The 115,343-nt window shown below is 60.9% G+C and carries 96 protein-coding genes and 6 pseudogenes (2 of these 102 cut by a window edge); 45 read left to right on the top strand and 57 right to left on the bottom strand.

Features of this window, described 5'->3' with window-relative positions:
• The 6 genes from BLW71_RS27170 to BLW71_RS27145 form a co-directional block, all read right to left on the bottom strand.
• A protein-coding gene (locus tag BLW71_RS27170) for an alpha/beta fold hydrolase (RefSeq protein WP_091804109.1) crosses the window boundary here: on the bottom strand, nucleotides 1–847 show its 5' portion. 170 nt of this gene lie to the left of the window's left edge; 847 of the gene's 1,017 nt are visible here — the first part of the coding sequence; the start codon lies at nucleotides 845–847; its stop codon lies beyond the left edge, outside the window.
• Between the two features lie 13 nt (nucleotides 848–860).
• A complete protein-coding gene (locus tag BLW71_RS27165) occupies nucleotides 861–2,564 on the bottom strand; it encodes an amino acid ABC transporter permease/ATP-binding protein (RefSeq protein ID WP_091804106.1) in 1,704 nt (567 codons plus the stop codon).
• A 59-nt stretch (nucleotides 2,565–2,623) separates the two neighbouring features.
• Nucleotides 2,624–3,481, bottom strand: coding sequence for an ABC transporter substrate-binding protein (locus BLW71_RS27160; protein ID WP_091804103.1), 858 nt, complete (start codon nucleotides 3,479–3,481; stop codon nucleotides 2,624–2,626).
• Between the two features lie 71 nt (nucleotides 3,482–3,552).
• Nucleotides 3,553–4,455 carry a polysaccharide deacetylase family protein gene (locus tag BLW71_RS27155; RefSeq protein ID WP_091804100.1) on the bottom strand — a complete coding sequence of 301 codons (903 nt, stop codon included), beginning with the start codon at nucleotides 4,453–4,455 and terminating at the stop codon, nucleotides 3,553–3,555.
• Between the two features lie 139 nt (nucleotides 4,456–4,594).
• Complete coding sequence (locus BLW71_RS27150) at nucleotides 4,595–6,973, bottom strand: acetamidase/formamidase family protein (RefSeq protein ID WP_091804096.1); 2,379 nt, start codon at nucleotides 6,971–6,973, stop codon at nucleotides 4,595–4,597.
• A gap of 175 nt (nucleotides 6,974–7,148) precedes the next feature.
• Nucleotides 7,149–8,180 carry an acetamidase/formamidase family protein gene (locus BLW71_RS27145; RefSeq protein ID WP_091804094.1) on the bottom strand — a complete coding sequence of 344 codons (1,032 nt, stop codon included), beginning with the start codon at nucleotides 8,178–8,180 and terminating at the stop codon, nucleotides 7,149–7,151.
• Between the two features lie 473 nt (nucleotides 8,181–8,653).
• Between BLW71_RS27145 and cuyB the strand changes: the two genes are divergently transcribed.
• Nucleotides 8,654–10,072: a cysteate racemase gene (gene cuyB, locus BLW71_RS27140; RefSeq protein WP_177205128.1), complete on the top strand. Its 1,419-nt coding sequence runs from the start codon at nucleotides 8,654–8,656 to the stop codon at nucleotides 10,070–10,072.
• A 99-nt stretch (nucleotides 10,073–10,171) separates the two neighbouring features.
• Here cuyB and BLW71_RS27135 read toward each other — a convergent pair whose 3' ends face one another.
• The 8 genes from BLW71_RS27135 to BLW71_RS27100 form a co-directional block, all read right to left on the bottom strand.
• A complete protein-coding gene (locus BLW71_RS27135; RefSeq protein WP_091804089.1) occupies nucleotides 10,172–11,065 on the bottom strand; it encodes a LysR substrate-binding domain-containing protein in 894 nt (297 codons plus the stop codon).
• Between the two features lie 45 nt (nucleotides 11,066–11,110).
• A complete protein-coding gene (locus BLW71_RS27130) occupies nucleotides 11,111–11,836 on the bottom strand; it encodes an amino acid ABC transporter ATP-binding protein (protein ID WP_091804086.1) in 726 nt (241 codons plus the stop codon).
• Nucleotides 11,833–12,510, bottom strand: coding sequence for a glutamate/aspartate ABC transporter permease GltK (gene gltK / locus BLW71_RS27125; protein ID WP_091804083.1), 678 nt, complete (start codon nucleotides 12,508–12,510; stop codon nucleotides 11,833–11,835). The genes BLW71_RS27130 and gltK overlap by 4 nt, the downstream gene beginning before the upstream one ends.
• The gene (locus tag BLW71_RS27120) at nucleotides 12,510–13,250 is read right to left on the bottom strand and encodes an amino acid ABC transporter permease (protein ID WP_091804081.1); all 741 of its coding nucleotides are present in this window, start codon (nucleotides 13,248–13,250) and stop codon (nucleotides 12,510–12,512) included. The genes gltK and BLW71_RS27120 overlap by 1 nt, the downstream gene beginning before the upstream one ends.
• 79 nt (nucleotides 13,251–13,329) lie before the next feature.
• Nucleotides 13,330–14,124 (bottom strand): aldolase, encoded by a 795-nt coding sequence (locus BLW71_RS27115; RefSeq protein ID WP_091804078.1) that lies wholly within the window; start codon nucleotides 14,122–14,124, stop codon nucleotides 13,330–13,332.
• Nucleotides 14,125–14,194: 70 nt separating this feature from the next.
• Nucleotides 14,195–15,100 carry a glutamate/aspartate ABC transporter substrate-binding protein gene (locus BLW71_RS27110; protein ID WP_091804075.1) on the bottom strand — a complete coding sequence of 302 codons (906 nt, stop codon included), beginning with the start codon at nucleotides 15,098–15,100 and terminating at the stop codon, nucleotides 14,195–14,197.
• Nucleotides 15,101–15,267: 167 nt separating this feature from the next.
• Nucleotides 15,268–16,197 carry an ornithine cyclodeaminase family protein gene (locus tag BLW71_RS27105; protein ID WP_091804072.1) on the bottom strand — a complete coding sequence of 310 codons (930 nt, stop codon included), beginning with the start codon at nucleotides 16,195–16,197 and terminating at the stop codon, nucleotides 15,268–15,270.
• Between the two features lie 4 nt (nucleotides 16,198–16,201).
• On the bottom strand, nucleotides 16,202–17,074 hold the full coding sequence (locus BLW71_RS27100) for a PhzF family phenazine biosynthesis protein (RefSeq protein WP_091804069.1): 873 nt from the start codon (nucleotides 17,072–17,074) through the stop codon (nucleotides 16,202–16,204).
• Between the two features lie 213 nt (nucleotides 17,075–17,287).
• On the opposite strand from BLW71_RS27100, the gene BLW71_RS27095 reads away from it, so the two are divergent.
• Entirely contained in the window at nucleotides 17,288–18,133 is an 846-nt protein-coding gene (locus tag BLW71_RS27095) for a helix-turn-helix transcriptional regulator (RefSeq protein ID WP_091804067.1), read from the top strand.
• A 216-nt stretch (nucleotides 18,134–18,349) separates the two neighbouring features.
• Here the strand turns inward: BLW71_RS27095 and BLW71_RS27090 are convergent.
• A pseudogene (locus BLW71_RS27090) lies at nucleotides 18,350–19,342 on the bottom strand (IS5 family transposase).
• 474 nt (nucleotides 19,343–19,816) lie between these two features.
• Here BLW71_RS27090 and BLW71_RS42380 point away from each other — a divergent pair.
• Nucleotides 19,817–20,065, top strand: coding sequence for an Arm DNA-binding domain-containing protein (locus tag BLW71_RS42380; protein ID WP_286162122.1), 249 nt, complete (start codon nucleotides 19,817–19,819; stop codon nucleotides 20,063–20,065).
• A 12-nt stretch (nucleotides 20,066–20,077) separates the two neighbouring features.
• Nucleotides 20,078–20,305 carry a phage integrase central domain-containing protein gene (locus BLW71_RS42375; RefSeq protein WP_286162121.1) on the top strand — a complete coding sequence of 76 codons (228 nt, stop codon included), beginning with the start codon at nucleotides 20,078–20,080 and terminating at the stop codon, nucleotides 20,303–20,305.
• Here BLW71_RS42375 and BLW71_RS27080 read toward each other — a convergent pair.
• Nucleotides 20,286–20,477, bottom strand: a pseudogene (locus tag BLW71_RS27080) (DDE-type integrase/transposase/recombinase); the annotation flags it as partial. The gene BLW71_RS42375 and the pseudogene BLW71_RS27080 overlap by 20 nt on opposite strands.
• Between BLW71_RS27080 and BLW71_RS41155 the strand changes: the two are divergent.
• Nucleotides 20,438–20,566 (top strand): annotated as a pseudogene (locus BLW71_RS41155) (IS6 family transposase); the annotation flags it as partial. The pseudogenes BLW71_RS27080 and BLW71_RS41155 sit on opposite strands and share 40 nt — an antisense overlap.
• On the opposite strand, the gene BLW71_RS27075 reads toward BLW71_RS41155, so the two are convergent.
• From BLW71_RS27075 to BLW71_RS27060, 4 genes are all read right to left on the bottom strand, one after another.
• A complete protein-coding gene (locus tag BLW71_RS27075; protein ID WP_091808942.1) occupies nucleotides 20,527–21,279 on the bottom strand; it encodes a cupin domain-containing protein in 753 nt (250 codons plus the stop codon). The pseudogene BLW71_RS41155 and the gene BLW71_RS27075 overlap by 40 nt on opposite strands.
• Before the next feature lie 223 nt (nucleotides 21,280–21,502).
• Entirely contained in the window at nucleotides 21,503–22,819 is a 1,317-nt protein-coding gene (locus BLW71_RS27070; protein WP_177205191.1) for an aspartate aminotransferase family protein, read from the bottom strand.
• Nucleotides 22,820–22,945: 126 nt separating this feature from the next.
• Complete coding sequence (locus BLW71_RS27065) at nucleotides 22,946–24,160, bottom strand: phosphotransferase (protein ID WP_218157135.1); 1,215 nt, start codon at nucleotides 24,158–24,160, stop codon at nucleotides 22,946–22,948.
• A gap of 24 nt (nucleotides 24,161–24,184) precedes the next feature.
• On the bottom strand, nucleotides 24,185–24,853 hold the full coding sequence (locus BLW71_RS27060; RefSeq protein ID WP_091804062.1) for a haloacid dehalogenase type II: 669 nt from the start codon (nucleotides 24,851–24,853) through the stop codon (nucleotides 24,185–24,187).
• A 337-nt stretch (nucleotides 24,854–25,190) separates the two neighbouring features.
• Between BLW71_RS27060 and BLW71_RS27055 the strand changes: the two genes are divergently transcribed.
• Nucleotides 25,191–25,682: an Lrp/AsnC family transcriptional regulator gene (locus BLW71_RS27055; RefSeq protein ID WP_091804059.1), complete on the top strand. Its 492-nt coding sequence runs from the start codon at nucleotides 25,191–25,193 to the stop codon at nucleotides 25,680–25,682.
• Here BLW71_RS27055 and BLW71_RS27050 read toward each other — a convergent pair.
• Nucleotides 25,669–26,199 (bottom strand): 4-hydroxythreonine-4-phosphate dehydrogenase, encoded by a 531-nt coding sequence (locus tag BLW71_RS27050; RefSeq protein ID WP_143048400.1) that lies wholly within the window; start codon nucleotides 26,197–26,199, stop codon nucleotides 25,669–25,671. The genes BLW71_RS27055 and BLW71_RS27050 overlap by 14 nt on opposite strands.
• A gap of 530 nt (nucleotides 26,200–26,729) precedes the next feature.
• On the opposite strand from BLW71_RS27050, the pseudogene BLW71_RS42370 reads away from it, so the two are divergent.
• Nucleotides 26,730–27,127 (top strand): annotated as a pseudogene (locus BLW71_RS42370) (IS6 family transposase); the annotation flags it as partial.
• A gap of 59 nt (nucleotides 27,128–27,186) precedes the next feature.
• On the opposite strand, the gene BLW71_RS27040 reads toward BLW71_RS42370, so the two are convergent.
• From BLW71_RS27040 to BLW71_RS27020, 5 genes are all read right to left on the bottom strand, one after another.
• A complete protein-coding gene (locus tag BLW71_RS27040; RefSeq protein ID WP_091804052.1) occupies nucleotides 27,187–28,377 on the bottom strand; it encodes a mannitol dehydrogenase family protein in 1,191 nt (396 codons plus the stop codon).
• A 2-nt stretch (nucleotides 28,378–28,379) separates the two neighbouring features.
• Nucleotides 28,380–29,390, bottom strand: a complete 1,011-nt coding sequence (locus BLW71_RS27035) for a zinc-binding alcohol dehydrogenase family protein (RefSeq protein ID WP_091804049.1) — start codon at nucleotides 29,388–29,390, stop codon at nucleotides 28,380–28,382.
• A 109-nt stretch (nucleotides 29,391–29,499) separates the two neighbouring features.
• Nucleotides 29,500–30,444 carry an ABC transporter substrate-binding protein gene (locus BLW71_RS27030; RefSeq protein WP_091804046.1) on the bottom strand — a complete coding sequence of 315 codons (945 nt, stop codon included), beginning with the start codon at nucleotides 30,442–30,444 and terminating at the stop codon, nucleotides 29,500–29,502.
• An 81-nt stretch (nucleotides 30,445–30,525) separates the two neighbouring features.
• A complete protein-coding gene (locus BLW71_RS27025; protein WP_091804043.1) occupies nucleotides 30,526–31,542 on the bottom strand; it encodes an ABC transporter permease in 1,017 nt (338 codons plus the stop codon).
• Nucleotides 31,539–33,050, bottom strand: a complete 1,512-nt coding sequence (locus tag BLW71_RS27020) for a sugar ABC transporter ATP-binding protein (protein WP_286162217.1) — start codon at nucleotides 33,048–33,050, stop codon at nucleotides 31,539–31,541. The genes BLW71_RS27025 and BLW71_RS27020 overlap by 4 nt, the downstream gene beginning before the upstream one ends.
• A 555-nt stretch (nucleotides 33,051–33,605) precedes the next feature.
• On the opposite strand from BLW71_RS27020, the gene BLW71_RS27015 reads away from it, so the two are divergent.
• From BLW71_RS27015 to BLW71_RS27000, 4 genes are all read left to right on the top strand, one after another.
• A complete protein-coding gene (locus BLW71_RS27015) occupies nucleotides 33,606–34,304 on the top strand; it encodes a FadR/GntR family transcriptional regulator (protein ID WP_091804037.1) in 699 nt (232 codons plus the stop codon).
• A 508-nt stretch (nucleotides 34,305–34,812) separates the two neighbouring features.
• Nucleotides 34,813–34,992 (top strand): hypothetical protein, encoded by a 180-nt coding sequence (locus BLW71_RS27010; protein ID WP_286162120.1) that lies wholly within the window; start codon nucleotides 34,813–34,815, stop codon nucleotides 34,990–34,992.
• A 29-nt stretch (nucleotides 34,993–35,021) separates the two neighbouring features.
• On the top strand, nucleotides 35,022–35,756 hold the full coding sequence (locus tag BLW71_RS27005; RefSeq protein ID WP_091804034.1) for a cupin domain-containing protein: 735 nt from the start codon (nucleotides 35,022–35,024) through the stop codon (nucleotides 35,754–35,756).
• Nucleotides 35,757–35,758: 2 nt separating this feature from the next.
• Nucleotides 35,759–37,084: an NAD(P)/FAD-dependent oxidoreductase gene (locus BLW71_RS27000; RefSeq protein WP_091804032.1), complete on the top strand. Its 1,326-nt coding sequence runs from the start codon at nucleotides 35,759–35,761 to the stop codon at nucleotides 37,082–37,084.
• Nucleotides 37,085–37,121: 37 nt separating this feature from the next.
• Here the strand turns inward: BLW71_RS27000 and BLW71_RS42365 are convergent, their stop codons facing one another.
• Nucleotides 37,122–37,253: a hypothetical protein gene (locus tag BLW71_RS42365; protein WP_286162119.1), complete on the bottom strand. Its 132-nt coding sequence runs from the start codon at nucleotides 37,251–37,253 to the stop codon at nucleotides 37,122–37,124.
• Between the two features lie 205 nt (nucleotides 37,254–37,458).
• A complete protein-coding gene (locus BLW71_RS26995) occupies nucleotides 37,459–38,379 on the bottom strand; it encodes a LysR substrate-binding domain-containing protein (RefSeq protein WP_091804030.1) in 921 nt (306 codons plus the stop codon).
• Nucleotides 38,380–38,580: 201 nt separating this feature from the next.
• On the opposite strand from BLW71_RS26995, the gene BLW71_RS26990 reads away from it, so the two are divergent.
• The 7 genes from BLW71_RS26990 (at nucleotide 38,581) to dctA (ending at nucleotide 46,559) form a co-directional block, all read left to right on the top strand.
• Entirely contained in the window at nucleotides 38,581–38,985 is a 405-nt protein-coding gene (locus BLW71_RS26990) for a RidA family protein (protein WP_091804027.1), read from the top strand.
• Nucleotides 38,986–39,038: 53 nt separating this feature from the next.
• Complete coding sequence (locus BLW71_RS26985; protein WP_091804024.1) at nucleotides 39,039–39,941, top strand: GNAT family N-acetyltransferase; 903 nt, start codon at nucleotides 39,039–39,041, stop codon at nucleotides 39,939–39,941.
• Between the two features lie 267 nt (nucleotides 39,942–40,208).
• Entirely contained in the window at nucleotides 40,209–41,534 is a 1,326-nt protein-coding gene (locus BLW71_RS26980; protein ID WP_091804022.1) for an NAD(P)/FAD-dependent oxidoreductase, read from the top strand.
• A 145-nt stretch (nucleotides 41,535–41,679) separates the two neighbouring features.
• Complete coding sequence (locus BLW71_RS26975; RefSeq protein ID WP_091804019.1) at nucleotides 41,680–43,137, top strand: aldehyde dehydrogenase family protein; 1,458 nt, start codon at nucleotides 41,680–41,682, stop codon at nucleotides 43,135–43,137.
• A gap of 752 nt (nucleotides 43,138–43,889) precedes the next feature.
• Nucleotides 43,890–44,123, top strand: coding sequence for a pirin family protein (locus BLW71_RS26970; RefSeq protein ID WP_177205190.1), 234 nt, complete (start codon nucleotides 43,890–43,892; stop codon nucleotides 44,121–44,123).
• A 205-nt stretch (nucleotides 44,124–44,328) separates the two neighbouring features.
• Nucleotides 44,329–45,261, top strand: coding sequence for a LysR family transcriptional regulator (locus tag BLW71_RS26965; protein WP_091804016.1), 933 nt, complete (start codon nucleotides 44,329–44,331; stop codon nucleotides 45,259–45,261).
• Nucleotides 45,258–46,559 (top strand): C4-dicarboxylate transporter DctA, encoded by a 1,302-nt coding sequence (dctA, locus tag BLW71_RS26960; protein WP_091804014.1) that lies wholly within the window; start codon nucleotides 45,258–45,260, stop codon nucleotides 46,557–46,559. The genes BLW71_RS26965 and dctA overlap by 4 nt, the downstream gene beginning before the upstream one ends.
• A 15-nt stretch (nucleotides 46,560–46,574) precedes the next feature.
• On the opposite strand, the gene BLW71_RS26955 is transcribed toward dctA, so the two are convergent.
• The 4 genes from BLW71_RS26955 to BLW71_RS26940 form a co-directional block, all read right to left on the bottom strand.
• Entirely contained in the window at nucleotides 46,575–47,357 is a 783-nt protein-coding gene (locus BLW71_RS26955; protein WP_091804011.1) for a substrate-binding domain-containing protein, read from the bottom strand.
• A 46-nt stretch (nucleotides 47,358–47,403) separates the two neighbouring features.
• A complete protein-coding gene (locus tag BLW71_RS26950; protein ID WP_091804008.1) occupies nucleotides 47,404–48,702 on the bottom strand; it encodes an MFS transporter in 1,299 nt (432 codons plus the stop codon).
• A gap of 139 nt (nucleotides 48,703–48,841) precedes the next feature.
• Entirely contained in the window at nucleotides 48,842–51,541 is a 2,700-nt protein-coding gene (locus BLW71_RS26945) for a CoA-binding protein (protein ID WP_091804005.1), read from the bottom strand.
• A 10-nt stretch (nucleotides 51,542–51,551) separates the two neighbouring features.
• The gene (locus BLW71_RS26940; RefSeq protein WP_091804003.1) at nucleotides 51,552–52,850 is read right to left on the bottom strand and encodes an ATP-grasp domain-containing protein; all 1,299 of its coding nucleotides are present in this window, start codon (nucleotides 52,848–52,850) and stop codon (nucleotides 51,552–51,554) included.
• A gap of 835 nt (nucleotides 52,851–53,685) precedes the next feature.
• Between BLW71_RS26940 and BLW71_RS26935 the strand changes: the two genes are divergently transcribed.
• The 8 genes and pseudogenes from BLW71_RS26935 to BLW71_RS41150 form a co-directional block, all read left to right on the top strand.
• Nucleotides 53,686–53,889, top strand: a complete 204-nt coding sequence (locus BLW71_RS26935) for a cold-shock protein (protein ID WP_025527573.1) — start codon at nucleotides 53,686–53,688, stop codon at nucleotides 53,887–53,889.
• A gap of 377 nt (nucleotides 53,890–54,266) precedes the next feature.
• Nucleotides 54,267–54,842: a hypothetical protein gene (locus BLW71_RS26930; RefSeq protein ID WP_091804001.1), complete on the top strand. Its 576-nt coding sequence runs from the start codon at nucleotides 54,267–54,269 to the stop codon at nucleotides 54,840–54,842.
• Nucleotides 54,843–56,088: 1,246 nt separating this feature from the next.
• On the top strand, nucleotides 56,089–57,774 hold the full coding sequence (locus tag BLW71_RS26910; protein WP_091803992.1) for a phospholipase C: 1,686 nt from the start codon (nucleotides 56,089–56,091) through the stop codon (nucleotides 57,772–57,774).
• Nucleotides 57,775–57,890: 116 nt separating this feature from the next.
• Nucleotides 57,891–59,324: a cytochrome-c peroxidase gene (locus BLW71_RS26905; protein WP_091808937.1), complete on the top strand. Its 1,434-nt coding sequence runs from the start codon at nucleotides 57,891–57,893 to the stop codon at nucleotides 59,322–59,324.
• A gap of 5 nt (nucleotides 59,325–59,329) precedes the next feature.
• On the top strand, nucleotides 59,330–59,983 hold the full coding sequence (locus tag BLW71_RS26900; protein WP_091803990.1) for a hypothetical protein: 654 nt from the start codon (nucleotides 59,330–59,332) through the stop codon (nucleotides 59,981–59,983).
• Between the two features lie 579 nt (nucleotides 59,984–60,562).
• Complete coding sequence (locus BLW71_RS26895) at nucleotides 60,563–61,732, top strand: GGDEF domain-containing protein (RefSeq protein ID WP_091803988.1); 1,170 nt, start codon at nucleotides 60,563–60,565, stop codon at nucleotides 61,730–61,732.
• Nucleotides 61,733–61,776: 44 nt separating this feature from the next.
• Nucleotides 61,777–61,980 carry a hypothetical protein gene (locus BLW71_RS26890; RefSeq protein ID WP_091803985.1) on the top strand — a complete coding sequence of 68 codons (204 nt, stop codon included), beginning with the start codon at nucleotides 61,777–61,779 and terminating at the stop codon, nucleotides 61,978–61,980.
• 147 nt (nucleotides 61,981–62,127) lie between these two features.
• Nucleotides 62,128–62,315 (top strand): annotated as a pseudogene (locus BLW71_RS41150) (IS5/IS1182 family transposase); the annotation flags it as partial.
• A gap of 117 nt (nucleotides 62,316–62,432) precedes the next feature.
• Here the strand turns inward: BLW71_RS41150 and BLW71_RS26885 are convergent.
• Nucleotides 62,433–63,305: a helix-turn-helix domain-containing protein gene (locus tag BLW71_RS26885; protein ID WP_091803982.1), complete on the bottom strand. Its 873-nt coding sequence runs from the start codon at nucleotides 63,303–63,305 to the stop codon at nucleotides 62,433–62,435.
• Between the two features lie 180 nt (nucleotides 63,306–63,485).
• Between BLW71_RS26885 and pobA the strand changes: the two genes are divergently transcribed.
• Nucleotides 63,486–64,670, top strand: coding sequence for a 4-hydroxybenzoate 3-monooxygenase (pobA, locus tag BLW71_RS26880; protein ID WP_091803979.1), 1,185 nt, complete (start codon nucleotides 63,486–63,488; stop codon nucleotides 64,668–64,670).
• 309 nt (nucleotides 64,671–64,979) lie between these two features.
• On the opposite strand, the gene BLW71_RS26875 is transcribed toward pobA, so the two are convergent.
• Nucleotides 64,980–65,975: an AraC family transcriptional regulator gene (locus tag BLW71_RS26875; RefSeq protein WP_218157146.1), complete on the bottom strand. Its 996-nt coding sequence runs from the start codon at nucleotides 65,973–65,975 to the stop codon at nucleotides 64,980–64,982.
• Between the two features lie 152 nt (nucleotides 65,976–66,127).
• Here BLW71_RS26875 and BLW71_RS26870 point away from each other — a divergent pair, with 152 nt between their 5' ends.
• From BLW71_RS26870 to BLW71_RS26860, 3 genes are read left to right on the top strand one after another with little or no spacing between them, the layout of a single operon-like run.
• On the top strand, nucleotides 66,128–67,816 hold the full coding sequence (locus BLW71_RS26870; RefSeq protein WP_091803972.1) for an AMP-binding protein: 1,689 nt from the start codon (nucleotides 66,128–66,130) through the stop codon (nucleotides 67,814–67,816).
• A gap of 52 nt (nucleotides 67,817–67,868) precedes the next feature.
• Complete coding sequence (locus tag BLW71_RS26865; RefSeq protein WP_177205127.1) at nucleotides 67,869–68,636, top strand: 3-hydroxyacyl-CoA dehydrogenase; 768 nt, start codon at nucleotides 67,869–67,871, stop codon at nucleotides 68,634–68,636.
• 45 nt (nucleotides 68,637–68,681) lie between these two features.
• The gene (locus tag BLW71_RS26860; RefSeq protein ID WP_091803968.1) at nucleotides 68,682–69,869 is read left to right on the top strand and encodes an acetyl-CoA C-acetyltransferase; all 1,188 of its coding nucleotides are present in this window, start codon (nucleotides 68,682–68,684) and stop codon (nucleotides 69,867–69,869) included.
• Between the two features lie 237 nt (nucleotides 69,870–70,106).
• Here the strand turns inward: BLW71_RS26860 and BLW71_RS26855 are convergent, their stop codons facing one another.
• The 3 genes from BLW71_RS26855 to nthA are packed head-to-tail and all read right to left on the bottom strand — an operon-like array spanning nucleotide 70,107 to nucleotide 72,693.
• A complete protein-coding gene (locus tag BLW71_RS26855; protein WP_091803964.1) occupies nucleotides 70,107–71,354 on the bottom strand; it encodes a GTP-binding protein in 1,248 nt (415 codons plus the stop codon).
• Nucleotides 71,351–72,049, bottom strand: a complete 699-nt coding sequence (gene nthB, locus BLW71_RS26850) for a nitrile hydratase subunit beta (protein WP_091803961.1) — start codon at nucleotides 72,047–72,049, stop codon at nucleotides 71,351–71,353. The genes BLW71_RS26855 and nthB overlap by 4 nt, the downstream gene beginning before the upstream one ends.
• Nucleotides 72,050–72,093: 44 nt before the next feature.
• A complete protein-coding gene (gene nthA, locus BLW71_RS26845) occupies nucleotides 72,094–72,693 on the bottom strand; it encodes a nitrile hydratase subunit alpha (protein ID WP_091803958.1) in 600 nt (199 codons plus the stop codon).
• A gap of 543 nt (nucleotides 72,694–73,236) precedes the next feature.
• Here nthA and BLW71_RS26840 point away from each other — a divergent pair.
• The 4 genes from BLW71_RS26840 (at nucleotide 73,237) to BLW71_RS26825 (ending at nucleotide 78,034) form a co-directional block, all read left to right on the top strand.
• Entirely contained in the window at nucleotides 73,237–74,133 is an 897-nt protein-coding gene (locus BLW71_RS26840; protein WP_091803955.1) for a transporter, read from the top strand.
• An 80-nt stretch (nucleotides 74,134–74,213) separates the two neighbouring features.
• Nucleotides 74,214–75,263, top strand: a complete 1,050-nt coding sequence (gene oxdA, locus BLW71_RS26835) for an aliphatic aldoxime dehydratase (RefSeq protein WP_091803951.1) — start codon at nucleotides 74,214–74,216, stop codon at nucleotides 75,261–75,263.
• A 52-nt stretch (nucleotides 75,264–75,315) separates the two neighbouring features.
• On the top strand, nucleotides 75,316–76,842 hold the full coding sequence (locus tag BLW71_RS26830; RefSeq protein WP_091803948.1) for an amidase: 1,527 nt from the start codon (nucleotides 75,316–75,318) through the stop codon (nucleotides 76,840–76,842).
• A gap of 241 nt (nucleotides 76,843–77,083) precedes the next feature.
• A complete protein-coding gene (locus tag BLW71_RS26825) occupies nucleotides 77,084–78,034 on the top strand; it encodes an AraC-like ligand-binding domain-containing protein (protein ID WP_286162118.1) in 951 nt (316 codons plus the stop codon).
• Nucleotides 78,035–78,267: 233 nt separating this feature from the next.
• Here BLW71_RS26825 and BLW71_RS26820 read toward each other — a convergent pair whose 3' ends face one another.
• From BLW71_RS26820 to BLW71_RS26795, 6 genes are all read right to left on the bottom strand, one after another.
• A complete protein-coding gene (locus tag BLW71_RS26820; protein ID WP_091808933.1) occupies nucleotides 78,268–78,765 on the bottom strand; it encodes a MarR family winged helix-turn-helix transcriptional regulator in 498 nt (165 codons plus the stop codon).
• A 129-nt stretch (nucleotides 78,766–78,894) separates the two neighbouring features.
• Nucleotides 78,895–79,464, bottom strand: coding sequence for a DUF3237 domain-containing protein (locus tag BLW71_RS26815; RefSeq protein WP_091803942.1), 570 nt, complete (start codon nucleotides 79,462–79,464; stop codon nucleotides 78,895–78,897).
• A 42-nt stretch (nucleotides 79,465–79,506) separates the two neighbouring features.
• On the bottom strand, nucleotides 79,507–81,297 hold the full coding sequence (locus BLW71_RS26810; RefSeq protein WP_091803939.1) for an acyl-CoA dehydrogenase family protein: 1,791 nt from the start codon (nucleotides 81,295–81,297) through the stop codon (nucleotides 79,507–79,509).
• A gap of 1 nt (nucleotide 81,298) precedes the next feature.
• Nucleotides 81,299–83,197, bottom strand: coding sequence for a feruloyl-CoA synthase (locus BLW71_RS26805; protein ID WP_286162116.1), 1,899 nt, complete (start codon nucleotides 83,195–83,197; stop codon nucleotides 81,299–81,301).
• Nucleotides 83,198–83,308: 111 nt separating this feature from the next.
• On the bottom strand, nucleotides 83,309–84,745 hold the full coding sequence (locus tag BLW71_RS26800) for an aldehyde dehydrogenase (protein WP_091808932.1): 1,437 nt from the start codon (nucleotides 84,743–84,745) through the stop codon (nucleotides 83,309–83,311).
• A gap of 103 nt (nucleotides 84,746–84,848) precedes the next feature.
• On the bottom strand, nucleotides 84,849–85,685 hold the full coding sequence (locus BLW71_RS26795; RefSeq protein WP_091803933.1) for a p-hydroxycinnamoyl CoA hydratase/lyase: 837 nt from the start codon (nucleotides 85,683–85,685) through the stop codon (nucleotides 84,849–84,851).
• 172 nt (nucleotides 85,686–85,857) lie between these two features.
• On the opposite strand from BLW71_RS26795, the gene BLW71_RS26790 reads away from it, so the two are divergent.
• Nucleotides 85,858–86,358, top strand: coding sequence for a MarR family winged helix-turn-helix transcriptional regulator (locus BLW71_RS26790; protein WP_091803930.1), 501 nt, complete (start codon nucleotides 85,858–85,860; stop codon nucleotides 86,356–86,358).
• On the opposite strand, the gene BLW71_RS26785 is transcribed toward BLW71_RS26790, so the two are convergent.
• A complete protein-coding gene (locus tag BLW71_RS26785) occupies nucleotides 86,330–87,211 on the bottom strand; it encodes an amidohydrolase family protein (RefSeq protein ID WP_091803926.1) in 882 nt (293 codons plus the stop codon). The two genes, BLW71_RS26790 and BLW71_RS26785, sit on opposite strands and share 29 nt — an antisense overlap.
• A gap of 488 nt (nucleotides 87,212–87,699) precedes the next feature.
• Here BLW71_RS26785 and mhpT point away from each other — a divergent pair, with 488 nt between their 5' ends.
• The 4 genes and pseudogenes from mhpT to BLW71_RS26765 form a co-directional block, all read left to right on the top strand.
• Complete coding sequence (mhpT, locus tag BLW71_RS26780) at nucleotides 87,700–88,905, top strand: 3-(3-hydroxy-phenyl)propionate transporter MhpT (RefSeq protein WP_286162114.1); 1,206 nt, start codon at nucleotides 87,700–87,702, stop codon at nucleotides 88,903–88,905.
• Between the two features lie 42 nt (nucleotides 88,906–88,947).
• Nucleotides 88,948–90,081, top strand: coding sequence for a porin (locus BLW71_RS26775; RefSeq protein ID WP_091803920.1), 1,134 nt, complete (start codon nucleotides 88,948–88,950; stop codon nucleotides 90,079–90,081).
• 10 nt (nucleotides 90,082–90,091) lie between these two features.
• The gene (locus BLW71_RS26770) at nucleotides 90,092–91,801 is read left to right on the top strand and encodes a tannase/feruloyl esterase family alpha/beta hydrolase (protein ID WP_091803917.1); all 1,710 of its coding nucleotides are present in this window, start codon (nucleotides 90,092–90,094) and stop codon (nucleotides 91,799–91,801) included.
• 502 nt (nucleotides 91,802–92,303) lie between these two features.
• Nucleotides 92,304–92,795: pseudogene (locus tag BLW71_RS26765) on the top strand (IS6 family transposase); the annotation flags it as partial.
• Here the strand turns inward: BLW71_RS26765 and BLW71_RS26760 are convergent.
• The 5 genes from BLW71_RS26760 to BLW71_RS26740 form a co-directional block, all read right to left on the bottom strand.
• On the bottom strand, nucleotides 92,784–93,155 hold the full coding sequence (locus tag BLW71_RS26760; protein WP_091803914.1) for a hypothetical protein: 372 nt from the start codon (nucleotides 93,153–93,155) through the stop codon (nucleotides 92,784–92,786). The pseudogene BLW71_RS26765 and the gene BLW71_RS26760 sit on opposite strands and share 12 nt — an antisense overlap.
• 170 nt (nucleotides 93,156–93,325) lie before the next feature.
• Nucleotides 93,326–94,132 carry an oxidoreductase gene (locus BLW71_RS26755; RefSeq protein ID WP_091808930.1) on the bottom strand — a complete coding sequence of 269 codons (807 nt, stop codon included), beginning with the start codon at nucleotides 94,130–94,132 and terminating at the stop codon, nucleotides 93,326–93,328.
• A gap of 31 nt (nucleotides 94,133–94,163) precedes the next feature.
• Complete coding sequence (locus BLW71_RS26750; RefSeq protein WP_091803911.1) at nucleotides 94,164–97,301, bottom strand: efflux RND transporter permease subunit; 3,138 nt, start codon at nucleotides 97,299–97,301, stop codon at nucleotides 94,164–94,166.
• On the bottom strand, nucleotides 97,298–98,413 hold the full coding sequence (locus tag BLW71_RS26745) for an efflux RND transporter periplasmic adaptor subunit (protein WP_091803909.1): 1,116 nt from the start codon (nucleotides 98,411–98,413) through the stop codon (nucleotides 97,298–97,300). Before BLW71_RS26745 ends, BLW71_RS26750 begins: the two co-directional genes overlap by 4 nt.
• 81 nt (nucleotides 98,414–98,494) lie before the next feature.
• The gene (locus BLW71_RS26740) at nucleotides 98,495–99,112 is read right to left on the bottom strand and encodes a TetR/AcrR family transcriptional regulator (RefSeq protein WP_091803904.1); all 618 of its coding nucleotides are present in this window, start codon (nucleotides 99,110–99,112) and stop codon (nucleotides 98,495–98,497) included.
• 76 nt (nucleotides 99,113–99,188) lie between these two features.
• Between BLW71_RS26740 and BLW71_RS26735 the strand changes: the two genes are divergently transcribed.
• Complete coding sequence (locus tag BLW71_RS26735) at nucleotides 99,189–100,649, top strand: efflux transporter outer membrane subunit (protein ID WP_091808928.1); 1,461 nt, start codon at nucleotides 99,189–99,191, stop codon at nucleotides 100,647–100,649.
• Nucleotides 100,650–100,897: 248 nt separating this feature from the next.
• Here BLW71_RS26735 and BLW71_RS26730 read toward each other — a convergent pair whose 3' ends face one another.
• Together BLW71_RS26730 and mauJ are read right to left on the bottom strand one after the other, a co-directional pair.
• Nucleotides 100,898–101,821 carry a glutaminase gene (locus BLW71_RS26730; protein WP_091803901.1) on the bottom strand — a complete coding sequence of 308 codons (924 nt, stop codon included), beginning with the start codon at nucleotides 101,819–101,821 and terminating at the stop codon, nucleotides 100,898–100,900.
• 313 nt (nucleotides 101,822–102,134) lie between these two features.
• The gene (mauJ, locus tag BLW71_RS26725; protein ID WP_091803898.1) at nucleotides 102,135–103,460 is read right to left on the bottom strand and encodes a methylamine utilization protein MauJ; all 1,326 of its coding nucleotides are present in this window, start codon (nucleotides 103,458–103,460) and stop codon (nucleotides 102,135–102,137) included.
• Between the two features lie 453 nt (nucleotides 103,461–103,913).
• On the opposite strand from mauJ, the gene BLW71_RS26720 reads away from it, so the two are divergent.
• Both BLW71_RS26720 and BLW71_RS26715 read left to right on the top strand, forming a co-directional pair.
• Nucleotides 103,914–104,186 carry a DUF1488 family protein gene (locus BLW71_RS26720; RefSeq protein WP_091803895.1) on the top strand — a complete coding sequence of 91 codons (273 nt, stop codon included), beginning with the start codon at nucleotides 103,914–103,916 and terminating at the stop codon, nucleotides 104,184–104,186.
• Between the two features lie 513 nt (nucleotides 104,187–104,699).
• Nucleotides 104,700–105,614 carry a sterol desaturase family protein gene (locus tag BLW71_RS26715; RefSeq protein ID WP_091803892.1) on the top strand — a complete coding sequence of 305 codons (915 nt, stop codon included), beginning with the start codon at nucleotides 104,700–104,702 and terminating at the stop codon, nucleotides 105,612–105,614.
• A gap of 148 nt (nucleotides 105,615–105,762) precedes the next feature.
• Here BLW71_RS26715 and BLW71_RS41775 read toward each other — a convergent pair whose 3' ends face one another.
• Entirely contained in the window at nucleotides 105,763–105,951 is a 189-nt protein-coding gene (locus BLW71_RS41775) for a hypothetical protein (RefSeq protein WP_177205126.1), read from the bottom strand.
• A gap of 2 nt (nucleotides 105,952–105,953) precedes the next feature.
• On the opposite strand from BLW71_RS41775, the gene BLW71_RS41770 reads away from it, so the two are divergent.
• Nucleotides 105,954–106,304, top strand: coding sequence for a hypothetical protein (locus BLW71_RS41770; protein ID WP_177205125.1), 351 nt, complete (start codon nucleotides 105,954–105,956; stop codon nucleotides 106,302–106,304).
• Nucleotides 106,305–106,534: 230 nt separating this feature from the next.
• Here BLW71_RS41770 and BLW71_RS26705 read toward each other — a convergent pair whose 3' ends face one another.
• The 3 genes from BLW71_RS26705 to BLW71_RS26695 form a co-directional block, all read right to left on the bottom strand.
• The gene (locus tag BLW71_RS26705) at nucleotides 106,535–107,581 is read right to left on the bottom strand and encodes an acyltransferase family protein (protein ID WP_286162113.1); all 1,047 of its coding nucleotides are present in this window, start codon (nucleotides 107,579–107,581) and stop codon (nucleotides 106,535–106,537) included.
• A gap of 262 nt (nucleotides 107,582–107,843) precedes the next feature.
• Nucleotides 107,844–109,091 (bottom strand): ABC transporter substrate-binding protein, encoded by a 1,248-nt coding sequence (locus tag BLW71_RS26700; RefSeq protein ID WP_091803886.1) that lies wholly within the window; start codon nucleotides 109,089–109,091, stop codon nucleotides 107,844–107,846.
• Between the two features lie 73 nt (nucleotides 109,092–109,164).
• Nucleotides 109,165–110,409 carry a DUF1479 domain-containing protein gene (locus BLW71_RS26695; RefSeq protein ID WP_091803883.1) on the bottom strand — a complete coding sequence of 415 codons (1,245 nt, stop codon included), beginning with the start codon at nucleotides 110,407–110,409 and terminating at the stop codon, nucleotides 109,165–109,167.
• 95 nt (nucleotides 110,410–110,504) lie between these two features.
• Between BLW71_RS26695 and BLW71_RS26690 the strand changes: the two genes are divergently transcribed.
• Together BLW71_RS26690 and BLW71_RS26685 are read left to right on the top strand one after the other, a co-directional pair.
• A complete protein-coding gene (locus tag BLW71_RS26690) occupies nucleotides 110,505–111,461 on the top strand; it encodes a helix-turn-helix domain-containing protein (protein WP_091803880.1) in 957 nt (318 codons plus the stop codon).
• A gap of 365 nt (nucleotides 111,462–111,826) precedes the next feature.
• Complete coding sequence (locus tag BLW71_RS26685; protein ID WP_091803876.1) at nucleotides 111,827–112,618, top strand: MHYT domain-containing protein; 792 nt, start codon at nucleotides 111,827–111,829, stop codon at nucleotides 112,616–112,618.
• 357 nt (nucleotides 112,619–112,975) lie between these two features.
• Here the strand turns inward: BLW71_RS26685 and BLW71_RS26680 are convergent, their stop codons facing one another.
• Entirely contained in the window at nucleotides 112,976–113,806 is an 831-nt protein-coding gene (locus tag BLW71_RS26680) for a 3-oxoadipate:acetyl-CoA acetyltransferase (protein WP_091803874.1), read from the bottom strand.
• Between the two features lie 209 nt (nucleotides 113,807–114,015).
• Nucleotides 114,016–115,343, bottom strand: partial view of an MFS transporter gene (locus tag BLW71_RS26675; protein ID WP_091803871.1) — the 3' portion only. The gene runs 64 nt beyond the window's last position; only the last 1,328 of its 1,392 coding nucleotides appear in the window; its start codon lies beyond the right edge, outside the window; the stop codon is at nucleotides 114,016–114,018.

The raw sequence follows: 115,343 nt of genomic DNA, 5'->3' as shown, positions 1-115,343 counted from the left end.
TGCGCCCGGGTATCACAATAGCCTTGGCAGTGATGCTGCCCAACGCGCGATCGAAGTCTCCCTGGTAAAGAGAATTGGCGGAAATATCGCCGTGCTGCCAACTCCACATCATCGACAGAATATTGTTCGCGTCCTTCTTCAGGAAATCACCCTCCCAGAACTGGGTGATAAAGTCCTCAAGCGAGCCATATCCCATTGCTTCCATGTCGAGCCGTTGACGCAAAAAAGCCTGCGAAAATCCCCATCCGGCGAACACACGCGCCGCAGCCCGCATTCCGCGTGTCGGCGGTGAATCGTAGAAACCGTCCTTGAATTCCGGGTCCAGCAGCAATGGCGCCTTGAGGCCTTCTATAAACACGAAATTGTGCCGCGAGCAGCGCGCGGCCCCGCAGAACGGCAGAATGCGCTCGACCATCTCCGGATACATCGCGGCCCAATGGAACGCCTGCATCGCGCCCATCGACCAGCCGGTGACGAGCTTGAGCGACTCGATGCCAAACTTCTCGGTCACAAGGCGGTGCTGCATCGCGACATTGTCGTAGAGCGTGACATGCGGAAAACGGCCGCGATCATAAGGCGGCGGGTTGTTGCTCGGTGAGCTCGATACGCCGTTGCCGAACATGTTCGGCACAATGATGAAGTACTCCCGCGGGTCGAGACCCATGTGCTCCCCAATCAGCCACTCGTTGTCGACATGGCTGCCGCTATAAAACGTCGGGTAGACAATCGCATTGTCACGCGCCGCATTCAGTTGGCCATATGTCTTGTAGCTGAGCCGCATGTCAGGCATCGTCGCGCCGGACTGCAACGCGACGCGGCCAAGGCTGAAAGTTTCGAAGTCCGTCATGTGAGCCTCATATTTAATTGGCGAAGACGTTAAGGAATTTTCGGGTACGCTCGTGAGTTGGGTTGTCGATCACCTCCTGCGGCGTCCCTTGCTCGATGACCTCGCCGCCATCCATGAAAACGACGCGATCGGCGACATCGCGGGCAAAGCGGATTTCGTGCGTGACCACGACCATCGTCATGCCGGCATCAGCGAGCCCGCGCATCACGCCAAGCACTTCTCCGACGAGTTCTGGATCGAGTGCCGAAGTCGGTTCGTCGAACAGCATTAACTTCGGTTTGATCGCAAGCGCACGCGCAATCGCTACCCGCTGCTGCTGACCACCTGATAACCGATGCGGCAAAAAATCCGCATGCGCGGCGAGGCCCACGCTCTTCAACAGTTCGCGGCCGAGCGCTTCTGCTTCGGCGCGAGGTACGTCATAGACCTGCTGCTGTGCTTCGACGATGTTCTCCAGCGCACTCAAATGGCTGAACAGGTTGAAATGCTGGAACACCATGCCTACGCGTGCTTCGGCGCGCGCACGTGCGAGGTTGTGCAGGGGCCGCACAGTGCCGCCGCCACCCGGCACTTCCCGATAACCCACATATTCTGAATCGACCTTGATCGTCCCCCAGTCAAGCGGTTCGAGATGGTTGATGAGCTTGAGCAGCGTGCTTTTACCGGAACCGCTCGGACCGAGGATCACGACGACTTCGCCATGGGAGATCGACAGGTCGACGCCGCGCAAAATCTCGCGTTTGCCATACGATTTCCAGACGTTCCTGCACGCCACAAACGGTTCATCACGATGGCGCGGCGTGCGGCTTTCGGCGGGCAGCAGCGTGCCTATCCATGCATGATCGTTCGCCTCCGGCTGCTGGGCGGCGACCGGCAAGACAATCGGTGCGTCGAGCGGTTTAACATCTGGCGTCGAAGTGCGTAGTCCGAACCACGAGAACGTGAGTTTCCGATCGCGCTCGTGATCGAAGATGCGTTCGAGCCATACCTGAAGCAATGAAATTCCGCTCGTCAGAAACAGATAGATCACCGCCGCCGCGCCGAACACGGTAAAGAACTTGAAGTTCTGTCCGACGACCTGTTGCGAGCGGAACGTAAGTTCGTTGACGAAGATCACCGAGGCGATTGATGTTAGCTTCAACATGCCGATGGTATCGTTGGCGAGCCCCGGGATCACCGCTCGCATCGATTGCGGCAGGATAATGCGGCGTAACGTGAGCAACGGTCCCATGCCGAGCGCGGCGGCCGCGGTGGATTGTGAGCGGTTCACGGACAGAATCCCGGCACGAAACAGTTCAGCGCTGAACGCCGCCTCGTTCAATGCAAAGCCGATCACCGCAGTCGTGACTTCATCGAAGCGCAATCCGATTAGCGGCAACGCGTCGAAAATGAACACGAGTTGCAGCAGTTGCGGTGTGCCGCGCACAAACCAGATATAGCCCCACGCTGCCGAGTTCAGGGTCTTGAACCGCGATAGCCGCATCAGCGCAAGACCGAGCCCGAGCACAAGCCCGATTGACATTGCGATCAGCGTGATCTTCACCGCGATCCATGCGCCGCCGAGCAGGAACGGCGAGCCGACATAACCGACCAGTTCCTTGAAACCGTCGAGCACCTGAACGCCATCGAGACCGGCGGCCATTGCCGGCTGCAGGTGGAATATGGCGACCATACCGAGCGCGCCGACGAGGTTGTGTTTGATACGCAATGCCTTCATTTCAGAACCTGATCCATGACGCTACCGGCACACGGCAAGGTGTGCCGTGCAGGCAGTCTTTATTGAGTAAGCAGTGTGGCGGGCATTTCCAGCGACGGATCTACGCCGTATTGCTGAAAGGTTTTCTTCTGCGTCTGATTGACCTGCATGATCTTGAGTCCATCGGACACGGCGGCGATCATGTCGGCGTTGCCTTTCTTCACGCCCACGCCGATCTTCATGCCGCTCGTCACCATGAAGCCGCGGGTGTAGAGCTGGGGATTCTGCTTCGCGAGACCGTCGACGAGCGCCAGGTCGTACATCATGACGTCGGCGCGATGGCTGGCGACGAGGCGCGCGCCCGACGCGATATCGGCGGACGTCATGATGGTCACATCGGATTTACCTTCGGCTTTGCATTTGGCGGCTTGCGCTTGCGCCATTGTCAGCTCGACGGTGCCAATGCCCGCCGTGACCGTGAGGCCGCAGAGCTTTGAGATGTCATCGACCTTTTTGGGGTTGCCGGCCGCTACCAGACCGCCGGTGCCGGCCTGCATATACGTGACGAAAGTCGTTTCCTTCGCGCGTTCCGGTGTGTAGTACAGCAAGTCCCACATCACATCGATCTGTCCCGCACGCAGCGCCGGCAGCAGCCCGGGCCAGCCGGCAGTGAAGAACTCCGTTTTCACGCCGGCGCAGTCGAATACGGCGCGAGCCATATCGGCATCGGCGCCGATGATCTTGTTGAAATCCTTGCTGTCACGAAACGCATACGGCGGTGACTCGGGGTCCACGCCGATCTTGATGGTCTTGCCCGCAAGCGACGGATATTTCTGGGCGACCTTGGACGGTTCGCACGATTGCGCCGATGCGCCTTGTGCGAGGAGCAGGCCGGTGAGGGCGCATAACAGCAGCTTGATGGCCTTTGACATGAACATGGCGAATCCTATTGAGGTTGAAAACGGAATACGAGCGATAGAGGCGGTACAACGAAGTTAGAATGAAGTGATTAATGGCCTAGAAAATCCATGTGGCTTGCAATAGAACCCGGGGTGGTGATGCAGATCCGGCCTTCGTCGCGCGCGCGGGCAATATGTTCGAGTGCCCGCCGCAGGTGACACAATCGATGCGGCTGTCCCATCAGGTACGCATGCAATGCAATGCCCATCACCAGCGGTTCTCGGGCGGACTGCCGCAGCATTTCCTCAAAGTGGTCAATCATCAGATCGGCGAACGACTTCGCGTCCATCTGGCGCGCAAGGATCATCGGGATATCGTTGACTTCCTCCTGATACGGAATCGCCCACAACGGCTGACCGTTGCGCGTAAGCAGACGCGTGGGCTGATCGTCGTGACACCAGTTGAGCGTGTACTGGTAGCCCGCTTCGGCCACCAGATCGCTGGTAACACGGCTCTCAGAGAGCCACGGTGATAACCAGCCCGCCGGCTGCTGCGCGCTCTCCGCCGCGATCCGCTCGCGACATGCCACGATCAGCGCGCGTTCGCCGTCTTCAGTGAGTGTTCCTTGTCGTTCCGAATTCGTATGGCCGTGCGCGACGAGTTCATCGCCGCGCTGCGCAAACGCGGCGACCAGCTCAGGACAATGATCGTAGAGCGCCGTGTTGATGATTGCCGCGACCGGCAGTGCGAGGTCGTCGAAGAGATCGAGACAGCGCCATGCGCCCACCCGCAATGCGTACTCACGCCACGCGTGATTCAGCACATCGGGTTCGGGCATTACCGGTCCGATAGTTGGGCCCAGTCCTTCGCCGAACGCAAAGTGCTCGATGTTGAAGCCGATATAAACCGCTAGCCGGGATCCGTCAGGCCAACGATAAACAGGGCGGCCCTCGATAGGGGAATATTGAAAGCGCCCGTGGCCGGGCAGCGCGCGATGTGCGGGAGAATCCATGATCCAGTGAGTCCTGTCGAACGGCGCGTACGCCTGTGTTCACGTCAGAACCCATGGTAGGGAAGTCAAAATCGCCGCATCGCGCTTGCTGCGAACAAACTCTTGTACGCACGCGTATTGGAAGTCGCAACTCGCTACTTCATGCGGTGAAGAGCGACTTCCGGATGATTGCGTGCACTCCCCAGTTGCCGTCTACCACCTGCGTCACGCCGAAGTCGACAGCGACCGAGATCAGCGAGATCGCTTCGTCTTCGGAAAGGCCTTTGGTTGCCATCAGGAAGCGCCGCGTTTTGATGAACGCATCGCGCATGGCAAGATCGAGCGTGGATTTTTCGTACACCGCGCTTTGCGCACTGGTGCCGAACTCGGCCAGATAGTTCGGATAGCTGAATCCGTGAAGAACCCATTCGTCGGCGGTTTCGACCAACGGGTAGGTAAGGTCTGAGAATACCTGACTGCCGAGCGTTTCTTTCTTGTGAAGCACCAGTTGGAAGTCGCCGGTGAGCGAACACTCGATCGCGGTGCCGCACAGTTCCGAGTCTCCTTGCGATGCATGCGGGTCGCCGACCGAGAGCAGAGCGCCGGGAACCCCGACTGGCAAGAACACGCTCGCTCCGCGCGTAACGCGCCAGTTGTCGAGATTGCCGCCGAAGGTGGACGGTGGAATCGAATCGATCAGACCATCCTGCTGCGGCGCGACGGTGATCACGCCAAAGTGCGGACGGACCGGGATCTGGACATTCTTCAGGATGTCGTGATTCTCGACTACGGTCGAATGATCGACTGGCACGCCAGGATAGTCGATCGTCGGATGCATCACGCCAAAGGGATCGCGCTGAGGTGTCCAGCGGAAGTTATAGACGGCGTGCGCGCACGCGGTTTTGCCCGCAGTGGGGTTGGCGTCGAGTTCATAGATGGTGACGACCTCGCGCGGTTTCGGCTCGGTCAATAGCTCGCGATAGTGGAAACCCCACCAGGCAGCGGCATTGCTGCCGAACGCGCGTCCGGCGAATTTCGGATTGGCGCAGCGGCGCGGGTGAATATCGAGGATTCGCACCTCCAGCACATCGCCCGGCTCCGCGCCGCGCACGGCAATCGGCCCTGTACAGATATGCACGCCGAAGCCTTCACCCGCACCACGTCCGTAGATAGACGCGTCCATGGGACCCGCGCCGCGGCGGTTGACGTTCTTGCGCTCGGCGGTCCAGTGGAACACGCTTTCGGCGCCGGGATCGCCTTGCACCATGCGCTCCCAGTCATCCGCCGCATGTTGCGTGAGTGTTTCGATCGTCACTGTGTCGCCGCTGTTCAGTTCGAGCACGGGCTTGATATCGTGACTGAAGTAACCCCAGTGAATCGTGTTGGCCGTCGCTCGCAACAGGTGATGACGCGGCTTGCCCGACTCGCGGGGCGGCGGTGGTGCCGAAGGTGCTTCAGGCGGCTCTGCAGAGTCGACCTCGTCCGAAGCTTCGTGAACGGCTCCCTGTCCAGCGAGTTCTGCATGCACGAGCAGACTCCCGGCATGGACGGGCAGGCCGCGCGAGATTCGCCTCACGAGATGGCGTGCTAACTCAAGACTCGCTTCATGCCGGAAAGTGCGCGGCGATGCGCCATATTGCTCGCGAAACGCGCGGCTGAAATACGCGGGATCGTTGAAACCCCAGCGGAAGCAAACGTCCGCAATCGACAGCTTTTCATACAGAGGATTGACCAGATCCGCGCGGCAGCGCTCCAGTCTGCGCGAGCGCAAATAGGTCGAGAAATTCTGTCCGACCGCTTCGAACAGCTTCTGCAGATAACGCGGCGAGACGCGCTCCTCTTTGGCTATCGATGTCAGCCCGAGATCGGGGTCAGCGAGATTGCCTTCGATGGTTCGACATACGCGCGAAAAGAGCGCCGCCTGAGAGGGCGTGAGTCCGCTGAAGCTGCCTTCCTTGTCATGACCGACGAGACTTGCGACGAGGAACTCCGCGAGCGCGAGTTCGAGGGGACGTAGATCGTCGAGTGACAACGTCTCGACGCTTTCGGCAATCGAGCGCAGAAAGCCGGAGAACACGTGACCGATACCGGCGTCTCCGGGCAAGCGCCCGGCACGCAGGGAGAAAGACGTAAGAAGGCGTGCGTTGATGGCAGCGCGGGGCACGCGGATCACAAACGCACGGAAGTCGGAGTTGAACGACAGGAGCGCTTCCTCGCGCGACGACGCATAGACAATGTCGCCGCTAGCAACCCGCGTGCGCACACCGTCGGCAACAAGCATCACGCCGCCGTCGAGGTGCAGCGCTATCACGAGACTGTCGGCGCCGTCGACCTTGAGCTCGATGGTCTGCGCGAACGCGGCCAGCGCGATCAACTCGAAGCCGTTGCTCGACTTGCGCGACCTGATGGTTCCATGCGAGTGGCGCGCGGCCGTTTGAGGCGCGCCGCAGCGCAAACCAAGCCGATCGAGCGCCTCGTTCCATGCTCGCAGGCGATCTACTTCGGCGTACGACTCGGTAGTGAAACGCAGTAAGTCCAACCCTGGCTCCCGGACCCTGACCAACGTCAGTCGACTGATTGAAATGCAATGTCCGTGCCATCGGTGACAACGCGGTTAGCGCTACCACGCTGCGCCATCACGGTGCGTTTTCGCACACGTGTGGCGCAGCGTGGCGGCGGTATAGCCACGCACTGCTGTAGCGCGCACGCACAACTCACGCGCGAGGCTTTTTCTTCGGAGGAAAGATGCTGCGGGGGACCTTGCAGTGAATTCCCTGGCGGCTGTCGACCACCTGCGTCACGGAGAAGTCCGCGGCGACGCTCATTAGCGAATAGGCGTCGTCGCGTGAGAGGCCTTGCTGTTCCGTAAGCAGCAGCAACATGTCGCGTGAAGCGTTTTTGGTCGCGACGTCGAGGTCTTCGTCGAAGCCGTGGACGATCCAGTAGTCCGGCGTTTCCAGCAACGGCGAGGGAAACCTGAAGTCGCGCCGCAGCACGATCTGGAACATCACATTGAGCGACGCCTCGATCGCGGTGCCGCTGATTTCGCCATCGCCTTGCGATACATGCGGGTCGCCGATCGAGAACAATCCGCCGTCCACGGCGACAGGGTAGTACATGGTGGAGCCCGCGCCGATGCGCCAGTTATCGATATTGCCGCCATGCGCTCCCGGCGGCACGGTGCTCACGCGGCCTGCCACGTCAGGCGCGACGCCTGCCGTGCCCAGATGAGGGCGCACTGGCACGCGAATGCCTTCGAGCGCGAGTTCGCGGCAGCAGTCGCGGATCTCCGAGCGTTTGCCCGGCACGAGATATTTGCCGGGATAGTCATACGCATACAGCGCGTGAGCCGTGTTCGATGCCTGATCGAGTTCGTAGATAGTGACGCGTTCCTTCCCGAAGTCAGTGAACAGATGGCCCCAATGCGCGGCGAGATTCGAGCCGTAGTTGAAGCGCGGAATCATTTGCAGATAGCGCACCTCGAGCAGATCGCCGGGTTTCGCGTCTTTAACGAAGATCGGCCCGGTCATCAAATGCACGCCGGGTTGGCGATCGGCTTCGGGAATCGTGTCGTAGAGCGCGCGCACCTTGTCATCCATCATGAGCTCGGGGGCGTCGCCTGCATGATGCGTGACCGCTTCGGCGCGAACGAAATCGCCGCTCTCCACGATCAGTGCGGGCGCTAGCGCCGCGTCGAAATATCCCCAGTGAACATTTTTCTGGATGGCAGGCAGGTCGTGAAGCATGCTTTCCTAAGCTCCGTAAGAGTGTGCGATCGGTGCGACGTGACCGATGACAGATCGTACGAGCGACAGAATAGAGACACTTGCGCGACAGCGTACAAAAGCTTGTGCGTGGACGAATTGGGCAGCAGCGTCACCCGACTGACGAGGGTCTCAGGCTACAAGACAGGATTCGTTCGTGTCGCGATTGATCTGACTGAATGTCGGAAACGCGCAGCCGGTATTTGTGGACGTCCGGCTCGCGGCCCCCCTCGCTGGCAAAGCGCTACCTCACGCCGGCGGAAGAGCTCACGACGTTCGATGCGATGTTGGAATGCCTAAGCGTTATTCCAAAACCGCACGCTTCGTTGCGAAAGCCGCAAGACGAGCGAAGGACCCGCCGTTATATTGACCCTAAACCCACATCCCGGCGCGCCTTTCCCGCTGCCGGAGGGGGTGTCCACCTTTTTTTGCTGCTTCCTTGCGCGAATCAACACGTGTCAACCTATTTCAAGCGGTCGGTCGCAGTTCTCGACACCGGTAATCCAGACGATGCACACCATCTCACTTGCAGTATCGACGCATTGAGCGGGGCTCGCATCTCAGCAGCAGACAAACTGGCTGCATGCGTTATCAAAGTCGATGCGCACCGTTTAGCCGCCGATCGACTGGATCACGCCGCGCGGGCATTCGCACTGTTCGACGTGATCAGCACGCTCGACGTCCGCTCAACCGAAACCGTGATGATTCCGGATCTGGCCTGTTACGGGCTTTTCACCGAGCTTGCTGCTGCGAGTCCCGTTCCGGTGGCGGATATCGGTGAGGCGATCGTCGCGGAAGTAGGCAGGCGCTATCCCTCTGTACATACAATCGCGCTTCTCACCTGTGAAACTTTGGATACGTTGAAGCCTTTGGTCAGGCGATGCGCGGCATTGGGTTTGCATCTCATTCATGTCGAGGTGGGAGCCGGAGGAGCAGTCGAAGCACCCACGCTTTTACAGATATGCCGGCAAGCAACGCTCGACGGAGCCGCTCTGATTCTCCCTTCAACGAATGGCCTTGGCAAACGGCTCAAGCAGGCGCAACCGGATGGCGTGCCACTGCCCTTCCCGGTACTCGATATTGGAGAGGTCTATGCAAGCCATGCGTTACGGCAAACGCGTGCGTCACGGCCCTCGCAGTTCAAGCTCGGGGTGCTTGGTGGTGTGGGTCCGGCCGCGACCGTCAGCTTTCTCGACAAGCTGGTTCGTGCAACACCAGCATCGCGCGATCAGGAGCATCTCAAAGTTGTGGTGGAGCTGAATCCGCAGATCCCAGACCGAACGGATCATCTCGTCAATAGCGGTCCAGACCCAACGCTCGCGCTTTACGCAACCTGCAGACGCCTTGAACTCGCACACGCGAATGCCATCGCGATTCCCTGCAACACGGCCCATGCGTTTGTCGCAACGATCCAGCCGAAGCTGACGATTCCTATCGTCCATATGCTGAAGGAGACGATTGTCTTGATCACGTCGCGTTGCCCGCAAGCACGCAGGATTGGTCTTCTTGCCACCGACGGCACGTTGCAAAGCCGTGTTTATCACATTGAAGCGGAAGCGGCCGGGCTTGAGATCGTTGTACCTTCGAGCATGATGCAGTTGCAGGTGATGGCGGCCATCTATGGGCCGGATGGCGTGAAAGCAGGACATGTATCGGCCGCAAGTCATGAGGCAATTGTCGACGTCGTCGCGCATCTCGCCGATTTGGGTGCTGACGCGGTGGTTCTTGGTTGCACCGAACTGCCGCTGCTCGTTCCGCAAGACCTGAACTTCATGATAAAGGGCCGCGTATTACCCATCGTTGACCCCTCTGACGTGCTGGCGAGACGGTGCGTTGAGCTGGCGTCGGCTGCTGCGCCGCGGGTCCTGGCTTGAATGGAGAGGGGCGGACGTGTTCATCGATCGAGCCAACCGCCCCGAAACGGAGCGCTATGCACGTGGTTGCCACCGCGTTTCGCGGTCGGCGCTGCCCCCTTAGGTCAGCGCCGACCAGAGTTCCTGCACCAGACTTACCGTGTTCTGGCCATCGCAATACAGGCGCAGCTCCAGTTCAAGCTTCCAGCGGTCGTCTCCCGCCGGAACCAGCGCGCCCGATGCCAGTTCGCTTTCGATCAGACTACGGGGCAACCACGCCACCCCTTCTCCATTGAGCGCGAGTTGCTTGAGCACATCGGCCATATCCGATTCGAAGCAGGTGCCGAGCGCGGCCTTCGTATCGACGTCGCGCAACAGCAGAGTCAGGCAGCGGCCGAAGTACGTACCCGGGCTATACGCGATCAACGGCACCGGCTGCGAGGATGTGCCGGGCAGCCGGTACAGCGGACCGCCGCGTCCTTTCGGCGCCGAGACGGGTATCAACACGTCCGTGCCCACCCTCAACGAAGGGAAGCGGGCGGGGTCGAGATGCAGAGGCAACTCGGGATGCTCGTAGGCCAGCATCAGTTCGCACGAGCCGTTCAGCAGCATGAGGATCGAGTCATGCACGTTCGTCGGCACGATCCGCAGATGCAATTGACGGAAACGCTGGCGCAACGTTCTGATCCACGCCGGCAAAAAGCCGACCGAGATCGCATGCCCGGCTGCGATCTGCAAACCCGCGCCGGGAATGCGCTGCTCGGTGCGGATGATAGCGCGCACGTCGAAGAGCCTGAGCAGCACCTCGTCGGCCGCCTCGAGAAACAGGCGGCCCGCAGACGTTAGGGTGGGGGGATAGGTGCTCCGGTCGACCAGTTCGGCGCCGACCCATTGTTCGAGCGATTTGATACGCCGGCTAAGGCCCGATTGTGTAATGTTGCGAACGTCGGCCGCACGCGAGAAGGTGTGGTGGCGCGCCAACGCGACGAAGTCTTCGATCCACTTGACTTCCATTCGCTCCCCCCTCGCCAGTAGTTATTTGGCCGCGCGTGGGCCGTGTCAGTGCAGAATCTTCGCGAGAAAGTCGCGAGCTCGATCCGACTTGGGATGCGCAAAGAACTCCTCCTTGCGATCGTCTTCTATTATCACACCCTTGTCCATGAAAATGACGCGATGTGCAACCTTCTTCGCAAAGCCCATTTCGTGCGTCACGCACATCATCGTCATGCCTTCCTGCGCGAGTTCAACCATCACGTCCAGCACTTCATTGATCATTTCAGGATCGAGCGCCGACGTGGGTTCGTCGAATAGCATCGCGATCGGGTCCATCGACAATGCGCGCGCAATCGCTACACGCTGCTGCTGACCGCCGGACAGGTGCCCCGGAAACTTGTCCGCGTGCGCGCGCAGGCCGACGCGATCGAGCAGTTTCAACCCTTTGACAGTGGCTTCGTCTTTCGAACGACCGAGCACCTTGGTCTGCGCAAGTGAGAGGTTTTGTGCAATGGACAGATGCGGGAACAGCTCGAAGTGCTGGAATACCATCCCGACTTTCGACCGCAGCTTCGACAGATTCGTTTTTTTGTCGCCAAGCGACTGCCCGTCGATGACGATATCGCCCTTCTGAAACGGCTCGAGGCCATTCACGGTTTTGATCAGTGTAGACTTGCCCGAGCCCGACGGTCCGCAAACCACGACGACTTCGCCCTTTTGAATTGAGGTCGTGCAGTCGCTCAAAACCTGAAACTGACCGTACCACTTCGAGATGTTGTTAATGGAAATCATATTGTCACTCGTCGTTGAAAATATCTGACCGATGCGGACGCCAACGCACAGATCACAAAATACGTTGCACCCGCAAACAGTGTCATCTCGATGCTGGTGCCGTCGCGATCGCCGACATTCGTCGCTGTGCGGAAAAAATCCGCAAGGCTAATCACGTAGACGAGCGACGTGTCCTGAAACAGCACGATCGCCTGAGTCATTAGCAGCGGCACCATCGCCCGAAATGCTTGCGGCAAGATCACGTAGCGCATTGTCTGCGTGTACGGCAAACCGAGCGCGAGCGCGGCATTGGCTTGCGCGCGCGGCACCGCCTGAATTCCAGCGCGAATGATTTCCGCGTAATACGCCGCTTCGAATAGTGAGAACGCCACCAGCGCGGACGCCAGCCGCGTATCGAATACGCTGGACAAACCCAACACGGTTTGCAGCATCTGCGGCACGATCAGGTAGAACCACAACAACACCATCACGAGCGGGATCGAGCGGAACGTGGTGATGTAAGCGCGTGCGAACCACTGCAAGGGCGGCAGCGGTGAGAGGCGCAGCAATGCCAGCACCGTGCCCAATGCCATACCGGCGACAAGCGCCACCGCCATGATCTTCAGCGTGATCAGCGCACCGAGCCACAACGTGGGCAACGCGGCGGGAATGCCACTCCAGTCGAGACGATGCATCATTTGCCTCCGATAAAACCCACGAGCCGCGTACGCGCTTCGATGCGCCGCATGGCCCGGAGCACGACCATATTGATCGCGAAATAAGCGACCGTGACCGCGATAAATGATTCATAGGTTTGTGCGGTGTAATCGACCAACTGCCGTGCCTGTGCAGATAGTTCGAGCAGACCGATTGTCGATGCGACGGCGGAATTCTTGAATATGCTGACGAATTCCGAGGTCAATGGCGGCAGGATTGTTCGAAATGCGACCGGCAACAGCACGTACCGGTAAGTTTGCGGTTGCGTCAGACCGAGCGCGACGGCTGCCGCCCGTTGACCGCGCGGCAGCGCGGCGATGCCTGAACGAACCTGCTCGCAGACCCGCGCGCCTGTGAAAAGACCGAGACACACGATCGACGACGAGAAGAACTGCACCGAAGGCGGCAACGCCTTGAATACGTTGCCAGCTGAAATGGGCAACAGTTCGGGAATCACGAGATACCAGATGAAGAATTGCGCGATCAGTGGCACGTTGCGAAATAGCGCGACGTAGGCGGTGCCGATCGCGGCGAGTCGTTTGTCATCCGTGGTGCGCAGCACGCCGAAAGCCGTGCCGACGATGAGTGCGATCACCCACGCGGCAAGGGATACGGTCACCGTGGCCGCAAGGCCGGACAGCAGCCAGCCAAGATAGGTTGTGGGTTCGCCCGTCGAGACCGGGCTGAGCAGAATGCTCCAGTTCCAGTGGTATTGCATGTGCCGATCCAGAATTCAATAGAGAACGCAGTGCTCGCGCGTCCGATGTTGCGTTGAGTCAATGCGCGCATCGCGTTTTTTAGTGCGCATAGTCGGGCTCGTCACGATCGAGCTGCCGGCGGATGCTCGCGAGATGTTGGCGCGCGCTGTCGCGCTCGCCAGCGCGCATCTGCCGGTAGGTCTTGGCGGCGATGTCGGGGTCGATGATTTTTAGCGGCCGGCCGGTCGACAGTGTGAGTCGCTGCACTTCGCATGCGCGTTCGAGGTAGTAGAGGTCGTCCCATGCGTCGGCGATCGTCGCGCCCACGACCATCACGCCATGGTTCTTCAGGAACACGACGTCCGCGTCCCCGATCGCGGCGGCGATGCGGTCGCCTTCGGAACTGTTCATCGCAAGACCGTTGAAGTTGTCGTCGACGGCTGTGCGGCCGTAGAACTTCAACGCGGTTTGCCCTGCCCACAGCAGCGGCGGTCCGTCGAGCATCGCCAGGGCGGTCGCGTTCGGCATGTGCGTATGGAACGCGACCTTGATGCGCGGCTGCCGCAGATGCACACGCGCATGAATGAAAAACGCAGTGATCTCCGGCACGCCGTCGCCCTGCACGACATTGCCGTGCATGTCGCACACGAGGAGCTTCGACGCGGTGATTTCCTCGAACGCGTAGCCATATGGATTGACGAGGAACAGGTCGGCGCGGCCCGGCAATACCGCCGACAGGTGATTGCACACGCCTTCATGCATGCCGAGTTTGGCCGCCATCCGGAAACACGCGGCGAGTTCGATGCGTGCTTCGCGGATCGCCGACGTGTCCAGTTCGCCGGGCGCGACTTTTACAGGTTCAGATGCCTGGGTGGGAGTGAAGCCGTATGCCATTGCTTTCAACCTTGAAAATGGGATTGCGTTCGGCGCGGATGGATTGCGCGGCGCGTTGAATCGCTTTACATCAATATGCGGCCTGGTCGTCGGGATGCGCGTACAGCCCGCGCAACTGCTGCGTCATCGCAAAGTTGAAGTTGATCCCCTTCGGCGGCACCGGCTTCTGGAACCACTTCGCATAGATCGTGTTGATCTCGCCAGAGGTCATGACCTTCGACAGCGTGCCGTCCACCAGCGCCTTGAACGCAGGATCGTCTTTGCGCATCATGAAGGCGTACGGTTCTTTCGATTGCGGCGTGCCGGTCACGATCCAGTCGTCCGGTTTGCGGGAGGTGGTGCGTGCGCCGGACAGCAGGACATCGTCGAGCATGGACGCTTTAGCGCGCCCCGTTTCGAGTGTCAGGAACGACTCGCCGTAGTCCTTCGTCGAGATGATGTTCATGTTCAGTTTCTTGTCGACGTTCATCCGGCGGATGATTGATTCCGCGGTTGTACCGGCATTGGTGACGACGGTCTTGTTCGCCAGGTCGCCGAAGTCCGCGATGCCCGAATTCTTGTTCACCAGCAGGCGTGTCAATGCGAGAAAGATCGTGTCGGAGAAAGCGACCTGCGCATGACGCGCATTGGTGTTTGTCGTCACGCCGCACTCGATATCGATCGTGCCGTTCTGCAGCAGCGGAATGCGGTTCTGCGAGTTGACCGGCACGAGGCGCACTGTAAGACTCGGCTTGCCGAGTTTCGTCTTGACGGCGTCGATGACTTTCTGACACAGATCTTGCGAAAATCCCACCACGTTCTGATTGCCGTCGTAGTACGAGAATGGAATCGACGCTTCGCGATGGCCGATGACGATGACACCCGCCGAGTTGATCTTGTCGAGCGTCGGACCGAGGTCCTGCGCGGCAGCCAGTTGACACACAACGATGGCGGTTCCGGCAACGACTGCACCAATGATGCTTCTGATCGTTTTCATGCTTTGCTTACCTCAGCACATGGGTCAAAGAGAGAGTGGATTTCATCGGGACGATTTGCATTTCATGCGACGCTGCAAACCGCTCCTACGGCAGTGAGCGCAATATAGCGACGGCAAAAATGGCGCACGATGCTGATCGCGCAAGCTGCATTGCGGAAATGGAATAGTTAGTTGGAATTTAAGCGGGCATAGGCCAGCGCTGCGATCGCCGCGTCCTGCAGCGCGTTGCCGACCGCCTTGTAGACAACGACGCCCAAGCAATCGAGCGCGCGTCGGCGACCGCTACCGACCACGTCGGCGAGATCGGCAACCTTTTTACTGGCGAGCACCGCGGGATGGAGCAACAAGAAGTCTCCCGATTCGGCCAGCGCTTGCCCGGTCCAGTCGACCACGACTTCAGTCGCCCGCTCGATGCATGCGTCGTCCATTTCGCGCTGATCTGGGCGGGTCGCGCCGATGCTCGCGACGAACGAGCCCGGCTGCAGCGATACGCCGTGAATTACGGGTGTCGATGCGCGCGTCGCGAGCACGACGATGTCGGCGCTGGCTGCGTGTTCGGCGCTAGCTGCATGCGCATTGATGCCGAAGCGCTCACGCAGCGATTGCGCGTAAGCGGTTGCTTCGTCCGTATCCGGCGCAAACACCGACACTTGTTCGAGTCCGAACGACTCGATGAACAACTCCACATGTGCGCGTGCCTGCACGCCGCAACCGGCTACGCCCAACCAGCGGCTGTTTGCGCGAGCAAGATGGGTGGCGGCCAGCACGGTTGTCGCGGCGGTCCGCAGGCGCGTGAGTTCGTCACCTTCCATCAACGCGAGCATGCGGCCGTCGTCGAGCGACATCAGCGCGATGTAAAAGCGGAACTGGCCGGCGAGTGTCGTGTACAGTTTCACCGCCGCGACGCGTTCGGTGGCGAGGATCGCGGACATCGTGCTGAACTTGGCGTCGGTCAGCGCGATGCGGCTGCGCGCTTGCACCGCGGCGTTGCCGCGATAGATTGCTTCGTGCGCGGCGCGCATCGCGGTGAGGGCGTCGCTGCCGCTCAGAACGGCTGCAATCTGCGTATTGCTGTAAAGCTTTGTGGAATGGAGCATGGACTCATGCCTCCTCGATCAGGCTAACCGAGCCGCTTAGCCAGCAACCCAGGCTCGCGTCGGCCGGATCGCGGAAGTTCACGGCGATCGCGGATGGCCGTCCCATCGCAACGCCTTGATGCACGACGATCCCGCGATCGGCCGCCGCGACGAGTCCATAGCGATGCGCGCCGAACAGCAGCGCGGCGGCCGCGATGCCGGTCGCCGCGTCTTCCGGATAGCCGGATGCCCGGGGAAACTGCCGTGCTTCGAATACGTGCGCCGCATCGGCGTCGAACGAAAATGGATATAGGCCAGTCGACGACAATGCGTCGCATACGGATTCGATATAGTCCAGATTCGGGGCGATTGCGTTCAGCCGCGTCGTCGTGCGGATCGGCACCAGCGTTTTAGTGCGGCTTGTCGTGGCGTTGACGATGGCGAGCGGCAACAGATCGTCCGGCTTCAGGTTTAATGCATAGAGCGTTTGAGCAATCAGCGCGGCATCATTTACCGGCTCGACGCGTCCCGCAGGCTGGCTGACTTCGATACGCGCGTCGGACGCGGCGTAACGCGCTTCGACAGTGCCGCTCAGGGTCTCGATCCGCGCTGCGTCCGTGCGCCACGCACCAGTGCGACGCAGCAGCCATAATGCGCCCAGCGTCGCGTGTCCGCACATCTCCATCTCGTGATTGGGCACGAAGAAGCGGAAACGGAAGTCGTGACGCGGATCGGCAGCGCGCATCACGAAGGCGCTTTCGTGACCGTAGGCGCGGGCCACACCTTTCATCTGCGTATCGGACCAGCCGTTTGCGTCGAGTGCAACGGGGGCCGGATTGCCGCCGTCGTCGGTGGAAGAAAATACCCGTACAAGGTGTACTGGTTGTACGTTGTGCATGCGAGCGTTTCCTTGTTCTGCCGCACCGGCGGTGCGTCGCGTTTCGTCAAGCCGGACCGAAGCCCGGTCTCTCATGCTTCGCAGCATGCGCCATCGGTTTTTTTTCTTCGCTTCCATTTGGGCCGAAACACTCGCACTATTGGGCCATGGCTACTTGCGGGCAGCGCGCGCGATTCCCCGCCACCCGCCTCGAACCGACCTGTAGGACCCGCTATGTTTTATCAAACCGCTAGTTCGCACATTCCCGCCGATCGCGTGTCGGCGACCTGCCGTATTACGATGGCGGGCTACGCAACGTCGTGGCATGAGCATGAAGAGTTCATGTTTCTGCTTCCGCAGCGCGGCGCGTTGACGCTGAATTCGGAGCATTCGAAACACGCGCAACGTATCAGCGCCAGTGTGCTCGCAGTAGTGCCGGCGCGGCGTTTCCACGAAACCGCGAGCAATCGCGGCGAGCATTGCCATACAGCGGTCTACGTGCAGCGGGATTTCGTGTCGTTTTGCGCGCGCAAGGCAAATGGCGCGATGGCGAGCGGCGAAGCGCCGCGATATTGCGCGCCATCGTCCGCGCTGTTGGGCGCGCTGCAATTGCAAAACCAGTTAGCCCGATCGGACGCGAAAGCGGCGACGGAGCCGAGTGGTGAACTGCCCCGTTATCGACTCGACCTGATCGACCGGCTTATCGCGTCGGCGTGTGTAGATGCGGCGTTGAGCGGTGCGAAAAGCAGTGCCGATGCTGAGCCGTCGCGCGAGGAACTGGTCGGCCAGATCAAGGGCTATCTCGACGCGATGCTTGCGGAGCGCGTCGACATCGACACGGTCGCGTTCGAGTTCGGGTTGTCGCGGCGTCATCTGACGCGACTCTTTCGGGAGGAAGCGGGCCAAAGCATTACCGAATATCAGATGCGTCAACGCGTGGCGAGGGCCGCGGTGCTCCTGAATGTACCGGGCACGACGGTGCTATCGGCGGCCATGAGCGTCGGAATCGAATCGCCGTCCTATCTGGCGAGATTATTCAACAAGTTTGGTCTGCCTGCGCCCCACACGCTCAGGGCATGACGGGTACTTGAGCGGAACATGAGTTTTTGCGACTTGGCAGCGCCTGTTAGCGTGCGGCGCACAGCGTTGATGAGTGCAACTGCTAGGGAAACGCTGATCAATGAGCCCGTCGTCCGTATAACGGAAGGGGCGGGTTGGAATTTTCAGATTGACGAAGGAATTTGACGACACGCGAGCTAAGTTTCGCTCGTATTCGGGCCTCACTATCCACGTTTTTCACACACATGACGGATTGCTCCCATGAGTCGACAGCAGCTGATTTTTCGCGATCACCAGGTTCGCCAGCGCGAACAGACTGAACAGCTACGCGGAGTTCTTCGCTAGACCCTTGTAGCGGACCTGCTGATGACGAAACAGGTTCTTCACGACATGAAGGGGATGCTCGACCCGTACGCGGATCTGCGCCTTGGTGCGCTCGACCTCGATCACGAGGTTCTTCAGGGGACCTTCCTGGATCGCCTTGATCTTTCCGCGCTTAGCCGCTACACGCCACTTCACCGGCTTGCCTTTCACCTCGTCGCGATTGTCCACGCCAAGGTAGCCCGCGTCGCCAATAGCTTCCTCTTCATGCCCGTGAAGCAGGACGTGGGCCTGCGACACATCCGACACGTTGGCCGCTGTGCCCACCAAGCTATGCACCCGGCCCGAATCGGCATCCACTCCGATGTGGGCCTTCATCCCGAAGTGCCACTCGTTGCCCTTCTTCGTCTGATGCATCTCCCGATCCCGGCTCTTCTCAGCGGTTTTGGTCGACGGCGGCGCTTCGATGATCGTCGCGTCGACCAGCGTGCCTTCCTTCATCATCAGTCCGCGCTCACACAGCGAGATGCCGATCTCGTCGAACAACTTTCGCGTCAGGTCATGCTCGACCAGCAGACGACGGAACTTCAACAGCGTCGTTGCATCCGTCGCGTTCCCGACGGCCAGGTCGATGCCGGCGAAGGCGCGCATCGCAATGCTGTCGTACAGCGCGTCCTCCAGCGCTTCGTCCGACAACCCGTACCACTGTTGCAGGAAGTAGATCCGCAGCATCCGTTCCAGGCCAATCGGCGGCCGGCCTCGTTCGCCCTTCGGGTAATACGGCTCGATGACCCACAGCAGTCGCGACCAAGGGTCGACCTTCTCCATCTCGGCGAGAAAGCGTTGACGCCTGGTCACCCGCTTCTTGCCCGCACTTTCCGCTTCTGCAAAACCGATCTGCCACTGCATCGTCGTGGGTCCGATCCGTGAACTCCTTTCTACAACGTCCTCGGCTATCTCATCGATGACCGCCGAGCCTGATCAATCAGCGTTTCCCTAGGGTCCACGCTTCGATTCCCAATCGAGTGGGGATTCAAGATTGCGCCAGAAGGACTGGGATGAAAGCGACATGCGCGCCAGTTTGCGGTGTCTGGCGCCATTTATTTGCAGTATGGGTAGGATGATGGGTAGGCTGTTGTAAGCCAGAGCGGGAGTCAAACCTGGCGGGGCTTTCCGCACAACTGTTGGAATCGGCTGCCTTCCGCCCGGCAAGGTTTCCCGGGCAATCCAATATCTTCCGCAGACATCCTCCAGGTTGCTGATTTTAAAGCCGTTTATGGGTAACGGTACGCTTGCGGCTACCGGTAACGTCCCGCACAATTTCCTCACGAAGTATGGGTAGCGGGATGGGTTTCGTGGGTAGGAATAGAGGTCGCAAAGGAGGTGGCCCTGGGCCATTATGCGGACGGCGGAGGTCTCTATATGCAGATCGCTGACAGCGGTGCGCGTTCATGGGTGTTTCGGTTCAAGCTTAGCGGGCGCGTGCGGGAGATGGGCCTCGGACCGCGTTCGCGCGTCTCGCTTGGCGAGGCGCGGAAACTGGCCGCCGGATACCGTGACATGGTCAGAGACCTGATTGATCCCATCCTTGCGCGGCGAGGGCAGCAGCGTAGACAGTTGCTCGATATCTAATCGGATGCCAACGTGACGTTCCGTGAGGCAGCCGAAGCGTTTATCCGTGTACAGGAAGCTCAGTGGCGCAATCGCGAGCATGTCCAGCAGTGGCGCAACACACTCAGCACATACGCGTATCCTGTGACTGGCGAAGTCCGGGTGCGTGACATCGATACCGCGATGATCGTGCGGATTCTCCAGCCGATCTGGACGAAAAAGGCGGAGACCGCGCGCCGCGTACGTTGTTCGGATACTTGACCTGCCGGACCTTGATGGGCGTTTCCCGCTCGGCGTCGATGGACTGGAGGGCGGCCAGATTCGCCCCGCTCTTATCGATGGTTACGGTCTCGGGAGTCCCGTTCTCATCGATGGCTTTCTCGAAGTAACGGCGTGCTGCCGCCTTGTCGCGATGCGCCCGCAACAGGAAGCCTGCACTATCCTCTGGACGTGATACTTCTGTGCGTGCGGTGGTATGTGGCCTACTCGTTGAGCTTGCGAAATGTCGAGGAAATAACGGCCTCGACGGTTTGCGTAACGTAGAACTTCGCCACGCGTTCGCTGCTTTCCCATCCGACCGACGCACCCTGCGGCACGAAGAGCGCGTCGCCGGCGCCGAGCGACAGCACGCTGCCGTCAGGCGCGGCGAATCGCACGCCGCCGGCGAGGAGATGCATGAACTCGTTGACGCGATGCGGGCGGACGATCCGATGGTAAGGCGTCGAATCCCATGTACCCGCTTTGTATTGCGCGTCGTCGTCGGTGAACACGTTGTCGCTACGGCATTCGGGAGCCGGGCCCAGTAGTACCTCTGCAGGAAGCGTTGCAGATGGCTTGAAGTCGGCTTGCGCGCGCAACGGGACGAGGCCTGTCTTTGTCGGCCTCCTGCAAGCCGCGGCGCAGAACACGAAAAGCGAGCGCGCTCGCGCCCTGAAGCGAAGCGCAGTACCCTTGCCGATCACCGCACCCTCTTGCGGGCCCAGCACCAGCGGCGCCATGCCGGCCGCTTCCAGTGTGAGCGAGCCTTCCATGACGACGATCGTTTCGATGTGGGGAAAACTCGCCACGTCGAGCTCGCCGATGAAGCTGACGCGGCCGGTGGCCATCGCGTCCGGTCCTTCCCACGCGATCTCGCGATTACGTGCGAACGGATCGTTCTGGCCGAAAGCTCCCCTGCGGAAGGCGGTCGAAGCAGGCGCACCGTCGGCGCGGTGCAATACGAATACTGCGGTCACTTTTGCTCCCATGAATGGCTTGGATGATGATTCGCCTAGCTAATTATGCGGCGCGAACCGTCTCCAGATGGTTAAACGTCCAACACGTGGGCGTTAAATTCCGCTTACTGGCCGAAAGCCTGTCGGAGCCCACCCGACCGCGGAGACTTCCGCGTGGGCCTAATTGCGCTCGTCGGGCCGCTTGCCGACGATCGGACACGTTCACACGGCCAGTCAGCGACGATCACAGTGCGGCAAGCACCGTGTCCAACTCCGTCAACAGGCGGTCGGCATCGTTAGCGCCAAAGACCAGCGGCGGGCGGATCTTCAGCACACTCGCGTCCGGCCCGGTCGCGGAAATCAGCACGCGCCGCTGGCGCAAGCCGTTGACGATCTTGAGCGCCGTCGCGATGTCGGTGTCCTTCTTCGCGCGATCGTGCACGATCTCGACGCCGAAATACAGGCCCGTGCCGCGCACGTCGCCGATGCATTCGTATTTCCTTGCCAGTGTGTTCAAGCCCTCGAGCAGGATCGCGCCGACCCGCTGCGCGTTGTCGAGCACGTGCTCGTCGCGCAGCACGTCGAGCGTGGCCTGCGCGGCCGCGATCGCGACCGAATTGCCGCCGAAGGTGTTGAAGTAGCGCATGTCCTGCCCGAAGCCTGCGACGACTTCGGGGCGCACGACCAGGCCCGCAACCGGATAGCCGTTGCCCATCGGTTTGCCGAGCGTGACAATGTCGGGCACGACTCCATGGCGCTCATGCCCCCACATATGCGTACCGCTGCGCCCGAAGCCGGACTGCACCTCGTCCGCGATGAACAGCCCGCCGGCGCGGCGCACCACCTCGGCTACCGGTGCGAGTACATCGGTCGGGTGGGCGAACACGCCATCCGACGAGAAGAACGAATCGGCGATGAACGCAGCCAGACCGCCGCCGTGACGTCGGATGTCCTCAATCTGCATCTCAACCTGTCCGGCCATGCGCTGGCCGATCTCCGAAGGCGTCATCCTGTACGAGTCGGGAGCCGGCACCGTGCGCACGTAGGGACCCAGCAAGGCCCTCCGACCCAGCGACGGTGAAAAGCTCGAGGTCAGGTGTGAGTTGCCGTGATAGGCCTCGCTGGTCACGATCACGCCGGTCTTGCCGGTGTACTGCATCGCGATGCGCGTGGCCAGGTCGTTGGCCTCGGAGCCGGTGCAGGTGAACATCATCTGGCCTGCGCGGATCGACGTGTTGAACGTCGAGAGCAGGTCCTCGGCGTAGTCGAGGATCGGCTCCTGCATATAGCGGGTATGCGTGCAGAGCGTCGAGAGCTGGCGGGTGACGGCATCGACGATGCGCGGATTGGCATGCCCGACGCAGACAACGTTGTTGTAGGCATCGAGATAGTCGTTGCCCTGGTCGTCGTACAGATAGACCTTCTCGCCGCGCACGATTTTGACGGGCTCGGCGTAGAACAATCGATACGACGGACTGAGCAGCCTTAAGCGACGCGCGATGTGCCGTTGCGCGGCGGCGTCGAGGTGGTCGAGCGACGCCGGATCGAAGCCGTTCGGCATGTCGCCGCGCAGTGCGTCGTGGGTTTTGCTGGTACCGAGGGCCTCGGTATGAGCGGCCGGCTGCGACGTGGAGGTGGTATTCATAGGGCGGTCAGGATCGGTGAGGTGAGCGGGGCGATGGAAGAACTAGAGCAAGGCGTTGGAAACCGTCTCGGGGTCGCGCTGCGCTAACCAGCGCAGATGCTCCCATCCGGGCCGGGTGAAACGCAGGATGTACGCTTCGTTCTCCGGAAACAGCATCGCTCGCCATGACGTGAGTAAGGCCCGCGCCGCGACGCGCGCCATGGCGAGGTGCGGAATCAGGCGCAATTCGTCGGCGCTCAGTTGCGCATGGACGAGATAGCCGCGCAGGAGTTCGCGGGCCTGATCGAAGAGGTCGTGCGGGCCGTCGGCATCGAAGTCCATCGGGAACTGGTTCATGACCGCCGTGGCCACGTCGATCGCTACCGCGGTATGCACAGTGTCGCCGAAGTCGATGATTCCGCTGACGAAGCTCCGGCCGCCCGGGGTCGCGACGATGTTCGAGCGGTTGAAGTCGTTGTGTACGACTTGCGCGGGACAGTGGCGCAGTGTCGGCTCGATCTCGGCGAAGCGCGCGAACGCCTCCCCGATGAGGGAACGATGCGAGGGATCGGCGATATGGGTCTGCAAGCCCGCGAGACTTGCCAGATGCTTCACGTCCCAGGCGAGCACGCGGTGCTGGTGCGGATGGCGAAAACTGGCCATGGCCCGTTGCAGCCGCGCCAGCACCGTACCGATCTCGCAATGATCGACCGCGATGCCGTGCAGTGCGTCCAGCGGCAGACCTTCGAGATAGCTATAGAGCCTCGCCGTACGAGGCGGCTGCGGGGGTGACCCCACGGGTACGACGAATCGTCCGCCGATACCCGGCAGCACGCGTGGCACCGGCAAGTCGGGCGCGACGGCGGCAACGTGGCGCATCGCAGCGACCTGCAAATCGAGCTCTTCGGCCGTCTCGCCGGGATTCGAGACTTTCAGTACGTACCGCGCGCCGTCGCTTGCGTCGATGCGGAATGTGTCGTCCTTCTCGGTGGCAAATCGTGTCGCCGCGCCATCGATGCCATAGACACGGCGCATGATCGCGAGCGCGTCGAATGCATTCAAGCGTGGGAAGCTAACCGACAGGCCGCTCGCCAACAGGGTATCCAGCGCAACGGAGGACGTTGTGCATAAGCTTGCGGAAGTGCTGGGCGTGAACATGGGCAATGCGACGCGAGAAGGGTGGACTGCAGTAGAGCTGGACGTTTCCGACGCGCTGTCGACCTGCGGACAGACGTCACATCGGTCGCGCGATGCGAATCCCTGGCCGCCGTCGAACACGGCGGTCAAGGAGACGCAGGTCGCTTACAGGCCAAGCTGCTCGGCCAATTCGACGATACTCTTGACGGCCGTATAACCGTATTCCGGCGCTTCGGGTTCGTGGCCGCGCAGCACGTGCGCCTTGTGCACGATGCCGAGATCGTGCGCTGTCATCAGGTCGTAGCGCGGGCTCGACGAGACGTGCAGGATTTCGTGAGGCTGCACGTCAAGCTTCTTGAACATGTATTCGAAGCCTTGCATACGCGGCTTGTAGGCCTGGGCATCTTCGGCCGTGATGACGGCGTGAAACGGAGCCCCGAGCTTTTCGATGTTGCTCGCGATCTGCGAGTTGTCCGCGTTGGTGAGGCCCACCAGCTTGTATTTCTTCGCGAGGCGCGAGAGACCTTCGGGGACGTCCGGATGCGGTCCCCACGTCGGCACTGCCAGGTAGAATTTTTCGGCCTCGCTTTCGGCGAACGTTACGCCAGTTCGTTCGCAGGTGCGGCGCACGGCGTTCAGGACGACCTGGCGGTAGGGTTTCCAGGCGCCGAGCACTTCGTCGCGGCGATAGGCGGCGAACAGCTTGACGAAGTTCTCCAGCGCGTCCCCGTGAAGGCGGTTCCCGTAGATTTCGCGCGCCATTTCGGCCATGCGAAAGTTGACAAGGGTGCCGTAGCAGTCGAACGTGATAAATTTTGGCTCGAAGTCGATCATGTCTTCAGTCTCGATGCGTAACGAATCCCAAGGGACTCTTGAATGAAGGGCTTGCCGCACACCAGTTCGGGCAAGCACCGATGGAAATGTCAGTAGATGAAATTTAAACGGGAACGACTTCGCTGTTACACCGAATTGATGACGGGAAAAGACAGGTTTTTACTCGTTGTCGAGGGGATTCACGGCAGTTCCTGCGGCGAGAGTGACGCGATGCAAAATCGGGGAAAATAGCAGGATCGTCTTATCGTCGGGCGTGCGTGTCGGGCTACTATTGAGCTCGTGAACCACTCCGAGGCGCCCGTATGGAGGCGCCTGATTGCAAGGAGGCAAGGCGGGGATGAAAACGGATTGCACACTCGACCGGCTGGACTTGCGCATTCTCGCCGAGCTGCAAATGCGTGGCCGCATGACCAACGTGGAACTGTCCGACGCCGTTGGACTGTCGCCCAGCCCGTGCCTCACGCGCGTCAGGCGGCTCGAGACGGCCGGGTTCATCGTGGGTTACGGGGCGGTGTTGAAGATCGAGAAGCTCGGCGACATCCAGATCGTGTTCGCCAAGATCACGCTCGCGGACCACCGCCGCGAAGACTTCGTGCGTTTTATCGACGCCATTCGCGACATCGACGAGATCATGGAGTGCCATCACGCGACGGGCGGCTACGACTATCTGATCAAGTTCGTGACACGCGACATCGCGCACTACCACAGCGTGATCGAGGCGCTGCTCGAGCGCGACGTCGGCATCCAGACGTACTTCAGCTACGTGATCGTCGAATCGCCCATCGTCAAGCGGCGCTATCGTCTCGAGGCGCTCTTTACCGCGAAGTGAGGCTGTGGTCGCCCGTCATCAGGTCGCGCCCTCGATTTTTTGAAGATCGTATCGATCTGGGCGGACAGGCGGCGATCGACGAAGGCTTGCGTAACAGCGCGCTGCCGACGGTGAAGCCCCAAGTGTCTGCATGAATCATCGCCTTCACGCGCGTTTCGCTGTCGATGCTGCCTGCGGCAATGACAGGCACGTCGACGGCCTCGACGACGTGCCTCGTCAGTTCGGCCGGATCGCCCTCGCCTGCGAAGCGATACACAAGCAGGTCCAGCCCGTGCACACCGGAAATCGATGCGATGCGGCGCGCGTCCTCGACGATTTCGTCCATCTTTCCTTGAAGCACGGTCGGATGCGCGACAGTGCGACCCGCGAACGGGAAATACCGCAACTGCGAGCCGCGCAGAAGCAACAGCGCGTCTTCGACGTGACGGCCTCCGAGCAGATAGTCGACGCCGATCTTGAGCGCGGCCCGGATCGATTCCAGTTCGGCCTCGCGGCTCGTCGCCACGACTTGGAGCATGACCTTGCGGCCGTCGGCGCGAATGCGCTGAGCAAGCTGCTTCAGCGCCGCGATCGGCAGGCCAATGTCCTTGAAGCAGACGTAGCGAACGGGCTGTCGCGCAGACTGTCGTAGGTGGCTAGCATGTCGGCGACGGTCGCGTCGTTCTCGGTCACGTCAGAATGAAGTGGGGACGCGTGGCTGAAGCGACGGATATAGGTCGGCGTTCAGGTCATTCGATCCATTTGCAACGCGGCCCTGCCAAGTCAGGTGCGCAGTTGGCGCGTCGAGACACATACGCGAATTGATCGCGGCGACCAGGCGAAGCGGCAATGTCTTAATCCGGGGCAACCATCAAGACAAACGGCTCGTGAGCAAATCAATCTGGCACACCAGTATGGTTACGCAAGAGGCTCATCATCAGATTGTAGGCGGACGATGGCATCGAATACGGAAATGCCGATGGTCACACATTTTGATTCTTCGCACTGAGGGGGCGCTCGGTACTGGCACGTTGGCGGGGCGTTCACGTAACATGATGCGATGACGAAATCGCTCTATGCGGCCACCGGTTCCCGGCGTCGATTGTCAGCCATGCAGTGCGGTGGTATTTCCGGTACCGGTCCAGCCTGCGCGACATTGAAGCGTTGCTATTCGGGCGCGGCGTGGCGGTCAGCTACGAAACAATTCACCGCTGGTACGAGAAGTTCGGCGCACGCTTTGCCGATAGGGTGAACGCAGCCCGCTGCAAGTCGCGCGGTACGTGGCACCTGGACGAGATGTCCGTTACGCTGCGTGGTGAACCGTGCCTGCTGTGCCGCGTGGTCGACGAGCGGGGCGCCGAACTCAACCTCCTGCTACAAAGCGACACGACAAGGCCGCCGCCAAACGGTTTTTCAAGCATATGCCGCGCTCGAGTTCGATGCCGCGCAAGATCGTCACCGATCGGGCCTCGGAGAAGATGCGTTGAAGCGAGATCTGGAACACGAACAGCCAATACCGATAACGTCAGATGTCGCCAGCCATCATTTCTGTAAGAAGTGGTTGATCGACTATCGTGCCTGTAGCTCGCATCAGGGAGGCCGCCAACGCCAACAATGGGGCAATCCGACGCTGCTTCTTCTGCGCGTGATTCTGTGCAATATCGGCGAGGCGGTGCGCGAGAAAAGGATTCAGCAAGCGTTCGCGGACCTGCGCGACGTAGGCCAACGCATCATCTCCTTCACCGAGGAGATCGAATACCGGCAAGACCTCCTGTTGCCAGACCGTCTCGAGTTCCGCGCGTAGGACAGGGTCGTTCATCGCAGCGCAGACTGTCTCGTCAGTTGCGCGAGCTTCGCGTAACCAGCGCTCGGCAAGAAAGGTATGCCCGAGATTCAGCAGGAACAGCTTGCGCCGCTCGAAATGCTGGAGATTCTGAGTGAGCACGATCGAAGGGTGTACGCACGGTATCTGCAGCCGTGGCTGCTGTTCTATCGCCCACAGTGCATACGGTTCCGCGATCGCGCCCACAGGCCGGATCGGCTCTGACACGATCCTGTCGACCAGCGAATTGGCCCATACGCAATGGTCAATCAGATAGCGGATGAATTCTTCGGGCATCTGCCACCGCAACGCCAATTCCACGGCGATGCCTCTTAACACTTCGCCGTTTTTTTCGATCAGCTCGCAGGGAAAGAGTGATAGCGGCGCCTCGGGGTGGTTTTGCCACCGAGTGTGCAACAAGGACAGCAGTCTGGCAGGAAAACTGTGTGGTACGCGGCTCGGGTCCGCGAAATCGCTGGCGTTATCGCGTTCATCGAGTTGATAGCCTTGGTCCCCAGTGTTCGAGACAACGATCTGCACCGGACCGCAGATCGTCTGGCGGATCCGCGCCCAATCCCTGCGCACATGTACCGCCTGGCGAATCGCCCGTCCTGTGAGTGTTACGTCAATCAATCGGCCCGAATGCAGTCCACGTATATGAACCGGATAGCCGCGACCGTTCGCGAGCGCGGCGACGCGCGCGGCGCTGTCGGCGCTCTCTGTGGTCTGAACTACGGCAATGCCGCCTGGCGCCGCACCTGGTTGGCCCGACTCGAGCGCCTCTGAGACGAATAAATCGACATGTGCCTGAAGGAAACGACTTGTGCCAAATTGCAGAATGGGTTGCGTGAGCGGTGCGGCAAGGGTTGGTGCTTCCTCATGCGAAGGGCGCATCGCTAACATTCCACAATAGCTTTGACGACACCGCCGGCAGGATCGAGCAGTGTCGCAAATTGAGCGGGGACATCGGCTAACGCAAGTCGATGCGTATTCAGTGCGCGGTCCGGGATATGGCCTGCCCGCATGGCCTTGATGACGGTTTCGAAGTCCTCGAGTGTAGCGTTACGGCTGCCGAGTAGGGTGGTTTCGCGCTTGTGGAATTCCGGGTCCGAAAAAGTGATCGTGTCAGCCACGATGGAAACCAGAACGTACCGGCCGCCATGGGCGATGAACTGGAAGCCGCGTTCCATTGCTTTGGGGTTTCCGGTTGCGTCGAACACCACATCAAAGAAGTCGCCGTCTGTCTGTTCCGACAATTGCGCGTGATCGCCGTCGCCAATCTGCACGGCTGCGGCGGCGCCTAGATGTTTGACGCAGAAATCTAGCCGGTCCGCACGCGTATCGAGGACGGTCACCGTCGCACCGCGCAGTTTGCAGAAGGTAAGAACCGCCATGCCGATCGGCCCCGCGCCGACTACGAGCACGCGTTCACCCTGCTTCACGTCGCCACGCCTGACCGCATGCGCGCCGATCGCAAGGAATTCGACCATGGCCGCCTGATCGAGCGTGATGCCTTCGGCCTTGTGAACGAACTGCGCGGGAACGCTCAGGTACTCGGTGAACGCACCGTCTCGATGCACGCCCAACACCTGGATATTCACGCAGCAATTGGTCTTGCCGCGGCGGCACGCAATGCATTGGCCGCACGACAGATACGGCATCACGAAGACCTGATCGCCAGCAACGAGTCCGCTGTGGGGCGGCGCCTGTTCGACGATGCCGGACAACTCATGGCCCATCACGCGCGGATAGGCCAGATAAGGCTGATTTCCCGTGAAAATATGCAAGTCCGTACCGCATACGCCAACACGCTTGACGCGTAAGAGCACGTCGTTTTTTCCCGTTTCGGGTTTAGGCCTTTCCTGTGCGCTCAGCTTTCCTGGCGTCTCGCATATTACCGTAAGCATAGCAATCCTTATTTCGTCGCCGTTTCGAGCGGCGCAGCGTTAGTTCGAGTACGTCTTGCAGCGGCGGCCGGGCGAGATTTATATCGAGCCGCCCGGTCGGCCAGGATGATCAATACAGCACGTTCTTCGCTTCAGGTTTGTCGATGTTGCCTTTGGTCACCATCACCACACCGGTATCGAGGTTCTTCGACACCGGCTTTTTCTCGATCAGATTGACCACCGTCTTCACGCCTAGCTCGCCCATCTGGTACGAGCCCTGCACGGCGGTGGCGGCAAGCGTGCCGTCCTTGATGAAACCCTGCAGATCCTGATTGCCGTCGAAGCCGATCGCCACCACTTTGCCGGCTTTGCCGGACTGTTCGAGCGCACGACCCATGCCGACCGCGGTTGGCTCATTCGCGCCGAAAATGCCTTTGAGGTCGGGATTGGCGGTCAACGTGTCGGTGGTCTGGTTGAGCGCCGTCGCCATCTGCGAGTTCGAATAGAAAGGTCCCACCACCTGCAATTGCGAATGTGCCTTCAGATAGTCGCGGAATCCGCCCACCCGGCCGATTTCCGAGCCCGCGCCGGCGACATAGGACATGATCGCGATCTTGCCGCTTTGGCCCACGCGGTCGATCAGCGCTTTGGCGCACAGTTCGCCCGCCTTCTTGTTGTCGGTCGAGAGGAATGACTGGTAGTACTGCTTGCCGGAATCGGAGAGCGCGGAATCGATGATGACGACCGGGATATGGGCTTCCCACGCCTTCTTGACGGCGGGCACGAGCGCGTCCGGATCGGACGGGGCGAGCACGATACCGGCCACCTTGCGATTCACCGCGTTCTCGACCATGTTGACCTCGTCGGCAATGGCGGTTTCCGCCGCCGGACCCTGGAAAGTCATCGTGTAGCCCTTGAGTTGACCCATTGCCGCATTCGCGCCCTTCTGGACGTTCTGCCAGTAGTTGGAACTCGATGTCTTTACGATTACCGCGATCTCGCCGCCGGCGGCGCGAGCAAGTCCGGTGGCCAGCATCAGGGTGGCGGCCAGCAGGCTCAGTTGGAATGTGCGCATGTCTCTACTCCTGTGAGGATTTGTTGTCGTACATGGACTTCTCGGCGCTGCAGACCAGCCGGTCCGAAGCGCCGATGGATGTCACCGGCGATTGCGGAGCTGGTCGATCCAGACAGTGCCCAGAATCACCAGGCCGATGATGATTTGCTGAATGAAGCTCGACACTCCATTCATGTTCAACCCATTACGCAGAATGCCGATCACGAATGCACCGATCGCCGTGCCGGAAATCGTGCCGACGCCGCCCATCAGCGAGGTGCCGCCGATCACCGCACTGGCAATCGCGTCGAGTTCGTACATCACGCCTTCATTCGGCTGCGCGGTGAGCAGTCGCGACATCAACACGCAGCCGGTCACGCCTGCAAGCGCACCGGAGAGCACATACGTGAACATCGTCACGCGCGCGACATTGACGCCGGACAGCCGGGCCGCTTCGGCGTTGGAGCCGACCGCGTAAATATGCCGGCCGAGCGTGGTTCGGCTTAGCATGATCGACACGGCGACGGCGATGACGATCATCAGCAGCACGGGGTAGGGGATGCCTGGAAACTTCACGTCCGGAAAGCCGTCCGCCCCGATCGTCTCGATCCTGAACAACGCGCCGTTGCCGAGCACGCCGAAGGCTTCACCCAGCCCCGACACGGGGCGCGCGCCGGTGATTTGCAGTGCCAGGCCACGGGCCACTAGCATCATGCCGAGCGTGGCGATAAACGGCGGCAGGCGCATGCGCGTGACGCACAGACCGTTCACTGCGCCGCACAACGCGCCGATCACGATGCCGAGCAGCATGCCGACGGTGACCGGCATGCCGGCCTTCACGGCGAGGGCCGCCACGACACCGGACAGCGCGAGCACCGAGCCGACCGACAGGTCGATGCCGCCCGTGATGATGACGCAGGTCGCGGCGACGCCAAGGTAGGCAATCGAGGTCACCTGCAGCGCGACGGTCATCGCGTTGTCTACGGTATGGAAGGCCTCGCTCGTGGACGAGAACACCAGGATCATCACAATCAGGCTGGCGAAGGCGGCAAACTTCTGGATCAGATCCTTGCGCCGTTCGCTGGCAAGCGAGGGGCTGGGACGTGTAAGCGTGCTCATTGCGAAGCTCCCGAGGTGTCCGAAGCGCCTTGGCGTCCCGAGGCGTAATGCATGATTTCTTCCTGACTCGTTTGACGGGTCTCGAGGATCGTTACGAGGTCGCCTTCATGAAAAACAGCCACGCGATCCGTCATGCCGAGAATCTCGGGCAGTTCGGAGCTGATCATGACCACGCCGATGCCTTGCGCCGCCAGCTTGTCGAGCAGTTCGTAGATCGCGAATTTGGCGCCGACGTCGATGCCGCGGGTGGGCTCGTCGAAGAACAGCACGCGTGAATCGCGGAACAGCCACTTGCTGATGACAACCTTCTGCTGATTGCCGCCTGACAGGTTGCGTGCGATCTGCCTGACGCTTGGCGTGCGTATGCCCAGTGCGTCCACGTAGCGTTTCGCAACAGCGGCCTCGGTTGCGAAGCGTATAAATCCCAGGCGGTTCGAGACCGCATCCATGTTGGCCAGCGTGATATTGCTGGCGACGGGCATGTTGAGCGACAGGCCGTTGGCCTTGCGGTCTTCGGACAGGTACGCAATGCCGTGCCGGATAGCGTCGATCGGCGAGCGGATCGCAAGGGTCTCGTGACCTAGCCTGATCGTGCCGCTGTCGGGCAGATCGGCGCCAAAGATCGCGCGTGCCACTTCCGTTCGGCCCGCACCCATCAAGCCGGCGAAACCCAGGATCTCGCCGCGCCGCAATTCGAAGCTGACGGGTCCGAAGACATTCGCGCGCGTCAATTGATCGACCGACAGCAAGACCTCCCCGGTCGGAACGGACGTGCGCGGCGGAAACTTATCTTCGAGCGAACGGCCGACCATGCGTGCGACGACCTTATCGATGGTGGTTTCGCGAAACACGTCTGTCGACACATAACGTCCGTCGCGCATGACGGTGACGCGGTCGACGATCTCGGTCATTTCATCGAGCCGGTGCGAGATATAAATGATTCCGACGCCGGCGCGCTTCAGCTCGTGAATGATCCTGAAGAGCTGGCGGGTTTCCGTCTCCGTGAGGGACGACGTGGGCTCGTCCATGATCAGCACTTCGGCGTCCAGCGAGAGCGCCTTGGCGATTTCCACCATTTGCCGTTGCGCGACCGGGAGCGTGCGCACGAGTGTTCCCGGTGCGATGTCGACCCCGAGCCGGTCGAGGCAGCGCTGCGCATCGGCGCGCAGACGCGCCCGGTCGACGAATACCCCACGGCGCGGTTCACGGGCGAGAAAAATGTTCTCAGCCACCGACAGGTGCGGCACCAGGTTCAGCTCCTGGTGAATGATGGCGATGCCTGCGGCTTGAGCGTCGAGCGACGAAGCGAAGTGGCATTCGCTGCCCTTGTAGATGATGGAGCCATCGTCGGGCGGGTACTGGCCGCTGATGATTTTCATCAGCGTGGATTTGCCCGCGCCGTTTTCTCCGCATACCGCATGAACCTCACCACGCCGCAAGTCGAAACTGACGCTGTCCAGTGCGACGACGCCCGGGAAGCGCTTGGTCACGCCCGTGAGCCGCAACAACTCGCCGTTCTCGTCGGGCCGTGAGGCGCGAGCGGGCGCATCGGCAGGCGGCGCGTTTGCCGGTTCGGACGCCGAAACAGGGGCGGACGGGGTAGACGTACGATGTTCGCCCGGAGCAACTGCGAGGCGGGCATGACCAGAATGCGGGCGCGCCAATAGAGCGCGGCGCGGCGCGGGCCGTGTCGAGAATTCCAGCAAGGCTGTCTCCAATTCGTGACGCCGCCGGTGGGCGGGTACGTGGTTTTGTTCTTCGCGAAACGAACCCTTAACCGGTGCGGCAGCGAACGGCGGGGGCAAATTAATCATAGGTACGCAGCGAGAATTGGTCAAGCCACTTTTGATTTGGATGGATAGACTAAGCTGTATTCGCGGCTGGTGCTGGCCGCGATAGGCCCATGGCTCCCACGTCAGAAGCCAGCGCTGGTGGCTAGTTGACGGTCAAGCAGACGGGTGGCCTATAATCTCTATCAAGTCAAATCTAGGCTAATTGGCCTGACCAAAAAGGCGGCGCGGCCAATCGCACGGTGGGCGACACACGGTTTCTAGGGAGGACATTTGACAGGCACCCAACTCAAACAGGTCGAGACGAAACGTCTCTATCAGCACATCGCCGACCAGATACGGGCGCTTATCCAGTCGGGTGGCTTCGCCCAGGGCGCACGTTTGCCTCCCGAGCGTGATCTCGCCCAGCAACTGGGCGTTTCGCGGCCCTCACTGCGAGAAGCGCTGATCGCACTGGAGATTGCGGGCTCCGTTGAGATTCGCCAGGGCTCCGGTGTCTACGTGTGCCGGACGCCCGAGCGTTCGCCGAATGCAACCGTCGCCTTGGGCGAAAGTCCGTCCGAGTTGATGCAGGCACGCGCGGTATTGGAAGGCTCGCTGATCGTGCTGGCTGCCGCGCTGATTACGCCGGAGCGGTTGACCCGCCTGCGCGAGACGCTCGATGGGATGCGCTCGCAGATCAAGGCAGGGCGCTCTCCGCTCGACCATGATCGCGCGTTCCACGTGGGTATCGCAGAGATGACCGGCAATCTCGTGCTGGTCCGGATGGTGACCGAATTGTTCGACGAGCGTCACAGTCCGATTTCAGCGCGCCTTAGCGGTCACGCGGAGACGGGGCAAACCTGGGCAGCGGCACTCGCGGAACATGAGACGATTTATCGCGCGCTCGAGGAGCGCGACCCGCTCGCTGCTCAATCTGCGATGCGCAGCCATCTGAAGGCATCTGAGATACGGTGGACTGAGACGGGATGATGCCCTGTGAGCGTATTTGCACACATGCGTCCGGATAATTTCTTCACGCAAAATCCTGGGACGGCAAGGGTGATTGCAATTGCTGACACTCGCCGGCTCCTGCGGCGCCTCTAACGCGCGCTGTTCTTTGTAAGCAGTCCCCCGAGCGCGACGTCATCGCGGACCGGCTGAAACTGCGCGCGTTCAGTCTTTCAACTCCGCTGCAGACGGCTAGCTGTTTCGGCAGCCGCGAATACAGTTCTCGAGTTCTCATTGATCTGGCAATCGTCTTGGGCCATTCACCGCAGATCATGCCGTTAGCGTTGCTAATAATGGGTGGGTTGCGCTTTTTACCCGCTCAAATCAACGACATCCTGACTTTTTGCGCTGGTTAAATACTCGACAAGAAGTTTGCTTTTCTCCCTACGGAACTTAAGGGTTCACCGTTACGAGGAGACTATTACCATGGTCGCTTTCGAGCCAACGTACATCGCTTTTGTACTGCCATGGCACGCCCACGAAGTTCCGCATGGCCGAGATGGCTCGCGAAATTTACGGCTTCGGTTTGCACGGCGTGGAACTGGGAAGGTTCGTCGCGTTCTTCTCCGGCTATCGGCCTGATCACGTGCTCGGTGTACGGAAGCCGTATCGCGACGTGGTCGTGACTTCGGTGCGCCGCGCGTGCACTGCCTTCCGGGTTTTTCAGTGAAATCATCGCGCTATGCGCAGGAGCAAAAAATGACCGTGGCCCTCGTGCTGCATCGCGCCGACGGCGCACCTCTGTCAACCTCGTTCCGCAGGGCGGCGTTCGGCAAGGACGACCCCTTTGCACGACATCGCGAAATCGCGTGGGAAGGACCGGACTCGATGGTCGCGGGTCGGGCCAGCTTTATTGGTGAGCTCAACGTCGCGAGCTTTCCCCACATTGAAACCATCGTCGTGGTGGAAGGACAGCTCACTCTGCAAGCGGCCGGTGAGGCGCCGTTAATGCTCGGTCCGCAAGCGGGTGCTGTCATCGGGGCCGGTACGGCGCTTCGCGTCCTCGCCGAATCCCGCGTGCGGTTCGTGTTCTGTGCGGCTGCCTGCGAGAAACCGACAAAGCGCGGACTTATCCCCCTGCGTGCCGACGCCAACTTCAGACCGTCCGCTTCGCTACCGGCGGAGGTGCTGCTGGGCCCGGCGCCGCAATGCCGAAGCGACAACGTCTTTACCGACGACGGCGCGGAGTACCTCGCGGGCACGTGGGATTCGACGCCTTATCACCGGGTTGTTCGCCCGCATCGCGTGAACGAGTTCATGCAACTGCTGGCCGGCAGCGTGCGGTTCGCGGCGGCTGATGGCAGCGTGCTGTCGCTAGGCGCCGGCGACGCGCTTTTCGTGCCCCGGGGCGCACCGATCGGGTGGGAAAGCAGTGAACGGGTGGCGAAGTTTTACGTTGTTCAAAGCGTCCAGACTTCAATCGAGCGAGATTGATCATGTCTCCTCCGCTGAACCACATCCAGACTTCGCCCACGTTGCCGGCCGCGGCCGACGTGGTCGTGATCGGCGGTGGCATCATCGGCGTCTTTGCCGCCTACTACTTGGCCCGGCGCGGGTTTTCAGTCGCGCTCGTCGAGAAGGGACGGATCGGCGCCGAACAGTCGAGCCGCAATTGGGGCTGGTGCCGGCAGCAGAACCGCGACGCTCGCGAATTGCCGATGGCGAGCAAAAGCCTTGATCTGTGGGAACGATTTGCCGCTGAAACCGGTGAAGACACCGGCTTTCATCGCTGCGGGCTGTTGTATCTCAGTAACGACGAGGCCGAGCTGTCTCGCTGGTCCAGTTGGGGCGACTTTGCGAAGACCGCCGGGGTGACAACCTACATGCTCGATAGTCGGCAAGCCGGCCAGCGGGGGCAGGCGACCGGCCGCGCCTGGAAAGGCGGCGTCTTCTCGCCCAGCGATGGCACCGCTGATCCTGCCAAGGCCGCACCGGCAGTGGCCACTGCGCTCATGAAGCTCGGTGGCAGCGTCCACCAGCACTGCGCGGCCCGCGGCGTTGAATTGGAAGGCGGGCGGGTCAGCGGCGTCGTCACGGAAGCGGGGGTCATCAAGACCAGAACGGCGATCCTGGCGGGTGGCGCCTGGGCATCTTCGTTCTGCCGCCAGCTTGGTATCCGTTTTCCCCAAGCCTCGATCCGCCAATCCATCCTTAGCGTGTCTCCTGTAGGACATCGGTTGCCCGATGCCTTGTTCACCTCGGGCGTGTCCATCACACGCCGCAACGATGGACGCTATGCGCTGGCCATCAGCGGCCGCGCACGCGTAGACGTCACGCCGCAGTTCATACGATTCGCCCCACAATTCGTACCGATGTTCGCCAGGCGCTGGCGCAGCCTTCTTCCCGGTGGTCTGGAGGGCATTCGCGGTGGGCACGAAACGCTGAAGCGTTGGCGGCTCGACGCGCCGACACCTATGGAGCGGGTGCGCATTCTCGATCCGAAGCCGGATCTGCCGACCATTGAGGAGACCCACCGCCGCGCCGTCGAACTACTGCCCGAACTCGGCCAGGCAGAGATCACCCACGCGTGGGCCGGCTTCGTCGACAGCACGCCGGATGGTGTTCCCGGTGTTGGCGAAATGCCTGGTATGCCGGGATTGATTCTGGCAGCAGGCTTTTCCGGACACGGTTTCGGCATCGGCCCCGGCGCAGGCCACCTGATCGCGGACCTCGCCACCGGGGCCGAACCTATCGTGGATCCCACACCGTATCGGCCCAGCCGATTCAGCGACTCCGCATGGGGCAAGGTTGCTGATTTCTAGGTCGCAACCCGACTGCGTTGGAGAGTCGAACTCCAGCTCAGCAAATCAACCCGGCAAGCCCTGCCGAGGAGACGACCACGTCGCCGGAAAATGCAGGCAGTTCGTGCGGTATTGGTGCGCCGACGATCAACGGCGCGATGCGCGTCGCGTGCGCGTCGGCCAGCGTCACGCCGCTGTGACCGCTCTACATCGATCAATGCTGCGGGTGTGTTCAGCGACTGCAATTCCATCTGCGACTCCTTGCGATTGTTTGCGCAAGTGGTCCCCCGGCATCAGCATGGCGCCGTGAGGAAAGTGCCGCCACGGTAGGAGTTTCGTGCTCCCTTGTGTTTAACGAAGGATAAACCGACCGTTAAGCCCCAATGAATATCACGTCAGGCACGCCAGGGTACTGGGTCGAAGGCTCGCTTCGCGGCCTCGAGAAACGCACGCTGGCGGATCGTCAGGCCATGACGCGTGGGCACCAGGGCCATCACCGGCGCCGGTTCGAGGCGCCATGCCGGTAGTACGCGCTTCAGCTTTCCCGCTGCGATCAGCCGCGCGGCGTCCCATTCGGATCGTTCGACAATGCCGAGGCCGTCGACCGCCCAGTCGCTAACGACCGTACCGTCATTCGACGACAAAGCGCCGGCTAGCCGAATCGTGACGGCCTGGTCTCCGCGTTTGCCCGTGCCATTCGGCCGGGTGAAACGCAGGCGCGTAACGTCTTCATCGTTTTCGCGCAACGTCAGGAATTCGTATTGCGTGAGTTCGGATGGATGCTCCAGTTTCGACAGGCGACGCGCAAGGGCCGGGCTCGCGCACAGGAAGCGGTCGTTTGGGGCGAGATAGTGTCCTATCCAGGACGATCCCTTAATGTTGCCGATGGACACGACCGCGTCGGCACCAGCCGCTGCCGTGAGGGGGCTATCGGACAGGATGAGCGAAATAGCGAGATTCGGGTGTGCGCGATGCAGATCGCGAACCAGCGGCGCCACGTGCGCGCGGCCAAAACCAAACGGCGCGACTACGCGCAAATGACCGCTTACACCAGCCGACTCACTGGAGACGCGCGAAGGAATGGACTCGATCCGCTCCAGGATTTCTATCGCTTCCTGGACGAGCCGCTGGCCTTCGTTCGTCAGCGAAATGCCTCTGGCGGCGCGTGTGGCCAGACGAACTCCCATACGCTCTTCGATGCGCTGAAGACGCACCGTGACAGCGGGAGGCGTGAGATCCAGTAGCCTGGCGGCTGCAGCAAGCGAGTGTGCCACGCCGAGCGCGCGGAACAGGCGCATGTCTTCCAGTTCGATCATTAAACAGCCTTTAACGATGAGTTCATCGGATATTAAACACGACAAAAAGTTTTCTTTCTATAGTGCTGCGTATGGACTTGGGTTTAGCGATGAACTCGCGAACATGCCGGCGGCGTCGCCCGTCGGGCAAACGTGACCCGGCTCGCGCGTCTACTTCACTGAGGTGTGAGGGGCGAGCCTTTTCAAACTTGAGTGGCCTTCATGGATCAACAGGAACACGGTGCCCACTTCCCCCAGACGATGAATCCCGCCGGACTGGCGATGCCGGGCGGGCATTACAGTCACGTTGCGATCGCAAATGGCCTGATTTTCGTGTCGGGTCAACTACCGATCGATCTGAACGGCAGAAAGCTCGCGGATCGTCCTTTCGAAGACCAGGCAGAGCAGGCATTGGCAAATCTTGAGGCGGCGCTTGTCGGTGCGGGCAGCGACGTGTCGAAACTAGCTCAGGTCCGTGTTTATATCGTCGATGTCGAGCATTGGCCGAGCTTTAACGCCATCTATGCGCGCTGGGCCGGCGACGCGAAACCCGCTCGCGCCGTCGTACCGGTTCCGGCGCTTCACTTCGATCTGAAGATCGAGATCGAAGCGGTCGCATTGATATAGCGTGGATTCGGATCGGCACGGTAGTGGGTCAGGGCATGTCTTAAGGCAACCTAATGAAACTGGATTCTCTTATGAGCGCTTCATCGCCAACGACAAATCTTCGCTATCGGAGATTTACTTCGACTGATATACCGGCGGCTCATGGCCTGTCTATGGCAGTCAGTTGGCCGCATCGGCCGGAGGACTGGCAATTTGCCGCTGACGAGGGTACGGGCTTCGTCGCGGAAGAAAACGGTGCCGTGATTGGCACTGCGCTGTGCTGGAAATTCGGAATCGACCGCGCGTCTCTTGGTCTCGTGATTGTGTCTTCCGAGCATCAGGGGCGTGGCATTGGCCGCAGGCTGATGGAAATGCTGCTCGAAGAACTCGGGCCACGCATCACTTTCCTGCATGCGACGCCAGCCGGTCAGCCGCTCTACGAAAAGCTGGGGTTTGACGTGTGTGGGTCGCTGGACCAGTTTCAAGCGTACGTCGGCGAGACTTCGCCGCTTGCGTTGCCCGACGGCGAAAGATTGCGGGCGGCGACTCCTGCCGACTACCCCGCTCTCATTGAACTGTGTTCGCGTGCTTGCGGGCTGCAGCGCGACGCGATGATGTCCGCATTGCTGAAGCTCGGGGAAAGCGTGGTGCTCGAATGCGACGGCGAAATTACCGGATTCTCGGTGCTCCGTCGTTTTGGCCGGGGCTACGTGATTGGTCCTGTGCTCGCACTCCGTTCTCACGACGACCTTCGGGCGAAAGCGCTGATCGGCTACTGGCTGGCGGGTCGCGCAGGCGAGTTCGTTCGTGTCGATGTCCCCTCGGGAACGAGTCTGCCCGACTGGCTGATCGGACAGGGATTGAAGCGGGTGGATACCGTCGTGAAGATGGTCCGCAATGCGCCTGCTGACATGCATACAGGTGAGCCCGATCCGGTATGGCGACTGTATGGCCTCATTAGTCAGGCGATGTTCTAGGCCTCGCCGCAACAGCTTGGCGTAGCACGAGCCTGCGCTGGGAATGGATAGCAACCCCGGCATGCAGCCACCTGGCTGGCTCGATAAGCGGCTCGATTGCGAACGCACATGCTTGGCAGATGAGCCCGCTTGCCGCCTCGCGCCGCTGACCGTTAAGTCTGCTTTAGCGACCAGCAATTCAACATTCGACAACCTGAGCTTTGTGGTGTTCGACACTCGCCAATATACGATTCACCGAATATACGACTCAGGAAGGAGCTCTAGCAGATGCGCGTACCGTTGACCCGCGTCGATACCACCCCGAGCTTGCCCGACAGCGCTGATGTTGTCGTGATCGGTGCGGGCATCGTCGGTGTATTCACAGCATGGTTTCTGGCGAAGCGGGGCGTGAAGGTTTCGCTCATCGAAAAAGGCATAGTCGGGGGCGAGCAGTCCAGCCGGAACTGGGGCTGGTGCCGTCAACAAAACCGCGATGCGCGCGAATTGCCGATTGCGACCGAAAGCCTGCGGCTATGGGAGCAGTTTGAAGCCGAGTCTGGTGAGACCACCGGTTTTCGCCGCAGCGGCCTGCTGTATCTGAGCAACGATGACAGCGAACTCGCCACCTGGACGCGCTGGTGCGAATTCGCACGCACGGCGGGTGTCAGGACGGAGGTGCTCGGCAGTAAACTGGCAACCGAACGGGCTGCTGCGACCGGACGCAACTGGAAAGGCGGCGTGTTCGCGCCGACCGACGGCACCGCCGATCCGGCCAACGCTGCGCCGGCGGTGGCTCGCAGCATCATGAGGCTGGGCGGAACGGTTCATCAGAACTGCGCCGCGCGGGGGATCGAAACCGAAGGCGGCCGGGTCAGCGGTGTGGTGACTGAGCATGGCACGATCCGCACGAAGATCGCGGTGCTGTCCGGCGGCGCATGGGCTTCCACGTTTTGCCGGCAACTGGGCATCCGTCTGCCGCAGGCGACCATTCGATCTTCTGTCATGTCGGTTTCGCTGCGCCGGGGCACGTTGCCGGATGCGCTGCACACATCGGGCATTACCGTCACGCGACGCGGTGACGAAGAATATTCGCTCGCAATCAGTGGATTGGCAAAGCTCGATCCCACGCTGCAGAAGATCCGCTACGCAAAGGACTTCATGCCGATGTTCGGACGCCGCTGGCGCAGCCTCAGTCCGGGTAATCTGGAAGGCGTGCGCTCCGGTCATGAAGGAGCCGGGCGCTGGCGACTCGACTGCCCGAGCCCCATGGAAAAGATGCGGGTGCTGGACCCCTGCGTCGATGAAGCCACGCTCAAGGAGATTCGCAAGCGGGCAATCGATCTGTGTCCGGTGATCCGAGAGAGCCGGGTCACCGCATCCTGGGCAGGCTACATTGACATGACACCGGACGGCGTTCCCGCTATCGGCGAAGCGAAGGAACTGCCGGGGTTCGTGCTGGCCGCTGGCCTGAGCGGCCACGGTTTCGGCATTGGGCCCGGGTGCGGTCATCTCGTCGCGGATATGGTCACAGGCGCGCCGCCGATCGTTGATCCCGAACCCTATCGTCCGGGGCGATTCGAAGAGTCGGTGTGGGGAGAGGTCGCCGACTTTTAAGAACGGATTTATCACCTGCCCGACGGAGTAAACCGGCTCGGACAGCAGCCACGAACGTTAATCAGGCTGCCATCCCTTGCCAACTCGTTAAGCCGCGGTTTTAGCCTTTTTGTGAGCGCACGGTACTACTCAAGGACACGTTGCAATGAATTCACCTGTTCTTCACCTGAAGCAAGCGGGCCGGCTGGACCGGCTCTTTATCGACGGCGAATGGACTGCCCCCGCAGGTGTTGCGCATGCGGCGGTCGTGTGCCCGTCTACCGAAGACACGCTCTGCGAGATTCCACTTGGCGACGCACGTGACGTCGACCGCGCCGTGCAAGCCGCGCGCAAAGCGTTCGTGCGATGGTCCGTGACGTCACCGAAGGAGCGCGCTGCGCTGCTGGACCGCGTTCATGCGTTGATCATCGAGCGTGCCGAACTGTTCGCCCAGGCGCTGACGATGGAAATGGGCGCGCCGATCAACTACGCGCGTGGCGCGCATGTGCCGCTCGCGGCCGAACATATCCGTGTCGCGCGGGATAATCTGGCAAGTTACCCTTTCCGCGTCCAGCGGGGAACGACTGCGGTCGTGCGCGAGCCGATCGGCGTGTGCGCGCTCATCACGCCGTGGAACTGGCCGATTTATCAGATCACGGCCAAGGTGGGACCGGCGCTTGCAGCCGGCTGTACCGTGGTGCTGAAGCCCAGCGAGTTGTCTGCGCTGAGCGCCTTGCTGTTTGCGGAGGTCATCGCCGACGCGGGCATTCCCGCTGGCGTATTCAACCTCGTGAGCGGCACGGGCCCTGAAGTGGGTGCGGCGCTCGCGTCCCATCCGCAAGTCGATATGGTGTCGATCACAGGTTCGACGCGGGCGGGTGTGCTGGTCGCCCAGGCAGCCGCGCCCACTGTCAAGCGCGTGGCCCAGGAGCTTGGCGGCAAATCCCCCAACATCGTATTGCCGGATGCCGATCTGCCGCGTGCCGTGTCGCTTGGCGTCGCAGCGGCATTCCGCAATATGGGGCAATCGTGCAGCGCGCCGACCCGCATGATCGTGCCGCGCAGCATCGCGGCCGAGGTCGAAACGCTGGCGGTCGCGGCGACGGAACAGATGATCGTCGGTAATCCGTTCGCCGAAGCGACGACCCACGGCCCGCTCGCCAATCGCGCGCAGTTCGGCAGGGTGCAGCGGATGATCGAGGCAGGTATCGACGAAGGAACAAAGCTGATTGTGGGCGGCACCGGACGACCGGTCGGATTCAGCAAAGGCTTTTACGCGCGCCCGACAATCTTCTCGGATGTCCGCACCGATATGACCATTGCACAGGAGGAGATCTTCGGGCCGGTTCTCGCGATTCTTCCTTACGATACGGTCGAAGAAGCGATCGCCATCGCGAACGACACGGTGTATGGCCTCGGCGCGCATATCCAGGGCAAGGACAGGGAACGCATGCACGCGGTCGCCGCTCGCATCCAGTCAGGCCAGGTGCATCTGAACTACCCGGCATGGGATCCGCAGGCGCCGTTCGGCGGGTACAAGCAGTCTGGGAATGGACGCGAGTACGGGATCGAAGGCATGGAAGAGTACATGGAGGTAAAGTCGATCCTTGGGTACTACGCATGATTCGTGGCGAAGCGCGCAGTGACGCTGCGCGCTCGGATGCGCTGATGCATGGCGACGGCGATAAGGCTGATCGCCAGGTCGGGCGTTCTCCGGCACGGCGGAAGTTTTATGGTTTCAAAGTGGCCGATCCCGGAAGTTACTTGAGTAACAGGAGACGGGGAAGCGGCTCGTTTGACCGCTTAAATCGGCCCCGCCGGAAATTGTTTGGTTGATTTTCCGGCAGTTAATCGAGTTCCTCTACACGGACATTGCCGTGGTCGATGTTGTGATGCCCCCATCGACCGCATGTGGCTTTCGAGCGCCCTTTGCGCAGCACCATGGCTAGCCCACGTTCCCGTGATTTCTTTCCGTCGTTCATGTGCTGCGCAACCTGCCGGTGCACGGATAGTTGCGCAAGAAATCAGGCACGAATGGACCGATCGACCTGATTAACAGACTGAGGCCATAGTGCACCCTTGGTCCGTTGTGCTCTTTCGGCGGGAAATGCGCGGCCGCATCGGACTGTCGACCCATCGTTTCGGCCTGGAGTGATGGCCGCGGTTGAGCGTACTTTTCGCCGGCCTGCGATCTTGTGGTTTTGGAAAAACTGCGCTGCGGAAAACGTGCTGAGTTCACGCTATCCCGCAGTATCGCCATCGCCAGGGTTGCCCGGAACAGTCGGTGCACCAATGCTTTACCGTGTTCCTCAGCAAATTGCGAGCGGCTTACAAGCCGGCGTATATGCACGGATGCACGGCTGACGTCCGCGCGCGCTGCCCATCAATGCCGACGCACGCGTGCGTATCGCGACGCTGCGCGAAGGCATCACAATAAAGCACGAGTTGCCGATGCCCGGCTCGGCGTATCTTGTTGCGGATCACGGGCGGCTCGATGTGGGATCTATCCAGCTCGTTCCGCGCGACAGTGCAGCCGTCCGGGATGAGGCGAAGCTGGATTTGATAGCGCATGACGACACGGATGTGATGATCGTCGAACTTTTGGGCTAAGGCGAATGAGCTCTCTTGTTGTGTGCGACTGGTCGTCGGCCATAAAGCGACACCCACCTCTCGGCCATGAATGACCGCTGACGCCACGGAACCGCCCCCCGACTTCGGTGCGATCCCTTGGGCTGAATGTACCGAGTGTTGCTCTCGATGGGCGCTTTCGCCCGCATCATGCAAAATAGCCGCACTTAAATTCGGAGGATGGTTCGTGGGCGTTAACTTCGACCTGAACGATTTGCAGGCGTTTCGAGCTGTCGTGGAGTTGGGTAGCTTCCGCAAAGCCGCGGAGGCGGTCAACATTTCGCAGCCGGCATTGAGTCGCCGCATCGAGAAGCTCGAGGCGGCGCTCGGCGTGCGCCTGTTCGAGCGAACAACCCGAAGCGTTACGCTCACAACCGTAGGGCGCGTTTTCGCCCCGAGCGCGGAACAACTGCTCGACGATCTCGATGTCGCCTTGCTCGGTATCCGCGACGTCTCCACGAGCCGCCTGGGTCATGTGACCATCGCATGTGTGCCGTCCGTTGCCTATTATTTCCTGCCGAGCGTCATTGCCGCCTTTCACAGCCGCTATCCGCGAATCCGGGTCAAGCTCCTCGACTCGAGCGCCAACGAAGTGCTCGGCGCGGTGATCAGCGGCGAAGCCGATTTCGGCGTCAGCTTCATGGGCAGCCAGGAGACCGAGGTCGAGTTCAAGATCTTGCTGCAGGAACGGTTCGTCGCCGCGTGCCGCCGCGATCATCCCCTTGCTCGAAAAAAGCAGGTGACCTGGAGCGAGCTTTATGAACACGAATACGTTTCCGTCGACAAGACTTCTGGCAACCGCCTGCTGCTCGATCAGGCGCTGACCGCCGTGGCGCCGAGAATGCCTAGTGTCTGCGAGACCCGTCATGTCACCACCATGCTTGGCCTGATCGAAGCAGGACTCGGTGTGGCCGCCGTGCCTTCAATGGCCATGCCCATGCGCGACCATCCGATTCTGACAAGCGTGCCGCTCGTCGATCCGGTCGTGACGAGACGCGTCGGCATAGTCAGGCGCCGCGGACGTCCGCTCGCGCCGGCCGCACAACAGTTTTATCAGACGATCCTCGACACGAAGCGCAGCGGCACGGTCGGCGCCGCGGGAAAGAAGGCGCCGAAATGACGTTGGCGAGGCCGTTCAGGCTGCTCTACGTTCAGGTCCTGCTTGGAATGGGGCTCGGCATGACCGTTGGCTACTTGTGGCCGCAGGCCAGCGCGTCGCTCAAACCACTCAGCGATGCTTTCGTCGCCCTCGTGCGCATGATGATCGCCCCGATCGTCTTTTGCACGATCGTCACCGGCATCACGTCGCTTGCGAGCGGCTCGAAGATCGGGCGGACGATTCTGAAGGCGCTGGCGTTGTTCTACTTTCTCACCATTGTTGCGCTCGTTCTGGGGCTGGCGACCGCGTTTGCGCTGCACCCGGGCGCGGGCCTGCACATCGACGCGCATCATCTGGATGCGGCGGTCCTCGCGCAGTATTCGACGCGCTCGCAGTCGCACGGATTCGTCGAATTCGCGCTGCATGTGATCCCTGAGACGCTCGTCGGCGCTTTCGAGAAAGGCGAGGTGCTGCCGGTGCTGCTGCTTGCCCTTCTGTTCGGCTTCGCATTGAATGCCAACCAAAGCGCCGGGCGGCGGGTACAGGAATTCATCGACGGCATCGCTCACGTGCTGTTTCGCATCCTTGCGATGATCATGCGTCTTGCGCCCGTCGGCGCATTCGGCGCGATGGCATTCACGGTGGGCCGCTTCGGCATTCGTTCGATTGGCTCGCTCGGCATGCTGATGGTGGCGTTCTACGCGGCGTGCCTGCTGTTCATCGTTTGCGTGCTCGGTCCACTCGCACGGCTGCATGGCTTCTCGCTCTGGCGACTGCTGCGCTACATTCGCGAAGAACTCGTCATCGTACTCGCGACGTCGTCGACCGAACCGGTGCTGCCGCGCCTCATCATCAAGCTCGAAGCGCTTGGCTGCGACAAGGGCATCGTGGGACTCGTGCTGCCTGCCGGCTATTCGTTCAACCTCGACGGCACGGCGATCTACCTGACGCTCGCCTCCATGTTCATCGCTCAAGCGTGCGATGTTCACCTTTCGGGCGGCCAGATCGCGACCATGCTCGCGGTCATGCTGCTCACGTCGAAGGGCGCGGCGGGCGTAACGGGCAGCGGACTGGTTGCGCTCGTCGCGACGCTGGCCGTCATTCCCGACTTGCCGCCTGCAGGTGTCGCGCTGCTGGTCGGCATCGATCGCTTCATGTCCGAAGCGCGCGCCCTGACGAGTGTGATCAGCAATGCCTGCGCGGTGATCTTCGTATCGATGTGGGAGCGTTCCTGCGACCGGGTGCGCCTGAAGAACGCATTGAGCCTCGCGCATGAGCGTGAGGATGCATTCGATCAGCCCGCCGACCTGACGGGCTGAATCGTAGCCTTCGTCTCAATGCGTGGCGACGGAATCGAGCCCGGTCGATGTCACCTCCGGCTGCACGGCGGGTGACGCGAGATAGTCGAGCAGCGCTTTGGCTTCCTTGGGGTGTTGTGCGCCGACGGGAATGCCGGCCGCAAAGCGCGTGACGGACTGCATCGACTCCGGAATCTTGCCGACATACGCCGCGCCCTTCACTGGAAGCAGCTCACTCACCTGCTGAAATCCCACTTCGTAGTCGCCCGTCGCAACAACGGACGCCACCGGAATTTTGGGGATCATCTTCGCCTTGGTCTTGACCTGCTCCTCGATGCCGAGCCGCTTGAACAACTCGCGCTCGATATAGACGCCGCTCGCGCTATCCGAGTAAGCGATCGACCGGGCATGCAGCAAGGTTGCCTTGAGCGCCGCCTCGGACCCGATGTCGGGCTTCGGCGCGCCGTCGCGCACCACCATGCCGATCCGCGAATCCGCAAGCTCGACGCGCGAACCGGGGATCACCTTGCCCTGCTTGATCAGATCATCGAGTGCATAGCCGACCATGATCACCACGTCGGCAGGTTCGCCGCGCTGAAGCCGGTTCGGAATGGCCTCCGGCGACTTGCCCATCGACGGGCCGAGCGCGGTATCGAGCGTATTGCCGGTGGACGCCGCGAACTTCGGGCCGAGCAGCTTGTAGGCGGCGGTAAAGCCGCCCGAACTCATCACATGCAGATCTGCGGCCTGCACATTCGCCGCAGCGGCGCAGGTGCCGAGCAGCGCCGCGGTGCAGAGTTTCAGAAGAAAGGATTTCATGGGGCGATAGAATGTCAGTCTAATGTTCGAGGAAGCGTGCGATGCTTCAGGGAGCCGCGTGCAGCGGAACGCGACGGCGCCGGTACAGTGCGAGTGTTGCACCGAGTCCGCACACCGCGGCGAAGCTCATCCAGTAGCCTGGCGCGGCTTTATCACCCGTCATATGAATGAGCGCGGTCGAGATGACGGGCGTAAAACCTCCGAAGACCGCTGTCGCGAGGCTGTAGGCGAGTGAGAATCCGGCGACGCGTACCTCCACTGGCATCACCTCCGTGAGCGCGACGACCATCGCGCCGTTGTACATGCCGTACATGAACGAGAGCCAGAGCAGCACAAGCAGCATGTTGACGAAGCTCGGTGCGTGGGCCAGCAGCGACAGCGCCGGGTAGGCGGTCGCAATTGCCAGGATCGTCATCGCGAGAAGGAGCGGACGGCGTCCGATCCTGTCCGACAGCGCACCACCAATCGGCAGCCAGATGAAATTGGAGACACCCACGCACAGCGTGACGAGCAGGCTGTCGGCAGTGCTCAGATGCAGGACCGTCTTGCCGAAGGTCGGCGCATATACCGTGATCAGATAAAAAGTCGTGGTGGTCATCGCCACCAGCAGCACGCCGGCGATCACGACACTCCAGTTCTGCACGAGCGTAGCAAAGACCTCTTTCATGCTCGGGCGATGCTGGCGCTGCTTGAACTCCTCTGTTTCCTCGAGATTGCGCCGCAGGATGAAGATGAAAGGCACGATCATGCAACCTACGAAGAACGGCACGCGCCATCCCCACGCGGCGATCGCCGCCGTGTCGAGCCACTGATTGAGCGCGAAGCCGAGCGCGGCGGCGATGACGATAGCCACTTGCTGGCTCGCCGACTGCCAACTCGTGAAGAAGCCCTTGCGGCCCGGCGTCGCCATTTCGGCCAGATACACCGAAACCCCGCCGAGTTCAGCTCCCGCCGAGAAGCCCTGCAGCAGACGACCGATGAGAACCAGCGCCGGGGCGAAGAGTCCGATCGTCGCATAGCCGGGCACGAACGCGATCAGGATGGTGCCACTCGCCATGATCGACAGCGTGACGATCAGGCCCTTGCGGCGGCCGGCATCGTCGATGTACGCGCCGAGGATGATCGCACCGAGCGGCCGCATCAGGAAACCTGCGCCGAAGACGGCGAAGGTCATCATCAGCGATGCGAACTCGCTCGCTGCCGGGAAAAAAACAGCGGCGATCTGCGTTGCATAGAAGCCAAACAGGAAGAAGTCGAACTGCTCCAGGAAGTTGCCTGCCGTTACGCGTAATACGGCGGTTGTCTTGGACTGCCCAGGGGGCAGGGTGCTTGAGGAGGGATGCATCGAGGTGTCTCCTGACAATTTTGAACTTTGTGATGTTCGGGCGGATCATTGTTTGTCGAATACTCGCCCGAACGGCACGAAACGATAAGTGCAATTTTCGGAACGATTGATGTCCTCTGGTTATCGGTCGGCGAATCGCTCAGGCCACAAACCGGCACTGGGAGGCGGGCGTGCGGGTATCCATGTTGCGTCCCCGGTTCAGGTGATCGTCGATTTCCGCCGCGCATCCGAGCATGCGGGGATAGAGGAAGATCGTGAACGCGGCGGTTTCCAGATCGGTCTCGGTCAATTCACCACGTCGCAGCGGCTGCCACAGCATCTTCAGCAGCAGCGCTGCAATCACCGCATCGACGTTGACGCAATATACGTTGCGGGACACGCCGGCATCGAACAACGCCTGCACAAGTTCGCGATAGAACGTATGGAACACGTTGTATTCGCCGCGCTTCTCGCACAGGTCCGCGATGAACACTTCGCGCGGATCGTGGTTGACCGGCCTGTCCTTGAAGACCGGGTGGTTCACGCCCGGCAGCTTCGCGATGTCGAGGCTGCCGGCATGCTTCTGCCGGGCCTTGTATTGCGCATACCGCTCGACCGAGCGCTCGGCCAGCGAGCGCAGGTCAACGCCATGTACAGGGTCGGACGGATCGGCGAGGCCGCTGTCCCGGAACGCTTCGATCAGGAACGCGATGCCCTCATAGCCGTTGCCGCCATGCGTATAGCCGGTATGCGTGAGAAAGCCGACCAGCGCCTTGTTGAGTTGCACGCGCTCTGGACTTTCCGGACCGTCGGCCGATACCGCGCCTTTCGCACCCTGCGCCGAGATGGCTCCTGGACCGTTGGTGAGCAGCAGACCGACCAGCGTCTTGAAGGCGAACAGATCGTCGGGCCCGGGCTCGAGGTTGAGCAGCGCGGCAAAGCAGATTTCGGTGAGGCTGAGTTCGTTCAGCAAAGCTTGCGTGGTAAAGCCGCAGAAGCCGTCTGGACGGTGCCGCGAGGCGTCCGCCGATGCGCCGATCAGTGTGCCGAACAGCATGGTCCACCAGGGCAGGCTCTCGGCCGTAACGCGCGAGATGCGCTTGCGCATCAGGGGTCCCCACGCGAGCGTCGTGGTGATCGCGGCCAGCACCGCGTCGGCCGTCGGGTGATCAGGCTGAGACGCGAGCCAGCGGACGAGGACCGACTGGGCCCCACGCTTGGCGAGTCCCGCGAGCATCGCCTCGGCGCGCGGATCGCTTGAGTCTGCGAAAAACGGCTCGCTGCCGCCCGCGTCGATCCTGGCGATGTCGAAGTTCTCATCGAGCGCGCTCGTCAGGCCGGCTGCCGAGAAGCGATCGATCATCCATTTCACGGCATCCCGAGCCGCTCGCTGGCGATTCGGGCCGATGATCGACGCCGCGGCGGCCAGGATCGCGTTGGGCGCGTTTCCGGCCTCGCGAGCGGCGTGCGCCGCCGCGAGTTCCGGCGTTCCGTGCAGATTGACGAACGCGGCGATCGCGACATCAATGAGCTTCTCGTCGTTCTCGCCGCCGAACTCGTGAAGCAGAGCAAGGCTGACGTTCGCTTCGAGCGAACGCGTCGCTGCGTCGAGCATCGAGGCGCCATGCAGGCTGCTGACTTGCGTTTTCGCATCCATCTGCGAAGCGCCCGATGCGTCCTTGAGCGCCTGACGCGGCGCAATCGACCCGACTTGCCGATTGACCTGCAAGACCTGCTCGTCATAGGGGGCGACCGCACCGACCACAGGAATCGCCAGGCCGGACGGAAGCCGGATACCTTGGTCGGAGCCGAACCACGGCTTGAGCGCGAGACTGCCTTCGGGCGCGAAGTCGGGCATCGTCGCGTTGGCGCGCATCACGGCGGTCAGCGCCGCCGGGATATGCGCGATGTTCGTGACGACCGCGCCTTTGGCCGAGCAGCATGGATCCTCGGGTGTGAAGAGCCGGTCCACGCCGAACTGGTCCATGAACCAGCGTTCCTTGGCTTGCGCGTCGTCGGAGCCGCCGGCCATCGCGCCCGCATGGCCGACCGCTCGCGTCAGGCGGCTCTTCCATCGGCCCACCACGCAGGCGACCACGGGCTTCGTGAAGGCCGCATCGGCTTCGTAGTAGCCACCAGGTTCGCAATAGAGCACAGCAGCCTTGCTGCGCGCATCATTGGCGAGCGCAAACGCAAATTCCGGTGCGGCGTAGTGGATGTACACGTCCTTGCCGCTTGAGATGACCGTCGACGTGCCCCAGCCGCTCATGCGCAGGTACTGCGCGATTGTCGTGCTGAAGCCGCCGGAGTTCGAGAAGATGGCGATCGATCCCTTGCGCAATGAATCGTCTGGACTATCACCGCCGAGTGCTCCGCCGATTCTCACGCGATTCCACGAGTCGGCGACGCCGAGCCCGTTCGCACCGAAGATGTCGATGCCCGCTTGCTGCCCCATCGCGCGAATTTCGCGAGCGTCGTGCACGGCGATCTTCTCGGTGATGATGAATATCTTCGTCAGATCGGGATTGACGCGGATCAGTTCGGCGACGCCGTCGCGAGCCGCCGATGGCGGTAGATAAACTACGCCGCAGTTGAAGCGGTGTCCCGCTTCCAGCCCCTCGCGGACGTTGTTGTACACCGCAATATCGCCGATAGATGTGGCGAGCACCTGGCCGCCCTTGCCCGGCGCCGTGCCGAAGACAATATTGCCGCCCGAGAACGCGTGACTGACGGGCGTCACGTCTGAGGACTCACCGCCCAGGATGTTAAGTACGCACACTCGATCGTCGCGCGTGGCTATCTGCGCGAGCGAGTTGACGCCAACGAAATACTTGAACGGGTTGCTGGTTTGCTTGTACATGTCGCTCTCCTCAGGCTTGAGCCGTTTCGGTTTCGGTCGCGGGTGCACCGATTCGTGCTGCGACCTCGGCTCGGCCACCGGCGCGCATCCACGCATCCGCCTGCCGTGCGTACTGGATGACCTCACTGATGTCGGAATCGAATCCGAACAGCCGGTAGGGCAGGCCGAGCGAATCGCATGTATCTCTCAGCGCGGCCATCCCTCGCACGAGGTTCGGCCCTCCGCGGCCGAGCACCACGTAAAGGGGCGTCGGCCCATGCTCGCTGAAGTGTTCGCGAAGAGCATCGGCCATCGCGCGCAGCGTCTCGAAGATGTCGGTGTTATTCGACTTGCCGCCGATGATGAAAAGCACATTCGACTGCTTGAGCCAGTGCCTGAAGCAGATGCGGGCCACTTCTTTCATCTTCGCGTAAGGCGGATTGCCGCCGAAATCCGACGAGATGATCGCGGCGTCCCCCAGCATTTCGGTGACGAGCGAGTTGGCGCCGCCGCCGAACGTGGGCGCGAGAATCGTGCCTTTCTCGTTGATCACATACACGTCGCTCTGGCCCTGGTGCGTGCGCAACTGATTGATCTCCTGCTCGAAATCGGAGTAATCCGCCGCGAACAGGTGTGGCGGCAGTCCGAGGCGCGTCCATCGCGGATCATCGCGATCGAAGCCGCACTTGAAGTCGCAGGCAACCGGCGTGAGTCGTCCGTTCCTGTCCTCGCGCATGCGGATCGGATTCAACTCCAGTGTCGTCATGCCGAAATCGTGAAAGAGCTCCCAGAGTTTCGGCAACTGCTGCACGAGCGGCGAGATGATCTCCTTCGGCGCACCGATTTCGCTCAGCGCGTTCGCCACGACGAACGCCTTGAGCCCCGTCAACGCGTCGAAGGGCACCATCGCCACATGCTTCGGGTCGACCTCTTCGATATCGATGCCGCCCTTGTGCGAGAGCGTCATCATGGGCGCACGAAAGCGGGTGGAATCGGTGATCGAAAAGTACACCTCATGCTGGGCCGGAACGCCGGCTTCAAACGTCACGCCATTTGCCTTGGCCTTCAGGTGGCCGACGGTATGCTCGGCAAAGTACAACCGCTCTTTTTCGGCCAACGCTGTCTTGAGATCGGCCGCGCGGCCGAGCAAGCCCGCCTTCCCCTTCTTTCCGACTCCACCCTTGAAGACGGGCTTGATGAAAACCTGACGATGACGATCAATCATCGTCTTGATTTCGTCCTCGCTGGCGCTCGGGCCGAGGATCTCACTCGCTGGGAATCCGACGAATTGCAACAGGCGTGCGCCGTACAACATACCGGTGATTTGCATGGAAATGGCTCCTGAAGGTCATTGCGATAGAAAACAAACAGGCCGATCGGCGCTGTCGACTCAACGCTGACGCGCTTCAGTCGTAAGCGATAGGTGTGAAACGCTGCCGTAACGCCGTTGGAGTTCGGCTTGGCCGGGCTATGGCGTGTTTTTTTGTCGGATGCCTGAACCGACTGGACCGCGGAACTGCACGGCCTAACAAGGCGGGTCGCAGGAATGTCTTGCAGCGCGTTAGCCGCGCAAGTTGCGCCGTGCGTTGTGCATAGTCGTGTCTCCAATGCGTTTTACTTTCGTTCCAATGTCGCTGGAATCTTGAATACAGATACTCACGCAAAAGGAACTACGCGATAAGTGCATTTTCTTGAAGCATTGATGTTCAGGTGTTATCAATGCAGCTGGATGAAGCGTGGCCTCCCCGCCACGTTCCTTTCCGCACCCTGTCTGGGCAGTCGTGCCAGCGATACGTTTTCACACGACCTCGACCCGTTACGGTCATTCATTGCATTTCACTTTGGATGGCCGCTAAGTGGTAAGGTCCCGCCGATGGGCTTGGGCCAACGGACGGACGCAGCACTTACACGTTAGTAATCTTGATCACAACCTTACCGAACGGACCTCGCGACAAGTGGACGCGTCGCTCGATAGCGAGCGCGCTTCACGATATGCGTTGACAGTACCGGCTTGCCGAGGTATCGTGGGCCTCGAAATATTCAAGAAGCTCGATTGCTGATCATCATTTTCCGCCTCTTCTGCGCGGTACTCGCTATCCTCTCTTCTTCCTTGAAGTTTATGTCGCTCCGCAATGGAGCTGTTGTTTTTATCTCAGGGAATTCTCATGGATACCGGTACTGTTAAGTGGTTCAACGATAGCAAAGGCTTTGGCTTCATTACTCCTGACGCTGGCGGCGACGATCTCTTCGCTCACTTCTCGGAAGTTCGCGGCGACGGTTTCAAGACGCTCGCGGAAAATCAGAAGGTGAGCTACGAGACAAAGCGCGGCCCGAAGGGTATGCAGGCCGCAAATATCTCGCCGCAGTAACGTATTTCAAGGGCCGGTCTACCGGCCCTTTGCATGTCTGCCTGACTAGTATCCTCGCGGAGCCATGCGCTCCCGATCTGATCGCCGCGTTTCAACGTGCGCGTCATTTGTCTTTTCGACACGATCCGTCTCGCTTCATTTTCAGTTTATTTCGCTTGTACGATATAGATGTCGTACGGATGCCCACCGCATGATGCGTGAAAGCACGCCATGCCTGTCGCATCTGCGCAAATCATACTCATCACACAACGTCGCAATGAAGCGCCTCAAGGCTGCTCAAGCTCGCGCCCGTCAGGGCGCCACTCGACCGAATCACGGGATTCGGTCGCCTGATCGACACAACGCTATTCCCGTCAATCGCAACACAAGGAGCAGAGATGGCGTTATTGGTCATGCAGGTCGCGGTAAGCGGGGAGCTGGTCGAAGTTTTCGAAATGACGGTTGATGATGTCGACGGCCACCGGATGCTCGCCGCCGCCAATGAGGACGAACGGGTGATTCATCCCTCGGGACAGGCACTCGAAGACGGTGAGGTCTGGATTGATCTGATCGACGGAGATGGCGAAACGCTGTTCGACCAGGTGGCATGTTTTCACCGGGCGGATGCCTCGGACGCTTTGCAGATTCATTTCGGCATGCATGTCGATGTCGTGAGAGATTGCCTTTCAAAGTCGAACATCGCATCGCTCCATGCAAGGCACCGTCTGGCAGCCCAAGCCTACTTTCGCAAGGTTGACCGTCTTGTCGATTGCTCGCTGGTAGGTTCCCGGCAGAGCAATCGTCGCCGTGTCGGCGACGCCAGTGTCATGGATCTCGTGATAGAGCTTCGCAGGAGGCTGGATGGTGTTGTCACCCAACTTGCGCTGAGCGAGTTGCCAACGCCTGTGCAGGCCGCGGCACAGCAACTGAAAGACGCGACGAAGAGCTACGTGGGTGCGGTGCAGAGCCTGTGAAGCAGCAGACTGAGCCGTATTGTGGAATGTGAAGGATCAGTATGCAGAGAACGGTGAACTATCGCGGGTTTGAGATCGACGTTGACCTGGTGCCGACTTCCGAAGATATGTTTGACGCGTGGTTTCGCATACAGGGACCGACGCCCGCCCGCGGAGTAGCGGCGCTAGGCGTGCGTATCAAGGTTCGCGGTGGACCGTTTTCGCGCCGTTGGGCTTACTTCGTCGCGGAGATCGCTGGTCAGGCGTCAATCGACGTCATCCTTGGTCCCGACGACTAGTTGGCACCGCAAAAAATTGCGAAGAGCGGACTTACCCCGCGACCTTCGCCGCTTGTCGCATGACGTTCCGGCGCCCAAATGTCTTCCTGTGGAAGGATTGCGTGCCGCCACTCCGTTTAACAGCTATGGCTCGCCGACTCGATTAGCGTGTTACCTCGGCGGAAATGCCGCGGGAATCAATGCGAAGCACATTGCCCTCTGGCGTTATTTGCCGCGGAATCTCCGCAATGTCTGGTTCGTCTGCTCGCACAGTCTTTTGCATATTGTTTTGCTTCGCCACGAGCCCAGGTGCAGATGTAGGCATCCGCCGCATGTGCACTTTCACTGCACGGGAAACGGCATGACGATGAACTGCGACCTTGTGTGCAGCACTGACCCTGTGTGGGGCTGTCGCACGTGCCTCTGGCGGATTCCAAACCTCGGTATAGACTCCGGCCGCAAACGCGGCGGCGCGAGCATCATCGTTAACTGCCAATCCAATTCTCTTCACAAGTTCTCCCTGATGCCTTTCGTTGCAGCCACTCTTTGCAACCAACACCCTGTCCGACGCATCCACCATCGCAGCCGCCGCAATATCGCCTGTCCGGTATGTCATCGGTGACGCGCCAGGCATTTTCGGTCACTGGGCTTGCCGCGCCAACAGCGCGGCCGTTTTCTTTGGCATAAAACCCGGGTTGCCAGCTTTACTGCGCCTGCTTCGTCGTCAACGGTCTTGTCTGCGAAAGCTGAGCGCAATTCCGCGATGAACCTGACCACCCGAGCGTCGTTCTCCGCCGTGCGCAAGGAACCATTCAATACTCTTTCGCTGCTGCCAAGGCGTAAGGGTTGGGTAAATAAAACGCCATTTCCCGGTAACGACTGGATGTTTCAATAAGCGTGGTTTTTGACGTTCCCCGCGCGCCCGCTTATTTCGCGATGAAACAGCGGACGAAAAATAAATAGCAAAACGATATCCGGAGTTAACTCGAATGTTTACCCGAGCTTTCCTGTTTGGTGTATCAGGCATCGCAATGGCGGTCTCACTGTACGCATGCGGTGGCAGCGGCTCGAATGGGCTGACGCCCGTGAGCGCACAAAATCAGTTGACGACGGCAACACCCATCAAGCACGTCGTTGTGATTTACAACGAAAACGTCTCTTTCGACCACTACTTCGCAACATACCCGAATGCGACTAACCCGTCGGGTGAACCCGCGTTCACGGCTGCCGCAGGCACGCCGTCGGTGAATGGTCTGAGCGGCACACTGCTGACCAATAACCCCAACTTCATCAATACACTGAACGGCACGGGCGCTGCGAATCCGTTCCGGCTGGACCGGACGCAGGCGGCAACGGCCGACCAGAACCACGCTTATACGGCGGAACAGCAAGCGTATAACAATGGCGCCGCGGACCTGTTCCCGAAGTTCACGGGTAAGGGTTCGAGCGGTGGCGCAGGCGCCTTCGGTACAACTGGACAGGTAATGGGTTACTACGATGGCAACACCGTTACTGCCATGTGGAACTATGCTCAGCACTTTGCGATGAGCGACAACGCTTACACGGATACGTTCGGACCGTCGACGCCGGGTGCACTGGAAGTTATCGCCGGCCAGACCAACGGCGTGCAACTGGTCAAGACAAGCCAGCAGCCATTCAATCTCACGACGGCTTCGCATTCTTACTACGTCAACGACGGTCAAGGGGGCATTACCCTCATCAATGACGTCGACCCGGCAAACGACCTGTGCTCCAGCACGACCGACCAGATTCTGATGTCTGGCAAGAACATCGGCGACCTGCTTAACGCCAGGAGCATCACGTGGGGCGGCTTCATGGGCGGCTTCAACCTGTCGACGACCAACAGCAACGGTACGACCGGCTGCAAACGCAGTACGGTGACCCCGGCGGTCGGTCAGGCGACTGCCGATTACATCCCGCACCACAACTGGTTCCAGTACTACGCGTCGACGTCAAACCCGCAGCATTTGCGTCCTAGCGCGACAGCAGCCATCGGCTATACGCTCCAGTCCGACGGCAAGACAGTTGACCCGGCAAACCACCAGTACGACTCTGACGATTTCTTCGCCGCGGTGAAGGCCGGGAACTATCCGTCTGTCAGCTTCATCAAGGCCCCGGCATTCCAGGATGGCCATGCTGGCTACTCGGACCCGCTCGACGAACAGGCCTTCACGGCAAAGGTAGTCAACTTCCTGCAGCAGCAGCCTGACTGGAAGAGCACGGCGGTTATCGTAGCGTGGGACGATTCGGATGGCTGGTACGACCATGCCTATGCGAATCCCACGAGCCCGTCGTTCGACGCTCAGGCGGACCAGTTGAACGGCGCCGGCAAGTGCGGTACGGGAACGGCTCCGAACGGCGTGAATGGTGCGGCGGTCAATGGACGCTGCGGCCCGGGCACGCGTATTCCGTTCCTCGTGATTTCGCCGTGGGCAAAGGTGAACTACGTTGACCACACGCCGATTAGCCAGGCATCCGTGGTTCGCTTCATCGAAGACAACTGGCTGGGCAGCCAACGCATCGGCGGCGGTTCGTTCGATGCGACGGCCGGCAGCATCATGGGTCTGTTCAACTTCAGCGGCGCGGGTAACAACCCGACGGTGTTCGTCGACCCGAACCTGGGCTCGGTCGTCTCCTCCGTACCTGCCATCTGAACTCCGCCCTTCGCATCGGTGCCTGGCACCGATGCGAAACGGAAGAGTACTTTGGTGTTGCCAGCCCTTTGGGTTGGCAACATTTTTCATTTTCAGATTTCCTCGTCGTTGCTCATATGCCCGCCTCCTCAGCTCCTTCTACGGAAACAAGTCCTCAGAGACAGCCGCAGTTCCGCATTCGACGCACGCTTAAACGGGTTGTCGCAGCGGCGGCTGTCGCCGCAGTCGGTTTTTGCGGCTGGGCGCTGCTGTATCCGTCACGCGTGCCTGCAGCAGTCGGCTTGGTTGTGGAAAACCTCACTGGCGCGAACCCGAATCCCATCGAGCTTCAGCGTCCTGTTGCGCCACCTCAATTGAGTGCAGCGGCGCAACTTGGGAAGAAGATATTCTTCGACCCGACACTTTCCGCGTCGGGCCGCCAGTCATGCGCCTCCTGCCATAGCCCGGAGCATGCATACGGGCCCGCCAATAACCTGGCTGTCCAGTTAGGTGGTGCCTCATTGTCGCAGGAAGGCTACCGGCCGCCACAGTCGCTCATGTACCTCTACCGGCAGCCGAATTTCAGCATCGGCCCCGACGCCGGAGACGCGGACAACGCTCCCGACCTGGCGAAGATTGCGAGTCAGGCTGCAGGCGTCGCGCGGGCGCAAAAGAACGCGGGTGTTGCTCCGGCGGCGCCAGCGATGGTTCCGCAGGGCGGGATGTTCTGGGACGGCCGCGCGGATACGCTCCAGGCGCAGGCATCAGGCCCACTGCTTAATCCGGTCGAGATGGCGAACGCGAACATCGCCGATGTCATGGCGAAGCTCGAGCGGACGCCGTACAAGGACGACTTCACCCAGCTTTTCGGCGCGCATGTGTTTGAGAACACGACGCTTGCGATGTCCGAGGCGATGTTTGCAGTAGCGCGTTATCAGGTTGAAGAGCAGTCGTTTCATCCGTACACCAGCAAGTACGACTATTGGCTGGAAGGGAAGGCTCGGCTGAGTCAGGCGGAACTGCATGGACTGCGTCTGTTCAACGACCCGGACAAGGCGAACTGTGCGGGTTGCCACCTCTCGAAACCGGGCGCTGACGGCCTGCCGCCAATGTTTACCGACTACCAGTATGAAGCGCTCGGTGTGCCCCGCAACGTCCATCTTGCGGCCAACAAAGACCAGAGTTTCTTCGACATGGGCATCTGCGGTCCTTTCCGAACGGACCTGAAAGACCAGACGCAATATTGCGGGATGTTCCTCACGCCGACGCTACGGAACGTGTCGACGCGCAAGGTATTTTTCCACAATGGTGTGTATACCTCGCTTGAGGACGTCATGGCGTTCTACAACGAACGCAATACCGCTCCGCAGAAGTTTTATCCGCGCGGCGCGGATGGGAAGACTCGTCAGTACGATGACTTGCCGATGCGGTTTCATGCGAACATCGACGATAAGGACGCCCCCTTCGACCGGAAACCTGGCGACAAGCCGGCGATGACTGACACCGATATTCACGACATCATCGCTTTTCTGAAGACGCTGAACGACGGATACCGGGTCGGTGCGCAGTAGGTGACATGACAACGCTGTGGAACATAAGGGCTGCGTCGATGCTGCCGCAGCCCCCAGCTTTGAAAATTCCAAAGATTCACTTGTCACTTGCAGTGCATCATCAGGAGGAACGATATGTTGATGCTGCCCCGTACCTGGACGAACTCAAATTACATGATGCTGACGGGCAAATGGCGCGATGCCCATTCTGTCGTCGCGAGATGATGATTGTGGAAGATGTGAGGGAGCAGGGACTTCAGTTTCTCCATCGACAGCATTTCTCGTTATCACCGTGCCCACTCACGACGAGCAATATTCAGCCCCCTGTACTCTTCGCACGAGGGATACGGAATATCGAAGTTGAGGGCAGGAATCGCGATACTTTCATTGCGAACTGGCGGACTTACTTCGCCGTCATGGCTGACCAGGTCAAGACGCTTTCCGTCGAGCGCTTCGTCAACCTCGTATCAATTGCCGACGCGCTGAATCTTTGGTCCTACAGCGACCTGGCTATGAGTGACATGCCGTTCATACTCCTCGTACTCGCGGAGGTAGAGCGCTCCGGTCTGGTGCTGCACACGCGCACGGGTTCGATTTCCAACTCCGATGCGATGCTATTCGAAACTCTGTTGGAGACGATTGAACGCTACCGGCGAAACCGCCACGAGGCACCGTCCTGACAAGCTTGGGGTGGTTCTAACCCCGTGCGAATTGCGAACCGAGGGTCATGGCGAATTTCGCGAGCCGTTATCCCCGAGGGAGAGCCGATACGCGGCCGCCCGACACGCAATGCATAGCTGCACTTGTGCCCGCCCGGCCGGCATGGCTGACCGCTGGCGGTGATTTTTCGGATGTCGTCGCTGCTTCGCCGGTGCCTCAGGAAAACTTTCCCGACGTTGAGCGGCATTCGATACTATCGCTGCGACATACGTCGTTCCGAGCTTTGTGACGGCAACTGCGCCGCTCTTTCCCATGTGACATTTCGTCGATTTTGAAGCGGCGATACGCTAAAGAGCGTTGACGGCTAGTGTGCTGCGGAAGATGCCCGTATCCATGAAGTTTCACCCCGTGGGAAGTCTGTTCGCCGATATGGAAATCCGCGGAGGATTCAAGAACGCCAGCCGCCTGCCGTAAACGCATGAGGGGGCCCTTGCTCTGCGACTCAAGGCGAAAAGCCCCGTGGAGCGCTTTTACATGGCCGCGCGCTCTGATGCCCTCTAATCCATATCGCTGTGAGTTTCGACTTCGCGCCAATAGGTATGTTCAGCCTCGTCAGCCTCCTGGTTGTTGCAATCATGTCCTGCTTGGTGAGCATGGCGGTGTTTGGTTCGCTGCTGCACGTGGGAATACAAGGGTTGCGTCGCTGGATTGGCGCAAACGCCGTCGTAGTCGTAGCGCTCGTCCTTCTCGCACTGCAGGCACCCGCGCCTGCACAGCTGGCCATAGTTGTCGCAAGTGCATTGCTCGGGGCCGCGGCGCTTTTGATGTTGCAAGGCTGTCGGCAGTTCTTTGGTCTTCGGCCTGCCCACTCGTTGGAGTACGTCGCGTACGGTGTGGTGCTGCTCGGTATTATCTATTGGGGATACCTGTCGCCAGACGTCAATGCCAGAATTGCTTTGCTATCGGCGTTTCTTGCGTATGCCCGTCTCGCCATTGGCTGGATTGTGTTCAGGTTGCGGCCGCCGGGCAGACCGAAATATTGCTATCAGTTTTTGGCGGGTGCGGCATTCCTCGGCGCGGCTGTCCACGCATCACGCAGTATCGCCTGTGTAGTGGGATGGGAGCATCAGACCGCCTTTCTCGCGCCGACGCCGATAAACATTGCATTCATCGGTCTTGCCATATTAGCGCTGCCGTGTCTTTCGATTGGCGTGGTCATGCTTGCTCACGACCGGATGGCTGAGGGTATGGAACGCCTGGCAAATGTCGACGGGCTCACGGGTGCGCTTGTGCGCCGTGCTTTCCTTGCCCGGGCGGAGTCATTGCTGGCTCAAGCCAGGAACTCGAACTTGCGGCTGTCTATTGCAATTCTGGACCTCGACAAGTTCAAGGCAATCAATGACGAACACGGGCATGCCGGCGGCGACCAGGTACTTGCGCATTTCGCTTCCACCGTATCAAGCGGCTTGCGCCGCGGGGACGTCTTCGGCCGCCTCGGCGGAGAGGAATTCGCAATCCTGTCTCAGTCCACCGGGCAGGTCGACACCTTTCGCCTGATGGACCAGCTTCGCGTCCGTATCGCAGCATCACGTCTGGCTGTTGCGTCAGGCGAAGTCACCTACACCTTCAGTGCCGGCGTCGATGAGTACCAGGAAGGCGACACATTGGCGAACATGTTGGGAAAAGCGGATGCCGCGCTATACGCCGCAAAAGCCATGGGCCGGAATTGCGTTGTCGGTACGCGATTGGCCGACAGTCAACGCGCTTGAGATGCACGAGGCGGGAGCGCGAATGAGCGAGCTGACGGACCTGCATGAGATTCGCTGAATTTCTATTCATTCTTCCCCATGGCTTGCTCGCAGATTGCCTGCTGTACGACCAGCAGATCGCAGCGCTAGAGCGCAATGCATTCGCGAACCAGCGACGGCTCGATCTGTCGGACCTGCGCTATCGCAACGGCGGGGACAGCTATCCGGCGCTCGCGGTCAACGATCACGCGTGCCATATCCCGGCATAGAGCCCCGGCTTTGGCGCGGCCCCATAAAGATGTGCGGCTTCATCAGCGTCTTTGCTTGCCGGAGGTTGCTGAAGTATCGCTGAAACACGTCGTCGCGCAGAGCTATCGAGGCTTGGTAGATGGCCTATCACTTGCCCGATCGAGAATATGCGCGGCGGCGATACGTTGACCGAGAGTCTGTTTTTACTGCGCAAGCTGGACGACTTCGTCCCGAAGTCGCATCCACTACGTTCGATCCGCGTGATGGCGAATGAAGCGCTCGCGAAGATGGATCGACTGTTCGACCAGATGTACGAAGCGGAATAGAAGGTGGACGGCCGAGGATCATGCCACAGGGGGCAAACGTAGAAATTACGTCGGGTGCAGACAAGGGTCAGGACGCTTTCGGAGGCGCTTGGATGACGTTGGTTCATTTCCTGCCGTGCAGCAGCCGGATGCTGGCAACAGTGAAATCATTTTCGCTTGCGAAAAGCGTTTGGCGTCACGCCAGTGAATCGCTTGAAGAACCGTGTGAAATACGCGGGCTCCGTAAAGCCCAAAAAATCGGATACCTGATTGATATTGAGTGCGGTGTAGGTGAGACTGCGCTTGGCCTCTAGCAGCAATCGCTGATGGACGAGGGCGAGCGCGCTTTTGCCGGCTATTCGCTGACATACCATATTCAGATGCACCGGCGTCACGCCCAGGCGTTCGGCGTAGCGGCTGATTGGAAAATGTTCGCGGTAATGTTTTTCGATCAGGGCGGAGAATGCCCTCACATAGGCTTGGCCACGATCCTGAGGTTCGCCCCTTTCCTCGCCTTGTTGATCCTGACGACTGACCCATACGACGAGCGCGCTCACGAGAGACCGGAGCATCAGGTCCCTTGAGGGCGCGGGAAGGCTGTATTCCTGATTCAACCGGTCGCATAGCGTGTTCATGTAAGGCAGGTCGTTGCCGACCGAATAACAGCCGGGGCGCTCAAGCACGCGGCGCGGCGCATCGATCTGCTGCTGAAGCCAGTTCATCAGCGGCGCGGCGATAGTAACCACGTATCCGTCGACTTCCGGAGAGAAATGGAAGCCATGCACGCACATCGGCGGGACGACCTGGACCGATGGCGTGTCTATCGTTGTCCTCTCGCCCTCAATGTCGAGCTGTGCCACACCTTTCTGAACGTACAGGATTTGCGCGAGGTCCGCGTGCCGGTGCTGCCGGATTTCCCAGTCGTGCAAACTGCTTCGCTCGGGTATCGACTCGCAGTGCAGCAAATCGAGCGTGCTCCAGTCAGGCCCTTCGCCGTATAAATTGAAGACGGGGATGTCGTGCTGCGCCGGATGCTTCATGAATTCATCCCCGAGGTATCGGCCCGCATTGGACTTTCTAAAAGTCCAATTTTAATCGAAAAAATTGCCTTATCAGCGCTGCGTATTTCTAGAAAAATGCAATTCAACCGTAGCGCCAGTTATTGGGGCTCAAAGAGTAAATTAGAAGTCACGGTGTAGAGGAAACAGGAGACATAGGTTATGCAGACCAAAGTAGCGATTATCGGCGCCGGGCCGTCCGGCCTGCTTTTGGGACAGTTGTTGCACAAGGCGGGCATCGACAACGTCATTCTTGAGCGTCAAAGCGGCGATTACGTGCTCGGCCGAATCCGTGCGGGTGTGCTCGAGCAGGGCATGGTCGACCTGATGCGCGAAGCGGGCGTGAGCGAGCGTATGGACGCGGAAGGGTTGGTTCACGACGGCATCGAACTGGTGTTCGGTGGGCGACGTGACCGGATCGACCTGAAGCAGTTCACTGGCGGCTCGTCGGTGTTGGTGTATGGCCAGACCGAAGTGACGCGCGATTTGATGGCGGCGCGCGAGGCAAGCGGCGCGACCACGATCTACGAAGCGGCTAATGTTCAGTTGCACGACGTGAAAGGCGAAGCGCCTTACGTCACATTCGAAAAGGACGGTGAGACATACCGTCTGGATTGCGATTACGTCGCGGGCTGCGATGGCTTTCATGGCGTTTCGCGCAAGACGATCCCTGCGGAAGTGCTCACGCATTACGAGCGCGTCTATCCGTTTGGCTGGCTCGGCATGCTGTCCGATACCCCGCCTGTCAATCACGAACTGATTTACGCGCATCACGAGCGCGGTTTTGTGCTGTGCAGCCAGCGTTCGACGACTCGCAGCCGTTATTACCTGCAAGTGCCGTTGACCGAGAAAGTCGAAGACTGGTCCGACGAACGTTTCTGGGAAGAGTTGAAAACGCGCCTGCCGCAGGACGTGGCGGAGAAGGTTGTCACCGGCCCGTCGCTTGAGAAGAGTATCGCGCCGCTGCGCAGCTATGTGGTTGAGCCGATGCAGTACGGCAAGCTGTTTCTCGTTGGCGACGCGGCGCATATCGTGCCGCCGACCGGCGCGAAAGGCTTGAATCTCGCCGCAAGCGACGTGAGCACGTTGTATCGGATTTTGAGTCGTGTCTACCGCGACGGCCGTACCGATCTACTGGAAAAGTATTCGCCGATCGCGCTGCGCCGCGTGTGGAAGGCAGAGCGTTTCTCGTGGTTCATGACCAACCTCCTGCACGAGTTTTCAGAGCGCGACGCCTTCGACAAGCGCATGCAGCGTACCGACTACGACTACTACACGACTTCCGACGCAGGGCTCAAGACGATCGCGGAAAACTACGTTGGTTTGCCATATGAACCCATTGAATGAAGCAGCAGTGATGTTCGCTTGATTCGCACTCGCCGGCCGTGAAGATGTATCTCAGGGTCCGGCGCATGGCATGCCGAGATCCCGCATCCGTCTTTTCGGCAGACGAATTTCTGCTGCACGTTTAGATTCTCGCCGCCGGCATCCACGCCCTGCGTGATGGACATCTTGCGTAGCAGTACACCTCGCGCGCCAACCTCGTAGGCGTCGTGACGAACGGCACGGCCGTGCTTAGCCTCGGCAACATCGGCCCGCTCGCGGCCAAGCCGATGCTGTGACGGCCTAGCGCCTACGGACCCTTGTCAGTCGAGGTCATGACGCACGACCGGCATCACGCCTGTACGCCCCCGGACTTCTGGACGTCCATTTTTTAAAGGCGCGATGGAACGCGCTTGGCTCGGTAAAGCCGAGTTCGCTGGCTACTTCGCTGACGCTTCGCGTGCTATGCACCAGCCAGTCGATCGCGAGACTCCGGCGGATCTCATCTTTGATCGAGGTGTACGTTTGCCCCTGCTGCTGCAAGCGGTGACGCAACGTGGATTCCGGTAAGCGCACTTGCCGCGCCATTTCCTCGAAGTTTGGCCATGCGGCGGGCGATAGCTGCTGCAGACGCCCGCGAACGTCGGCGACAAGACCCGCGTCATAACGATACCGCACGAGGATGTTGGCCGGCGCACCGCGCAGAAACTGCTTCAACGCGCGCTCGTTCCGGATAGTCGGCAGTTTAAGAAAAGCCGTGTCGAAGGTGAGGCGACTCACTGGTTGATCGAACCGGACAGGTGCGCCGAAAAATACGCGATAGTCAGCGCTACGACCCGGTTCGGCACAACGGAAATCGACCAGACGTAACGGGATCCGGCGCCCAACCAGCCAACACGCTATGCCGTGCAGAATGATCCAGTAGGTTCGATAGGCGAAAGCCGAACGTGCCGCACCGCAATCGGTCAGAACAATTTGCGCAAGACCATCTGCCGTCACCAGCTTGCCGAACGGATCGTCCAGTACCACGCGAAGAAAGCGCAACGCACGCTGCAGCGCCTGCTGCAGCGTGCCGGCGTGCAGCACGCAATGACACAGCAGCGTGAAGCTGCCGACCCGCATTGGGCGCTCGCCCAATCCGAAAAACTCGTCGTCCATCGCCCGCGCAATGGCTAACCAGAGGGCACCGTAGTGTTCGGCTGACACGGGCTCCTGCACCGAAGGTGGCAGGCCAGCCGCGGCTAGCAACGGTTCGGTGGGCGTCCCGTAGCTACGTGCGCATTCCAGTGCCTCGTGGACAAACGACGCTGAGATGGTGCGCAGTTTCATGCCGTCCTTATTTCGTGTTTGGGTCACATGGCAATATCGGCCGAAAAACTCGGCCTCTTTGGTCATAGATTGCCATATCTTGCCGCTGTATAGTGGATTTGAAGGCTAGGCGTGACGCCCAAAAATTCGAAAGAGGGTATGAAGGAGACGGTATGAGTGATTGCAAAGACGGATGGAGCGAAAGCCTGACCGCATACGCTGACGCACGAGAAGGCTTTCGGGTCGAAGACATGGCGGCTGCACTGGAAGGGAGTCTGGAGGACGGAATCAACGCCTGCATTGAATGCTGCGACCGGCACGTCGCGCCTGGGCGCATAGCGTTGGAATGGGAAAGCGAAGATGGCCGCCGTGCGACCTATACGTTTGAGCAACTGCGGGAACACTCAGCCCGGTTCGCCGGCTTCCTGACCTCTCGCGGCATAGGCGCCGGTGACGTGGTCGCGGGGTTGCTGCCTCGCACCCCTGCGTTGGTGATCACGATCCTGGGAACGTGGCGGGCCGGTGCTGTCTATCAACCGCTCTTCACCGCATTCGGGCCCAAGGCCATTGAACATCGATTGCGGATGAGTGGGGCCAGGCTGGTCGTTACCGATCCACACAACCGGCTAAAACTGGATGAAGTCGCCGACGCGCCTGCGGCCGCCGTCGTGACTCGTCTGGACGGCAACGAGACTGTGCGGCCGGGCGACGCCGATTTCCATGCGGAACTGGCGCGCCAGTGCAAAGATTTCGAACCGGTCATGCGGCGCGGCACGGACCTGTTCATGATGATGTCGACCTCGGGCACCACCGGCTTGCCCAAGTGCGTGCCGGTGCCACTGCGGGCGTTGCTCGCGTTCTATGTCTACATGCGCGATGCAGTCGACCTGCGGCCGGGCGACAAATTCTGGAATATTGCCGATCCGGGTTGGGCCTACGGCCTTTACTACGCGGTGACCGGACCATTGCTGTTGGGGCATGCCACCACGCTTTACGACGGTCCTTTTTCCGCTGAAAGCACCTATCGGATCATCAAGAATCACGAAATAACGAATCTTGCCGGCGCACCCACTGCCTACCGTCTGCTCATCGCGGCAGGCGAGGCGGCCGCAGCCGCCGTGAAAGGAACCCTGCGCGCAGTGAGCAGCGCGGGTGAGCCGCTGAACCCGGAAGTGATCCGCTGGTTCGACGAACATCTCGCAGCGCCGATATACGATCATTACGGCCAGACTGAACTGGGCATAGTGGTGAGCAACCATCACGGTCTGCACCATACCGTCCATCCGGGGTCGACCGGCTTGCCGTTGCTCGGTCATCACGTTGTGGTGCTCGACGACGAAGGCCGCGAGCTTCCGCCCAACGTGCCGGGCACTCTTGCGTTGGATATCGCGCGCTCGCCGCTTATGTGGTTTACCGGCTACCTGAATCAGCCGACCCCCGCGATTGAAGGCGGGTACTACCGGACGGGCGATACAGTCGAACTGGAAGCTGATGGACATATCAGCTTCGTTGGACGCAATGACGACGTCATCACGTCGTCTGGCTACCGAATCGGTCCGTTCGATGTCGAGAGCGCGTTGATAGAGCACCCGGCGGTGGTGGAGACAGCGGTGATCGGCAAGCCGGACCCGGAACGCACGGAGATCGTCAAGGCCTTCGTGGTGCTGAGAGCCGACATCGAGCCGTCCGACTCCCTCGCGGACGAATTGTGCCAGCACGTCAAACGACGGCTGTCGGCGCATGCTTATCCGCGTGAGATTTCGTTTGTGGAGCAATTGCCCAAGACACCCAGCGGCAAGATCCAGCGCTTCATTCTCCGCAATAACGAAAGGGCTCAAGCCGCCGGAAAGACCGCGGAGTGAGTTGTTACGCCGTGCGGGTTCGATCAATGCTTTGAGAATACGGAAGTGGAATATGCAGGTTAAGGACCATGTTTTTCTGGTGACTGGCGCAGGGTCCGGTCTGGGCGCTGCCGTGGCTTGCCAGCTCGTGACCAGCGGCGCTTATGTTGTCTGCGCGGATATCAACAAGGCGGCCGGAGAGCGCGTCGCGTCGGAATTGGGCGCCCAGGCTCGCTTCATCACCACCGATGTCACCAGCGAGGCCGACGGCCAGGCCGCAGTCGACGCAGCGCTTGAAAGTTTCGGACATCTTCACGGCTTGATCAATTGCGCGGGCGTGGCACCCGGCGAAAAAGTGCTTGGCAGGGAGGGACCGCACCGCCTCGACAGCTTCGTCAAGGCGATTGGAATCAACCTGGTTGGGACCTTCAATATGATCCGCCTCGCCGCCGCGGCCATCGTGAAAGAAGCGCCTGGGCCCGACGGCGAACGGGGCGTCCTCGTCAATACGGCTTCTATCGCTGCATTCGACGGACAGATCGGCCAGGCAGCCTACGCCGCCTCCAAAGCCGGCGTGGTTGGCCTGACCTTGCCGGTTGCGCGCGAACTCGCCAGGCACGGGGTGCGGGTCGTCACCGTCGCGCCGGGTATCTTCGAGACGCCCATGCTGACGGCCATGCCGCAAGCGGTTCAGGATTCCCTCGGGCAAAGCGTGCCGTTCCCTGCGCGGCTGGGCCGCCCATCCGAGTACGCCGCGCTCGTCATGCACATTTGCGAAAACACCATGCTGAACGGCGAAGTCATCCGTCTGGACGGCGCTCTGCGGCTGGCGCCGCGTTGATGAAGTTGCTACCGGCACTCGAACTCGAGCACTTACGGAGAAGCAATGTCTACACAAGATCCTGTCGTGATAGTTGGAGCTGCGCGCACGCCGATGGCCGCGCTGCAAGGAGATTTCGCATCGCTCAGTTCGCCGGAACTCGGCGCTGTCGCCATTCGCGCCGCAATCGAGCGTGCCGGCCTCGCGGCTGATCAGGTCGAGGAAGTGATTATGGGTTGCGTGCTGCCGGCCGGCCTCGGCCAGGCGCCGGCGCGCCAGGCTTCGCGCGGCGCTGGCATTCCCGATTCGGCGGGATGCACAACTGTCAACAAGATGTGCGGCTCGGGCATGAAGGCGGCGATGTTCGCACACGATCTGCTGCTGGCCGGGACTAACCGTGTGATGGTGGCGGGCGGCATGGAAAGCATGTCCAATGCCCCGTACTTGTTGGACAAAGCGCGTAGCGGATATCGCATGGGTCATGGCAAGCTCATCGATCATATGTTCCTGGACGGATTGGAGGATGCCTATGATCGGGGCCGTCTGATGGGTACATTTGCCGAGGATAGCGCGCAGACCTATCAGTTCACCCGTGAGGAGCAAGACGCGTTTGCCACGACCTCGCTGGCGCGGGCATTGAAGGCCAGTACCGACGGCAGCTTCGTCCATGAGATCGCACCTGTCGTGCTGAAAGGGCGCAAGGGCGATACCGTGGTTGCCGTCGACGAACAACCCGGCAAGGCCCAGCCGGACAAGATACCGAACTTGAAGCCGGCCTTCCGGGACGGCGGTACGGTGACGGCGGCCAATTCGTCTTCGATATCGGACGGCGCCGCTGCGTTGGTGATGATGCGTCGCTCGGAAGCCGAGAAACGCGGCTTGAGTCCCATCGCCACGATTCGGGCGCATAACACCTTTGCTCAGCTGCCGTCTCTCTTTACCACCGCGCCGGTTGGAGCAATCAAGGGATTGCTGGAAAAGCTTGACTGGAGGCCGGATCAGGTCGACCTGTGGGAGATCAACGAAGCATTCGCCGTGGTGACGATGATCGCCATGCGTGATCTCGGCTTGCCGCACGAGAAGGTCAATGTTCATGGCGGCGCGTGTGCCTTAGGTCACCCGATTGGCGCATCGGGCGCACGGATCATCGTGACGCTGCTCGCAGCGCTCAAAAAGCATGGCGCGAAGCGGGGCGTCGCGTCACTCTGCATCGGCGGAGGTGAGGCCACCGCGCTGGCTGTCGAGCTGGCGTGATCGCCGGCCGAGAATAGCAACGGATTGGCGATTGGCATGTCGCTTTTTAGCGTGACTGTCGCCAATTTACGGTGAAGACGCGCCAGGTCCGCTGCTCACTCAGTTTCCCACTCAGCTTCCCTTTGCCCGCAGCCGCTTTTGCTTCTCGGCGTGTTCAAGTACTGTGCGAAACATGTCCTCGTATCGGTACGGATCGCGAAAGGGCGGCGCCGCGTGAAGGGCCGGTGTTGCCAAACGTCATAGCTGTCCCGCGAGCGCTTGCGCGTCGAACGCCTCGGCACCCGGCAGACGCGCCCATTCATGCGGGCCCGCGTCGATTTCGGAAACGCTTAGCAGACATGCATCGAGTTCCCGCCGCAGCCGGTCGTGGTCGATTGCCTGTCCGATAAACACGATTTCCTGCCGGCAATCGCCGACCGGCTCCTCCCACTTGTCGAGTATGCCCTGACGGCGATAGTCATCGCGCGGCCAGTCCGGTTGCGGAACGAAGCGCCACCAACGGCCGACGTAGCCCCACTGAAAGCGGCCGCCGGTCTGCACAAGCATGCCGATATCGACATGGCAATGCCCGATCCAGAAATAGCCCTTGCAGCGAAGCAGGCGGCCGTTGCTCCACGTTCGATGTAACCAGGCGAGGAGACGCGCCGGATGAAACGGCGCGCGCTCGCGATAGACCCATGACGCGATCCCATACGACTCTGATTCCGAGGGCCGCTCGTCGGCTTGCATCCGCTGCATCCAGCCCGGCGATTCGACGAGCGCGGGCAGATTGAACCGGCGGGTATTCAGTACCTCCGACGGATCGACGTTGCCGTTCGCCATCGGCAGTATCCGCGCGGACGGATTCAGCAACGCGAGCGCCGCACGCAGCCGGTCGAAACCCGCTGCACCGATCCGGTCGAGCCGACTGACCAGGATGACATTCGCGTATTCGACCTGCTCGATCAGCAGATCCGAGAGCTTGCGCGTCTCGGCGCCGTTTTCGTTGCCGGCTGCGACCGGCTCCGTCGATGCCAGCATCGCCTCGAACGTCTCGCCGTTGACGACGGTGACGAGCGTATCGAGTCGCGCGAGTTCGCTGAGGCAGAAGCCGTGCTGGTCGAGAAACGCGAACGTCTCCGCGACCGGCATCGGCTCCGAGACGCCGCTGGATTCGATCAGCAGGTAATCGAAGCGGCGCCGCCGCGCGAGCACGCTGATCTGCTCGAGCAGATCGGCGCGCAGCGTGCAGCAGATGCAGCCGTTGCTCATCTCGACGAGTTCGTCATTGCCGCGATGCAGTTCGACGTGACGCCGCACGTCGTCTGCGTCGATGTTCACTTCGCTCATGTCGTTGACGATCACCGCGACCTTCAGCCCCGCGCGATTGTGCAGGATGTAGTTCAGCAGCGTCGTTTTTCCCGCACCGAGAAACCCGGACAGCACGGTGACCGGGATCCGTGCCGCCGCGTCGTCCGGCGCGCGTAATGACGCAAGCGTGTTCATGCGGGCACACCATCGGCATGTTTCCCGCCCCGCACGACGGCGGCCTCGGCGCGTGCCGGCGCGCGCTCCAGATAACCTTCGAACAGATCGACAACCACGTAGCCGTCGTCCGCCGCATCGCCCCACAGATCCTTCACGCGAAACTCGACGTGATAGGTTGGCTGGTGCACGGCTTGAGTATCGCCATGGCCGATCGTGTCCGGGAACGGCCACGATTCGCTTGTCCGGTGCAGCACGACACCTTCTTTTCCGCGCACGTAGCCCGGCGCGCGGACGTGTCCGCTCACGTATTCGTCGCGGACGATCACGTGGTCGCCGACTTCAAACTGTGTCGAGCCGGCGCGGGCGGCGCGCCCCGGCGAATGCGGTGGATTCGCGAGTCTGAACCGCGAGCCGAGCGCGCGGTCAAGTTCGTCTTGCGTCAGCACGCCGGTTTCGACGAGCAGCGTCGCCGTCGCGATCACGTAGCGCTCGTAGTAGCGCGTGCCGACGTGCTGGCGCACATCGATCCGCTCGACCGCGTGCCGCACTTCGTCGACGCTGAATTTTTTCAGCTGATCGACACCGACGAACATCAGGCTGTACGCGAGATGTTCCCAGTCTTCCTTGAAAACCGGCTTGTAGCTGAGGCTGTTGATCGAATGCGGAACCCGGCCGAAGCCCTGAAAGCCGCCGAGGTCGTGAAAGCCGTCCATGTGTTTACTCCGAAATGAATGTCGATGGGAGAGCCCGGCGCGAATCAGCTCACGCGCGGCAGTGCGATGCCGATCAGCACGTCCTTGGTGACAAGCGTCTGCAACTCGGCCTCGCTCATGTGCTCGCTGCCTTGCGGGCGCACCGGCAGCACCAGATAGCGGCTTTCGGCCGTGGTGTCCCAGACCTTGACCACGACGTCGCCCGGTAGATCGGTGCCGAGTTCGTGCAGCACGGTGCGCCCTTCGCGAACGAGCCGGGCGCGGTATTCGAAGCCCTTGTACCACTCGGGCGGCAGACCCAGGACCGGCCAGTTCGTGCATGAGCACAGACTGCAGACGATCACGTTCTTCAGCGTCGGCGTATCTTCGAGCGCGACGATGTATTCGCCCTGCGGGCCCGTGTAGCCGAACTGCGCGCACGCGGCCGTGCCGTCCTTCAGCAGTAATTCGCGAAACGTCGGATCAACCCATGCACGCGCGACGATGCGCGCGCCGTTGGCCGGATCCCAGGTCGTCGACATCAGTTCCGTCAGGCCCTCGATATAGCCGTCCGGGATCAGGTTCTTTTCCTTCATGACCCGGAATAGTGCCCGGGCACGTTCGCCGGGCGTCGAGGTTGTTTCCGCGAATGGGTTCGCGCTCATGGTGGGACTCCTTGTGATGGATAGGGGATAACTGACCGTCGCGGCGTCGATGCCGCCGCCGTGTCCGGGCGAAGACGCCGGCATTTCCGGTCACGTCCTGACGAACAGGGTAAGAAGAGAAAAAGCGCGGTGCTTTGTCCGCGCGGATCGGAAACTGTGCTGGGACGGATCCGCGCGCGTGATCGGCCGCAGATCGTGACGTGGGCGGCGAAACCTGCTGTGTACGGGGCTGACCCGCTTATGCGCCGGCTTTACATCGGCAGCAAATGACGGCGAATCGCATCCGTTATGTTGCTGGCGCGTGACGCCAGGCGCGGAAGCCCGCCCCAGCCAACTTCTTGTTCCGTCAGAAGACAGAACCGCGGATTTTGCCTTCCTATTCTCTCTCTCGAGCGATGGCCCGCCGGGTCGTCGCGAATCGGCGGCGCAGCCCACGCGCCGCTGGATAGAAACCACGCAGTACACCACGATACCGGCGCCCGGCAACGGCGCACGTTCCTCGCACGTCGGGTGCGATGGTGTCTGCTCATCCAGGGGAGGGGAATGATGGACAACGGCAACAGGACGAAACTGAAGCGGATCGCGAGCTGGATCGGCGCCTCGCTGATACTGGTTGCATCGCACTATGCGGGGGCGGTCGAGGTCGATCCCGGCGACTACGAGCAGTACCCGGTCGGCGCGACGATCGGCGTGCTGTACTACAACTACTCGACGACAAACGCGGTCTATTCGAACGGCAGCAAGACCTCGAACTTCGACCTGCAGTCGAACGTCGGTATCGCACGTCTGCTGCACGTGTTCCAGCTGACCGACCGCCTGACGATCGATCCGCAGATCCTGCTGCCGTTCGGTCACATTAGCGGCTTTGGCAACGCGAGCGCGCTCGGCACCACAACGGGTGTCGGCGATGTGATCCTGACTGCGCCGCTCAAGCTTCGCCTGAACGACGCGAAGGACGTTGCGGCCGCAACCGTCTATCTGTACGCGCCTACCGGCAGCTACGACCAGAACCGCAGTCTCAACTTCGGCGCGAACCGCTGGTCGCTCGACTTCCAGGCTGCATATGTGAAGCACTTCTCGCCGCACTGGGCGCTCGATCTCGTCGGCGACGCGATCTGGTATGGCAACAACACGTCGTATGGCCCGAGCGGTGCGACGCTGCATCAGCGCATGGGCTACAGCGCACAGGCGATGGTTCGCTACATGCCGGATCCGGGCACGTCACTCGGACTTGGCGTCACGCAGTTTTGGGGCGGTGAGACCAGCGTTGACGGGATCGACAGCCACGACGCGCTGCGCACGACGCGCTTGCGGCTGACCGCGGCGAAGTTCGTGACCAAGGCTGACCAGGTGCAGATTCAGCTCGGCACTGACCTGAGCGTGCGTAACGGGACGAAGGACAGCCTCCTTGTCGGGCTGCGCTACGCCCATATCTTCTGAAGTCGAGTTCGGGTCACACCTGTTCGCTATCCTTACCTTTTGTTTCTCAACATGTCCTTCATTTTATAGCGAGGTCACTCATGGAATCCGCCATCGACAAACACCTGGTCTGTCCGCGTAGATTGTCGCGCCGCGTCGACGACGATTACCAGCCGCCGTTCCCTATGTACGTCGCCCGCGCGGCCGAGGACCTGCAGCAGGTCGTAATGGGCTACTTCGGTGTGCAGTATCGCGGCGCCGGCAAGCGTGCCGCCGCGCTGGCCGCGCTGCGCCGGATAGTCGCCGATTTCGGCGCGGTGGACGGGCCCGCGAATCACGATCTGACCCAGCATACCGACAACGAGGGCTTTGACAACCTGATCGTCGTTGGCTATTGGCGCGACCCGGCTGCGTACCAACGCTGGGTCACGTCGCGTGCGATCGCCGAATGGTGGGAATCCGAAGAACGTCTCACCGACGGAGTCGGCTATTTCCGCGAGATCGTGGCGCCGCGTGCCGAGCAGTTCGAAACGCTGTACGCGTTCACCGACGCTTTTCCGGGCGTCGGCGCGATCATGGACGGCGTCAGCGGCGAGGTCGAGGAACATGGCTACTGGGGATCGATGCGCGACCGCTTTCCGATCTCGCAGATCGACTGGATGCAGGCGGACGGCGAGTTGAGGATCGTGCATGGCGATCCGTCGAAAGGCGGCCGCGTCGTGGTGCACGCGCATGACAACATCGCGCTGATCCGATCCGGGCAGGACTGGCGCGCGGCCGAAAGCGACGAGCGTCGTCTCTATCTCGACGAGATCGAACCGACGTTGCGCGCGGGCATGGACTTCCTGCGCGACAACGGCGCCGCCGCCGGCTGCTACAGCAACCGCTACGTGCAGTCGATCGATCTGGACGGCAACCTGCTCGACGAGAGCTACAACATCGGTCACTGGCGCTCGCTCGAGCGGCTCGAACGCTGGGCCGAGTCGCACCCTACGCATCTGCGGATCTTCGTCACGTTCTTCCGCGTTGTCGCCGGGTTGTCGAAGCTGCGGCTGTACCACGAGGTGTCCGTATTCGACGCGAAACATCAGGTGTACGAGTACGTGAACTGCCACCCGCAAACCGGGATGATGCGCGACGCCGCCCGCTGAATGATCCGCGCGCCGCGTGTGCGGCGCCGTCTTACCGAACTGGAGAAAATCGATGGCGATCAAGCGCCCGACCCGTGAACAACTCGCCGGCATCGCAGCCGGTTTCGGCTTTCATGTCGACCAACGGCAACTCGCCGACTACGACGAAGCGCTGCAGGCGAACTTCGACGCATACGATACGATCGACGCACTGCCGGACTATCTGCCGCTTGTGACTTACCCGCGCACGCCCGGCTATCGCCCGGAAGGTGACGAGAATCGCTACGGCGCATGGGCGCGCAAGAGCACGATTCGCGGTGCGCCCGACGGCAAGCTAAGCGGCAAGACGGTCGCCGTGAAGGACAACATCTGCGTGGCCGGCGTGCCTATGCGTAACGGCGCGAGCACGTTCGAGGGCTACGTGCCGGACGTCGACGCGACTGTCGTCACACGCATGCTCGATGCCGGCGCAACGATTGCCGGCAAGTCCACCTGCGAGTACTACTGCTTTTCCGGTGGCTCGCATACGAGTGCGTCCGGGCCGGTGCAGAATCCGCGCAAGCCAGGACATTCAACGGGCGGCTCGTCGTCCGGCAGCGGTGCACTCGTCGCGAGCGGCGAGGTCGATATGGCGCTGGGCAGCGATCAGGGTGGCTCGGTGCGGATTCCGTCCGCGTATTGCGGTGTCTACGGGATGAAGCCGACGCACGGGCTCGTGCCATACACCGGCGCGATGCCGATCGAGGCGACCGTCGATCACCTCGGACCGTTGACGAACGGTGTGTACGATAACGCGTTGCTGCTCGACGTGATCGCCGGCGACGACGGGCTCGATCCGCGCCAACGCGCGCTGCCGCCGCGCGCCGACTTTCTTGGCGCGATTCGCGACGGCATAGCAGGGTTGCGGATCGGGATCCTGCGCGAAGGCTTCGGGCTCGCGAACTCGGAATCGGTCGTCGATGAGGCGGTGCTCGTCGCCGCGCATCGGCTACGCAAGCTCGGCGCGAGCGTCGACGAGGTGTCGGTACCCCTGCATGCAGCCGGTACCGCGATCTGGCTGCCGATCGCAGCCGAGGGCGCGACGCAGCAGATGATGAAGGGCAACAGCCACGGCTTCAACTGGGGCGGTCTGTACGTGACCGGGATGATCGATCATCACGCGGGTTGGCGCGAGCGCGCCGACGAACTGCCAGACACCGTGAAGGTGACGATGCTGCTCGGCGAATACTTCACTAGCCGGTATCGTGGTCGCTACTACGCGAAAAGCCAGAACCTCGCGCGGCGGCTGCGGGCGGATTACGACTCGGCGCTTCAATCGTATGATCTTTTGTTAATGCCGACGGTGCCGATGCGCGCATCGAAGCTGCCGGACCCCGGTTGCACCATGTCGGAATCGCTGACGCGCGCGTTCGAGATGCTCGCGAACACCGCACCGTTCGACGTGTCCGGGCATCCCGCAATGTCGCTCCCGTGCGGGGTAGCGGAGGATCTGCCGATCGGGCTGCAACTGGTCGGCCGCCGCTTCGACGAGGCCACGATCTACCGCTGCGCGTATGCTTATGAACAATCATCCGCCTGGCGTCAGACGATATTCGCATGACTTGCCCGGAACGGTAGCGCGCTGCCGCTGCGCCGCGAGTCTGTCCGACAGGTCTCGCGGTGCAAGCGGTAGAGTCGATTGGACAACGCTTTTTTTCCCGTGCAGGGTACTGGCTGCTCGTTCGCAATCCATTTGGGACATGACAATGACGACGCAACTTTTTCCTCACGCCACGAGCGGAGATTTTTCCGGCTTCGAGTCCGATCACCCGCCGGCCGAATGGACGAATTCGGCGATCGAGGTGGCGACCGACGGCTCGGTCAACCAGCGCATCGAGTTTTGGCGCGAAATGATTCTGCGTTTGTTCGCGGACGTGCAGATAGCGGACGTGCAGAAGGCTGATTTCTTCGGGCGGGTACGGCAACGCAAGTGCGAAAAGATGCGGATCTCAGAAATCCACGCAAGCGAGCAGGCAGTGATCCGGCGTTATCGCCAAGCGCGGAGCGAGTATGAGGATAAGTATTTTGCGGTATTGATGCTTGAGGGCAGTCAATCGGTCGAGCAGGACGGCAAGATCGTCACGCTGCGTCCCGGGGATTTTGCGATCTACGACGCGACACGGCCGCACCACCTGCAGTTCGGCCAGCCGTGGCGCGAGATCGTCGTCAGCATTCCGCGCACGACTTTGAATCAGCTCGTCGTCGGCATGGAGCACCGCACCGCGAGTCCAATTCCAACGGCGCAGGGCGTCGGCAGCGTGATGCGCGGTTTCCTCGAGCAGATGTCGTCGCAGATCCGCCATGTCTCCGAGGACGAGATGCTGCAGTTGTCGGACACGGCGATCTCGTTGATTGCGATGACGCTTGGGAACCTGCGGCGCAACGACGTCGCGCAATCAAGGATGAAGGCGCTAACGTTGACGCGCGTAAAGCGACATCTACTCGAGCACCTGCGCGACCCGGATCTGAATCCGACGTTGATCGAGCAGGCGATCGGGATTTCTTCGCGGTACATCAACAAGCTTTTCGAGGCGGAGAACACGTCGCTGATGCGATATGTGTGGAACCTGCGGCTCGAACGCTGCGCGGAGGATCTGGTAAATCCGCACTGCGCGGTGCTGAGGGTTTCCGATGTCGCGTTACGGTGGGGGTTTAACGACATGTCGCATTTCAGCCGCGCGTTTCGGGAGCGGTTCGAGACGTCGCCGCGCGAGTGGCGCAATCAGGCGATGACGCGTCGACAGGGCCCGTGAGGAGCGAGATGAAAGAAAGCATGACCTGACGATACCACCGTATAGATCGTCTCGGGGTGCCCGATTTTCAGAAGTGTTTTTATTGCCAGTACCGTTGATGTTCCAATCGGCTCTGGTGCAAATAGGAAGGCAGCTTGAGAGGTTGCCTATAGGAAGGATCATTTATCGAATTGACAGGACCGCATTCCATACGGCGGGCGCAGCTTCTCCCGCCTTCGCGCCCGAATAGCCAATCAGCTGCGCAGATTACGTACAAACAATTCGAGGTGGGCTTGCACAGTAGCGGCATTATCAGCATCGATACCTGCAAGCATCTGTTCTTCGAGCAGCCGCACGATATCCATGCCCCGACGCAGGACGTCGCGGCCTTCGTCAGTGAGTTGCAGCACGACAATGCGTCCATGATTCGGATCGGGCTCGCGCGTGATCCAGTTGCGCGATGACATGACAATCATCACCTCGTTGGCGGACTGCGGCGTGATGAACGACCATTCCGCAAGCTGGGCATTCGACGCCTGTCCACGCGCATCGAGCACGGAAAGCGCGGTGAATTGCGCCAGCGTCAGGCCGAGAGGCGCCAGCGCCTCCGTCATTTTTCGCCGCAGGATTCTGTCGAGGCTCCCAATGACGTAGGTCAAACGTGGCGCAGGCGTCGCCTTGCGCCGCGCCGATGGCGCGCGGGCGGGGCGCGCGGTGCCGGGGGTCGTCATTTTTGGGGCTTTGCTCGTCATCGCGTCGGCTCTTTGCTCGTCGGAAAGCAGCAATGTTACCGCGTTCATCCGCGCTTCCCGCGACCATCTCACCGTCGGTCCGCCAAACCGCGAGGCGGCACGCTACGACCCCCCGTCCGCCACGTTCACTCACTTCAGCAAGTAGGCGTCGTAGACCACGGCGTTGCCGAGCCGCATCGCGTAGCCAACGGCCATTGCCCGGTTCAGCCACGCGTATTTCTTCGAGGCGGTCTCGAAGGTCATGTAGAGGCGGAAGTAATATTTCCCCGGGTCCACGGGTTTGCCCTTCGCCACGTCCGCCATCACATCCGCGGGGCCGTACCGCAACCCTCTCGTCTGCAGATACACGAGCTCGCCGTCATCCATCTTCAGCAGGTATCGGGTGTCGATAATCGCCAGTCCGTCGGGAGTGACGACTTGCCAGTCAGCACCGTTATTCAGAATCTCGCCGTTCAGCATGGGACCGTGAAAACTGCCGCCGGTGATCGGAATGATCCGACGCTTACCGGCATCGGCGGTCTTTCCCAACTCCCAGATCGGCGCGGTCAGGTCGACCGAGAAGCGGCCCATGTAGGCGAGTTCCGGTTTGGGCGGCTCGAATTCGGCGTGGGCCGCCGCCTCCGGCTCCACGGCGAGAGCATGATTGAAAGCCAGTGCCGCAAATGTCGAGACGAGAAAAAGCCTGAGCAGATTTTTCATTGCGTTATCCAATGAGGTTGCAGTGCATGGAGCATCGAACAGCTACGAAGTGCCCGCTGTCGCTCCGATGAAAGGAAGATCGGCATGAATTCCGGCATCGACCAGGCGCCTGCAGTGCGTGAATTCGGCTAATCGGTAGTCGAAGAAATAGCGGGCCGTGGCCACTTTCTGACGATAGAAATCTTCTTCATCCGCCTTCGGGGCGGCAAGCCGAAGCGAGCGCGCCCACGCATAGGCGAGGAGCAACCAGCCGATCATTGCGAGGTAATCGTCGGCGACGCGATAAGGCAACTCCACGTCGCGCGCGCTCTCTTCGATGATCGCGGCGGTCGTATGCCACGCATCCGCGCACAATGTCTCGAGTTGCGCCGCGACCTGCGGCAAATCCGGTGCGGCATTGGCGTGCTCCGCGGCTTCCGCGCGAAGATGGGCAAGCAATGCTCGCAGCTTGTCCCCGCCGTCGCCGATTACTTTGCGAACCAGCAGGTCGATCGACTGAATCTCGTTTGTGCCTTCATACAGGAGCGAGACACGACTATCGCGCACCGTTTGTTCGATGCCGTATTCATGTATGTAACCGTAGCCCCCGAACACCTGGAGCGCGCTCGACGCCCCAAGAAAGCCATTGGCCGTGAAAAATGCTTTCGCCACCGGCGTGAGGAGCGCGGCGAAACGATCTGCTTCGGCACGCTTCGCTTCATCGGGATGGCGTGCGGCGATGTCGAGCCATTGGCCGATCCAATAGCCGATCAACCGCTCGCCCTCGACGACGCAACGCAGATCCATCAGCGTGCGGCGTATCGCGGGATGCAGCGAAATGGGCGACGCCCCCTGCGTTTTCGCCTCCAGACCGGGCGCGCGCATTTGCACCCGTTCGCGCGCATAGATCGTTGCGCGTTGCCAGGCACTCTCGGCGTGACCCAGTCCCTGCATCGCGACCTGCAAGCGCGCGGCGTTCATCATCACGAACATCGCCGCCAGCCCGCGATGCGGCTCGCCGACCAGCCAACCCAGCGCGTCCTCGAACCGCATCGTGCATGTGGGGCTTGCCTTGAGCCCCATCTTTTTTTCAATCCCCTCGCAATGAACGCCATTGCGAATCGCCACCCCGCTATGAGATCGCCACTTCGGTACGAGAAACATCGAAAGTCCGCGCGTTCCCGGAGGCGCATCGGGCAAACGCGCAAGTACCAGGTGGACGATGTTGTCCGTCAGATCGTGATCGCCACCGCTGATGAAGATTTTGCTGCCCGTGATTCGATAACCCTCGCTCACCTCGTCCGGGATGGCGGTCGTGCGCAGCAGACTGAGGTCGCTCCCTGCCTGCGGTTCGGTCAGACACATGGTGGTGAGCCACTCGCCGCTCGCGATTTTTGGCAGGTAGTCGGCTTTCAGCTTCTCCGACCCATGCGTCTGCAAGCAGACGCTTGCGCCATGCGTCAATCCGGGTGACATGAGCCACGCGTGATTCGCCGCCGCCAGCATTTCGTGAAGCGCCACTTCCAGCAGTTGCGGCAAGTCCTGGCCGCCATGGCCGGCACTTGCCGAGAGCGTCGGCCAGCCGCCGTCGACATAGGCGCGATACGCTGCCTTGAAGCCGCGCGGCATACGCACTTCGCCATCGACGAACTGACAGCCTTCAAGGTCGCCGCTGGCATTGAGCGGCGCTAGCTGCTCCGACACAAAGCGGCCGGCTTCTTCGAGGACCATTCGCGCGGTCGTCGAATCGAAATCGGACCATTCCGGAATCTGCCGCCAGAACGCTTCGGCGTCGAGCCATTCTTCCATCACGAAGCGCATGTCGCGCAGTGGAGCCACGTAGCAAGCAGACATGTCAGAGCCCGTCATTGCACGCATAGATCACCGCGGGATCGGCCTGACGTGGGTCATGCATCGTCTCCACCAGATTCGCGCGATGTGTCAGTACCGCGCGCTGGTTGATCGAGCCTTTGTCGGTGATCTCGCCCAGATCGAGGGAGGGGGGCACGTCGAGCAGGCGCAAGCGCGCGATCGTCGTTGCGCCGCCGGTCGACTTGCGGTTCAGACGGGCCAGCAAGCCGGTGAAGAACGCGCGCACAGCAGGCGCCGCGACGATCTCAGCGGCGCTCGCCGATGCCGGCAAGTCCGCCAGCCGCCTGCAATCGTCGAGGCGCGGAAACACTAGCGCACCGACATCGTCGCGATTCATACCGGTCACGACCACATCCTGGACGTACGGCGCGCCCTCGGAGACCACCCGGGCACGCATCGGCCCGACGCTCACGAACGTACCCGAGCTCAGCTTGAAGTCTTCGGCGATCCGGCCATCGAACAACAGTCCGAGTTCCGGCTTACGGGGATCGACGAACTTGAGCGCGTCGCCGCTGCAGTAGTAACCTTCGTCGTCGAACGACCCGGCCACGTTTTCCTCGTCCATCCGCCAGTAACCGGCCATCACGTGCGGCCCGCGAAAGCGGGCTTCGAGCTTGCCCGATACGGGCGCGAGCTTCACTTCGCAGCCGGGCGCGGGCACTCCGACATAGCCCGCACCCATGACAGGCCCGGTCGTAAACAGACAGGAGGGCGATGTTTCGGTCATACCCAATCCGGCCATGATGCGAATGCGCTCGCCGCAGTATTGCTCCGTCACCCGCTCCAGGCGATCCCACGCCGCTTGCGAGAGTCCCGCGCCAGCAAAGAAATAGACTTTGACACGAGAGAAGAAGGTTGCGCGAAGCTGCGCGTCCGCTTCGAGCGCGCTCGCCAGCTCCTCCCAACCCTTTGGCACATTGAAATAAATGGTCGGCGCGATCTCGCGCAGATTGCGCAGCGTTTCGTCGAACTTCTTGCCTACCGGCTTGCCGTCGTCGATATACAGCGTGCCGCCGTTATACAGTGCGATGCCCACGTTGTGGCTGCCACCGAACGTGTGATTCCAAGGCAGCCAGTCGACCAGAACCGGCGGCTCGTGGGCGAATTCCGGGAACGTTTCGAGTAGCATCTGCTGGTTGCTGCACAGCATGCGGTGCGTCGTCGGAACCGCTTTCGGACGTTTGGTGGAGCCGGAGGTGAAGAGGAACTTCGCGATTGCATCGGGTTCGATCGCGGCGTGCACGGCATCGACCGTCGTTGCGGGCGTGTTCAACAGTTCCGCGAACGGTGTCTGCGCGCGATTGTTGGAACCGTAAGCCGTCACCACTTCCACATCGTCGGACACGACGGCGTCGATTGCGGCGGCGAACGCATCGCCGTCGGCGGCGAACACGAGACCGGGCGTCAGCAGTTCGATCGCGTGGCGCAGTTTGCCGTAGTCGCTGGAAATGAGCGAATAGGCGGGCGAGATCGGCGCATAAGGAACGCCCGCCCACATCGCACCGAGTGCGAGCTGGAAATGCTCGAGGTCGTTACCGGACAGAAGGACAACCGGCCGCTCGGCCGACAACTTGCGCTCGAGTAGCGCCTGGCCGATAGAACGGGCACGCTCGAGCATCTGCGCATAGCTGATGCCCACCCATTCGCCGTCGGCACCGCGGCGTGCGACTAGCCACCGGTCCGGATGCGCGTGGGCTCCGCTCACGAGCCGGTCGGTCAGACGTGCCGGATAAGCGCCGATCGGCTCGCTCGCTTGCAGGTACCAGGCGTCGCCCTGTCGACGAACGCTGGCCGCTGCCGATCCGATACGCACCCGGCGATAAGGCACGGACGTCTCTCGAATCACGGGTTCGACACGGGGCTGAGTCGGCTCTGCATTCACGTTTTGTCTCCTTGATGGGCTGCCAGCGCGGCGACTCGTGGACGAACGCAAGCCCTCTGTCATTCGACAGAGGATGCCGTGTTTCGACGCACTCGTCTTCGTGCGGCGCTGTTAGATCGGGTAGTGGCGCGGGCCGGTCTGAATGGTGATCCAGCGCAGATCCGTGAATTCGGCAATCGAAGCCTTGCTGCCGAAACGTCCGTAGCCACTGCCCTTTACGCCGCCGAACGGCATTTGTGCTTCGTCGTGCACGGTCGGCCCGTTGATGTGGCAAATGCCCGATTCGATACGCCTCGCCAGACCCAATGCCCGCGCGATGTCGCGGCTGAACACTGCCGCCGACAACCCGAACTCGCTGTCGTTGGCGACTTGCACCGCTTCGTCGTCGCTGTCCACACGCTGCACCGTGACCACCGGTGCGAACGACTCCTCCGCGTAGAGCTTCATCTCGGGACGCACGCCGTCGACGATGGTCGGCTGCATGATCGCACCGTCAATCGCGCCGCCGGCCAGCACCGTCGCACCGTGGCGGCGCGCGTCTTCGACGAGCGCCGCCACGCGTTGCGCGGCCTGTGCGTTGACGAGCGCACCGAGCACCGCGCCGTCGTCGGTCGGCGCGGTTGCCACCAGCTTGCGCGCTTTTTCAGTCAGCTTTTCCACCAGCGCATCCGCAATGCTGCGGTGTGCGATGACCCGCTCCGTGGACATGCAGATTTGCCCCTGGTTGAAGAACGCGCCGAACGCGATCGCGGCAACGGCCGCGTCCAGATCGGCGTCTTCAAGCACCAGCACCGGCGCCTTGCCGCCGAGTTCCAGCAACGCCGGCTTCAGATGCTTCGCCGCATGCATGGCGATGATGCGGCCCACATGCGTCGAGCCGGTGAAATTCACCCGCCGCACGGCCGGGTGTGCGATAAGGCGTTCGACGATTGCCGCCGCATCCTCGGGCGCATTCGTCACGACGTTCACGACGCCGTCGCCGAGCCCGGCTTCCTGCAATACCGTGCCGATCAGCCGATGTACCGCCGGACACGCCTCCGATGCCTTGAGTACCACCGTATTGCCGCACGCGAGCGGCATCGCGAGTGCGCGCGTGCCGAGAATCACCGGCGCATTCCACGGCGCAATGCCCAGCACGACGCCGCACGGCTGACGCACGGCAAGCGCCAGATTGTCTGGTGTGTCGCTCGGAATCACGCTGCCGTCGATCTGCGTCGTCATTGCGGCCGCTTCACGCAGCATGTTGGCGGCGAGATGAACATTGAAGCCGTACCAGTTCGCCATCGCGCCCGTTTCGGCCACGCCGGCCGCGATAAACTCGCCGGTCCGTGCATCCATCATGTCGGCCGCTTTCAGCAGCCGCGCGCGACGCTCGGTGGGCCGAAGCGCGGCCCACGCAGGAAATGCGGCGGCGGCGGCGTCGACTGCCGCATCGGCGTCGGCAAGCGTGGCCGCAGGCGAGCGTGAGGCGAGGGTGCCGGTTACCGGGTTCAGGCGCTCGAACGTCGCCCCGCTGGATGCCGGACGGTCCTGGCCGCCGATCAACATGCTCACTTCGGTCACGATTGTTGTCTCCTCACTGTGCTGCGTGTCCTGATGCGGATGCCACCGCCGAGTCTCTTCGCCGGACTGTGGCTGCGATACTCATGCTTTATTCAGCGCGCTTATACGCCTGCAAACCCGGCTTGATCGACTTATCGTCGAGGAACTGCTTCAGGCCCTGCTCGCGTCCGTGCTCCGGGTCGCGCAGTTGCGCCTGATCGAGCTTGGCGTACAGGTAGTCTTCATTCTGCTCCCACGTCAGTTCACGGCAACGCTTGAAGCCGTGCTTTGCGGCGCGCAACACCACCGGGTTCTTTTCGAGGAGCTTCGCTGCCAGAGCAATGGTCTCGTCGCGCAGCTGCGCAAGCGGCACGCTCTTGTTGACGAGGCCCATCGCCGCAGCTTGCGGGCCGGTGAAGGTGTCACCCGTCATGATGTAGTGCAGCGCCTGACGATGGCCGACGGTATCCGCCATCGCCTTGCTGACCAGATTGCCGGGCGGAATGCCCCAGTTGATTTCCGACAGCCCGAATACCGCTTCGTCAGCTGCAAGTGCGAGATCGCACGCCACCAGCGGCGAAAAACCACCGCCGAAACACCAGCCGTTGACCATTGCGATGGTCGGCTTTGCATACATGCGCAGACGGCGCCACTGCCATTCCGACGCGTCGCGGCGAATCTTCTCCTGCAGAATTTCCGGACCCGCGTCGACCTCCCGGAAATACTCCTTCAAGTCCATGCCCGCGGTCCATGCGGCGCCTGCGCCGGTCAGTACCAGAACCCTTGCGTCGTCGTCGAGCTCCACGGCATCCAGGACCTGCAGCATCTCGCTATTGAGCGTCGGGCTCATCGCATTGCGCTTCTCCGGGCGATTCAACGTCACCCACGCGATGCCTGCCTCGACCTTCACGTCAACCGTCTTCCAGCGACCATCGTAACTTGCCATGTTCGTAACTCCTGCGCGCGGACCGCGCGATAAGGTGGAAATTCCGTTGAACTGCTGTAGTATCAACCTGCCTGAGATTTTTATATCAGGCATCCTGATATAGAGTCTATTATCAAGCAGCCTGATAAACAAGCGCCCGGTGCTTAGTGAAAACCCTCGAACATCAGATACGATGAAGCCAACCGATCATTCCGGCCGACCTTCGGGCGCCATGGCCGAAAAGCCGCTGCGTATCACCTACCTGGTCGGCAGCGTGGACCGTGTGCTGAAACGCCGGCTCATCGAAACGCTCGCGCCACATGGCGTGACGCTGCCGCAGTTCACCGCCCTGTCGGTGTTGAAAGCGCGCGGACACTCGTCGAACGCCAAGCTGGCTGAGCGATCGCTGATCACGCCTCAGGCGGCCAACGAGGTCATCAAGGTGATGGTCGCGCGCGGATGGGTCACACGCGCCGCCGACCCCTCCCACGGCCGCATTGTCGTGCTGCAACTCACGCGCGCGGGCGCCGCGCTCGTGCGCCAGTGCGAAGCGTCGATCGAGCGGCTCGAGGCAGGCATGATGAACGGTATCGAGCCCGCGAACGCCGATCTGCTGCATGCTTCATTGCGCATGCTGCTGCGCAATCTACACACTTTCGATCAGGTCACGTCGGACTCAATCCAAGCAGACTGATGGCGTTTTCCTTCAGAATCAACGGATGAACCTCGGGCTTGAAGCCCGCTGTCTGGAAATCGTTCAGCCAGCGATCCGGGCGAATCAGCGGGAAATCGGACGCGAACAGCATCTTGTGCTTGAGTAGCGTGTTCGCATGCTGAATCAGCTGTGGCGCGAAGTACTTCGGCGACCACCCCGAGAGGTCGATGTAAACATTCGGCTTGTGCAGGCAAATCGACAACGCCTGATCCTGCCACGGCCACGACGGATGCGCGATCACCACCTTCATGTCAGGAAATTCCGCCGCCACTTCGTCCAGGTGTATCGGCTCCGAATACTTGAGCAGCAGCCCTCCACCGCCGCGCATGCCGCTGCCCATGCCGGAATGGCCGCTGTGAAATACCGCCGGCAAGTTGTATTCGGCGATCACTTCATAGATCGGATAGGCCATCCGGTCGTTCGGATAGCAGCCCTGCAGCGTCGGGTGAAACTTGAATCCCCGCACGCCGTGATCTTCGATCAGACGCCGTGCTTCGCGCGCGCCCATCTTGCCTTTGTGCGGATCGATGCTCGCAAAGGCAATCATGATGTCGCTATTGTCCGCCGCGAATTGCGCGACCTCCTCGTTGGGGATGCGGCGGCGCCCGAGTTGCGCCTCGCAGTCGACCGTGAACATCACCATGCCAATTTTCTGCTGGCGATAGTAGTCGATCGTCTCCGGGATCGTCGGCCGCCGCCCCTGCTTGAGCACCGTACCGAAGTATTTGTCGGCAGCGTCGTCGAACTCCTTGCCGAACAGATCCGGCGGCTGGCAACAGGAGACCTCCGCATGCACATGGGTATCGATAGCAACCAGATTCGCAATGTCCATTGTCTTTCCTTGGTGATCCTAAAGGGACTCGGATTGGCGCGCCTCCGGCGCGGCGCAATCTCGATCACGTGCAATGTGTATCAATACGGCCGATACGGTCAACCCGACTTTGGCCTGGGGTATTCACCGAAGAATTTTATCTTGTCTTATCAGGTCGCCTGAGATCAAATACGCATCACCGGGCGGATATGTTTTCAAACTGACTGCGCCGCTCGGGCAATGCGGCACGGATCGATCCTTCTGCCGCGAAGGATCTTCCGCGATTAGAACGGCCGTTGTCTCGCCATAACGCAATAACAGGCAATAACAGCTTCGGTTTCTCCGTACCCCTACGCTCTTATGCTTTCTCGCTGAAGCGCTTTCCTGCGATCTTTATATCAGGGTACCTGATATTGTGAAGACTCGGCGAGACATGTGGTTCAGGCGGACCCGACAACCAGGTGATCGATATGAAGCCAATGAGAACAGCAGCACCAGGAGACGCAGTGATGACGCAACCAGTCGCCAGATCGGCTGCCGCCGTAACCCTGAGCCTCTGCTTTGCCGTCGCTTTGCTCGAAGGCCTCGACCTTCAATCGGTCGGGGTCGCGGCGCCGCGAATGGCGCGCGAGTTCGGCCTGTCGGTGACACAAATGGGCCTTGCATTCAGTGCCGGAACCTTCGGCCTTCTGCCCGGCGCAATGTTCGGCGGACGGCTTGCCGATCGCATTGGCCGCAAGCGTGTGCTGATTCTCTCGGCATGTCTGTTCGGCCTGCTTTCGATTGCAACCGCGCTCGTCAGCAGCTTCGACATGCTCGTGCTGGTGCGCGTGCTGACCGGTATCGGACTTGGCGGTGCGCTGCCGAACCTGATCGCGCTGTCGTCCGAAGCGGTGTCGCCGAAGGCGCGCAATACCGCCGTGAGCATCATGTATTGCGGTATTCCGTTTGGCGGCGTGATCGCGTCGATCATCGGCATCGTGAACATGGGAGACACCGAATGGCGCCATATCTTCTATGTAGGCGGTGCAGGGCCGCTGCTTCTGGTGCCGCTCCTGTTCGCTTTCCTGCCCGAATCAAAGGCATTTCGGCGCGCATCGCATGAAGGGAACGTGCAGCCCGCCGCCGTGGGCAATGTGCTGTTCGGCGGCAATCGTGCTCTTTCGACAGCGCAGATCTGGATCAGCTATTTCTGCACGCTGATCGTTCTGTATTTCCTGCTCAACTGGCTTCCTTCGCTGATGGCCGCGCGCGGTCTCTCGCGCCCGGAAATCGGCTATGTGCAGATCGCCTTCAACGTCGGCGGCGGCATCGGCGCGCTTTGCATCGGCATGTTGATGGACCGGCTGCGCGGCGCCGTGGTCGTGTCGGGCATGTACATCGGGATCATCGCCTCGCTTGCAGCGCTGTCGATAGCGCCGGGATTCGGCGCGCTCGCCGGCTCGGCATTCTTCGCGGGCATGTTCGTTATTGGCGGGCAGTCGGTGCTGTATGCGCTCTCCGCGGCGTTCTATCCGACGGCGATGCGCGGGACGGGCGTCGGCGCCGCCGTCGCCGTGGGCCGTATCGGTTCGGTTGTCGGGCCGCTCGCGGCAGGCCAGTTGCTCGCGATGGGACGCAGCTCGTCGGTCGTGATCGGCGCGAGCATTCCAGTGACGCTGATCGCCGCAGTCGCGGCCCTCTTGCTCATCCGTCGCCCGCGCGCGACCGACTGATGGTTTTTCAAAAAAACACATAACGGTTTGGAGACTTCAATCATGCGAGCATCAACACGCCTTCTCCTGAGCGGCGCCCTCTGCGCAACGAGCACCGTGGCCGCCGCGCAATCGAGCGTCACGTTCTACGGAATCGTCGATACCGGTATCGAATACGTTTCGCACGCCAATGCGGCGGGCGACCACCTGTTTCGCATGCCCGCGGTGACGGGCGAGTTGCCCTCGCGCTGGGGCCTGCGCGGTGTTGAAGACCTGGGTGGTGGCTATAGCGCCGTCTTCACCGTCGAGAACGGCTTTAACGTGCGCGACGGAACGCTCGGGCAGGGTGGCCGCCTGTTCGGCCGACAAGCCTTTGTGGGCGTGAAGAGCCCGTATGGAACCGTCGCCTTCGGCCGCCAGTACACGATGACGTACCTCGCGTTGATGGGCGCGGACATCATCGGCCCGGATATTTATGGCCTCGGTTCGCTGGACGCCTACGTCCCCAACGCCCGCGCGGACAACTCGGTCACCTACATCGGCGTATACAAGGGCGTCACCCTCGGCGCCGGTTATTCATTCGGACGTGACGCCGGCAACAACTCGCCCGGACAAGGCACCTGTACCGGCTCGGTGGCGGGGCACGCCACCGAATGCCGCGACTGGTCCGTGATGCTCAAATACGATGCGCAGTACTTCGGCGTGGCGGCGTCGTACGAAGAAGAGCGTGGCGGCGCGACCGCCGCGGCGAACTTCTTCGACGGCGTTGCGCCCACCACGCTCATCAATGCCGCCGACAAAGACGCGCGCGCTCACGTGAGCGCCTACGCGCAGTACGCCGGCGCGAAGATCGGTCTCGGCTGGGTCGGTCGGCGCGTCGTCACCGATTCTCCTGCTGTGCCGAACGTGCGCTCGAATCTGTTCTTCGTCGGCGCTTCGTATGCCGTCACACCGGCGTTTCTCGTAGATGGCGAAGTGTTCCGCATCGTCAACAGCGACCACGACACACGCGCCACGATGGGCACGCTGCGCACCACCTATCTGCTCAGCAAGCGCACAGCTGTCTACGCGCAGGGCTCCTATCTCGCCAACAGCGCGAAAGCACGCTATTCGGTCAGCGGCGGCGGTGGCGGCACGACGCCGCCCGCGGGCATGGGCCAGACGGGTGCGATGGTCGGCGTACGGCACATGTTCTAGGAGACATGAGATGAACAGAACCGCAATTGCAATACTGGTTTCGCTGACGCTCGCCGCGTGCGGTGGCGGACCGAACGACACATCGTCATCCCTGCCGCAACTCAGTGCGGCCACGCCCGCGAATCTCTCCGGCACCTGTACCGCGCTTGCCGCGAAGCTCTCGTTTGCGAACACGACGTTCACGTCGGTGCAGGACGTGCCGGCGGGTACGCTGACGGTAGCCGGCAAGCCGATCGCGGAACATTGCGTGATCGAAGGGAAAATGAATCAACGGGTGAGTTCCGTCGACGGCAAAACCTACGCGATCGGCTTCGAGATGCGCCTGCCGGTCACCTGGAACGGACGCTTCTTCTATCAGGCGAATGGTGGCCTCGATGGGAACGTGCTGACCGCAACCGGTGAGATCGGCGGCGGTGGTCCGCTCAACGATGCGCTCAACATGGGCTACGCCGTCATCAGCTCGGACGCCGGCCACCCGTCGTCGCAAAACCCGCTGTTCGGACTCGATCCTCAGGCCCGTATCGACTACGGGTATAACGCGGTCGCTACGCTCACGCCGATGGCGAAGCAGGTCATCAGGACCGCCTATGGCAAGGGCCCCGACCGGAGCTATTTCGACGGTTGCTCGAACGGCGGCCGGCATGCGATGGTGGCGGCGGCGCGGTCGTCGGCGGAGTATGACGGCATCATCGCGGGCGATCCGGGCTTTCATCTGCCGAAAGCGGCGATCGGCGAGATGTGGAGCGCACAGCAACTCGCCAAGGTGGCGACGGCGAATACCACGAGCGGCCTTCCCGACATCAAGACGGGCTTTACCGCAGCGGAGCGCCAGCTGGTTGCGGCGCGAATCATTGCGAAGTGCGACTCGCTCGATGGCGTGGCCGACGGCATGGTGCAAGACATCAAGGCATGCCAGGCGAACTTTAGCCTCGCCAACGACGTGCCGACCTGCTCGGGGAATGTGCGCGATGGCTCGTGCTTGACGACTGCGCAGAAGGACGCAATCGGCAACGTCTTCTCCGGCGCGCGCAACAGCGCGGGAACGGCGCTGTACGCTAGCTTTCCGTACGATGCGGGTATCAATGGCGCGAACTGGTCATTGTGGAAGCAAACCAATTCCATCACGCTGGATCCCGCCGCCGCTGCCTTCACGTTCACGACGCCGCCGCAAAGCGCTTCGCTGCTTACGCAGTTGACGTCATATGCGTTGAACTTCAGCATGGACAGCGATGCGCCAAAGATCTTTGCAACGAGCGGCGTCTACACCGAGGCGTCGTGGTCGTTCATGACGCCGCCGGACGAGACCGATCTGAGCGCGTTGAAGCGGCGCGGCGCCAAGCTGATGGTGTATCACGGCACGAGCGACCCGGTGTTTTCATCGAACGATACGACCGATTGGTATCAGCGTCTCATGACGGCGAACGGCGGCGATGCGAGTAACTTCGCGCGTCTCTACACGGTGGCGGGCATGAACCATTGCTCGGGCGGGCCGACTGCGGACCAGTTCGACATGCTCACGCCATTGGTCGCCTGGGTCGAACAGGGCAAAGCGCCTGACAGCATTATCGCAACCGCTCGCGACGCCGGCAACGCGATTCCGAACAGCGAAGTGCCCGCGGAGTGGGGCGCGGGACGTACACGGCCGTTGTGCCCCTATCCCAAGGTCGCGCGATACAAAGGAGGTGACGCGAATTCGGCGGCCAGCTTCTCGTGCGGTTGATCGTTCCGGAGCGTCGCCGGATCTGAATAACGGCATCGCGAACGGCGTTAGCATTCAATAAAGCCACCTACTGTCAACGATGGCCTTATTGGATGCTAACGCCTTGAAGTCCATCTCCATTTCTGCCCGCGAGCCGTAAAGCGAAGCAAATCTTTCAATTCACAAATATACGAATTAAATTCGCCATCCATTCGTAAAGCGAAGTAATGGTCAAGAGGCTGATTTGCGAATGAGGGTAGTGAGTGTTCCTCCGCCACCGACAGTCGAGGATCAGCCGAGGGGCGGCGCGTAGTTGCGCGAGCTGAACCAGATTGTCGGGCGTGATTCATGGTGGCTCGATGGACAGGCGTCGGCCTGCTCGGCGGGGCTCTGGTGCAAATATGAAGGCCGATGGGTTGGGCTCAGGGTTTTGGCGCACGCAGGGCAAACAGATGAGTAAGCTGGGGAGAAGCGGTTCACGGCGGAGTTCGTTAAGCGCTGGAACCGCTTTGCTACGGCAGCCGGCAGGTCGTGGCGAATCGACCAAACTTACGTGAAGATCCGTGGCAAGTGGGTTTATCTTTACCGAGCGGTTGACCGGGCTGGCAAGACGATTGACTTCCGGCTCAGCGCCAGGCGCGATGTTGCTGCTGCCAAGACCTTCTTCGAGAAAGCGATCAGGAGTCGAGGGCTCGCACCCAGGTCAATCAGGTTGGACGGCTACGCAGCGTCTCACCGCGCAGTGCGCGAAATGAAGATCGATAGATTGCTGCCCGAAAGCACAACGTTGCGATCGTCGAAGTACTTGAATAACCTGATCGAACAGGATCATCGCAACCTCAAAGCACGGGTGAACGTGATGCTCGGCTTTAAAGGCTTCAGGACTGCGGCAACAACCATTTCCGGCTTCGAGCTCATGCATCGCATTCGCAAAGGCCAGTTCAACCTGATCAAGCTGCATCTCAAAGATACCGCTGCGCCCCCGGTTTGGACGGCGGTCCTTTCATCTCGCTGAGACGACGGACGGCCACGCGTCATTGCACAGCAGCAGTCGAGATTCCGGGCGAGCAGAAACGCCGCTGGCGTCGTTCAGGTCATCGAGCCTTTTCATATCCCGAATCGCGTGGAAAAGATCGCGCATTGAATCGAGATCAATCAGTCTCACAAACGCGAAGGTATCCTCATAGGCACGCATCCAGGGGATCATTGCTGAAGCCACAGCTTTTCGGCCTTCGGTCACCTCCGTATGCCGCAGTGCTTCGTCGAAATGGGCCCAGAAAGCTCGCATTGCGCGCTGGGCGAAAAAGTGGTTGAGCGCGAGCGCGGAGATATCTCCGATCGCGGGCATCGACGACTCGCGATTCTGACTTTCCATATCTGCGGTTCCGGATGCGTGGGGAGTGGGTTGCAAAGAGTTCCGTGCTGCCGCGGACGGGTCGTGGCAAGGCGCCGAAGTTGTCATGACCATGGACGCCTGAAACTAACCACCCGTCGGCGCGGGGCGGGCCCGCGAACGTGATGTACGTTGCGGCGGGAGAGAGGACTTCACGCGAGCCCGAATGTTTTCCTCAAGCTTGCATCCACCGGGCCGGAGGGCATGAAGCGCCGCAATTTGCGCAACAGGGACGCTTCGCCGGCCGGTGTGCGACGCATACGCCAGGCGCCGAGCGCCGCTTCAACGATTGTCTTCGCCACGCCGTCGGGCGCGGGGGCACCTTTGACACTGTTGACGACTGCGCTCGATGCAAGGGCACGCTCGCGATCATAGTCGGCGATTTTCGAGCTTGCCAGAGGGGCGTTGATGTCCAGATTGGTCCTGGTAAAGGATGGTTCGACCAGCGTTAACCGGATGCCGAACTGGCGCACCTCATGGTCCAGGGTCTCGGTCAGCCCTTCAACGGCATGCTTGGACGCCGAATAGAGTCCCATATAGGGGGCGGGCAGGAACCCGAGCACGGAACTGACATTGACGATCCTTCCGCCGCGTTGTGCACGCATATGGGGAAGTACTGCCTGCGTCGTGCGCAGAATGCTGAAGACGTTGGTATCGAACAGCGACAAGGCCTCGGCAGTCGACGTTTCCTCCACGGCACCCATCAGGCTCGCTCCCGCATTATTGACAAGTACGTCAATTCGCCCGGTGCGTTCGATGACGGACTGGATTCCAGCCTGGACCGAAGCATCGTCGCGAACATCCATCTCGATGAGCCCGACTCCGGAGATAGGCACCGCTTTTGCGATGCTGCGCACTGTGCCAAACACGCGGCAACCTCGCCTCGCGAACTTCTCGGCGGTGGCGCGTCCGATACCCGATGACACGCCGGTCACAATAACGACCGTGGAATTCGACATGAACAGCTCCGTTTGGTGAATTGATAGTGTTTCAACGCGCGTCGAGCGCATCCTGCGTCATGAGGTCGGGATGCGATGAGTGGTGGCCCAGGCTCTTGTGTGAACCCGCGGCGCTGCCGGGCCGGATCCTGAACCAGATCGAATACATGGCCGGCAGGAACACCAGCGTCAGCACTGTTCCGGCCAATGTACCGCCGATCAGCGTGTAGGCGAGGGTTCCCCAGAACACCGAATGCGTCAGCGGTATGAAGGCCAGGATCGCCGCCATAGCCGTGAGGATCACCGGGCGCGCCCGTTGCACGGTGGCCTCGACGACTGCATCGAATGGATCCAGCCCGGCCTGTTCGTTCTGGTGAATCTGCCCGATCAGGATCAGCGTGTTGCGCATCAGGATCCCCGAAAGCGCGATGAGGCCGACCAGCGCATTGATGCCAAACGGCTGCCTGAACAGGATCAGCGTCGGCACCACGCCGATCAGGCCAAGCGGGCTGGTGAGGAACACCATCACCATTGCGGAGATCGACCGAACCTGGAGAATGATGATGACCAGCGTGATCGCCAGCATGATCGGGAACAGCGGCAACATGGCGGTCGTCGCCTTGGCCGATTCCTCGATGGAGCCCGCCTGCTCGATGCGATAGCCACTGGGCAGCTTCGCGATGATCGGCTGAAGCTGCCTGGTGATTTCCGTTGATACGTCTGGCGGCTGCAGGTTGTCGGCAATGTCGCCGCGTACCGTGATCGTCGGCACGCGGTCGCGCCAGCGCATGATCGGCTCCTCCAGTCGCACGTCGACCTTGCCGACCTGCGACAGCGGAATGCGCTGCCCGTTGGCGCCGGCTAGCGTGAAGTCGCCGAGCCGGGCAGGGTCGAGACGCACATCGCCGGCCGAACGCGCGACCACCTGCACGGTACGGATATCTTCACGCACGGCGGTGACAGGCACGCCGGTGAGCAGGAACTGCAACTGTTGCGCGACGGCGCTGGACGTCAGTCCCACCGCCTGCAAGCGATCCTGCTGCAAGGCGAAGTGCAGTGTCGGCGAGCGCGTGCCCCAGTCGGTGTTGACCGTGCGCATCATCGGACTGGCCTCCATCACCTGCTGGACTTGAGCCGCGATTCCACGCAGTTTGTCCGGGTCCGGACCGGTGACGCGATAGGCGACCGGGAACGGCGAATATGGCCCGAACACGAGTTGCGTGACGCGTACGCGCGCTTCGGGCACAAGACCGTCGGCGATAGCTCGCCGCAGTCGCGCCTTCAATGCATCGCGTTCCTCCTGACTGTCCGTGCGGATCACAATCTTCGCGAACGACGGATCGGGCAGTTCCGGCCCCATCGCCAGGAAGAAGCGCGGTGCACCTTGTCCGACGTACGCGGTGACGATCCTGGCGTCCTTCTGTTCAGACAACCATGCCTCCACCTTTTGCGTGGCGGCGCTGGTCTGTGAAATCGATGTGCCATAGGGCATCTGCACTTCGACCAGCACTTCGGGACGGTCGGAGATCGGGAAGAACTGCTTCTTGACCACGCCCATACCGAGGATGGCGATGGCAAAGAGGCCAACGACCGAACCGGCGACCAGCCATTTGCGCACGATCACGCGCGTAAGCAGCTGACGGAAGCGGTTGTAGCGCGGCGTGTCATAGATCGCGTCATGCCCGCCTTCGACCTTTTTGAAGTCGGGCAGCATCTTCACGCCGAGGTAGGGCGTGAAGAACACGGCAACGACCCAGGATGCGATCAGTGCAATGCCGACAATCCAGAACATGTTGCTGGTGTATTCGCCCGCGGTGGACCGCGCGAAGCCGTTGGGCATGAAGCCCACGGCCGTCACCAGCGTGCCCGCGAGCATGGGTGCGGCAGTATGGCTCCAGGCATAGGCAGAGGCGGCCACACGGCTGTAGCCTTCCTCCATTTTCACCACCATCATTTCAATGGCGATGATCGCGTCGTCTACCAGCAGGCCCAGCGCAAGGATCAGGGATCCCAGCGTGATGCGATCGAAGTTCTTGCCTGTCGCGGCCATCACCACGAATACGATGGCCAGCGTCAACGGGACAGCGGCGGCAACCACCAGGCCTGCGCGCCAGCCCATGCTCACGAAGCTCACGAACATGACCACCAGCAGGGCGACAAAAAACTTGAGCATGAACTCGTCGACCGCCGAATGAATGTTGACGGCCTGGTCGGTGACCTTTGTCAGGCTCATGCCGAGCGGCAGCCCGGCGTTGATTGTGCCGACCTCGCTGTCCAGTGCGTTGCCGAGATCGAGCCCGTTCCAGCCGTCGCGCATCACGATGCCCAGCAGCAGCGCGGGCTCGCCGTTGTTGCGGATCATGAATGTCGCCGGATCTTCATAACCGCGCTCGACGGTGGCAATGTCCGACAGTTTCAGCGTGCGACCTTGCACGACGACCGGCGTGTCGCGGATCTTCTGCAGATTGTCGAAGGCGCCGTCCAGGCGAATGAACACCTCCGGACCTTTGGTCTCCACGGAGCCGGCTGGCGTCAGGGCGTTTTGGCCATTGAGCGCGGCGAATACGTCCTGCGGGCTGACACCGAGCGTTGCGAGCCGGTCATGCGAGAACTGGACGTAGATGCGCTCGGCCTGCTCGCCGATGATATTGACCTTCTTCACGCCCGGCACATGCAGCAGCCGTTGACGCAGCGTCTCGGCATCCCGCACGAGCAGCCGTTGCGGTTCGCCCCGGGCTTTCAGTGCGAAGAGCGCAAACGTGACGTCAGCATATTCGTCATTGACCATCGGCCCGATCACGCCAGCCGGAAGGTTGGCTGCTTCGTCGCCGATTTTTTTCCGGGTCTGGTAGAACTGCTCCTGCACTTCCGACGGTGGTGTGCTGTCGAGCAATGTTAGCGTCGTGAAGGCCAGGCCAGGTCGTGTGTAAGTTTCGGTCCGGTCGTACCAGCGCAGCTCCTGCATGCGCTTTTCGATCTTCTCTGCGACCTGATCGTGCATTTCCTGCGCAGTGGCCCCCGGCCATACGGTGACGATGGTCATCACCTTGATTGTGAACGCTGGATCTTCGGCGCGACCCAGCTTGAAGAACGACAGGAGCCCGGCCAGCGAGATCAGGCAGATCAGGAACAAGGTGATGGAGCGCTCACGCACCGCGAGCGCCGACAGATTGAATCGGCCTTCGCTCACGGACGTGCTCCTTCGTTCGCCATTGCGACGGCCTCGCCGGACACGCGGACCTGTTCGCCTTCGTGCAGCAACTGGGCACCGAGCGCAATGACGCGATCGCCTTGCTTCAACGTACCGGAAACGCGCGCGCTGCCGTCGTCCAGGTGAAGAACCGTCACCGGCTGCCATGCAACCCTGGTCGGCTTGCCGTCGACGACCCACACGCCGGGCCCTTTGCCCGCGTCGAGCACGGCGCCAATCGGCACCTGCATGCCGCCCTGGAGCGCCACGCGTGCGTCCGGTATCTCGATCGTGATGGTTGCGCCTAGCGGCGCGCCGGCCAGCGCGTCCTGCAACACATAACGAGCTTCGAAGGTGCGGGTACGCGGATCCGCCGTATCCGAGAGCTGGCGTAGCGTGGCCGGCACGCTGACGCCGCTGTTGCCGAACAGGGTCGCATGGGCGACCGAACCCATGGCGGGGCGCAGAGTTTCCGGTAGCTGGATCACGGCCTCGCGGCGCCCGGCATGGGCCAGGCGCACTACGGGCTGTCCGGCGCTGACGACCTGGCCCGGTTCGGCCAGCGTTTCCATCACGACGCCATCGCCGTCCGCGGCCAGATTGGCGTAGTCCGTCGCATTGCGCGCCACGTCGGCGTCGGCCTGGGCCGCGCTGAGCTGCGCCCTGGCGGCATCGGCGGCCGCCTTGGCCTGGTCGTAGGCCGAAACCGAGATCGCACCCGTGCCGCGCAGGTCGCGATAGCGCTCCTCATCCTGCGCGGTCTGCTGCGCCCGCGCCCGCGCGGCGGTGACCGCCTCCTGCCGGGCCTGCGCGGCAAGCTTGAGATCGATGGGATCGAGGCGCATCAGCAGCTGGCCGCGTTTGACGGTTTGGCCGGTATCCACAAGCCGTTCCAGCACCTTGCCGGAAACACGAAAACCCAGGTCGCTCTGCACGCGAGCCGCGACAGTCCCCGTAAACGAACGGGCTGCGGGGACGGCGCTGTGAACGATGGCCGTGCGCACCAGCGGGACCTCGGTGCGCGGATCGGGCGGTGCTTTTTCGCCACAGGCCGCTAGCGCAAGCGCTAGCGCACAGGCGAGTGCGGATGTGGCGAGACGACGCGAGAACATGAAAGTCCCATCGATAAAGTGATGACGACTTTCATTATGGTTCTAGTGACTATTTCAGTCAAGCGTCACTAGCGAGGCGCATCAGGGCGACAGACTTCGGAGTACCAGGCTGGATAGCTGTGCAGGTGCGACGTCGGTGGTGTCGCGGTTGTATTGCAGGAGTAGCGGATTGAGATAGGGGCGCAGCACCAGGTAGATCGCCATTGCAGTTTCATCGAGCGGCGTCTTGCGCTCGAAGTCGCCGCTTTGCCTGCCCGCCTGCAGGACTTCCTGGAGCAGCTTCTGCACGCGTGCTTCATAGGCTTGCACCGCCTGCCAGTTTTCCGTGGCGGCTGATGCGGCAATGTCGTATAGCTTGCGGTCCCGGAAGAACAGCTTGAGGCTCGCTTCGGTAAAGACCTTGAACATTCGTCGCAGCTTCTCCGGCGGCAGATCGGTCTCTGCGACGGCTGTCCGGACCTCGCTTTCGATTTCCCGCAGGCAATTGACGCAGATCATTTCGCCAATGGCCTGCTTGGATTCGAAGAATTTGTAGATGTAGGCCTTGGAAAACCCGATCGCCTTGGCAAGGTCGGAGACCGTCGTTTTCTCGTAGCCATACCGGCTGAAGTGCTCCGTGGCGGCGGCAACGATCTGGTCCCGCACCTCGTGGTCAACCGGGCCGCGCGCGGGGACGGAGGGAGTGGTGGTGTTTTTCATGGCCATAGCATACAGGAATGGACAACCAGTGACCATTTGGTATTATGGTCACATCAGGAACCTTGTGAAGACGCTCATGCTACCCAAACACCTCCTTGTTGCGGTCATTGTCGCCAGCCTCTCTGGAGCCTGCGCTGTGGGCCCCGATTACGTCCGGACCGACGTGGCAATGCCGGACCATTTCCATGGCCAGGCCGCGGTAGATCACCGGGAGGCGGCGGCGAGCGCAGACCTGGTAACTTGGTGGACGGGTTTCGGCGATCCGCAACTGACGCGATTCATCGCGCTTGCGCTTGATCAGAACCTCGACCTCGCGCAGGCGTCCGCTCGCGTGGTGCAGGCGCGTGCGGGACTCGGCGCGGCGAACGCCGCGCTGCTTCCTTCTGGCAATGTCAGTGGCCAGATGGCCCGGGTCTACCAGTCGGTTGAAACTCCGCTGGGACGCGTCCTGAACTCAACGCCTGGTTTCGATCGCTACGGCAACGACTACGAGGCCAATTTCAACGCGAGCTGGGAACTGGATGTGTTTGGTGGCCTGCGTCGCGAGCGGGAAGCGGCAGTTGCCGATTATCAGGCTTCAGAGGCCGGCGAGGTGGCCACGCGCCTGGCTGTGGCAGCACAGACGGCCGACATCTACATCACCATTCGTGGATTGCAGGCTCGTTTGCAGGTGGCCCGCAAGCAGTTTCAGACGCAGCAGGATCTGCTCTCGACCATCAAGCTTTTGTATGGGAAAGGCCTGGCGGCCGATCTTCAGGTGAGCCAGGCTGAAGGCGCGCTGGCGCAGGTGCAGGCATCCATCCCGGTCCTGGAGGCCGGCCTGGATGCGGCGATGAACGCGCTGGACGTGATGCTGGGCGCACAGCCCGGCACGCATCGGGCGGAACTGTTCGAGGGTGCTGGTATCCCAGCCGCCCCGCGAATTGCGGGCACCGGCTCGCCTCGCGAGTTGCTCAGGCGTCGGCCCGATCTGATCGTGGCTGAGCGTCGCCTTGCTGCATCCAACGCGCGTATTGGCGTGGCAGTCGCTGAGTATTACCCCAAGCTGTCACTCAGTGGACTGATTGGGAGCGCCACCTCAGTGGCCAGCGGCAACCTGTTCAGCAGCGGTGCCAGTCAGGGCGCTGGCGTGCTGGGGTTGCGCTGGCGTCTGTTCGATTTCGGCCGCATCAATGCGCAGATCAATGAGGCCAAAGGCCAGGATGCCGAGATGCTCGCCGCGTACCGGCTTGCCGCACTGCACGCAACGGAGGACGTCGAGAATTCTTTCTCTACGCTCGTGAAGCGCGAGGAGCAGGCTGCCGTTCTCGCGCAGGGTGTGAATTCGCTAGGCCGGGCGCGAGCCGCCTCGTTTGCGGCCTACCAGAAAGGTGTCGTCAGCCTGATCGAAGTCCTGCAGGCCGATCAAAACTTGCTGCGCGCATCCGACGAGCGGGTGCAGGCGCAAACGGAATCCGCCCGCGCAGCGGTCGCTGCATTCAAGGCACTCGGCGGAGGGTGGCAACCCGCCGATCCTCAGGCCGTTGCAAGCCGATAGCACCACCGCCTTGGGCCGGCTGCAGCCGGCCCGCTCGTTTGCAGAGGCTTTCCTCCGACAGTCGGGACGCTGTTTGCGGCGCCTGCCGATGCGCAGTGCGCACGACGGGCAAGTGACCGTTGGTAATTCGAGAACGGCCACAACTAATGCAATGACCTGACTGACGGAAACGGGTCGGTCCCAGCCTTTCACTTGGCGCTCGCTCAGTGTGAGTCGACGCTTGCCGAATGACCTGGACTCCGGTGTTTTCAAAAAATCGACCGCCCGGTAAGCGTGGTCAACCGTTCAAGCGCCTGAACGCCCGCAAGTGAGTTGCCGTTCGCGTCGAGTCCGGGCGACCAGACGCAGACGGCCATTTCCCCCGGCAGCACCGCGACGATGCCGCCGCCCACGCCGCTTTTCGCTGGCAAGCCGACGCGATACACGAAGTCACCGGCCGCGTCGTACGTGCCGCATGTCAGCATAAGGGCGGACAGGCGTTTGGCCGAACTCGCGTCGAGGATACGTTCGCCAGAGATCGGCGCGACGCCGCCGTTGGCGAGAAAGAGCGCGGCCTTCGCCAGTTCGACGCAGTTCATCGATATCGCGCATTGACGGCAATACGCATCGACGACAGCCTCGGGCGGCATCTCCAGGTTGCCGAAGCTCGCCATGAAATGGGCCATCGCGCGATTGCGGTGTGCGTGCTGCAATTCGGACTGAGCCACGCGCATGTCATAGTCGATGGTCGATTCACCCGTCAACCGCCGCATGAATTCGACGAGCGCTGTCTCCGCGTTGACGAAGCGGCGGCACAGCACATCGGTGACGACCAGCGCGCCTGCGTTGATGAACGGGTTGCGCGGCTTGCCCTTCTCGGCCTCGAGTTGCACGAGCGAATTGAAGGCCGTACCCGACGGCTCACGGCCCACGCGCTGCCACAACGCATCGCCCAGCAGCCTGAATGCCATCGTGCACGCGAACAGCTTGGAGATGCTCTGAATTGAAAAGCGCGTATCGGCTTGTCCCACGCGATACACGTCCCCCGAGGTCGTGACAACGGCCATGCCGAAGCTGTTGGCGGGCACATTCGCGAGTTCGGGAATGTAGTCTGCGGCGCGGCCCGCGGTGCGCCACGGCTCGATGTCGCGATGGATCTGTTCGAGGATCGCTTGATAGTTCTGGTCGGACATTGGTGGCTGCATCCAGGAGCCCTTGAGCATGGGTCGCGATGATACCGCAGCCAGGCAGTGTTAGGTGCCTCGCCCACAGTGTCGAGCACATGGGTCGGTCTCCGCCTTTCGCATCCCCCGTTGCGATCGGTGATCGATCTCGGTTCGCATCGGACCCGGTTCGGCCAGTTTCTGCCCTTGCCCAGAGCGTACGGAAGGACATTCAAGAGGCTGCTCCGCCCCAAGTACCAGACATTCAAGTGGCAGCGCACCCACGCGCACGTGAGGGACCAGACCCTGATCACTGGTATCGTGACGCCAAGCGGACATGCCTTTACCGGTCCACCTTGCTTTGCCTGAATCTCTTCACGGCTTCTTCAACCGCAGTGTCGGGATTCTGGGGGATGATGTTGACGGGTATCACCACTTCGCAGTCGACAGGTTCCAAGCCCCCGATTGTCAACTCAGCAACCGCGTTGCCGATTACGCGATGGAAGTACGTCGCATAGGCACGGACATCGGTCTCGTCAGGCTGAACCTTGTCTGTTTGACACATGCCACCGTCCTCAAGTTGTGTGTGAATCCTTCCGTTTTTGAAATCCAGCGCGAAGACAAGGCAGATGGTCATTCTGGGATTGAACAGAACCACTCTCACGACACCCGGCCCAACGGCATCCACGTGCATGGTCATGTCTTCTAATCCGGGGACAGCACCATCCGGCCAAAGGCCTACGGCTACCTTTTGACCTTGCAGTCCATCAACATTGGCGGGCGCTTTTCCCTCGCGCAGTTCCTTTAGCGTATGCGAGTCTATAAGGTTAGACCACGGCTCCAGCCGATCACGGACACGATATGACTCGCGCGCGTCCGGTACCTGTAATTCTTTCAGAATGTACAACCTTGCCAATCCTTCTATCACATCCAAGTCAGCTGACAGCCGCCGCCGATCACTGGGTATGTCGGGGTCTACGATGTCCTTGCCTGCGGTAGCATGGGCGACTGCGCAGCGCCCGCTTTCAAACAGATGCATACCGACATCCAAACCACTGGCCCTCAACTCGGCAACGCGCGCCGCCGCGTTGTCGCTCAGTGCGTCAAGGTTCGCATCGATCCAAGCTCCCTTTTGCCTGCCATCTGCGAATTGCGATTCAATGACCTTGTAGAAGCTGAGGAACGCGTAGCTGTCGTGTACATGCTGGAGCCTGCGTCCTTCACGATAGAACGCGAGCGCCTTTCGAGTATTTTCGTCCCGCACAAGCGGCATGTGGTTGCAATCAAACGCTTTCTTCCCAAATACGCCAATGGTGGAGAAAACGTTACGAGGGTCGCCGTATAAGATGGGATGACTACCATGTGTATAGCCGCTGACATCCACGTATCCACCATTGAACCATCCAAGAATTGAGGTGAATCTGTACACCTTGGATAGTGAGTCATCGACATTGTCGCGGTCGCAAGCCACGCTGATGCAGGGGGGTGACGGTTTTCCGTTCCGCTCAGTTCCCCGAATGATGTAATCCTCGCCGTCATAGCGCACCCATACATCGTCCTTGGGCCACGGAACCGACGACGCGACGCCCGCAGTCAGCCAACCCATTCGACTGCGTAGTTTTTTCTCTACTGTCTCGCCAAACTGGTGCGGTATGTACGGTGCGGTCATGAGTCACACGCCTTTGAGAATTTTCGCTTTGCAGCACCCAATTGTAGTCGTCTTCGCGCATTCATCGGCCCAGCGCACAAGCGCAGGCAGGACTGTGTACTTTTGCCAGATCACACCTAGCTTCGGGAGATTACTGTCTGCCCCAGACGCTTTTGCAGCAACGGCCATCACGGCGAGTCTTCACCAACGGATGACCGTTTTTTCCTAGTAAGCCGACGTCGATGTCGCGCCCGTCGAAGGTCCGCAACGGGTCGACAGGAGGCATTCGACTTTTTCTACGGCGGCCGCTCGCAGAAACATCTGCCATACCCGGAGGAATGAAAATCTGCCCCTGCGCAGGACCCTGCGGCATATGGGGATGCTTGGTCGGACTGTAGGGATGGCACGTATGTTCTGGGAAATTTCGAGCGAGCGGCAGGAGCTCAGCTGGCCGGTGTATTCACGAGGTGCGGCATGCAAGTTCTTGATTTCGCGCCGGGGCTATCGCCAGACGGAAGCAGAATAGCATTCCATTTGTCAGAACGGACCGGCTCTGCTGAGTGTGCAATCTCCCGTGAGGCATTTGAAGCACATCTCCAGCTGCCGCCAGGCGCCAGCGAAGTCCGCACGCTCAAAGCGTTTGACGACGGTCGAAATCGTATCGTCGCGGTTGCCGAGTGGAACATGCGGACTCGGCCGGGCCCGCCCGTTTGCCTAACCAGTCGTGACTTAGTCACCAGAGGTTAGGCAGCGGTGCTTGGCGCGCAGGAAGTCGAAACGGTATTGACCTGACTCCTCGGTCCGTCGTGAGCAAAGCTTGTTAAAAAAGCACGACCGCTCAGTCGTATCTAATTTCTTTTATGAAAAGTTTGCGAACTTCAGGCAAGTCGAGCTTTTCCGCGCCGTGCGCGCTCCAAATGGTGGAGATATTGGGGCGCCCAATACGTCGATTCGGCGATACCTGCAGCCGGAGCGGCGCTGAGGAGGTGGGAGCCGCCGCCCACCGATTTCCGCGCGGCGGCCCACCGCAATGGACTGACGGCATCCACCGAAGATGCGATTCGCGCAATGGTGTCTAAGAGACAAAAGCGACTGCCAGTCTTGGCTGGAAAGGCTTCGAGCCACATGACATGCGGTGAAATAACTTTCGCATAGCCTGTTGCGGGAGCCATAGATACAGTGCGCATATCGGATGCGATGCACTGTTCCACAACCTCACCGCAGACGATATCCCCCGGTCACTACCGTTATGGCATCGTCATGGAACAACTCGGAAAATTCTCGCTATATGTCACGGCATTCGTCATTGCCGTATCGATGGTCGAAGCCGTCTGGCTGAGTCGGAGAAACCGCAATGCGGCCACGCCATTCGCGTGGTACGAAGTGTGGCTTTCGCTGGCCGACGTCTTCGCGCGCAAGCTGCTCGCGCTGCTGCCGCTCTCACTCGCGACACCTGTGTTTGCGCTAGCCTGGGAGCATCGCATCTTCACGGTGGAACTCAATAGCGCGCTGATGGTGATGGCGCTCTTCATCGGTCAGGAATTCTGCTACTACTGGTATCACCGCGCGTCGCATCGCATTCGCTTCTTCTGGGCCACGCATGCCGTGCATCATTCGCCGAACCAGTTGACCCTCTCAACCGCGTACCGGCTCGGCGTGACGGGCAAGCTGACGGGCTCGGCGATTTTCTTCGCGCCGCTCGTGTGGCTTGGCGTGCGTCCGGAAGTCGTTCTGCTAACGCTCTTCTTCAACCTCATGTATCAGTTCTGGCTTCATGCCACGTGGATTCCGAAGCTCGGTTGGCTCGAGTATGTGTTCAATACGCCCTCCTCGCACCGCGTGCACCATGCGTCGAATGTCGAATATCTGGACGCGAACTACGGCGGCGTGCTGATTATCTTCGACCGGCTGTTCGGCACTTACGTCGAGGAACGTGCCGACGAACCTTGCCGCTACGGGCTTGTTACGCCAACAACCTCACGCAATCCGTTCGTCGTCGAGTTCGAGCACTGGGCGACCCTTGTCCGGGACGTGTTGAAGGCGAAGAACGCGTGGACCGCGATCAATCACGTTATCCGGCCACCGGGCTGGATGCCGGAAGGCGGCGAAACCACGGAAGAACTGCGCCACAAGAGCGAGGCCGCGCGTCGCGGATACGAAGTGACCAACAGCTGATCAACTGGCGATTTGTGCAGGGCGAGCTGACCAAGCTTCAATCGTTGACGACGCATACGGGTGATGGGGCGCACGCCGGGCGCACGTGCGCCCCATGTCCATCGTGCCCGGCCATCGTGTGTACCTGCCGCAAGCAGCATGATTCGGTTCATGGTGTGAATTTCCTGGGGAGGGAGCCGCGTCGCGCGGCGGGATTACTGCCGGGGAGGTTATTTGTTGGAGGTGGCCGCGTGGTCGCGATGACACCGTCGACCGGCGTCTTGCCGACGAATGCGAAGCCGCGCCAAACCACGAGGATGCCGGCGGCCGCGAGATATTTCTTCGTATCTGACTGCATGAATGCTCCAATTGCTGGCGGTGAATCACTTCGGTGCCGGAGAATTGATAACCTTCCTTGCCGCACTTTTGCGCGATCCAGATAGGGAAGGGCAGCGTGTGCAGGCCTTCGTCTTTTCCGATGTGGTGCGCCTTGCAAAGCAACATGCCGTTGACCGTCATGTCGTCGACGAACCGGGTCCAGTCGGTGAAGTTGTCCCAGTCGAATGCCTGGTTCGCTTCACCCCAGACGCCGACCTGCGCGTCGAACTTGAAGCGCTCCCATTCGATCATCTCGGCAAAGGAGCGCTCGATCGGGTGGTGATGCGCTTCGAATGGATGGCCAACTTTCGTCGGCCGTCGCGTTGCAGATGAAACAGCGGCCGCCGTACCGCGAGAGCAAGGCATTACGCGTGCGCTTGAACAGAGCCTTCGTCATATGCGGCTCGTGGCCGGGGATGTTGACGTCAACGGTCAACGTCTCTTTTCCTTCGTGGATTTGGGTAACGTTGGTCATTTCCGTAAACGAAGAAACCGCCCGAAGGCGGTTGTGGCGAGTGACGAGGTGACAAAAAAGCCACCGCGAAGGTGGCTTGATGGGTAGATCAGGTAATGACTGGATCAGTTTGTCGTTTCATCCAGTTTCGACCGATCGCTCTTGAGAGTCGGTGGGCCGGGGTCTCAACCATGAAGTACATAAGGTTGGTGAGGATGATGGCGATGCATAGCAGAGCAATCCAGTACTGCGCACCTGCCAGACTGCTATACATCACAGCAACGACCGGTATCGCCAACTTGTGCGTGAGATAGAGCGAATAGGATGCGCGGCCAAGCGGCGCAACTCGCGTGAATATCGTCCGCGACGCGCTCGCTTCCAGTTCTGCAACGATCCAGAGCGCGCACAGGATTGCGAAGGGAAGCATGCTCCACTTGTAGTGCAGCGGCGTCAGGAAATGCAGGATCAAGGCGATTGCGTTCGCCAACACTATTAACACGCGTAACGTCTGTCGCACGCCAGCCAAGCCCAAAATGCGTAGTGATGTCGGGGATCTCGACGAAGAAGCGTAAAACTGCGCGATGATGCAACCGAGAAGCCAGATCGGCAATCCGCGCAACGTCGTCAGGATGATCCCGTTAGACCAGAAGTAGCCGTGAGTGTCATCCGGAATAAGATTAACAACCAGCGCCATTAGGAAGGCAATGGCCGTGAGGTGCGGCAATCCCCCTTTGCGCGCGACTCGCAAGATGACCGGATAGCCGAAGTAGTAAAGGATTTCGCTGTAAAGCGACCAGAGCACGGCATCGAGCTCGTATGTTCCGTTGGGTAGCACTTTGGCAGCGGTTACTGCCACTATCATCGGCGCGCCAATACGCACCAGTCGTGCGACGTAGAAATTCTTGACAGCAAGCGTTTTCCCCGAGACATACGGCAGATGGATGCAAAACCCGGAAATGATGAAGAACGCCACCACTGCGGCCGTGCCACAGAAAACGCTTTTGAACATGCTCTCGATGGTCAATGCATGACCGGCGAACATACCAAAGGTGAAATGAATGGGCGGCGGCCCGAAGTGGCTCAACATGACCCAGAGTGCACAAACAAGCCGCAGGCCATCAAGCGCTTCAAATCGAAGGTCTCTGTTCTGTGTCACCGCTTACCCCGTTCTTGAGTTTAGTTATCGACGATGCGACGGGGTGATAAAGCAATAACGAGGCCGGACGCGTCTGTGCCGCGCGCCGGTTGGGAAAATTGCTTTGTGGCCCTTTGTGGCCCGTAACAGTGGGTAACGCATGACGCGTGTTACGGGTACATCGAATGCAGAATTCTGGACACGCGTTGCGTTATGCCGCCACAGTCCTCGAATGACCTTGCACGACCGCTTGATTTTGTCGAGGCGGCTTCGAAATTCGTACCTATTTGATCTTCGCTGCAGCCGCGACCTTGCGCACCGCCTCTTGCGGGTCTTCATTCGAGTTCATGAAGCCCGTCACAACGTCGGTAATCGCGCCTTCGGTGGCAGACGACTGAACGTCACCAAACGCGAACGACGGAAAGAACGTGTTGGATTTGATGGTGGATTGCTCATCTGCGTATGACTTCTTGGCACAGGCGTCGAACTTGTCCATTGAAACATCCTGCCTGACCGGAATCGAACCCTTGTAAAGACTGAATTGCTCCTGGAAGGCGGGCGACATGATTGTTTTCGCCAACGCAAGCTGTCCAGGCGTCGCTTCTTTTTTGCCGTTCTGCTGGAAAAACACGAACGAGTCTACGGTGTAGGTGAAGGCGTTCGACGTACCCGGCGCAGCCGCGCAGATATAGTCAACGTCGGCTTTCTTGTTCGCATTGGCAAACTCACCTTTCGCCCAGTCCCCCATGAATTGCATCCCACCCGATCCGTTGATGACCATGGCAGTCGCGAGATTCCAGTCACGGCCGGTCGAGCCTTTGTCGAAGTAGCCTTGAATCTTCCGGACAGTCTGGAATACCTGCAACATCTGCGGCGAAGTGAGTGTTTTCTGGTCGAGCTCCATCATGGCCTTGCGATAAAAATCCGCGCCCTGAGAAAGCACGACCGTCTCCCAGATGGTCATGTCTTGCCAAGGCTGGCCACCACGCGCGACGGGCGTCATGCCCGCAGCCCGGAACTTGTCGGCTAGCGCGAAGAACTCGGGCCATGTCGTCGGCGGCTTACCACCCACTTTATCGAGTGCGGCTTTGTTGATCCACAGCCAGTTGATCCGGTGCACCGAGAACGGCGCCGCCACATAGTGGCCCTTTGACATCATGGTCTTGTTGATCTGCGCGGGAAGTTGGGCTTTCCAGTCAGTAGCGGACTTGTCTATATCGACCAACACACCTTGATCAGCCCAGTCCTGTATCAGCGGCCCCTTGATCTGTGCAGCCGACGGCGCGTTACCGGACATGACCTGTGTCTTCAACGCCGTCATGGCCGCCGCACCCGCCCCGCCGGCTACGGCAAAGTCTTTCCACTCGTAACCCTGCTTGTTCATGTCGTCCTTGAGCACTCTGATTGCCTTCGATTCGCCCCCAGAGGTCCACCAGTGCAATACAGAAAGTGACTCGGCAGCACTTGCGACCTGTGCGCCTGTGGCAAGCACCGCAGCGACGATTGCGGCTGACATGACTGTTCTTTTCATGGCTGTCTCCGTTAGTTTTCTTTATGAATCACCAGGCAGGCGCACGCCATGATGGCGTGCGTTTTCGTAGCGCTTACAGATCGAAACCGAGTTGGGCCTTCCCGAGCGGCGTCAGATCTTCGACAGTAGCCCGTCCGACAAAGTCGACTTCGAAATGGTCGGTCGGGAAGTCAGGCGGGCTTTTGCCTTCAAGGAAGCTAGGCAACTGGCGCTTGAGGTATTCGTCGTTCTTGGCACACGCCGGCGCCGACGCGATATACATCACGTTGCTGTAGCCTGCGCCGCGGTGCGCGTCTTCCACTGCGTGGATCACGTCGCTATGCCAGAACACGGTGTCGCCGGCCTGCATGTGGGGAATCGATGAGAGCGCGTCGAAAAGCGGCGCATGAAATTCCGGCTTGATGGAGAGCGCGCGACCTGGCATCGCGCCGCACAGGTCGTCATCGGCCACATCGTCCTGAAGGGCGCGCAACAGGATATAAGCCATCGAATTTGCAATCGGCACGAGTTGCAGCGTGCCGTCGCCAGGGCCTTGCGGCGTCAGTGCGGTCCAGCCCTGAAACGTGCGGAACATCGAACATACGGCGGGAGATGCAATCTCTTCTACGTCCGGCCGGAATGCGGCGTCGAACGGATCATATTGACGCCAGTTGCCGTCGAACACATGCCGGTACACCTTGCGGAAATTCGCCTCGATCCAGCGCTCGACCGAGCCGCCGTCGCAATGCGCGGACAAGCCCAATGACTCGGAGCCGGGTGGCCGGCGACGCATCCGGTCCGCGTAGACCGGCACTCGCTCTGGATCGAAATGGATCCGGCCTTCACTTTCATTGCGCCACAACCGGTTCAGAAAGACACGAGCCGCAGTCAGCGACGGCGCCTGGCGCGCGAGGACCTGCGGCTTTGACCAGTACACGCCGTAAATCTGCGGCTTGCTGGATGCGAGCTGGCCAAAGTATTTGTCCTCGGCCCGATTCTGCAGGCGCGTATTCAGGTCGTTGCGTTCGAGGTAGTCCGCGATATCGCGGTCCCACCCTTCCACCAGAGCGCGGTCGAACACGTTGCGGATCACACACGCACCACGTGTTTTGACGAGTTCGATCTGCTCGGCGCTCACGCGCTGCTCCGCGATGTCGGAGAACTGGATTTCGGGGATCACGTTTTCGCCGCGACTGCGTTGCGCGGCAATTCTGCTGGCTTCGGTGCGGATCGTTTCATCCACTTCGGCGAAAACATCCCGATAGTTCGGAAGTCGTGCGCGAAGCTCCTGTTTGGCCTGCCGGATGGCTGCCGGCAGGTCGTCGATGATGAGTGCCATGGTCGTCTCCTCGTGGGTTCTGCTGTATCCGCAGGATAGGCTGACCGTGCACACAGAAGTGATACCATCCAGACAATTTCTTTGCGTTTTCTGCCATGAAACCAGCATACGAACATGTCGAATTTGGCGACGACTGCTCGGTCAGGGTTTACCACCGGCGTCTGCCGCGCATTCCGTTCGAATGGCACCACCATCCCGAATACGAACTAACCCTGACGCTGAACAGCCAGGGCAAGCGCTATATCGGGGATTCGATTGCAGACTATGTAGACGATGACCTGGTTCTTGTGCCCCCGAATCTTCCTCATACATGGGCGTCGAATCGCTCGATCGACGCAGCATCTCCTCAGGTTGCAATCGTGATCTGGTTTGGCGGCGATTGGGCGCGGCGGCTTGCGGACGTCTGCCCGGAATATGCGCCTTTGCGTAACCTGTTGCGTCGGGCCGCTTGCGGGCTGGCATTCGGTCCGGAGGTCGCCGCCGCGATGCGCGTACAGGTCGACAAGCTGCTGTCCAGCACCGCGCGAGAACGCCTTGCCGGGGCACTCAATGTCTTGTGCATGCTCGCAGAAGCACCTGGCGATCCGCTTGCTTCGCCGACCGCGTTTAGCGACCGTGCAGAGGGTCCTTCAGGGCACGAACCGGAGCGTATAAACCGCGTGCTCTCAATGATTGATTTACGCTTCGCTGAACCACTGCGTCTATCCGACCTTTGCGACGCTGCTAACGTGTCGGAACGTTCTCTGGCTCGCTACTTCGAGCAGCACATTGGAGAGAGCGTTGGGCGATATATCGCGCGAGTCAGGATTGGACATGCCTGCCGGATGCTCGCGCACACCTCGACTCCCGTTTCCGTCGTTGCAACGCGCTCCGGGTTTCCAAACGTGGCTAATTTCAACCGACAGTTCAAAGCGTTGAAAGAACTCACGCCCGCCGCTTACCGCAAACAGTTCGCGGCCGGCGATATTGCCGAGACAGACGCCAGTCCGCAGATCAACGAACGCTCACCTTCGTTGCAACGGAACCCGCGACTACCGAAATCAATTGCGTAACGCAGGCGAGCGAGCATAAGCGCGGGATTGACGTTGGCCGCATTGGGGTGCCTTCTTGTCGGGTGAGAGTTGGCACTCGAAATGCGCATTCATGGCCCAGAAAGCAAGGTCGATGAGCAGCGGCTTGTGTACGACGGACGCGAGTGCAACGGGCTTGCGCAATTGAGTCCGGTCGTCGATCATCTTCCCACCAACATGCACTAGAATTGACACCGTCGCGGATGCTCAAGCGGCTAAAAATACTCAGAATGGATTTATAAGCGCACAGGCCAGTGCGAATGCAGAGCCCAGTCTTCGTCGGCAGAGAGGCCGCGTGAGGCTCTTGATAACTACTAATCGAGCTCTTGTGAAAGAGCCCCCAATCTATGCAAAGCAACTATAACCTCGGGTTAGTCGCCGTTTCCCTTATCGTCGCGACGCTTGCTTCGTTTACGGCAATCGATCTCGCAGACCGGCTTTCCATTCTGGCTTACGTCCGTGCCCGGCAACTATGGCTGGCCGCCGGCGCCCTGGCAATGGGCGTTGGCATTTGGTCCATGCACTTCATCGGCATGCTGTCGTTTTCCCTGGATATTCCGATTAATTACGATTTCGCCATAACCTTTTACTCGCTCGCGATTGCGGTGATCGTCTCGTGGTTTGCGCTGCATGTCGTCACGCGGGAACGTCTGAAGCTGTTCCATTTGCTGGCGGGTGGGGTTCTCATGGGGTTAGGTATTGCCGGCATGCATTACATGGGAATGGCCGCGATGCTGATGAATCCGGCGATTCGCTACGAACCCAGAATTTTTGCCGGCTCGATCTTCATTGCAATCGCAGCGTCTACTGCGGCGCTGTGGGTCGCGAACACGCTGCGCGGCGCAGATCAGAACCATGTGATGCCCAAGCGCATTGGTGCGGCCTGTGTCATGGGGATTGCCATCGCGGGTATGCATTACACCGGCATGGCCGGGGCGAATTTCCCCGTTGGCTCGATTTGCGGCGCAGCGACCGGCGTCAAGCCTCAATGGCTCGCCGCCGCTGTCATTACGTTTGCGTTCGCAATTCTTATCGCGACGCTGCTTCTTTCCCGTCTCGACGCCAGAGTCGCGTTTCTCTCCAATTCTGTCGCGCGACTCAACGATCAGATCGACCGCGTGCGAGGCTCGACACGTTGACTGCTGGATTGGTGGATCATGTCAACGCGCCGTGCTTCTGAACGGCACTAGACAGTCGGCGTGCCCATCGTGACCGCTGTTATAAGCCGCATGCACTCGCGGTCGGATTGAGGCCTGTCATGCCGCCCCATGAGGGCGGCCGTTACGGCTCGATCACGCTCTTCGCCCGACTTATCCCCAGATATTGTTGAAGAGGGTGTTGATAACTAGCTGGTGAACGCGCTAGAGCCTTGAATCGTAATGGTTTTCACGGGGCGCATGAAATCGGGCGCAAGGCGGCACGATCACCATTACCTAACGCCGAAAAACAAAACGGGTGAGCCAGCCGAGCGGATGCCGGCGGAGCGCGGCGTCGCCCTACAAGGCCGGCAAATGCAGCAGTTCGCGCGCCTGTTTGGCGCTCGCTACCGGCCGCCCATACTCGCCGCACAACGACGCTACCCGTGCCACCAGTTGCGCATTGCTCTTCGCGAGCGTGTCCTTGTCCCAGCGGACGTTGTCTTCGAGACCTGTGCGGCAATGGCCGCCCATTTGCAGGGTCCAGTGATTCACCTCGAGTTGATGCCGTCCGATACCGGCAGCCGTCCACGTTGCATCGGGCAGTAGCGCCTTGAGTTGCTGCACCTCGAACTCCAGGATCTCGCGTCGCGCGGGCAGGGCGTTCTTCACGCCCATTACGAATTGCACGTGCACGGGCGATTTCAGCAGGTCGAGCCCGACCAGGTCGACGGTGCTGTACAACATCGCCAGATCGAAGATTTCGATTTCCGGCTTGACGTCGTAGTCGAGCATCATCTTTGCCAGCGAGCGTACGAAATCCGGCGGATTTTCGTAGACGGTCGTCGGAAAGTTGACCGAGCCCGTTGCGAGTGATGCCATGTCCGGGCGCAGATCGAGCATCGCGCCGCGCTGCTCGAACGAACGGCCGCGGCCGCCCGTCGAAAACTGGATGATGATGTCGGGACAATGCTTGCGGATGCCTTCCTGAAGCTTCGCGAAGCTCGACCGGTCGGAACTGGAGTTTTCCTGCTCGTCGCGCACATGCAGGTGTACGAGCGTCGCGCCGGCTTCATAAGCTTCGTGAGTGCTTTCGATCTGTTCAGCAATGGTGACCGGCACAGCCGGGTTGTCCTTCTTACGCGGCACTGAACCGGTAATGGCGACGGAGATAATGCAAGGCTGATTCATGAGGGACGCTCCATACAAATCGTTGTGGCCGGCCCGCCAGGCTGGCGAACCGACAGTGACAGCGCGACCGCCTAACCGGCAGCGCGCCGTCCCGTTCAGCGGGCTAATCCAATGGTTGCGCGCCCAACTTCATTGCGCGATCTTTTGATGCAGACCGGACCCGGACGATGAATGCCGGGCACCGGCGTTTGCATCCAGACGTTCGATTGCTACGCCGCTTTTGCGCCGGACAGGGTCTGCTCGCGCATCCGCTCGTAGTCCTCCTTGTCGACAGGCTCGGCGCTGCGCTGGCCAAGGTCGTTCAGGTGAATCCGGTACGTTTCCCGCACGCTGTATGCAGCAATCGCCGAAATAATCGTGACGCCGAACGTGATCGCACCGATCGTCATGGGGATGTTGGTCGATCCCGGAGGCGCGACGGTTGCGAAGAGAGCCGGCAGCAGCGCCGTAATCGTGGTGCCGATGTTTTGCGAAATCGCCATTGCCGAAACCCGGGAGCGCGTGGGGAAGAGTTCGGGGTAAAAGCTCGGGAAAACGGCGTTATAGCCCTGATAGATCACGCCCCACATGAGTATCGACATCACGATCGCCAATGGCACGTTATGGATGCTGATCGCGTAGAGATAACCGAACGACAGCAGCCCTGAACCGAGCGCGCCGCCGATAATCAGCGGACGGCGGCCGATCTTGTCCGACAGATTGCCGACCAGCGGGATCACGAACACGGCCACGATGTTGCCGAGCACCGGAATCCACAGGTAGACGCTTTTATGGAAGCCGATCCCGTACGAAGGCTGAACCGCGTAGGCCGCGCCGAAAATCGTCGTGACCACCGGAATGACGTTCATCAACGCACAGCACACGACGACCAGCATCTCCTTCCAGTTAAATTTGAAGGCTTCGACAATCGGCGAGCGCGGCACGGCGCCTTCGGTTGCGAAGGCCGGCGTTTCTTTCACCTCGCGCCGGATGATGTAGCCCGCCACGAGAACGATTGCGCTCAGCAGGAACGGAATGCGCCAGCCCCAGGCATTGAACGCGTCTTCAGGCATGTAGTGGGCGAGCGGCAGGAACACGGCCGCAGCGAGAATCTGGCCGGCCTGCACGCCCTGCAGCGTAAAGCTCGAGTAGTAACCGCGCCGGCCGAATGGCGCGTGCTCGAGAATCATCGAGCTGGCGCCGGAGATCTCGCCGGCCACCGCGAAGCCCTGAATCAGGCGCAGCGCAACCAGCAGCACCGGTGCGAGCAGGCCGACCTGGTGGTAAGTCGGCAGCAGGCCGACGGCCATGGTCGAGAAGCCCATCAGAAACATACACACCAGCAGGACGTTCTTGCGGCCTTTCGTGTCGCCCCAGTGTCCGAGAAAGAAGGCGCCAATCGGCCGCGCGACATATCCCACGCCGTAGGTCGCCAGTGAAGCCACGATCGCGATCTTCGGGTTGCCCGAGGGGAAGAACAGCTGCGGGAAAATCAGCGATGCTGCGGTCGCGTAGATAAAGAAGTCGTAGTACTCGAGCGCGGAGCCGATCCAGCCGC

It is taken from the genome of Burkholderia sp. WP9, from assembly GCF_900104795.1.
In the GTDB taxonomy this organism is placed as follows: domain Bacteria; phylum Pseudomonadota; class Gammaproteobacteria; order Burkholderiales; family Burkholderiaceae; genus Paraburkholderia.
Note: the sequence above shows the minus strand (reverse complement) of the source record. Positions and strands in the feature narration are given on the sequence as shown.

What these genes read in the sequence shown, in the direction of transcription:
- BLW71_RS27145 (WP_091804094.1), bottom strand. Translation starts at nt 8,180, where the DNA reads ATGCTTCACGACCTGCCTGCCATCCAGAAAAATGTTCACTGGGGATAT.
- BLW71_RS26995 (WP_091804030.1), bottom strand. Translation starts at nt 38,379, where the DNA reads ATGATCGAACTGGAAGACATGCGCCTGTTCCGCGCGCTCGGCGTGGCA.
- BLW71_RS26770 (WP_091803917.1), top strand. Translation starts at nt 90,092, where the DNA reads ATGAACAGAACCGCAATTGCAATACTGGTTTCGCTGACGCTCGCCGCG.
- BLW71_RS26875 (WP_218157146.1), bottom strand. Translation starts at nt 65,975, where the DNA reads ATGAAACTGCGCACCATCTCAGCGTCGTTTGTCCACGAGGCACTGGAA.
- BLW71_RS27105 (WP_091804072.1), bottom strand. Translation starts at nt 16,197, where the DNA reads ATGCTCCATTCCACAAAGCTTTACAGCAATACGCAGATTGCAGCCGTT.
- BLW71_RS26790 (WP_091803930.1), top strand. Translation starts at nt 85,858, where the DNA reads ATGAAGCCAACCGATCATTCCGGCCGACCTTCGGGCGCCATGGCCGAA.
- BLW71_RS27110 (WP_091804075.1), bottom strand. Translation starts at nt 15,100, where the DNA reads ATGAAAACGATCAGAAGCATCATTGGTGCAGTCGTTGCCGGAACCGCC.
- BLW71_RS26815 (WP_091803942.1), bottom strand. Translation starts at nt 79,464, where the DNA reads ATGAAAAATCTGCTCAGGCTTTTTCTCGTCTCGACATTTGCGGCACTG.
- BLW71_RS26810 (WP_091803939.1), bottom strand. Translation starts at nt 81,297, where the DNA reads ATGTCTGCTTGCTACGTGGCTCCACTGCGCGACATGCGCTTCGTGATG.
- BLW71_RS26905 (WP_091808937.1), top strand. Translation starts at nt 57,891, where the DNA reads ATGCCCGCCTCCTCAGCTCCTTCTACGGAAACAAGTCCTCAGAGACAG.
- BLW71_RS26955 (WP_091804011.1), bottom strand. Translation starts at nt 47,357, where the DNA reads ATGAAATCCTTTCTTCTGAAACTCTGCACCGCGGCGCTGCTCGGCACC.
- BLW71_RS26760 (WP_091803914.1), bottom strand. Translation starts at nt 93,155, where the DNA reads ATGGAAAGTCAGAATCGCGAGTCGTCGATGCCCGCGATCGGAGATATC.
- oxdA (WP_091803951.1), top strand. Translation starts at nt 74,214, where the DNA reads ATGGAATCCGCCATCGACAAACACCTGGTCTGTCCGCGTAGATTGTCG.
- BLW71_RS27035 (WP_091804049.1), bottom strand. Translation starts at nt 29,390, where the DNA reads ATGCTTACGGTAATATGCGAGACGCCAGGAAAGCTGAGCGCACAGGAA.
- BLW71_RS26695 (WP_091803883.1), bottom strand. Translation starts at nt 110,409, where the DNA reads ATGGCACTCATCATCGACGACCTGCCGGCAGCCATCCGGCAGGCCAAA.
- BLW71_RS26830 (WP_091803948.1), top strand. Translation starts at nt 75,316, where the DNA reads ATGGCGATCAAGCGCCCGACCCGTGAACAACTCGCCGGCATCGCAGCC.
- BLW71_RS26910 (WP_091803992.1), top strand. Translation starts at nt 56,089, where the DNA reads ATGTTTACCCGAGCTTTCCTGTTTGGTGTATCAGGCATCGCAATGGCG.
- BLW71_RS27055 (WP_091804059.1), top strand. Translation starts at nt 25,191, where the DNA reads ATGAAAACGGATTGCACACTCGACCGGCTGGACTTGCGCATTCTCGCC.
- BLW71_RS26865 (WP_177205127.1), top strand. Translation starts at nt 67,869, where the DNA reads ATGCAGGTTAAGGACCATGTTTTTCTGGTGACTGGCGCAGGGTCCGGT.
- BLW71_RS26900 (WP_091803990.1), top strand. Translation starts at nt 59,330, where the DNA reads ATGACAACGCTGTGGAACATAAGGGCTGCGTCGATGCTGCCGCAGCCC.
- BLW71_RS27100 (WP_091804069.1), bottom strand. Translation starts at nt 17,074, where the DNA reads ATGCACAACGTACAACCAGTACACCTTGTACGGGTATTTTCTTCCACC.
- BLW71_RS26720 (WP_091803895.1), top strand. Translation starts at nt 103,914, where the DNA reads ATGCAAGTTCTTGATTTCGCGCCGGGGCTATCGCCAGACGGAAGCAGA.
- BLW71_RS27060 (WP_091804062.1), bottom strand. Translation starts at nt 24,853, where the DNA reads ATGATCGACTTCGAGCCAAAATTTATCACGTTCGACTGCTACGGCACC.
- BLW71_RS27010 (WP_286162120.1), top strand. Translation starts at nt 34,813, where the DNA reads ATGGCCGAGATGGCTCGCGAAATTTACGGCTTCGGTTTGCACGGCGTG.
- BLW71_RS26895 (WP_091803988.1), top strand. Translation starts at nt 60,563, where the DNA reads ATGTTCAGCCTCGTCAGCCTCCTGGTTGTTGCAATCATGTCCTGCTTG.
- BLW71_RS26935 (WP_025527573.1), top strand. Translation starts at nt 53,686, where the DNA reads ATGGATACCGGTACTGTTAAGTGGTTCAACGATAGCAAAGGCTTTGGC.
- nthB (WP_091803961.1), bottom strand. Translation starts at nt 72,049, where the DNA reads ATGGACGGCTTTCACGACCTCGGCGGCTTTCAGGGCTTCGGCCGGGTT.
- BLW71_RS26735 (WP_091808928.1), top strand. Translation starts at nt 99,189, where the DNA reads ATGCTACCCAAACACCTCCTTGTTGCGGTCATTGTCGCCAGCCTCTCT.
- BLW71_RS26785 (WP_091803926.1), bottom strand. Translation starts at nt 87,211, where the DNA reads ATGGACATTGCGAATCTGGTTGCTATCGATACCCATGTGCATGCGGAG.
- BLW71_RS27115 (WP_091804078.1), bottom strand. Translation starts at nt 14,124, where the DNA reads ATGGCATACGGCTTCACTCCCACCCAGGCATCTGAACCTGTAAAAGTC.
- BLW71_RS27120 (WP_091804081.1), bottom strand. Translation starts at nt 13,250, where the DNA reads ATGCAATACCACTGGAACTGGAGCATTCTGCTCAGCCCGGTCTCGACG.
- mauJ (WP_091803898.1), bottom strand. Translation starts at nt 103,460, where the DNA reads ATGACCGCACCGTACATACCGCACCAGTTTGGCGAGACAGTAGAGAAA.
- dctA (WP_091804014.1), top strand. Translation starts at nt 45,258, where the DNA reads ATGACGTTGGCGAGGCCGTTCAGGCTGCTCTACGTTCAGGTCCTGCTT.
- BLW71_RS26980 (WP_091804022.1), top strand. Translation starts at nt 40,209, where the DNA reads ATGCGCGTACCGTTGACCCGCGTCGATACCACCCCGAGCTTGCCCGAC.
- BLW71_RS26745 (WP_091803909.1), bottom strand. Translation starts at nt 98,413, where the DNA reads ATGTTCTCGCGTCGTCTCGCCACATCCGCACTCGCCTGTGCGCTAGCG.
- BLW71_RS26945 (WP_091804005.1), bottom strand. Translation starts at nt 51,541, where the DNA reads ATGTACAAGCAAACCAGCAACCCGTTCAAGTATTTCGTTGGCGTCAAC.
- BLW71_RS26775 (WP_091803920.1), top strand. Translation starts at nt 88,948, where the DNA reads ATGCGAGCATCAACACGCCTTCTCCTGAGCGGCGCCCTCTGCGCAACG.
- BLW71_RS41770 (WP_177205125.1), top strand. Translation starts at nt 105,954, where the DNA reads ATGCTCCAATTGCTGGCGGTGAATCACTTCGGTGCCGGAGAATTGATA.
- BLW71_RS26800 (WP_091808932.1), bottom strand. Translation starts at nt 84,745, where the DNA reads ATGTTGATCGGCGGCCAGGACCGTCCGGCATCCAGCGGGGCGACGTTC.
- BLW71_RS26715 (WP_091803892.1), top strand. Translation starts at nt 104,700, where the DNA reads ATGGAACAACTCGGAAAATTCTCGCTATATGTCACGGCATTCGTCATT.
- BLW71_RS27050 (WP_143048400.1), bottom strand. Translation starts at nt 26,199, where the DNA reads ATGCTCCAAGTCGTGGCGACGAGCCGCGAGGCCGAACTGGAATCGATC.
- BLW71_RS26885 (WP_091803982.1), bottom strand. Translation starts at nt 63,305, where the DNA reads ATGAAGCATCCGGCGCAGCACGACATCCCCGTCTTCAATTTATACGGC.
- BLW71_RS27165 (WP_091804106.1), bottom strand. Translation starts at nt 2,564, where the DNA reads ATGAAGGCATTGCGTATCAAACACAACCTCGTCGGCGCGCTCGGTATG.
- BLW71_RS27130 (WP_091804086.1), bottom strand. Translation starts at nt 11,836, where the DNA reads ATGATTTCCATTAACAACATCTCGAAGTGGTACGGTCAGTTTCAGGTT.
- BLW71_RS26840 (WP_091803955.1), top strand. Translation starts at nt 73,237, where the DNA reads ATGATGGACAACGGCAACAGGACGAAACTGAAGCGGATCGCGAGCTGG.
- BLW71_RS26860 (WP_091803968.1), top strand. Translation starts at nt 68,682, where the DNA reads ATGTCTACACAAGATCCTGTCGTGATAGTTGGAGCTGCGCGCACGCCG.
- BLW71_RS26890 (WP_091803985.1), top strand. Translation starts at nt 61,777, where the DNA reads ATGAGATTCGCTGAATTTCTATTCATTCTTCCCCATGGCTTGCTCGCA.
- mhpT (WP_286162114.1), top strand. Translation starts at nt 87,700, where the DNA reads ATGACGCAACCAGTCGCCAGATCGGCTGCCGCCGTAACCCTGAGCCTC.
- BLW71_RS27040 (WP_091804052.1), bottom strand. Translation starts at nt 28,377, where the DNA reads ATGCGCCCTTCGCATGAGGAAGCACCAACCCTTGCCGCACCGCTCACG.
- BLW71_RS26950 (WP_091804008.1), bottom strand. Translation starts at nt 48,702, where the DNA reads ATGCATCCCTCCTCAAGCACCCTGCCCCCTGGGCAGTCCAAGACAACC.
- BLW71_RS27025 (WP_091804043.1), bottom strand. Translation starts at nt 31,542, where the DNA reads ATGAGCACGCTTACACGTCCCAGCCCCTCGCTTGCCAGCGAACGGCGC.
- BLW71_RS41775 (WP_177205126.1), bottom strand. Translation starts at nt 105,951, where the DNA reads ATGCAGTCAGATACGAAGAAATATCTCGCGGCCGCCGGCATCCTCGTG.
- BLW71_RS26870 (WP_091803972.1), top strand. Translation starts at nt 66,128, where the DNA reads ATGAGTGATTGCAAAGACGGATGGAGCGAAAGCCTGACCGCATACGCT.
- BLW71_RS26700 (WP_091803886.1), bottom strand. Translation starts at nt 109,091, where the DNA reads ATGAAAAGAACAGTCATGTCAGCCGCAATCGTCGCTGCGGTGCTTGCC.
- BLW71_RS27135 (WP_091804089.1), bottom strand. Translation starts at nt 11,065, where the DNA reads ATGGAAGTCAAGTGGATCGAAGACTTCGTCGCGTTGGCGCGCCACCAC.
- BLW71_RS26755 (WP_091808930.1), bottom strand. Translation starts at nt 94,132, where the DNA reads ATGTCGAATTCCACGGTCGTTATTGTGACCGGCGTGTCATCGGGTATC.
- BLW71_RS26990 (WP_091804027.1), top strand. Translation starts at nt 38,581, where the DNA reads ATGGATCAACAGGAACACGGTGCCCACTTCCCCCAGACGATGAATCCC.
- BLW71_RS27070 (WP_177205191.1), bottom strand. Translation starts at nt 22,819, where the DNA reads ATGCCGAACGGCTTCGATCCGGCGTCGCTCGACCACCTCGACGCCGCC.
- BLW71_RS26820 (WP_091808933.1), bottom strand. Translation starts at nt 78,765, where the DNA reads ATGACGAGCAAAGCCCCAAAAATGACGACCCCCGGCACCGCGCGCCCC.
- BLW71_RS26795 (WP_091803933.1), bottom strand. Translation starts at nt 85,685, where the DNA reads ATGGCAAGTTACGATGGTCGCTGGAAGACGGTTGACGTGAAGGTCGAG.
- BLW71_RS27155 (WP_091804100.1), bottom strand. Translation starts at nt 4,455, where the DNA reads ATGGATTCTCCCGCACATCGCGCGCTGCCCGGCCACGGGCGCTTTCAA.
- BLW71_RS26940 (WP_091804003.1), bottom strand. Translation starts at nt 52,850, where the DNA reads ATGCAAATCACCGGTATGTTGTACGGCGCACGCCTGTTGCAATTCGTC.
- BLW71_RS27160 (WP_091804103.1), bottom strand. Translation starts at nt 3,481, where the DNA reads ATGTTCATGTCAAAGGCCATCAAGCTGCTGTTATGCGCCCTCACCGGC.
- gltK (WP_091804083.1), bottom strand. Translation starts at nt 12,510, where the DNA reads ATGCATCGTCTCGACTGGAGTGGCATTCCCGCCGCGTTGCCCACGTTG.
- BLW71_RS27030 (WP_091804046.1), bottom strand. Translation starts at nt 30,444, where the DNA reads ATGCGCACATTCCAACTGAGCCTGCTGGCCGCCACCCTGATGCTGGCC.
- BLW71_RS26730 (WP_091803901.1), bottom strand. Translation starts at nt 101,821, where the DNA reads ATGTCCGACCAGAACTATCAAGCGATCCTCGAACAGATCCATCGCGAC.
- BLW71_RS26985 (WP_091804024.1), top strand. Translation starts at nt 39,039, where the DNA reads ATGAAACTGGATTCTCTTATGAGCGCTTCATCGCCAACGACAAATCTT.
- nthA (WP_091803958.1), bottom strand. Translation starts at nt 72,693, where the DNA reads ATGAGCGCGAACCCATTCGCGGAAACAACCTCGACGCCCGGCGAACGT.
- BLW71_RS26975 (WP_091804019.1), top strand. Translation starts at nt 41,680, where the DNA reads ATGAATTCACCTGTTCTTCACCTGAAGCAAGCGGGCCGGCTGGACCGG.
- BLW71_RS26690 (WP_091803880.1), top strand. Translation starts at nt 110,505, where the DNA reads ATGAAACCAGCATACGAACATGTCGAATTTGGCGACGACTGCTCGGTC.
- pobA (WP_091803979.1), top strand. Translation starts at nt 63,486, where the DNA reads ATGCAGACCAAAGTAGCGATTATCGGCGCCGGGCCGTCCGGCCTGCTT.
- BLW71_RS26855 (WP_091803964.1), bottom strand. Translation starts at nt 71,354, where the DNA reads ATGAACACGCTTGCGTCATTACGCGCGCCGGACGACGCGGCGGCACGG.
- BLW71_RS27005 (WP_091804034.1), top strand. Translation starts at nt 35,022, where the DNA reads ATGACCGTGGCCCTCGTGCTGCATCGCGCCGACGGCGCACCTCTGTCA.
- BLW71_RS26740 (WP_091803904.1), bottom strand. Translation starts at nt 99,112, where the DNA reads ATGAAAAACACCACCACTCCCTCCGTCCCCGCGCGCGGCCCGGTTGAC.
- BLW71_RS27000 (WP_091804032.1), top strand. Translation starts at nt 35,759, where the DNA reads ATGTCTCCTCCGCTGAACCACATCCAGACTTCGCCCACGTTGCCGGCC.
- BLW71_RS27095 (WP_091804067.1), top strand. Translation starts at nt 17,288, where the DNA reads ATGTTTTATCAAACCGCTAGTTCGCACATTCCCGCCGATCGCGTGTCG.
- BLW71_RS26685 (WP_091803876.1), top strand. Translation starts at nt 111,827, where the DNA reads ATGCAAAGCAACTATAACCTCGGGTTAGTCGCCGTTTCCCTTATCGTC.
- BLW71_RS26680 (WP_091803874.1), bottom strand. Translation starts at nt 113,806, where the DNA reads ATGAATCAGCCTTGCATTATCTCCGTCGCCATTACCGGTTCAGTGCCG.
- BLW71_RS26930 (WP_091804001.1), top strand. Translation starts at nt 54,267, where the DNA reads ATGGCGTTATTGGTCATGCAGGTCGCGGTAAGCGGGGAGCTGGTCGAA.